Raw genomic sequence first — 115343 nt, 5'->3', positions numbered from 1 at the left:
GAATTCGACGATCGGGGGCAGTTCGCCGGTCATCGCGCGGCCTCGGCGGGTGCGGTGGTGAACAACTCGTTCGCGGTCGCGTCGGTCACTATGCGCGCCACCTCGAGCATGCCGCGCTCGGCGGGGAAGGTCATGACCAGACCCATGGCGAGATCACGCAGGGCCCGGCCCGTCACCCCGCTCATCGAAGCGGCCGAGGTGCCACCGGCTTTGAGCGCGCCCAGCGCCACTGCGAAACATGCCTCGGTCACCGCACCCTTGCCGAGCCGCCACTGCGTGAACACCTCCTGCTTGGGTTTGATCGGCGGCTCAACGGTTTCGATGCCCAGCTGATAGCGCAGCCACAGATAGGCCGACTGCAATTGCCGGGTCATCTCGCCGATGAGCACCTGGTGCACCGGTGACGAGGCGATCGGTTCGCCGGTGTCGGCGAAGGTCTTCCGGGTGGTCGCGGCCAGCGTCTCGTCGTAGACCCGCTGCGCGCAGCCGGTGTACACCGCCGCGATGGCGAGCTGATTGCCCACGAAACTGCCCCGGCTCATGGTGAGCATCTTGGGAAACGCGCCGGGTATCGCCAGCGCCTCGTCGTCGGCGATGAACACCTCGTCGAGGCGGATGCCATTGTTGGCCGTGGCCCGCATCCCGAGCCCGTCCCATGGCGCACGCACACTCACCCCGGGCGCTTCGCGCGGGACGAAGAAGGTCGCCAGTCCCTCGGCGGTGTCGTAGCCCTCGAGTTTGGCCGAGGTCAGGTAGTAGTCGGCGACGCCGGTGGCACACCCGAAGGACTTCTCGCCCCGCAGGATCCAGCCGCCGTCGACCTTGCGCGCGGTGGTGGCGATGGTGATATTGGCCTTGGCCGTCTTGACCGATTCGGAGGCGAAATTCGCCAGCCATACGCCCTCGGCCATGCGGGTCAGCACCTTTTCGGCGAAGGCGCGTACCACCGGAATCTCGGCGTCGGCGAACAATCCGGCGTCGATCGCCTCCAACGGGAGCAGGCCGCGCGAAGCGCTGGTGTTGTGGAAGAAGTAGGCCAATGCCGTGGACGGGCAGGCGGTGCCCATGGCGTAGGTGGCCGCGGCCAGATCGCGCAGGGTGCCCCCGAGACCGCCGAATTTCTCCGGCACCACCAGGCCGAGCAGTCCCGCATCGCGCAGGAGCGTGATATGCGTGGCGGGGAAGGTGGCGGTGCGGTCGGCCTCCTCGGCGGCGGCGCGCAGGGCGGGCAGGACCTCGTCCACCCGTTGCGCGCGTGCGCGTTCGGCGTCGGTCATATCTTCGACGAGTCGTTCGCCGATCATCGAGCTATCCCCTCGTAGTAGGTGCGATCGTGGTAGATCAGTGGCGGCGCGGGTCTGGGGGTGGCCGCGTCCTGGACCAGGCCCAGCACGATGGTGTGATCACCGGCCGGATGACAGGCCGCGACGACGCAGTCCACCCAGGCCACCGCATCGGTGAGCACGGCCGCGCCGGTGCTCGCGGTATCCCAGCGTCCGGTGTCGAACCGATCGCCGCGGGTGGTGGAGGTGGCGAAGCGGCGGCCGATGTCCTCATGGTCGTGGCCCAGCACATTGACCGCGAAAACCCCGCTGTGCCGGAGGAATCGGCAGGTGCTGCTCGCGGTGGCCAGACATACCGAGACGAGCGGTGGATCCAGGGCCACACTGGTGAAGGAGCTGGCGGTCATACCGTGTCGGCCGCCGCCGTCGCGCATCGTGGTGACCACCACGACACCGCTGGCCCACTGCGCCATGACAGCACGGAGATACGTCGTATCCACCCTGCATCTCCGTTTCGATAGAGGAAACGCTGTTACGCACAAGGTAACGCTGCGCGCTGGGCCGCGCAAGTGGGAACGGCGCTGTGACGCAGCGATTTCGGCGAATACATCTGGATTTCGACGGGCTGTTTCCCATGGGGAAATTCGGTGCCCTAAGCTGAGGGCGTGTCGGACACCGAGGCCGAGAACCAGAGTCGTTCCATCGCCGCCGTCGAACGGGCCATGGACGTGTTGTTGCTGTTCGGCCGCACCGGTCGTCCCGATCTCGGGGTCACCGAGATCGCCAATGAGCTCGGCCTGACCAAGGCTGCGGTGCACCGCATTCTCACCGCGCTGCGCAATCGCGAACTCATCACCCTGGAACCGACTTCGCGTCGCTACGCGCTGGGCCACGCGGCAATCGCGCTGGGGCGGGCCTATCTGGCCCGCACCGATCTGCGCGTGATGGCGGCCCCCGAGCTGCGCCGCCTGGCCCCGCTCACCGGTGAGACCGCGACGCTGTCCATTCGACGCGGCGATACCCGCATGTACGTGGATCAGGTTGTGCCGGACCAGGAATTGCGCATGGAGGTCGCGCTCGGAGTGCCGTATCCGCTGCACGCCGGGAGCTCGTCCAAGGTGATTCTGGCGAACCTGCGCAAGCAGGAGATCGACGAGTATCTGGACCGGCACGAACTGACCCCGTTCACCGATGCCACCATCACCACCCCGCGCAAGCTGCGCACCGAATTGGCCGAGGTGCGCAAGCGCGGATACGCGATCTCGCTGGGGGAACGGCAGATCGGCGCGGCGTCGATCGCCGCGCCCGTGCTCGATCATGACGGCGGGGTGGTGGCGGCGATCAGCATTTGCGGCCCGCTCTCGCGGTTCGAGCCGAAGATGAAGGAGTACGTGCCGCTGCTGCAGAAGGCCGCGGCCGCGCTCTCGGCCCAATTGGGTTACACCGCTTAGCTTTCCGTATGTGCGAGCTCAGCCGCCCAGGTGCGCGCCGGGTTTGAACACGCCCAGCGCCGCCGCGGTGAGCACGCTGCCCCAGATGGCCCAGACATACGGCAGGCAGCCGTCCACGCTGGCGCGCAGGGTTCGCTCGACCTGGTCGGTGGAGCCGGTCGACATGAGCGTGCCGAACGCCGGACCGAAGGGGCGCAACGTCATTCGAATGCCGAGCCCGGCCGCGATGGCGACGGTGTACAGCAGGATCTTGCCGCCCAGCCACTTCGGATTCGTGGTGACGCCGAAGGGTTCGCTCGCCAGCAGGGTGTAGATCCCAGCCGCGGCCATCGCGACGATGACCGCGCACCGGATGGCGAGATCGGCGCGGTACACCAGTGTATGGCTGCCGTGGGTGCGGTGCTGAATCACGGTGAGCGCCAACCAGATAGCGGCGAACAACCACACCGCGACCACGAGCCACCACGGGAACAGGTCGATCCCGAACAGTGACGCGCCGTGCGGATCCAATGCCATCAGGGTGATGCCGCTGGGCAGGAACAGCACCAGGCAGATCTTGGGACCGAGATCGAGTCCGCTCATGATCGCCAGCGCGGTCGCGCGCGCGGGCGGGGTGAGATCCGGGTTGATCACGAACCTGCTCGAGTAGTAGACGCCCAGGTCGCCGCCCAGCCAGAACACGAACAACACCAGGTGCAACAGAATCCACCAGCCGTGTGGATGCGACCCCATGGGCGGGTCTCCGTTCTCTTGGGCGAAACGCTGTTTCGGAGTATGCTCCGCCGATAGTTTCACATCGAAACAGTGTTTCCACAAGCGAAACGGGAGACCCATGCGAGCCATCTCCGCGGCCGCCCTGTCCCTGCTCCTGCTCACCGCCGCACCCGCCAATGCCGACACCGACGGCGTTCGCCATACCGCGGCACACATCACCTCCGACGACGCCACCATCTGGTATCCCGCGCACGCCGATCACCGGCTACCGGTGGCCCTGTTCCTGCCCGGAGCCAATGTCGGACGCCAGTACTACAGCCAATTCGCCTCCGCCGTAGCCGATTACGGCTTCGTGGTGGTGGTCCCCGAGCGGTATCCGATGCCTATGGTCGACTACCGACTGCCCAGCGAATTCCAACTGTCCGACGTGCTCGCCTGGGCGCGCTCCCAAGCGTCGGACACCTCCTCCCCGATCGGCGCGATCATCGACCCCACCACCCTGGTTGTCGCCGGACACTCCTACGGCGGCGCCGCGGCCCTGTACGCCGCCGCCGACCGCTGCCAGGTGCCCTTCTGTCTGGGCTTGACCTACCGCCATCCGCCGGAGCTCAAAGCTGTTGTCGGACACGGCACCAACACCACGATCGGCCCGGTGATCGACGCGGTCGCGGTCAGCGATATCCCGGTCATGTTCATCAACGGCACCCTGGACGGGGTCAGTGAGCCCGATGAGGCGCACCAGAGCTTCACCAGACTCACCGGGGTCCCGGCGGCTGAATTCGTGAACCTCGTGGGCGCCAATCATTTCGGGCTCGCCGATGTCGACAACCCGCCCGGGGCTGCCCCCGATCCGCATCGGGAGACCGCACCGCGCGCGCAGACCATCGCCGCCGCTGCCCGCTGGACCGCCATGTGGTTCCTCGCGCAGTTGGGCAGCGAAGCCGCCCGCGACTACGTGTATCGGACGGGTCCGCGAGAGGATTCGGCTGTCACGGTGGAAATGCGGTGAGGTGCAGCCCTCGGGCTCGCCCCTGATTCGGAAACGGTGACGAATCGCTGACAGACCATCGGACAACGGCATTTTGAGCCGAGGCGGGGTCGAGAATCGCAGTGGTGACGGTGTGGGTGCCCTCGGCCCGGCCCCGCCCGGCTCACGCGTGACCACCCGATCGGACGACTACTGAAAGGTCCGCTGCGATGCCCGACTACAGCGATCTGCGCGCCCTGTTCATCAACTGCACCCTGAAACGGTCGCCGGACCGCAGCAATACTCAGGGCCTGATCGATCTCTCGGCCCACATCATGGCGAAGAACGGGGTTTCGGTATCGCATATCCGAGCCGTCGACCACGATATCGCCACGGGTGTCTGGCCCGATATGACCGAACACGGCTGGGCGAGCGACGAATGGCCGGCCCTGCAACGGCAGGTGATGGACGCGCACATCCTGGTGCTGGCGGGACCGATCTGGCTGGGCGACAACAGTTCGGTCATGAAGCAGGTCATCGAACGGCTCTACGCCAATTCCAGTGTGCTCAACGATGCCGGGCAGTACGCCTACTACGGTCGGGTCGGCGGCTGCCTGATCACCGGCAACGAGGACGGCATCAAACACTGTGCGATGAACGTGCTCTACAGCCTGCAGCACATCGGCTACTCCATCCCGCCGCAGGCGGATGCGGGCTGGATCGGTGAGGCCGGTCCGGGACCGTCGTATCTGGATCCCGGTTCCGGCGGGCCCGACAACGATTTCACCAATCGCAACACTACCTTCATGACCTGGAACCTGATACATCTGGCGCGCATCCTCGTCGACGCGGGCGGCTTTCCCGCGCACGGCAACCAGCGCAGTGAATGGGACGCCGGTTGCCGTTTCGACTTCGAGAATCCCGAGTACCGCTGACCGCTCGGCCCGGCCCCGTGCCGGGCTAGCGGATCAGGATGTCCAGTGCCGCAGCCAGATTCAGGACGTCTGCGTACTTGGCGTTGAGGTCGTAGAGGTTGGCATCGTGCAGGCGGGGGTCGCGGTCGCCGCAGGCGTCGGCGACCACCAGCGGGCGGAAACCGTGCTGGAGGGCGTCGGTGGCGGTGGCTCGGACGCAGCCGCTTGTGGTGAGTCCGGCGATGAGCAGGGTGTCGACGCGGTCGGCGGTGAGGTTGGCGGCCAGCGGGGTGCCGTGGAAGGCGCTGGGGTACTGCTTGGTGATGATGGATTCACCAGGCAGTGGGGCGGGGTCATCGATGAAGTCTCCCAACGGGTTTCCCTCCTCGAAGACCGCGAGCGTCGGTACCTTGCGGCGGAACAGTCCGCCCTCGGAGGTACCGGGCCGGTAGGCCACGCGGGTGAATATGACCGGAAAGCCGTTCGCGCGAGCGTGATTCACCAGCGTGGCCGCCGCCGCGACGGCGGCCTCCACCGGTGCGCGCAGCGGCGAATCGTCGTCGAGGTAGGCGGCGCAGATATCGATCACCAGCACCGCGGGGTGATCGCCCGCGCCGAGCGGTGTTCCGTATCCCGCACGGCGGGCGTCTTCGGCGAGATCCTTCACGCCCATTCCCTTCAGACCACGCCGGTGCGGGCGAGTTCGGCGAGTTGGTCCGCGTCCAGGCCGAGCAGGGTGCCGTAGACCTCGGCATTGTGCTGTCCGAGATCCGGCCCCGCATGCCGGATAGCGCCGGGGGTGGCGCTGAGTTTGGGCACCACATTGTGCATCGGCAGATCACCGAGTTCGGGGTGGGTGATGCGCACGATCGCCTCGCGGGCCGCGAAATGCGGATCGGCGAACATATCGCGCGCGGTATAGATGCGACCGGCCGGAACACCGGCGGTGTGCAGCCGGTCCAGCAGCGTCTCGGCTGCGACGGTGCTGGTCCAGGCGGCGATCAAATCGTCGAGTTCGGCCATCCGGGCCCCCCGCGCGGTGTGGTTCGCATACCGTGCGTCCGATGCGAGTTCGGGACGGCCCATGAGTTCGGTCAACCGGGCGAATACCGTGTCCTGGTTGGCGGCGATGAGGATCATGTCACCGCTCGCGGTGGGATAGACATTGCTGGGCGCGACATTCGGCAGCACCGACCCGGTGCGCTCGCGCTGATATCCCGTGATCGCGTACTCCGGCAGCAGCGATTCCATCATGGCCAGCACCGCCTCGTAGATGGCCGAGTCCACCAGCTGGCCCTGACCGGTACGGGTGCGGTGATGCACCGCGACGAGGGTGCCGATGGTGGCGAAGACCGCCGCGAGCGAGTCGCCGAGCGAGATGCCGGTGCGGGCCGGGGCGCGATCGGGATCGCCCGTGGTGTAACGGATTCCACCCATCGCCTCGCCGATGGAGCCGTATCCGGCGCGCGGTGCGTACGGTCCGGTCTGGCCGTATCCGCTCACCCGGACCATGATCAGCCCCGGATTCTGTTCGCGGAGAGCGTCATAACCCAGACCCCAACGCTCCATGGTGCCCGGCCGGAAATTCTCGATCACGATATCGGCCTCGGCGATCAGCTCGCGCGCCAGCCGCTGCCCCTGCGGATCGCGCAGATTGCACGTCACCGATTTCTTATTGCGCGCCACCACCGGCCACCACAGCGATTTGCCCTGTGCCTGTTCACGTCCCCACTGGCGCATGGGATCTCCCGAACCCGGGGACTCCAGTTTGATCACCTCGGCCCCGAAGTCGCCGAGCAACTGTCCGCAGAACGGCCCGGCCAGCAACTGGCCCATTTCCACGACCCGAAGGTCTGCCAAAGGTCCTGTGGCGGTGGTGGTTTCGGGTGGCATGCGGCGGCCCCTTCCGTGGCGAGAATGGATACACTGTATCCCTGAGTGAAACGGTGCGGCAAGATAGCAGGAGGAACCATGGACGTCACGGTGGTCGAGGTAGCCCCGCGCGACGGCTTGCAGAATGAGTCCGAGATCATCGCGACCGCGGCCAAGGTGCGGTTGATCGAGCGTTCGATCGAGGCCGGACTGCGCCGTATCGAGGCGGTGAGTTTCGTGAATCCACAGCGGGTTCCGCAGATGGCCGACGCCGAAGCGGTGATGGCCGGGGTGCCCCGCGTGCCCGGCGTGACCTATGCCGGGCTCGTGTTCAACGATCGCGGTCTCGATCGGGCGCTCGCCGCGGGTGTAGACGAGATCAATGTGGTTGTGGTGGCGACCGATACCTTCAGCCGTCGCAACCAGGGCTGCACCACCCAGGAGGGCATCGACCGCTGGACCGCGCTGGCCGAGCGGGCGGCGGCGGCCGGGTTGCGCCGCACCGTCACCATCGCCGCCGCGTTCGGCTGCCCGTTCGAGGGCGAGGTACACCCCAGCGCGGTACTGGACCTGGTCGAGAGCGTCGCGGCGGCGCACCCGGAGGAGATCGCGCTCGCCGACACCATCGGCGTCGGCACCCCCGACCGAGTGCGCACGGCAGTGACCGGATCGATCGAACGCGCACCCGGCATCCCACTGCGCTGCCATTTCCACAACACGCGAAATACCGGATACGCCAATGCCATTGCCGCCCTCGAGGCCGGTGCGCGCATACTCGACGCCAGCACCGGCGGAATCGGCGGCTGCCCCTTCGCCCCGGCGGCCACCGGCAATATCGCCACCGAGGACCTGCTCTACATGCTCGACCGCATGGGCGTCCGCACCGGAGTCACCATGGAGCAGGTGAGCGCGACCGGCCGCTGGCTCGGCGACCAACTCGGCACACCGGTACCCGCCCTGCTCGGCCGGGCGGGCGGATTTCCGGCCTGAGGCAAGGCCGTTCGCCCGGCCACACGCGGCCGGGCGAACGGGTCGTAATCAAGACAATGTCTGAATTGTTCCTGCGGTGCGCAGGCTTTCGTAGTATCCGCCGCCGGGGTAGTAATCCGCCGTGGTGGAGCCGCTGACGAAATCACCGGCCCAGGCGACCGAAAGCTTCTGCAATGCGTCGACGTTCTTGGCCTGCGGTGTGCCACAGGCGACCTTGTCGGGTGCGGGGGCGCTGGAACCCTCGACATCGATATGTGCGCCGCTGGTCAAGCGGACGCCCAGGAACGATCGATGGATCTGATCGAGCAGGACCTTCGAGCCCGCGCCGTCCCGGTTGCAGGTGTAGGGCGGCGCGGTGATCGCCAGGATGGGCAATCCGGAGTTGTCCAGGTGATTAAGCGAGCTGCTCAGGTTATTGCCGATGAAGCTCTTCACCGGATCGAACAGGATCATCCCGCGCAGGTTCGCGAACGCGGACGCGTAGCTCGCCCGCAATTGCTGCGCGACATACGGCACCGCCTCACCTCCGGCCGAATGGCCCGCGAACACGATGGCGGTGGGCAGGGTCAGATCGGTGCGCCCCGCTTTGGCCTTGGCTTCGGTGAAACTGCGGCCCAGCTTGTCGTTGGCATCGGCGGCCTTGCCGAACAGGTCGGCGACATTGTGCAGGAAATCGGTGTTGTTACCGAGGTTTTCGAGCGTGCAGCCGAGGATGTTGGCGGTGGGCAGGGTGGGCGCGAACACCAGGAAGCCCTGGGCGGCGAACTTGCGGGCCGAATCGTCCACCGAGTCATTGGAACTGGCGAAGCCGTGCTGCAGCCACAGCAGGGCCTTGGGGGTGCCGGCGGGGAAGTACCAGTCGCTGCTCTGGTGCAGGGTGCTGAATGCGCAGCGGATGTCGACCTTGTTGGACACCTTCGTGATTGCCGCGTCAGCGTGGGCGGTGGGCGCGATCAGGGCGGGGAGGACGGTTGCGGCGGCGATGGAACATAACGCGGCCAGCGCTCTTCGGATTCTCAAGGGAATTGCCTTGTCTCTCATGGAGAAACACTGTTTCGTTTCTCGCGCTCCATTAGCGGTCTGAAACATTCACAAGTCAATACCTGGATGTGCTGCGTCGAGAGTCGAATACTGTTGTGTCGCAACAGGTCAACGCGTACGCCGATAGCCCGGCAGCCGGAGCGGCCGGGCTGTGGCGAAAAGGTTCGGGGTTAGCGCGAGACCTCCGGTTCATTGACTTCGAGCAGTGCCAGCAGCGCCGCGAATCGGCCGGGCGCGGCCAACTCGTAGACCGCTTCGGTGATGGCGTCTGCGCGAGTGGTGGTCAACGTTTGCGCGGTGTTCAAGCGGAACTTGGTGGCGAGTTCTGATGCCGAGAGTGGGTTTCCGGGACCACCGCGATTGACGTCCACTCGTTCGGTGAGCGTGCGCCCGTCCCGGAGCCGGGCGGTGAGCACGGCCGGGAATTGGAACGGGAAGATCTGCTCGGCGCGGGCATCGGGAACGCATTCGACCTTGGCGGCCAGGGCGAGTCGTTGTGGATCCGCTGCCATGGCGTCGGTGAAATCCTCGTGGAAGAGGCCGAGGCCGCCGCCGCCCAGCAGGGCGGCGGCCACCGTGTATGGACCGGAAAAGGCTGCGTGGTAGCCGGATTCGGGGCGGCGCTTGTGGTCGATGGGTTCGGCGATGGTGCGCAGGACGGGGGTTGGCGCGCCCAGGATCAGGCTGTCGACCTCGTCGGCGCGTACGCCGCTAGCGCGCAGACGCAGTGCGGCGTCGATACCCGCATGGGTGAAGTGGTTGCAGGGATACGGCTTGAAGAAGACCCCGGGCAGCTCCCAGCGTTCTCCGAGTTCGGCGGTGACGACATCCGGCGTTGCTTGATCTCCGCAAAAGGCTTGCAGCAGACCGAATCTGCCCTCGATGACCGTCGGCGGACCGGTCAGCCCGTGCCTCGCCAGCCCGGCCGCGGTGACCGCCGCGTGTGCCGCCCATCCGCAGTGCACCCGTTTCACGGTGCCGCCGGTGCGATTGGCTTCCAGCAGCCCCGAGCCCATACTCGACGCGATGCCGAGAGCGTGCGCGATACCGTCCGCGTCGAGGTCGTACAGCATGGCCGCCGCGGCCGCCCCGCCGACCGCGCCGCAGATGGCGGTCGCGTGCTGACCGCGTTCGAAGAACACCGAATTGCCCAGTGCCCGGTCATATCCCGCCATCCCGAGGCGCGCGGTGACCTCCACGCCGACCGAGATCGCGTCCAGCAGTTCCGCGCCCGAAGCGTCGTTGGCCTGGGCCACGGCCAGCGCCGTGGGGACCACGGTCGCGGAGGGATGCAGCACGGACGGCAGATGGGTGTCATCGAAATCCATTGCGTGCGCCAGGGTTCCGCCGAGCAACGCCGCACTGGCTGCGGGAAATCCGCCGGGCTGCCCCAATGCGGTCGCCTGCGGCGTGCCCGCCCATTCCAGGACCAGCGCCCGCACCGCCGCCGCGGCGGGTGTGTGCAGCGCGGCGAAGCTGTTGCCCAGCACATCCAGGACCCGTCTGGTCGCGTCCCGGCGCAGCTCGGTGCCGACCCCGTTCAGACGCGCGGTGATCGCGAAGTCCGCCAGCCGTTCAACGATCGTCGGGGCGCTCATCGGCTCACCGCCGCGAGTGGACGCACGGGCGATCCCGTGCCGCCGACGATGCGCAGCGGCGCGAGCACGAAGACGAACTCGTGCAGCCGCTGGGCTGCAAGGGCTTCCAGCGCGAGGTGTTCGAGGATGTAGATCCCGGACTCCACCAGCAGCACCCGATGCACCGGAAGCACGCTGTGCCCGGCTCCCGGCGCCAGACATTCGTACGCGGTGGTATCAGCTCCGGTAGCGGAGATACCTTGTGCGGCGAGCCATTGCGCCCCGGCGACACCGACCCCCGGTACACCCGTCGCCGTACCCAGATAGGTGGGTGGATCGTCGAACCCGCGCGACCATCCGGTGCGAATGAGCACCACATCGCCCGATTCGACTCGTACCCCGGCGTATTCGGCCGCGCGCTCGAGATCACGCACCGTCACCTCGTAGCCGCCGGGCAGGACGTCGGTGTCGTGCACCCCGGCGATATCGAGCAGGATGCCCCGGCACACGAACCCGGGCAGCCGTTCCGCGCCGTGTTCGGTGAATACCCCACCCTGCTGCGCCGCGAGGGCATCGACGCCGCCGTGCAGCATGCCGTTCTGGCTGACGTGGCTGAGCGCGTCGATATGGGTGCCCACATGCCCGCCGGTGACGATGATCTCGGCGGCCGCCGATCCGCCGTCCGGGCGCATCAGGTCACCGTGCCTGCGCGCCAGCGTCATTCGGAATCCGGGATGGTTCGGCGAACACGGCATACCGGTGAAGAACGGCTGACCCAGCTCGATCAACCGGACACCGCCCTGCACCGCTCGCACCAGCGGGTCCTGCGCGCTCATCGCACCACTCCCGCCGCGCGCAGCTCGGCCAGTGCATCGGGATCCACCCCGTAGTGGCCCAGCACCTCGGCGGTATGCGCGCCCAAAGGTGGTCCGGTCCAGCGGATTCGGCCCGGGGTGTCGGAGAGCCGGAACAGCACGTTCTGCATGCGCACCCGCCCCAGCTCCGCGTCGGGCAGGTCGGCGATGGTGCCGAGCGCCCGATATTGCGGATCGTCCAGGACATCGGCGGCGGTGTAGACGGGGGCGATGGCGGCCTCGGCCTGCTCGAAGGCTTTCACGACTTCCGCGGTGTCGCGTGCGACGATCCATGCGCCGACCGCGGCGTCGAGTTCGTCCGCGTGCAAGGCTCTTTCGGCTCCCGAGCCGAACCACGGCTGTTCGATCAGATCGGGTCGCCCGACCAAGCGCAGCACTCGTTCGGCCACCGATTGCGCACTCGCCGAGACCGCCACCCACCCGCCGTCGGCGGTGCGATAGAGATTGCGGGGCGCGTTGTTCGAGGATCGGTTGCCCATCCGCGGTTGCAGTTCGCCGAGCTGGTCATAGGCGATCAGCTGGGGGCCGAGCAGGGTGAGAATGGGTTCGATAATGGCCAGATCGATCTGCTGGCCCAGTCCGGTGCGATCTCGCGCGCGCAATGCGGTCATGATGGCGAAAGCGGTTGCCTGCGCGGCGATTCCATCGGCCAAACCGAACGGTGGCAGCATGGGCGGTCCGTCGGGCTCTCCGGTGATGGCGGCGAATCCGCTCATTGCCTCGGCGAGCGTGCCGAATCCCGGACGCCGGGCGTAGGGCCCGATCTGTCCGAAGCCGGTGACCCGGGCCAGCACCAGGCCCGGATTGATCTCGCGCAGTTCGGGATAGCCCAGGCCCCAGCGTTCCAAGGTGCCCGGGCGGAAGTTCTCGACGAGGACATCCGCATCGGCCACCATGCGCCGAAAAATCTGCTGCCCCGGTGCGGACCCGAGGTAGAGCGTCACCGATTTCTTGCCGCGCCCCAGCATCTTCCACCACAGACCCACGCCGTCGCGCTGCGCACCGTGGCTGCGTACCGGATCGCCGTCGGGGTGTTCGATCTTCACCACTTCCGCGCCGAAATCCGCCAGCAGGGTCGCCGCCAGCGGTCCGGCGAACAGCGTCGCCACATCCAGTACCCGGATTCCCGACAGTGGGCCGTCCATCGCTCAACTCCTACCCGCCGCAGCATGTTTCCCACAGCGAAACATGAAAGTGGGTGCGCGGCATTGACTGTCAGCGCATAGTACTGCGATGATCGCCCAATTGGTAAAGCTGTTTCGCACAGAGAAACTGGAGTGAGCCGTGGCGACCGACCTGCTGATCCGGAACGCCCGCGTCGTGCGCCCGGGCGACCCATCCACCGACAGCCCGCCGGCGGTCGATATCGCGGTCGCGGGCGGGGTCATCACCGCGGTGGGCGCACACCTGCCGACCTCCGGTGCGGACAATGTGATCGACGCGCACGGGCTGCTGGCTTTTCCCGGAGTGGTTGACGCCCATCAGCATTGGGGCATCTACCAGGAACTATCCGCAGACACCGATACCGAGAGTCGCGCCTGTGCCCAGGGCGGTGTCACCACCTCGATCACCTATATGCGCACCGGGCGCTACTACCTCAATCGCGGCGGGGCCTACCGGGACTTCGTGCCGGAGGTGCTGGCCGCGATGGCTGGGCGATCCTTTGTCGACCATGCCTTGCACCTCGCGCCGATGACCGCCGAGCACATCGCCGAAATACCCTCTCTGGTCGAGGATTTCGGCATCACCTCGTTCAAGATCTTCATGTTCTACGGTGGCCACGGCCTGCACGGCCGGTCCTCCGATCAGGCCGACTTCCTGATGATCCCGCCCACCGAACGCTACGACCTGGCGCACTTCGAATTCGTCATGCGCGCGATCCAGCGCGCCCGCGCGAGTGTGGGCCGACACCTCTCGCTATCGCTGCACTGCGAGACCGCCGAGATCATGGCCGCCTATACCGAACTCGTCGAACGCGAGGGCACGCTCAGCGGCCTGCGGGCCTACAGCGCGTCGCGCCCGGCACATTCGGAGGGCTTGGCCATCACCACCGCGTCCTATCTGGCACACGAAACCGGGTTGGCGAATATCAATCTGCTGCATCTGTCCTCGGCCAAGGCCGTCGAGGCAGCGCTCACCATGGCCGCGGCCTTCCCGCACGTCGACTTCCGCCGCGAGGTCACCATCGGACACGTGCTGGCCGATGTCGATACCGCACACGGGCTGGGCGGCAAGGTGAATCCACCGCTGCGTGAGCGCGCGGATGTCGAAGCGCTGTGGCGGCATCTGCTGGCGGGCGACATCGACTGGGTCGTCAGCGATCACGCCTGCTGTCGCGACGAACAGAAGTTCGGGCCCGACCGCGAGGATGTCTTCGCCGCCAAATCCGGCTTCGGCGGTGCGGAGTATCTGCTGCCCGGCCTGGTGGGGGAGGGGATGCGCCGCGGACTGCCGCTCTCGCGCATCGCCGAACTCACCGCACGCAACCCGGCGCGGCGGTACGGACTGGTCGACAAGGGCGAGATCGCGGCCGGATTCGACGCGGACATCGTCCTGGTCGATCCGGACGCACGGTGGACCGTGCGGGCCGCGGATTCCGAATCCGCCCAGGAATACACACCTTTCGAGGGATTCGAGATGCACGCGCGCGTCGACACCGTCTTTCTGCGCGGTCATCGGATCTACGGCGACGGCAAGGTGCAGGGCGATCCGCGCGGCCGCTACCTGCGGCGCGATCCCCGCACCGACGGCCGTCGTGGAGTCGCGTCGTCCTGACGTGCGGATCCGGTCGTCGAATCGCCCACTCGTTTCCGAAGTGCCGGCCGATCTCGGTGCGGCTATGCGGGTCGCGCCGAGACGCGGATCGATGAGCTCAGCCGCGGGGATCCTTGCCGCCGTCCGGCGCGTCTGTGGTGCCCGCGGCGCGCGGGCCGGATTCGGGACCGTTATCGAGTTCGGTGGCGAATTCGCGCAGGGCGCTCACAATCTGCACCATGGCGCGATGGGTCGTCTCCAGCTCATCCTCCGACAGCGATGACAGTGCGCTCCGCATGCGAGTGGCCAGCGGCATGAAAAACGCTGCGGCCACGGCCATTCCGTGATCGGTGTAGTGCAGTTTCACGCGCCGACGATCGGTGGCGTCCACGGCGCGTTCGAGGTGGCCGGACTCGATCATGCGTTCCACCAGGTAGGTGATCGCGGCGGGGGAGACGCCCGCCAGGGTGCCCAATTGCCCGGCGGTCAGCGGCGTGCCCTCGGCCTCCGCGGTCGCCACGTGGACCAGTGCGCGGAAATCATTGGGGCGCAGATCGTGTGAGCGCGCGAACGAGTGACCGATCTGCTCGGAGACCGCGGCAAGTGCGCGGACATCGCGGGCGATCTCGGTTTCGAGCGCGGAACGCTCGGTCGCCGGTGGGGGCGTACTCGCCGGGCGGTCGGCCACCGCTACCTCCTTCGTGGTCAGGTACCCAGCCTAGTGCCCCCGCGCGCTCGGTCTTTGCGCATTAGTTAAGTTTCTGAAATAGTTGCTCGCATGGGTGTATGGGATCGCTACGCGGACCTGGTCACCGGGCGCAGAGCGTGGGCCTTGCTGCTCGCGGTCGTGCTGTTCGGAGCGCTGATCATGGGCCTGGCCGGGAGTAACGACAGCTCGGGGCAGGGACCCAAGTCATTGCCGGATAGCGCGGAGTCCGCGCGTGTCGCCACCACCGTCGAGCGGTTCCCGGGCGGTGACACCGCCGCCGCCGTGCTCGTGGCTAGTCGAGCCGACGGCGCGGAGCTGAGCCCCCAGGATCTCGCGGCGGTCGACGCGGCGGCGGTTCGTATGCGTTCCGGTGGTGAGGGCGCACCGGCGGTGGTCTCGCCCGATCACAAGGCCGCGCTGGTCGCGGTGCCGGTACCGGCATCGCTGAGCGGGTTCGAGCTCTCCGATAAGGTCGCCGACCTGCGCGCGGCCGCGAATCGGGATGCACCGGCGCAGTTGGACTTTCAGGTTACGGGCGGTCCGGCCTTCGGGGCCGATATCGCCGAATCCTTCTCCGGGGCGAATGTGCTGTTGCTGGTGGTCACCGCACTGGTGGTGATGGTGCTGCTCATCCTCACCTACCGCTCACCGGTGCTGTGGCTGCTGCCGCTGTCGGTGGTGGCGTTCGCGGATCGGGTCGCCACCGGGGTCGGCACCGCGCTGTCGCAGCTGACCGGCCTCGCGTTCGACGGATCCACCAGCGGGATCACCAGTGTGCTCGTGTTCGGCGCGGGTACGAACTACGCGCTGCTGCTGGTGTCGCGGTATCGGGATGAGCTGCACCACAACGAGTCTCATCGAGACGCGTTGCGCGCTGCGGTCCGCCGGGCCGCGCCCGCGATTCTGGCCAGCAATGCCACCGTGGTGATGGCGCTGCTGACCCTGCTGCTCGCCGCGCTCCCGAACACCCGCAGCCTCGGGGCCTTCGCCGCGGCGGGGTTGGTCGTGGCATTGGTGTTCGTGCTTCTCGCGCTGCCGCCGTTGCTGGCATTGTGCGGTCGAAAAGTGTTCTGGCCCTTCGTTCCCCGCCCCGATGAGCGTGATGAGGCGCAGTCCGGGGTCTGGTATTCGATCGCACGGGGTGTGGTGCGGCGACCGGTGCTCGTGGTGGTGCCGGTGCTGGCCGGACTGCTGCTCTGTGCGAGTGGACTCCTGGTGACCAAGGTCGGGCTCGCGCAGACCGAGCAGTTCCGGGTGCGCGCGGAATCGGTGGACGGACTGGACACCCTGGCCGCTCACTTCCCTTCCGGCACATCCGATCCCGCTATCGTGCTGGCCCGTACCGATACGCGCGCCGCGGTTCAGGCCGCACTCGACCACACCGAGGGAGTCTCACGGGCGAGCGTCAGCGGTGACTCGGGCAGCGGGTTGACTCGATGGTCGGTGGTCCTGGATGCCCCGCCCGCGTCGGCCCAGGCGTTCACCACCATCGAAGCCCTGCGGTCCGAGCTGCGCGCCATTCCCGGCTCCGAGGCGATGGTCGGGGGTTCCGATGCCCAGGCGCTCGATATCCGGGATTCGGCTCGGCGCGATCAATTGCTGGTCATCCCACTGATTCTCGCGGTCATCCTGCTGGTGTTGCTCGCACTGCTGCGCGCGGTTCCGGCAGCGCTCATCCTGGTGGCGGTCACGGTGCTCAGTGCGCTGGCGGCGCTGGGCCTGGGCAGCCTGGTCAGTGACCACGTGTTCGGTTTCCCCGCGCTCGACACCAATGTGCCCCTGTTCGGATTCCTGTTCCTGGTCGCGCTGGGTGTGGACTACACGATTTTCCTGGTCGTCCGGGCGCGCGAGGAAGCCGAGCGGCACGGGACCGTCGACGGCATGGTGCGCGCGGTTTCCTCCACCGGTGCGGTCATCACCAGCGCCGGAGTGGTGCTGGCCGCGGTCTTCTGCGTGCTCGGGGTGCTGCCCCTGATCACCCTCACCCAGCTGGGCATCGTCGTCGGAATCGGCATTCTGCTCGACACCTTCGTCGTGCGCACGGTGGCGGTTCCCGCGTTGTTCGCCATTCTCGGCGACCGCATCTGGTGGCCAGGTACCCATCATTCGGACAGGTCCGGGAAGGAGGCCGCGCCCGCAATCGCGCATTGATCGAACTGTCGAACCCATCGGACGAGTACACCGCTAGGTAAGGACAAGCATCATGAATCGGAACCACTTACGAGTGCTGGCAACGACTTTCGCCGCTGCCGCAGCCGTCTCCGTCGCCGGAATCATGCCCGTGGCGAACGCGCAATCCGATCAGCCGCAGCCGATCGCCTCGCTGGATCTGAGCCGGTACCTGGGTACCTGGTACCAATTGGCCGCAATGCCACAGTATTTCAACCTGGTCTGCGCCCGCGACACCCGCGCCGAATACGCACTGGACGCACAAGGTGATGTGTCGGTGCACAATTCGTGCACCACCTGGACCGGCGGGCCGAACGAGATTCGCGGCACCGCCACCGTGAGCGACCCCGTCACCAACGCGCAACTGCACGTCAGCTTCCCCGGGGTGCCCACCCAGGAGTCGCGCTACGGGTCACCCAACTACATTGTGACCGCGCTCGGCCAGGACTACTCGTGGGCGCTGGTCACCGATCCGAATCGCCTCTCGGGTTTCGTGCTCTCGCGCACCCCCGCCCTGGACCCCGCCCAGTGGAGCGATATCCGTGCCGCGATCACCTCGGCGGGGGAGAACACCTGCTGGTACCTCACCAGCCCCACCGCCGGCGGACTCGAGACGCTCGCGCCGCTGTGTACGGTCTGACCCGGACCTCCAGCGAGTGACTCGGCGACGGGTATTGCATCGATAGTGCATCGAATAGCGCTAGGGTGGAGGCATGAGCGCATCGATCGTGCTTTTCACCCGAGACCTGCGTGTGCACGACAACCCCGCCCTGGAAGCGGCGTGCCGGGAGAGCGAGCAGGTGGTCCCACTATTCGTGCTGGACGAGGACCTGCTCGCCAAGGTGTCCGACGCGCCCAACCGGCTACGGTTCCTGTACGCCGCGCTCGGTGAGCTCGACGCCGAATTGCGTTCTCGCGGTGGGCGATTGGTGGTGCGTCGCGGCAAGGTCGTCGATGAGGTCGAGCGGCTCGCGGCACAGGTGAAAGCCCCGAGCGTGCATATGGCGGCCGACGTCACCCGCTACAGCGTCAAGCGGGGGACGGCGCTGCGGGAACGGTTGTCCCGCAACGGTTGTGCGCTGCACGACCACCCCGCCTCCATCACCGCGGTCGACACCGCCACGCTGCGGCCCGACACCGGGCGCAGTCACTACGCCATCTTCAGCCCGTACTTCCGGCGCTGGCTGGACACCCCGATGCGGCGACCGCTGACCCCACCGGCCGCCATTCGGGTACCGAAGGTCGCGAGCGAGCCGATTCCGGATCCCACCACGGTCGAGGGCGGATCGCCCGACCTCGCCCTCGGCGGGGAGAGCACGGGACGGAAACTGCTGGAACAGTGGCTTGACGGTCCGGTGCGCGAGTACGCGGACGTCAAGGACATCCCGTCGGTTGACGGCACCTCCGGGCTGTCCCCGTACCTGCATTTCGGTTGCCTGTCCGCGGGTGAGATCGCGTTCCGAACCGATGCTTCCGACCCGGGCGGCAATGCCTTCGTGCGGCAGGTGGCCTGGCGCGATTTCTACCATCAGGTGCTCGCCGACCGCCCCGAAGTGGCCATCGACGACTATCGCGAGACGAACGAGCCGTGGCGCAGCGATCCGCACGCGGTCGCGGCCTGGCAGGCCGGGCGGACCGGAATTCCGATGGTCGACGCCGGCATGCGCCAGCTCACCGCGACCGGCTTGATGCCCGGTCGTTCTCGGCTGATTGCCGCCAGCTTCCTGGTCAAGACGATGCGCGTGGATTGGCGTATCGGGGCGGGCTATTTCGAGCAGTGGCTGGTGGACGGCGATGTGGCCAACAACCGGATGAACTGGCAGTGGATGGCCGGAACCGGCACCGATACGCGATCGAGCCGGGTGCTCAATCCGCTGCGCCAGGCCGAGCGCTTCGACCCCGAGGGTGACTATGTGCGGCGCTGGCTCCCGGAACTGGCGGATCTGCCGGGTGCGGAGATCCACAAACCATGGCGCGCGGGCATGCTCGCCGGGGACTATCCGCCGCCGATCGTCGAATTCAACGGTATGTGAACGGGATTCATCGCTCCGGGAGTCCGGCGACGGCCGCGCAGTAGCGCCACAGGCGCTCGCGGTCGGCGTCGGATTCGCGGGTGCGGCGCAGATAATGCTCGGGGCGGGCGCGCCGGTCATGCCAGAACCGCCCGGAGGGAACCTCGGTCGCGGCCAGCCAGATCGCGGTGTCCGCGCCCTCGGCCGGAGTGCGCAGCAGCGGCCGGGTCAGGGTGCGAAAACGCGGCAGCGAGGTGGCCACGCCCGGGGTGTCCACCCAGCCCGGATGCATGCCGTGCACCGAAATGCCCTCGGCCGCATAGCGATCGGAGAGCGTCGGGAGCAGTGCCACCTGCATGCGTTTGGTGCGCGCGTACGCGGTCGCGCCGCGGTATTCGCCCGTCTTGTATTCGAAGTCCTCGGTGGGCAGGGGCTGGGTGTACATCCCGCCGGAGGACACCAGGATCACCCGTCCGCCCGCCATGACCGGTGCGAGGCGTTCAGTCAACAGCAGCGGCCCCAAAACGTGAGTGGCCAGGCAGATCTCATGGCCCTGCGGGCTTTCCGTGCGCGTCGCGGGCAGCACGCCCGCATTGTGCATCAGCACGTCGACTCGCTCGTTCCGCTCGGCGAAGTCCGTTGCGAACCGGTGCACATCGGCCAGATCGGAGATATCGCAGCGTTCGACGGCGGGCCGCGGACCGGATCCGGACGCCGCGATCTCGGCCGCCGCCTCCGCGCCCCGACTCTCATCCCGGACCACCAGGGTGACCGCCGCGCCGAGTTCGGCCAGTCCGGTCGCGATGGCTTTGCCGATACCCGAGTTCGCGCCGGTGACCAGCGCGGTTCGTCCGCGCAACGCCTGTGGTGGCAGCGGCGTCCAGCCGCGACTGCGCAGCGCGTATCCGGTGCGGCCGTACCCGAGCACCACGGTGCGATCGAGCACGTCGTCGACAACGGTGCGGATGTCAAAGGTCATTGATCAGCTCTTCCGAGGTTCGCGCGGCGCGCGGTCCGCGAGGCGATTCGAATGTGGCGCTGCGATTGCATCGAATATGCATCGATTCAATGATAGCGTCGAAAGGAGAAACCCGGCAGCATCGAGCGCTCGACGGCGGAGGATTCATGAACTTCAACCCAACGGGCAGATGTCGATGAACGAGTCGTGGTGCACCCGATGAACCCCGCAACCCCCGCACGGATTATCGGGGTTCTCACCGCCGCCTACGGCGCCGCGGTCGCGGTACGACCGGCGATACTGCTGCGCCCCACCGGTTTGGGCATTGGCGAGGAACCGGAGCTCCGCGTGCTGGCTCGGATGGTCGGGCTGCGCGATCTGGCCTCGGGGGTGGCGCTGGCGGCGGCATCGACGCCGCGAGCTCGCACCGTGTCCGCGCTGGTGCGCATCGCGTCCGATACCGCGGACACCGCCGTGTTCGCCCGTGCACTCGCCGGGCGTCCCGAACGCGCGAAAACCCTTGCGGTGACCAGCCTGTGGGGACTGCTGAGCCTGGCCGCGATGCGCTACGAACAGCGTGGACGCGCGGAGATCCGCTCGGCGGCACATCGGCCATGACCGGTGCGCCGGAGGCATCGGAGGCCGCGGAGCCGGCGGAATTCACCGTCGGCGCGGTCGCGCGCCGCCTGGGCATTCCGGTTGCCACACTGCGCAGTTGGAATCGGCGCTACGGTATCGGGCCCACCCGGCTACCGGGCCGACACCGCCATTACACCGTCGCCGATCTCGCCGCGTTGACCAGGATGGTCGAGCTGGTCCGGGCCGGTGCGAGTCCCGCCAGCGCCGCCAAGGCCGGACGTCTGGTGCTCGAGCCCGCCCCCGAACTCGGCGCGGTCGACCCGGTGGTCACCGCCGCCGAAAGCATGGACGTCGCTCGCCTGCTGCATCTGCTGGACGCGCATCTCGCCCATTACGGTGTGATCGCCACCTGGAATCGACTGTGCCGCCCCGCATTCGCGGTGATCGTCGAACATCAGCGCCAGGGCGACGGATACATCGACGTCGAGCATCTGTTGTCCTGGGCGCTCACCACTAGCTTGCATCGCTGCGTTCCCGCCGTGGCCACCCCGGGCGGGCAGGTGGACCTCGTGCTGGCCTGCACTCCCGGTGAGCAGCACGTGCTGCCACTCGAGGTACTGCGCGCCGCGCTGGCCGACAACCGCCGCCCCGCACTGCTGCTGGGCGCGAATGTGCCCACTACCGCTCTCGGACAAGCACTCTCGCGATACCCGCTCCCGCCTACGGTGCTGCTGTGGTCGCAGTCGGCCCGGACCGCCTCGGTTGCCTCGGTACACGCGGCCGAGTTCGCTCGGTGTGCTGTCCTGCTGGCAGGCCCCGGCTGGGCGGAGTCGGCATCCGTCCCCGACCGGCACATTCTGCGCAGCCTGGAGGAAGCGGTCGAGGTGTTGTGTGGTGACTCCTCGTGATCCCCACCGGATCTCGCCGATGACGCGGGAGTGCGTATGCCCTCGATGATGGCCGGGCTATGCGCGGGCAGGTTGGTCTGCTCGTGCACCCAGTTGCGCGAGCGCCTCGACCAGGGTGGTGACCCGGAGCGCCGACTCGGGCAGGAGCAGGCCATCCCAGCCCGGGCCGCCGACCTGTACGCGCGCACCGGCGTCGGCGCAGATACGCACCGCGGAGGTGAGCGCGGTCGCCTCCTGCTGCGACCACAGCAGCACCGTGGCCGGTGCGGGCAGTCGATTCAGGGTGTCGGACAGGGCGATCGAGGGCACATCGGGCCCGAGCATGCGCGCGCCCATACCTCGTTCGGCCAGCGCGGCCCGCAGCACTTCCAGGGGCAGCGAATGGGTTTCGCCGCTGGTGCAGGCCAGCACGATCGGCGCGGACTCATCGATCGCCACGGGCGCCACCGCGCGATGCAGGGCCGTCACCACACACCAGGACAGCAGATGCTCCACATCCACACAGCCCTCACCGTCGAGCTGACGGCCCACGATGCCCGCGAACACCGGACGGCACAGGCGATCCCAGGTATCGACGACCCCGTACTCGCGCAGATGATTCTCCAGCAGCGCGCACGCGGTACTCGAATCCAGCGCGAACGCCGCCGCCAGCAGCGTCGCCTCATCACCGAACGACAGCACCGGCCCGCGTACGGCCTCGGCAGCCGCGGCGGGAGTCGATCCCGCCCGGATGAGCTCCACCATTCGCGTGAGCACGGCGATATCGCGCTCGGAGTACAGACGGTGCCGACCGGGCCGATCCTGGCGCGGCCCGATTCCGTAGCGTCGATTCCAGCTGCGCAGCGTCGCGGTGGGAATGTCCAGCTTTTCCGCGACCGCGCGCACAGAGAGCTCGGTCTGTTCGGGCGCGGACATCGGGCGGTGCATGTCTTGATTGTGCCTGTTCGCCACCGAGAGGAGTGATCACATGCGATGCGTGGTGTTCGGAGCCACCGGCTACATCGGCGGCAGACTGGTGCCGGAGTTGCTGGCAGCCGGTCATGAGGTGCGACTGTTCGCCCGGGACCCGGGCAAACTCGATGACGCGCCCTGGCGGGACCGGGTCGAGGTGGTCCAGGGTGATGTCACCCGCGCCGACGACGTCCGAGCCGCCGTGGCGGACCAGGAGGTTCTCTACTACCTGGTGCACTCGCTGACCCGGCACGATTTCGCCGATATCGACCGCGACGCGGCGCGGATCGTCGCCGCCGAGGCCGACCGCGCCGAACTGGCCCGGATCGTCTACCTGGGCGGGATCACCCCCGCCGGGCAAGACCTGTCCCGGCATCTGGCCTCGCGTGCCGAGGTTGGTCAGATCTTCCTGGATTGCGCCACCCCGGCGGTGGTGCTGCGAGCGGCGGTCATCATCGGTTCGGGATCGGCGAGTTTCGAGATGCTGCGCTATCTCACCGAGCGGTTGCCGGTGATGGTGACGCCGCGCTGGGTGCGCAATCGCATTCAGCCCATCGCGGTGCGTGATGTCATCTACTACCTGACCGCCGCCGCCGAACTGCCGCGAACGGTCAACGACGCCTTCGATATCGGCGGTCCGGACGTGCTCACCTACCTGGGCATGATGCGCGGTTACAGCGAGGTCGCCGAATTGCCGCACCGGCTGATCATGCCGGTCCCGGTGCTGACACCGTGGCTGTCGGCGCAATGGGTGAATCTGGTGACCCCGGTGCCCCGGTCGATCGCCGTACCGCTGATGGAATCGCTGGTCAACGATGTCGTCTGCGCCGATCGTCGTATCGCGCAATGGATTCCCGATCCGCCGGGCGGTCTCACGCCGTATCCGCGCGCGGTGAGCCTGGCGCTGGAACGGATTCGAACCCTGGACGTCCCGACCCGCTGGTCCGATGCCAGCCCCTCGGACGCACCGTCGAACCCGCTGCCGACCGATCCGGAATGGTCCGGCGGTTCGGCGTATTCCGATGTGCGAGAACAGGACTCCACCGCCGATCCGGCGACACTGTGGTCGGTGCTGGAATCGATCGGCGGTGTCAACGGCTGGTACTCGTTCCCCCTGGCCTGGGCATTACGCGGCTGGATCGATCGCCTGGTGGGCGGTGCGGGTCTGCGGCGCGGTCGGCGGCATCCGAATCTGCTGCGCGAGGGCGACGCCCTGGATTGGTGGCGCGTGGAAAGCCTCGAGCGCGGCCATCGCCTGTTGCTACGCGCGGAAATGCGCGTGCCCGGCCGCGCGTGGCTGGAATTGACCGTGACCCCACGGGTGGGCGGCGGCTCACACTACCGCCAGCGCGCGCTGTTCGAACCGCACGGATTGGCTGGGCATCTCTACTGGCACGCCATTGCGCCGTTTCACACCGTCATCTTCGGCGGCATGGTTCGAAACATCACCGGTGCTGCCGAAAAGCCCGCGTAAACAGCCGAAATAGGTTGCGCCGGACCGGGTGCCGACCCGGTCGACCGTCGTTCAGTTGCCGTCACGAAGGCGCTGGTTGTCTTCCTCGAGGCGGTCGTTATGTGCCCGCAGATCGGTATTGGTGTCTTCCAGTTCGAGGATGCGCGCGATCGCGGACAGGTTCACGCCCTGCTCCGCCAGTGCGGTGATGCGTTGCAGCACGGCGAGGTCGTCACCGCTGTATCGGCGGGTGCCGCCCGGGCTGCGAGCCGGGGTGAGTAGGCCGTGCTGTTCGTACAGCCGCAGGGTCTGCACGCTGATGCCCGCGAGCTCGGCCGCGACCGAGATGCTGTACACGCCGCGGCTTCCCTCGGGCAGATGTGGCTCCTGCGGGGTCGTCTCGGGGTTGGGCAATGCGAATCCTCCTTGCTGTACGCGAGAAACTCTCGACGCGGGCCTTGCGTTTTCATCGTAGCGGAGCTACAAAATCTATACCTGCTGCCACAGATATTATTCGATACGCGAACCATAAACACTGACACCACCGAGCGAGGAGGACCACCGATGACGCGCGAGCGGAACCCGGGCACCACGGGCGCGCATGAGGTATTTCTCCGGCACCGCGCTCCCGCGGCGGGGCCTGCCGGCACCGATTCCAAGACCACGCATGCCGGTGCGCATATGTCCGACCAAGCGGCGCCCTCGCACGCGGGCCCGGTCACCGGAAGCTTCCGGTTCTGGTTCGAAACGGAGCGCTGGGAGTGGTCGCCGGAGCTGTACCGCATGCACGGCTACCGGCCCGGCGAGATCGAGCCGACCACGGAATTGCTTCTGGCGCACAAACATCCGGAAGATCGCGAACACGTCGCCGCCGCGATCGCGCGATCGATCGAGCAGGGCGCGCCGTTCTCCAGCCGGCACCGGTTCATGGACCGGGACGGGCACGAGCACACCGTGATGGTGGTGGCCGATCGCATCTTCGACGATGAGGACACCCCGGTCGGCACCACCGGCTTCTATATCGATCTCAGCGAAACGCTCGCCGCCGCAGCGCGTCTCACCCTCGATGAGCGCCTGCCGGAGATGCTGGAGGCGCGCGCGACGATCGAGCAGGCCAAGGGCGTGCTGATGCGGATGTATCGGATCAACGCCGATCAGGCGTTCCGGGTGCTGACCTGGCGGTCGCAGGAGACGAACGTGAAGCTGCGTGTACTGGCCGAACAGCTCATCAAGGAATTGGCGGGCGTGCCGCCCGAGGTTCCTTCGACCGTGGCGGTCTTCGACCACGCGCTGCTCACCCTGCACGACCGCATCCCGGCGCATTAGCGCGGTAGCGGACGCTCTCAGTTGCCCGGCCCGGCGAGGTTCTCGCGGGGCCGGGCTCTTGACTTTCCCGGTGGGAAAGTGGATCGTTACTTTCCTAGTGGGAAAGTGAGCCCGCGCCTACCGAACAGGAGTCCGACATGGGAATCTTCCGCAAGACAAAGCGCGATCCCGAACCGGCGACCGAGCAGAAGTCCTCGACCGAGCAGCAGCAATCCGATCAGGACGCCAAACGCCGCCGGCGGCGTCGCCTCTTGGGCGGCGCGTACACCGGCGGCTGGAGTGGCAGCTGACCGAGCGAACCCGGCTCAGGCGCTTCGGGCGTACTCGGCCGGACCGAGGGCTTGTTCGCGCAACTCGGCCAACGTCTTGGTGAGGATGCGCGAGACCTGCATCTGCGAGATGTTCAACCGCGCGGCGATCTGTGCCTGAGTGCGATTCTCGAAGAACCGCCACACCAGAATCTGGCGCTCGCGCTCGGGCAGCGCCGCGAGCAGCGGCCGCACCGCCATCGCATCCTCGAGCAGTCGATAGCTCGGCTCCTCGCTCCCGAGGGTTTCCGCGATCGGCGCCGGGCCGGACTCCTCATCCCCGCGGGGGGTGTCGAGCGAACTGGTCTGGTAGGCATTGCGCGCGATCATCGCCTGGGTGACCTCCACCAGGTCGACATCGAGCTCGGCGGCGATTTCCCGGGCCGTGGGCATGCGGCCGAGCCGCTGCGACAACGCCTCGGTGACCGGGCCCAGCTGCTGCTGAAGTTCTTTGGCCCGGCGCGGCACCCGCACCGCCCAGGTGTGGTCCCGGAAGTACCGGCGCACCTCACCCATGATCGTGGGCACCGCGAACGACAGGAAGGTGGTGCCGCGCGAGACATCGAAGCGATCCACGGCCTGCACCAATCCCAAACGGGCGATTTGGTTCAGGTCGTCGAACGCCTCGCCGCGCCCGGTGAACCGGCGGGCGATATGCACCGCCAGCGGCAGGCAAGCTTCGATGATCTGGTCGCGCTTGTGCGCGCGGCGCGGATCGTCGGCCGGGAACTCGGCCAGCTCCTGGAACAGGGGCTCGATATCGTCATAGCTGTCCCCGGCTCCATGGGACTGCCGGGATGCTTCGGTGGGAAGTATTGCCTCGGACATGGCGATTCCTCTTTCAAAGTTGGCCGACTGGCCGAGTGCTACCCCGGTGGTCGAACCTCAAACAGGATGCGCGAGATTCGATCCCGGATATCCGGCGAGTCGGCCGTGTCGGCCCCTCTGTCGCATGGACAGATGCGAGACTGGACCGTCTCGTAAACCGGTGAGCGCAACGGTCAGGACGGGGATGCCGCAGAGTCGTCGGAGCATGGGCAGGCCGCGAGACGATCGTCTCGACAGCGCGCTATTGCGGGCTGCTCAGGAGTTGCTGGCTGAGGTGGGATTCGACCGGCTGAGTATGGAAGCGGTCGCGGCGCGGGCCGGAGCGGGGAAGGCGGCGGCGTACCGGCGGTGGAAGGGCAAAGCCGAACTGGTGGTCGACGCCGTGCGAACGCTGGAGTGGAAGGCCGAGGCCCCCGACACCGGGACGCTACGTGGCGACCTGCTTGCCCTGGCGCGAGTTTTCCTGGAGCGCAACACTTTACGTGATGAGGTCATGGCGGGCATGGCCACCGCGGTGGCAAAGGACGCCGCCATCCGCGCGGCGATCGCCCAGGTCATAGATCAGCCTCGTCACGATGCCTTCGCTGCCATCCTCGCCAATGCCCATCGGCGCGGGGAGATCGCCCGCGCCGACGGCTGGGAGTATGTGCGGGATATTTTCCCGGCCATGATGTTTCATCGTGTGGCTGTCCTCGGCCGACCACTCGACGAGGATTTCGTCCTGCATCTGATCGACGACATCACCATCCCGCTGCTGACTTTGCCGTCCGCTTCGCGGTAGGTGCCGACCGTGCTGCGGTCGCGGAGATTTCGCCGATTGTGATCTGTCTCACGATGTGAATCTGCGGCCTTCAGGGGCTGCCGCCGACCGGGGCGATGTCCGAAACGGCTCGGCGGCAGTTGCCCTCGCGTGAGCGTTATCGCGGACCCATCCGGTTGCCAACCGACCACCTCGTACCCATCCTAGATATGGAACCGCACCGTATCGGTTCTGAGGACGAGGTAACAGGGCGGGACATCGTCATGAGTGCTCTACGTGTGCTATCGCCGGAGACGGCATCGATATCGGCAGGCCCCGGGGACGAACACTCCTTCATCCTCATGCACTGCCCGAATTGTCCACGTGAATACCACTTTCCGCAGGATCTTCCGCCGGGCGGCCGGATTCGCACGAACCCGGACCGCTCGATAGACATCCTCGACGCGGTCGACAACGTTGTGTCCCACACGAATCCGCCCTGGGCTTATGACGCTCTGGGGCGGCCGGTCCCCACGCGCTATGAGACCAATGGTCATGTGATCGTCCAGCACCTCATGCCCGATGCCAGTGACACGTATCCCATTCAGGCCGACGCCGCCGTCGTCCCCGTCGCCGGGCTGGGGTCTGCGGGCGAATCAGCTCGCCGTAGAGCGTGAAATCCGGGCTGTAAGTACCCGCACCCCATCGCCTTCGAGTTCGCCGAGACCGGCGGCGCGACCGGCCAAGCTCATCGCAATCGCCTCTCCGGGTCCGCGCACTTCGGGACCTTGCCCGTACTCCCAGTCCATGTCATCGGCGATCAGGCGCAGACCCCGCATGCGTCGTGTCGCGCCTGCGAACGGGTCGGGATTGTCGAGTACGGCGCGCAGGCGCTCCGGGGGGATCACCCGCTCGCGACCCAGTGGGCGGCGGATGTCCTGATGGTGAATCACCAGGTCCACCAAGGAAAGTCGGGGGAGCACGGTCGCGCCCAGTCCGGCGTCGATCGAGGATTCGACGCGGTCGATCAGTTCATCGGTCGACCAGGTCGCCGCTCGCCGCACCTGAATGTCGTTGAGCCGGTGCAGGGATAGGCGGGCTTTCGCGGCATCGCCGAGATAGATCGCGACCGGCATGGAGTCGTGCAGCAGATGAGCCACGACATCGCGCACTCGCCATCCGGTGCACAGCGATGGCGTCTCCCACTCCTGCGGTGACAAGGTGCGCAGCAGCGCGGCCAGATCCGCGCGTTCGGCGCGAATGAGCGGGCGCAGGTCGAAACCACCGAACAGCGCGAACGGTGACGTTCGAAGCGAGTTCGTCATTGGCGAAGCCCTTTCACAATGGTTCGCGCGGATACCTGGTGCGCGCGAATATACGTACCGCCGAGGTCTTACAGCCCGACCCGGATGAAGTTCCCCAGCCCGTGTCGCCGCCATTCGACCAGCATCTTCGGGGTCGGCAGCCAGAACGGGTCGGGAAGCGGTATCCCCGAACGAGATTCGCGGGTGAGGCCGAAGCGGGGGCCGTTGCGCAGCATGTTCACCATCGAGAATCGCGGCTGATAGTCGTGGCCGAGGCGTCCTTTGCCGAGGCTTTCGGTGATGAGCGCCGCCATGTCTTCGGGTGCGCGGGTGATGCCGTGGATCTCAGGGTGTTGGTCCTGCCACTGCCTCGCGGCGTCCTCCGAGGCGAAAAAGCTGTTGTAGTCGCACCATCCGACTACTCGGTGCGGCATCTCCCGCACTGGATAACCCAGGTGCACGCGCAGGGTTCGCGGCTCGAAGTCGACCAGAATGCCATCCCGCCCGACCAGCCGAATGGGCATGCCTGTCTGCCTGCACACCGAGTCGACCACCACCTCGGCTCCCGGGAACTGACCGGAGATCGCACATGCTTCGACCGCGCATTCGGCGAACCAGCGCTGCACGCCGTCGACGGTGACGCGGTAGTGGTTCGCGAACGCGGCGAACGGTCGCGCGTAGACGATCTCGCCGAGCGGTGGTTGCGGGTCGGCCAGCGGCTCGTCCTGAAAGACCGAACTGCCCGCATGCTCGTCATCCTGCACGGCCACGCAGATCGCGCCCTCGAGATCGCGCAGCGCACTGCGCATTTCGTCGTCCGGCAGCCCAAATTCCGTCCGCAATTCCGCGACGGTCGGCACGGTTCCCGAGTCCCGAACCTGACCCATGATGCGCTCGCGGATGAGGTGAGCGCGAGCAGTGAGTGTGGCCACGAAGCCCTCCTAGGTCTGATCCCGCATTGAAATGCACTCGGTGATCACTATGCGATCAGTGTTCACTTTTCTGGGATCGGTGTCAACGATCGAGCCGCCACACCCTGGTCGACGGGCCGAATGCAGCAGTCGATTCGCGTACAGTGCTCACAATGTGAACAGGTTGGCGTTCTCCAGCGAGCACGCCGCCTCCGCGACGAAGGGATACCCCTCGATGCCGGACCCCGCCCCCGGGACGGTCACCCGCCGAGCCGAGCGCCGAGCCGCGACGGTGGCCGAGATCAAGTCACACGCGCGACAGCAGCTCGCGACCGAAGGCACCGGCGGCCTCTCCCTGCGCGGCATCGCCCGCTCGATGCGCATGTCCCCCGCGGCCCTGTTCCGCTACTTCGACAACCAAACCGCCCTGGTCACCGCCCTCTGCGTCGACGCCTACGACGCGCTGAACGATGCGATCACCGAAGCCCAAGCCAACGCCGACCCCGACCCCACCGCACAATGGCGAACCCTCTGCCTGGCCACCCGCCACTGGTCCCTGAACCACCCCGCCGACTTCGCCCTCATCAACGGCACCCCCATCCCCGGCTTCGAAGCCCGCCCCGAAGACACCGGCCCCGCCGCAGGCCGACTACTCACCCTCGTCTCCTCCGGCTACCTCGCCGCCATCGCCTCCGGCGCAGCCGACCCCTCCGCAACCCAGGTCCCACCACTAACCGCAGGCCCCCTCCTGAAATCCCTCCTCGCCACAGACTCACTCCCCGACACCCCCATCCCCGGCATCATCCTCAACGGCTGGGCCTCCATCCTCGGCTTCATAGCCGCCGAAGTCTTCGGCAGCCTCACCTCCCTGATCGCCGACCCCGACGCCCTCTTCGACGCCCACCTCCGAACGGTCATGCAGGGCATGGGTTTCAGTCAGTGACACCGTCCGAGGCAATGCGTTCGGCGCACGCGTTGTTCATGCCGTCACTGGGTTCGGGATTCCAGAGATCGGTCATGGTCACACCCGTCTTATCCCGCCGGAAACGCTGGGCGGTATCGAGGTAGACCACATCGGAGGTAGCGACGATCTCGCCGACTGCTTCGTCATAGCTCAAATGCCGTGCGCTGGGCGTGATTACGGCCTCAGCATCCTGACTCCACGCGACCGTTTTCAACTGCATCACCGGCTCGCTCCGCCGCGCCACGTCATAAACGATCGCCGCCACGACGTACCCGAGTCTCTCTGCGACATTATGGATCTCATCCTCATCTGCCCGCCGTCGCGCCCCGGACACTCCTCGCCGCAGAAATCCGACTGCTGTTCGCAAAGGCAAAGACCTCACGCCCATGACTCCACCTCTGCTATCCGTTCGGCGATATCAGTGATGCGGAGCGTGCCTTCATGCTCGGTGCTGTCTGCACAGTGAATGGTGTACAACCGCATTTCCTCGATGCAGAAGACTTCCGCAAGAGGGAACAACACCTCAATGTCGTTGTCGGAGAGGTGTTCAGTCCCCGGTGCGAGGACCGCGTCAGCGCCCTCGACCCGCAGCAGGCTCAGCAACCGGCCGGGGTCTCGATCATCGTCATAGTCGTAAACGACCAACGTCAGATCCATTCTCAGCAGCCTCGCGATGCGCCACATGGCGTCCTCGTCGTACTCCCGCCGACTACCCGAAACATCAACGCGCAGATAGCCAATAGCGGACCGTGTCCTCATTGCCGACCATGTCGATGTTCTGGCAGAGACATGTTCTCTTCACCGTCCTCGCCGTCGTATTCGCCGTGGGTGGCGGCCCGGGGCCGGGAAGTTGACCACCAGCCCCAAGCGCCTGAGTTGACGGTAGGAACCACCCCGATCGAACGTCTATGAACTTGCGCAAACTTGCGGGAAAAGGTTGTAGCAGCTGACAAGCCCTATCCGCTCGCGTAATCATTGATTGGTTGGCGCAAGCTCACGCAAAGTCGTTAGGAGACAAGACAATGCGCTTGCAATTCCTTGGCAAAGCAGGCTCTGACAAGAACAACTGCCCCACTCTCTATGCCTCCGATCAAGGCAGCTTCATCGTTCAGGGCTGGGAGACAGATGAGGCCGGTACCGTCGAGATCCCCCACGTGTTACTGGGTTTCGCGCGATGGAACACCTTCCTCGACTCACCGCTGACCGACACGGGCCGCGGAACCTTTACTGTCAGCGGGAGACCGGTCACGGACGGTGAGGCACTCAGCCAGATGACTCTCGACCGCAATGAGACGGCCATCGAGGTGCCGAAGGCAGAGAGGACGTTCTACGGTGGAAATCTGGCACAGTGATCGCTTCCCCGAGTTGATGCGTGCGGCTCGGAAGTCCGCGTACCACATGGAAGTACGGGATGAATACGGTGTCGCGAGTGAATCCGAGGCGCTTCGCCGATTCTTGGCCGGCGAGCAACCTCCGGCGTATGACAAGGATGATTGGCTGGACCTGATCAGCGAGACCACCGGTCGCGGTGTCGCAGTGAGCCGAGTTCGGGTAGTTACGGAGCCGCACAGCGACTATCAGAGGTGGTTGTTGACCGTAACCGATAGCAATGTGGCGGCGGGGGAGGACATCCGCTACCTACCGCGTCACCGGATCGATCCCGGATCGATCCCGGCGGATGACTGGTGGCTGTTCGATGATGAGGTGGTTGCTTTCAACCTGGTCGACGGAAACGGCAGAGCTTCGGGTATGGGTATCACAACCGATCGGTCGATCGCCGAGTACTGCAAGGAGGTGAAGGAGCACCTGTTTCCGCTCGCAATACGGTTCGGTGAGTACGCCAGTGGCGATCCTGTAAACAAAGTGTAGTGACGACTACCGCTCAAGAAGCCCGAGAAGCTCTCGGGCAACGTCTTCGTGAGATCCGGCGCGATGCTGGAGTCACAGCCCGAGAGCTTGCCGCCCGGGCGGGCTGGCATGAGTCCAAGGTCTCCCGGATTGAGCACGGCAAGTCGACGCCCTCCCCGCAGGACTTGCGAACGTATTGCGTGCAGTGTGGCGTGAATGGCCAGCTGCCCGATCTGCTTGCCACGCTGCACCACATCGACGTGGCCTATATGGAGTGGAAACGGCTTCTCGGTACCGGCGTCAAACGGGGTCAGCAACTGACCCAGAAGATCGAGGCGGCGTCACGACAGATCAGAAACTATGAACCGCAGATCGTGCCGGGTCTGCTGCAGACCGCGGAGTACGCCGAGGCCAAGCTCCGACGAGTTATCGAGTTCTACCACCTGCCAAACGATCTGGAGGTAGGCGTAGGCAAACGCATGGAGCGCCAACAAATCCTGTACAAGCGCGGGTATAGATTCCACTTCGTGGTCAGCGAGAAATCGCTCTATACGACTGTGGGAGACGACCGTGTGATGCTGGGTCAGCTCGACCGGCTTCTATCGATTCTCGGAATGCCGCAGATAACCCTCGGTATCATTCCGCTGACCGCCGAAGCGGTCGTGGTCGTCGAGAGCTTTGTGATGTTCGACGATAGGTTGGTGAATGTGGAGGGTCACTCGGCTCAGCTCACCATCACCCAGCCCCGAGAGATTCAGCTCTACGGCAGGGCTTTCGATATTCTGGCCGGTCAGGCCGCAGGTGGCGATGCGGCTCGAGTGTTGATCGCAAGAGCCATCCGGATGCGAAGCCGTACCTGACCAGTCAGCACTCCTCACCGATGTCGCCACGACGGATCCGGCTCGTTGGCACGGTATACAGGTGGTATGACGCGCATCGGTGTCACGGGCCATATGAACATCACGCGGGACTCGGTGCCGCTGATCCGTCAGGAGATTGACCGAATCCTCTCTGCGGCAGGCAATCCCGAAGCGCTCCTTGGGGTCAGTTGTCTCGCACGTGGTGCCGATAGCGTGTTCGCGCAGGCCGTACTCGATGCCGGTGGACGCCTGGAAGTCGTGCTGCCGTCGCGCAGCTATCGAGATAGGAAGGTCACGCCGGATCACGCGAAGTTATTCGACGAGTTGGTTGCTCGGGCGGCAATTGTGCACATGATGGACTTCCAGGACGCGGGGCGAGAAGCGTATGAAGCCGCGAACGAGGTGGTTGTCGGTACTTGCGACAAGCTGATTGCGATCTGGGATGGCCAGCCGAGTGAGAAGGGCGGCACCGGCACCGTTGTCGAGCTGGCCCGCGTCAAAGGTGTTCCAGTTGAGATTATTTGGCCGCTCGGCGCGGCCCGAGGGTGACTGAGAGGCCGTCGTAATTGTGCGAGTGGGAGGACGAAGAATTGCCCCGGCCGTATGTAGTGCTCTCCGTCGCCGTCAGTCTCGACGGCTATATCGATGACACCATTCCCGAACGGCTGTATCTGTCCAACGAGCGGGACTTCGACGGTGTCGGCCAGCTGCGTGCCGAATCCGACGCCATCCTGATCGGCGCCGAGACGGTGCGCAGAGACAACCCGCGGCTGTGGTTACGCAGCCAGGAACGGCGAGAGTCGCGCGTTGCCGCAGGGAAACCGGCGAACCTGTTGAAGGTCACCGTGACCGAATCGGGTGACATCGACCCCGATGCTCGGATGTTTCACCAGCACATCGAGGCCGGAAAACCTTTGGTGTACACCACGGTTGAGGGTGCGGAAAAGATCAAAGTGAAGCTCGCCTCGGTGGCGGATGTTGTCGCCATTCCGGATGCCGACTTCTGGGGAACGCTCCTTGATGACCTCGGTCGGCGCGGGGTCGGGCAGTTGATTGTGGAAGGTGGCACACACATCCATACGGCTTTTCTGGAGGCTGGGCTCGCCGATGAGTTGCGTTATGCGGTGGCGCCCTTGCTGATTGGCCAGAGTGATGCACCTCGCTTCGTCAATCCGGCGCAGTTTCCCGGAGGAACGCGTCGGCGACTCGAGTTCGTTGACGCCACTACGCTCGACGATGTGGTGGTTCTGCGGTACCGCCCCAAGAACACCAGCGTGACCGTGCATGGTCAGTAGAGGTCGCCAGGGGTGCACCTATTCCACTGCGGCCGTGACCTTCTCGACCCAGGCGGCATAGTGCTCGATCGCCCAGTCGACGGGGGTGGCGACGATTTCGGCTTCGCCTGCCCAGGGGTGAAGTGCCTGAATGCGGTTGGCGAGTTTGTCGCGGGCGGCGGTTGATGTCTTGAGGGTGACGCGCCATTCCTGGGCTTCGCCGAGTTCGTCGTTGTGCCAGAACACCGATATCGAGGGGCCGGTCACTTCGGCGCCGGCCGCGAGTCGCTCAGCTACCGCGGTGCGGGCGATTGTCTGCGCATCCTCCGCGGTTGGCGTCGTCGAGGTGACTGACCACACCCTTGCCTCTGTCATGTTCCCGACCCTATTCGACGGACTGATCAGTGGTGGGGGGTCGGTGGTTGTGTCGTGCGTAAGATCCTGTGGCAGTAAGCAGGTTTCGTGTTCGGTGAGCGCTCGGTCGCGATAGGAATCCCCGATGGGCGGATCAGGCGCGATCACCGCGAAAATGGTGCAGGCTGCCGACAGCATCGCCGATGCGCTCGTGTACAAAGTCGCTCCGCGGATCAGCAAGACTCACCATGACTTCCCGCACGAGATACGGAACTCCGTCGGGCGGGTTCTGCGCGAAGATCACTTGCCCGCAAACAAATTGGACAGGTTCGTGCGCGGGCCGGCGCCGAAACGATTCGAACGCCAATCCGGCCAGGTAGAGGCTGGTGCGGGTTCCGGGGTTCGCTCGCATCCGCTTCGCGGATTGTGGCTGGAAAGAAAGGTACCCGCCGACTCGATCGATCCCTTCACCTCGATCATGGACCTGCCCCATCGTGACGCGGCAGCGGTCGCGCACAGCATGGGCAAGCGGATCGAGGGTGTCGACTATGTGGATACCCGCAGGCAAGCCGAAGCCTGGCTGCGCTCACACGCTGTGCAGAAGGGGAGTCCGACAGCCGACAGCCCGCTCTACTTCAAGCTGGTGAGCGACGACGGCACATTTCCGCCTCCGGAAGGATCCGTCGTCATACGGATCCCCGCCGACTCGATCCCCGTCGAGCATCTGACATTTACCGTCGAGGACAGCTTCTTCCACTACCAGTTGGTGGCGGGAATCCGCGCGGGCAATACACCGCCGGGCCTTGTGCCGCACATCATCCACGGCGTGGATGCGGACACCGCAATGGATTTCGCCGGAGTACACCGGGACTATCTCGACGCAGTTCACGCTGGGCGATACATCGAAGCGCAACTGTGGTCCCGCGATGATCCGATCCTGGCGCAGGCGCGAATGCGGTTCCAGGAAGGAATCCCCGCCGATCGAACGATAGTTGTGCACCCTGCGCCATAGGTCGGACACCCCGGCCGGACAGCACACCCCGACACGCCCTGTCGTGCGGCCTTGTGCGGCATGAACTCTGATGTGTGACGCTAGCCACATTGTTGCTAACTATTTGCCTAACGTGTTCGATGATTGCTTTGTGATCAATGATCACATTCCAGGAACCGGCAGTGAAGGAGCTTCGTCATGAAACGTGTAGCACTGGTGGCCGCCGCTCTCGCGGGTATCGCGGTCCCGATTGCCGCGATGCCCGCGGCCAACGCCGCACCCGAGGGCTCGGTGTACTTCAACTACGGCGGGAAGAACTGCGCGATCACCCCCGACGGCGTGATCGGGTGCGATGGCTGGGGACCGGTTCAGGTGTTGTCGATTCCGCTGGGCGGTGGGATTCCGGTGTCGATTCCCGCGCCGCAGTCCATCCAGGACGCGGGCGGTCTTCACCCCAGCTACGACTTCAGCCAGCCCTTCACTCAGCCCGGTGGCAATCCCGACTTCTTCGCGGTCGCCAATGACCAGGGTCCGTTCGGTCCGAAGCTGTCTCATGCCGGCGCCTTCTGCGAAATCAGCTTCCATGGCTGGTTCCGCTGCGTCGCTCGCGGGCAGTAGCAATCAGCGTCGCGACCATCCTCGTGTGACTCGAGAAAGGCTCTGACCAGTGAAGCGTCTATTCATAGCCCTGGCGGGACTGGCTCTGATCGCCGGTGCCGCAGCATGTTCCAGCAGCTCCACGACCTCGCCGAGCACCACCGCCGCGTCGACCACTCGAGCGGTCGCGACGACGACGTCGATCACCTCCACCTCGGTGCAGCCCGCTCCGACTACAACCGAGAAGCGCGGAGCGGACGGCTCCACCGGCAACAACCTCAGCGCCGAATACTGCGCGAAGAATCAAGATCCGGGCTGCCCGCTCGGCAGTTACGTCGGCCCCAACGCCATCCCCAATCCGAACGGCGACGGCACCTGGGTCCCGTGCGAGGGCACCATCTGCACCAACCCCAATCACGGTGCGGGACCGGATATTACGACGCCACCGCCGGTCGAGACGACCACCCCGGCGCAGAATGGCGACAAGGTCGCGGGCGCGCCCTGTGAAGGTGATGGCCGCTGGGTTCACCTCGAGGGCGGCAATGCCGGACACTACGGCACCGAATGGCTCTGCCAACACTGAACGTGGCCGGAAGACTTCCGACCGCCCAACCGCGTTGTCGACGACCAGGAGATGCCTTATGTCAGGATTCGGGCGATTTGCGACCGCAGCGTGCGCGGCAATCGCCGTCCTGGCCGGTTCCGGCACGGTCGCGCACGCGCAGTCACTGCCTGTGCCCTATGGCAATAGCGAGATGATCCGGGTCGCGGTCAGCGGATGGGACGGTCCTGTTCCGGGCGCGAACGATTACTCGTGCCGCCCGTCCGCCGACCATCCCGCGCCGGTGGTCCTGACCGGCTCGACATTTCTGTCTGCGGCGGTGAATTGGACCTCGCTGGCTCCCTACCTGAGCAATCTCGGATTCTGTGTCTTCACAGTGGATTACGGGCGCACGGTCTACCGCATTCCGCCGGGGCTCAACGGTATGGATCCGATTCCGGATTCGGCGGTCGAGGTTCGCGATGTGGTGGATCGGGTGCTGGCCGCGACCGGTGCGGCGCGGGTCGATCTGGTCGGGCATTCCCAGGGCGGACTCGTCGACCGCTATTACCTCAATGTCCTCGGCGGTGCGGACAAGGTCGGGAAAATGGTGCTGATGTCGTCGCCGTATGCGTCGACCGGACTTCCGGTCGACGTTACGGCGTTGGCGCGCAACATCATTCCCGAGTCGCTGTTCCAAGCGATCCTGAACAACGGACGTATTCCACCGTTGTACCTGAACTTTGCCGACCCGTGGGCATGGGAAAAGATCCAACCGCTGCAGCCGGCGATCGAGTACACCCAGATCACCGATCTCGCCGATGAGATCGGCCTGCTCGGCGGAATGCGCGCACCGGTTGGTGCGTCCAACGCGGTCACCCGATACATCAATGACGCTTGCCCCATTGATCTTTCGCAGCATTTCGCGCAGCCGTACTCGCCAGCCGCGGTCGCGATGGTCGCGAACGCGCTCGACCCCGCGCATGCCCTCACACCGCCGTGCACCTTGGTGCCCCTCTACGCCCTGGGCTTAGTGCGGACATACTTTGGATACGGCATGTCATGGGCGCGATTGACGATGTGCTCGCGTAGCCGACGAGTGTGGGGGAGTATCGGCGCAGATCAGCGGACGAATACCGCAGAGCTCGGCCGCGATGCGGAACAGTCGAACGCGCATCGATGAGGAGCTCTCGTCGGGGGAATCGCTTGCCTGACTGTAGATCTGCTGAAGTACGCGGTCGGCCGCGTCGGCTGAGCCGAGCATGAGCGCACAAAACAGTCCCAGTTGTGCGCGCAGTGCGGAGTCGGCGGAGTTCTCGGATTCGGACATGGCGCTGCCCGGTCAGAGTCCGAACAGCGGGAACAATCGGGCGCCGTGGAATGCCACGACCCTGCTGATGCCCTCGGCGCCGAATGTCAGGACGTGCACGGCGTGCGGTCGGTGGGTGCCGTCCACACCGCGCCGGTACACCGCGAAAGCGGGCTGACCATTGGCGGAGGTGGCGACCACGTCGGCGGGGCCGATGATCCGCATCTGCCGCGCCAGGAAGGCGCACACGGTATCGCGACCTTCGAACCATAGTGCGATGGGCGGCATTTCCCACCGCGCGTCTTCGGTCAGGACGGTGACGAGTTGATCGACATCGGCGGTTTCGAAGGCGATGGCGTAGCGGTTCAGCAGATCTCGCTGGTGTGGCTCGTCCGGTTCGGTGAGACCGTCCTGGCTGAGCGGGATCTGGGATCGTGCGCGCTGCAGTGCGCTGTTGACGGCGGCGGTTGACATCTGGAGCAGTTCGGCGACTTCGGTTGTGCGCCACTGCAGTACATCGCGCAGGATGAGCACGGCGCGCTGTCGCGGTGGGAGCTGTTGCAATGCCCCCATCAACGCCAGCCGCAGTGATTGTCGCTGCACCACAACGGTTTCCGGATCGTCCGGCGCGCTGGTGAACAAATAGTCGGGTATCGGCTGCAACCACGGAACTTCCGGGTTTCGCGGGATCGGCCCGATGCCCGGGTTCGGTTCGGGGTCGCCGAGGTCGGCGGGCAGCGGTCTGCGCCGGATCCTTTCCAGCGCTTTGAAACACGCGCGGGTCGCGATGCGGTAGAGCCAGGTGCGCAACGACGAGCGAGCCTCGAATCGGTCGTACGCGCGCCAGGCGTCGAGATAGACCTCCTGCACCACCTCCTCGGCATCCTCGACCGAGCCGAGCATGCGATAGCAGTAGGCGAGCAGCTCCCGTCGGTACGGTGCGCTGAGCTGTCCGAAATCCTCGTTGCCGGTGTTGGTTTCGGTCATGGAATGCATGATCCGGTGATCCTGTCGCGTGTAGGGGTCATCTCATCGAACGGTGATATCGGCCATGTCGATGGCGACCAGCACGATCTGGTCGCCGCCCATCGTGGTGTAGGCCCGCCGGGTCGCGGGAATGATGATGCCGTCGACGTCGCGATAGTCGGTGGCGTACAGATGTGATTCGGTGGCCGGGTCGACGATGTCGATGGTGAAGTCGTGACGGCGCAGCAGCCCGTCCGGGCCGAAGCAGAAGGTTTGTTCACGGGTGTGGGTCTTGATGTGGTCGGGGAACCTGACGCGCAGCCGCCGCCAGGTTTCACCGCCGGATTCGATGGGCGCGATCTCGTCGCATACGAACCCCGGCCACATGAACAGGAACGGCGTGTTCAGATACGTCCACAGTGCCTCACCGGTGAAGTACGCGAGATGCAGCTCGTCCCAGGGCGTTTGGAACTGGTGGCCGTCGAATGAACGTTCCGGGTCCTCACGTGCGCCGATGATCGTCCCATCGGCACGCTCGAGCACGACCCGGTCGGGCGCAAACACCGACCGTCGATCCTGACCGGCGAAGTCCATGGTCAGTCGCTCTCGCGTGGTGTCAACCTCGACGTGAACGTCCTTCAGCGCGTCACCTTGCCCCTTGATCTGCCAGAACGCCCCGGTGATCGCGGCATCGACGTGAATCGCCCGGATGCGACTCCACCGCTGCGAACCACCATGTGCGGCAATGGCGTTCGCGAGTAGATCATTCATTGCTCTGCTCCTGTGTCGGATTGTGCTCAGTCGACGATGAGTCCGCCGGTCAGATTGGCGACGGTGCCGGTCATCGCCGACGCGTGATCGGAGGCGAGAAACACCGCGACCGCGGTGAGCTCGGCCAGCGTGGTTGGCCGCTTGCGATGGGTCAAATCGATTGCGGCAGCCGTGAATTGGTCCCTGGTGATGCCCAGCGCATCGGCATGCAGCCCATACACCACATCGATCACCGGCGTCTCGACCATGCCGGTCGTGCGCAGGCATACCGAGCGCACGCCGTACCGCCCCCATTCCGCGGACAGCGCGCGATTGAGCGCCTCCATCGCCGCCCAGCCCACGCTCATCCCACCGACCAGCGGCATACTCGCGCGTGCGGGCTCGGGCGTATGCATCATGATCACGCCCGAGCCGCGGGGAATCATATGCCGTGCAGCGGATTTCGCGGTTACGAAGTGCGCCCGCGTGTACGTCGTGATCGGAAGCAGGAAATTCTCTACCGGCAGCTCCGCCAGCGGAATGCCCTGCAATCCCCGCGGCGAGATCCCGATCGCATTGAACGACACATCGATTCCACCGGTCGCGGCGATCACTGTCTCGAGATGCCCGGCGACGGCCCGCTCATCGACCGCGTCGACCACGGCGGTCTCGGCAGCCCCGCCCGCCGTCGAAATCTCCTTGGCGACGGCATCGAGAGCGCCGGAATCTCGTCCGGTCAGAAAAACCCTGGCCCCCTCGCGCGCGAATCCGCGAGCCACCGCACCGCCCACGGCCCCGCCCGCACCGTAGACCACCACGTTCTTGCCTTCGAGCAACATCTTCTTCTCTTTCCGGTTGTTCAGCCCGGCGTAAGTCCGCCTACTCATACAGAGGCGACAGCACCGCGAAAGTCATCGGTGGCTCGTCACGTGCGGTCGACCGGACGACACCACGAGATCCGCGGCCATGACGAAAGGAGACCGTGTGCACCTGTGACCGCTCGAATATTGTTCTGGGAGCGAAGGGGGTTTCGCCGCTCAGGTGTGCCCGTCGATCTCGTCCGGGAGGTATGGGGGTTGCTGGTGGAGGGATTTGCCGAGCGCGGGTTCGAGGCGGTGCGGGACGGTTTCGCGCGGGCGCACGACGATGACGAGGGCGGTGCGCAGCTCTGCGTCTATCGGCGCGGGCGGGTCGTGGTGGATCTGTGGACGGGGCAGGACCCGGAATCGGGCAAGAGCTGGGACGCGGAGTCGCTGACGGTGCTCATGTCGGTATCGAAGGGGATGACCGCGACATGCGTGCACATTCTGGTCGGTCGCGGCCTGCTCGATCTCGATGCGCCGGTTCGGGAGTACTGGCCCGAGTTCGCGGCGGGCGGTAAGGCCGAGATCACGGTGGCCGATCTGCTGTCGCATCGTGGTGGCCTGTCCAGTTTCGATGCCGAATCCGCCATCGGGGCGCGGGAATTGACCGATTGGGCGGCATGCGTGTCCGCGCTGGCGTCGATGACCCCGCTGTGGGAGCCGGGCACCGCGTTCTACTATCACTCCCTGACCTGGGGTTACCTGGCCGGTGAGCTGATTCGGCGGGTCACCGGTAAGAGCGTTGGTGAGTTCCTGGCCGCCGAGATCGCCGAACCGCTGGGATTGAGCTTGTGGATCGGCTTGCCGGAGAACCAGGAACATCGTGTGGTTCCGCAATTCACCCGGCGGCGAGAACCCGGCGTCGCCGAGGTCGAGGCGCTGCTGACCCGCATGGGAGTCGATGTGAGCGAGCGGCTGATTCGCGCCACCCTCGCGACGGTCGCCACCCGCGACGAAGGCATGAAACTGCTCAACAGCCGCGAAGGGCATGCGGCGGAGGTGCCCTCGGGCAATGGCATCGGGAACGCGCGTTCGGTCGCGCGCATGTTCGCCGCGACCATCGGCGAGGTCGACGGTATTCGACTGCTCAGCGCCGAAGCGGTGCGGCGGGCACGGCAACCGCAAACCGAAGGGCTGAATCACCCGGGACCGCTGCGAATCATGCCGCGTAGCAACTATTTCGCCCACGGCTATGAACTCACCCGTCCGGTCCAACTGCTCGGCGAAGGCGCGTTCGGGCAGGTCGGCACCGGCGGCCGCATCGGCTTCGCGCATCCCGAATCCGGTGTCGCCGTGGCCTATACGTGCACCAATATGGTCGGCGACGATACGGGCGGACCCGATCCGCGCTGGCTACCCTGGTCCGAGCCGCTGCGCCGGGCGTGCGGGGAGGTCAGCGATAGACCGCGTGGCTGAGGGCGGCCAGGACTCGGCCGGTATTGGGGCCGAAGCAGAGTAGGACGTCGTCGGACATGTCGATTATGCGGTGATCGCGGCCGGCGGGGGTTTGGGCTACGCCGGGGAGTTTGTAGAGGGCGGAGGGGCCGCCGATGGAGGCCAGGCCGTCGGTCATGACCAGCAGGATGTCGGGGCGGGCGGTGATGAGGGCTTCGCTGGTGATGGTGACGAAGGGTTCGGTGAGACCGGCCGCGGTGCCTGCGTCTTGGGCGCGCAGGCCCGTGATGAGGGCGTCGGCTCCGGAGCCGGGGCCCGCGAGCATGGTGAGGGCGGTGCCGCGCAGGTAGATGAACGCGATGCGGGGCTGGGGGTTGGGCGGGGTGATCGCCGCGGTGGCGGCTTGGATCTCCGAGGTGGTGCGGGCGGCGAGGGCGGTGCCCGCATCGTGGACGCCGAGGGCGTCCGCGACCGCTTGGATCTGCGGGCCGGTTCCGGCGAGTGTTCTTGCGGGATCGAAGAATACGAGGGTGACCCCGGCCGCGCGCAGCTGTTCGAAGACCGCGGCGGTGCCGGTGGTGGCATCGGTGAGCAGCACCGTGGGGTGCAGGGCCAGGACCGCTTCCACGCTCATGGATTCGCCATTGGGGGTGACATCGGGGCGGTTGATGATCGCCGGAAGCTTCGCGGCGGTGCTGCGGCCGACCAGATGCGAGCCGAGGCCGAGCGCGTAGACGGTTTGGGCCAGGGTGCCGAAGCGGTCGACGGCGATGATGCGATCGATATCGGAGACCGTGACGGATGCGCCGTCGAAACCGCGGAGCGTGACCGGTAGCACCGGATGCGGCTCGGACGCGATCGGCGTCGGATCGGGATCGGTCAGGGTTGCTGTAACTTCGCCGCCAGCTGAGACTTTGGCGGGCGACTGTGATGAGCACGCACCGAGGGCGAGCGCGAGGGAAAGCCCGATGGCTAGGATTCCGAGTTTGCCGCCGCTGAACATGATTGTCATGATATGCGGTCGCAGCGCACCGCTCGCTACTCAATTTTAGCGGTTGCGGGTGTGGAAATCGGCTTCCTGCAATGGTTTTGCGGATTTCACCCGGTGTTCACGCGCGCACCGCGGCTGCGCCCGGAAGTCACCAGGTGGGGGTATTGCGGGCGGCCGCGCCACTCCGGAGATGAACGCGACGCGTCGCAGGTGAACGTCTTCCGAAGCGCGAGCTAATAGGTCGATTGACCAGTAGTTTTCCGGCGGGTGCTGTCCGGTACGCCCGGTATTGGTCCGGTCGATGACCTTGCGATTGTTGGGTAGAGTGCCGTTAACCCGAGGGTATCGGTCAGTTGATATCCCGGCGCACCGTGGGTGGGACGCAAAGGGGAAAATCTGAAATGGCAACCGTGGCATGGATATTGCGCTGGCGCCGAGCGATTGTGCACGGTCATCATTGCCACGGGATTGCCGAATGTTCGCGCATCCGGGAGTTCGGCGCATGAGCCGGGATCCGGGCACGGTGGCGGAGCTGCTGAAGGCGCGACAGCAGGACGTACTCGACAGGTATCGCCGCGAACTCGAACTCATCGGCAGCGCGCTGGTCGCGGACCCCGAGGTCTGGGACGAATGCGTCATACAGGCGTGCCGGATCATCGGCGAATGCGCCGAGACCCTGGATGAGGACGGGCAGCCGACCGGTGTGCAGGTTCCACTCCAGGCGATCGTGGATATGGCCGAACGCCGTGGCGGCCGGGGGATTCGGCCGGACTCCTCGGTGCGCGCGGCCATGATCCTGTTCGAACTGGTGCTGGCCGAGGCGACGGATGTGGTGAAATCCGGGCGGGTCGAGGCACGGCATCGGATCGCGGATCTGGCCACACAGCTGAGCCGCAGTCTGTTCACTCGGCTGGAAGCGGGCGCGAAGGGGTACGACGCCTTCCTGCTCGATCAGATCCGCATAGTCAACGATGCCGACCGGCGCATGCTCGCCCGCGAGATCCATGATCGCCTCGGCAACACGCTCAGCCTGGCCATGCATCAGCTCGAGATCATCGCGGCGGGAGAACCCAAGGGCCGCAAAGGTATTGAGTCCGCCGCCGATGTGCTCTCGGACGCGATCTCCGAATTGGCCGCGATCACATCGGGATTGCGCACCGTCGAGGGCGGCACGTCTCTCCGGGATGCGCTGACGGCCTTCGTGCAATCGCTGTGCCGGACGGTCCCGGTCGTGGACATTCGGGTCAACGGTTCGCAGTCCTGGGTGTCCGCCGAAGCGCTGGACGAGGTCTTCCTGGTACTGCGCGAGGCACTGCGCAACGCCTTCGCGCACGCGCAGGCGACCAAGGTGTCCGTCGAGGTCGATCTGGCACCGCACGAGGTCTGGGCGCGCGTGGTGGACAACGGAATCGGCTTCGATCCCACTCGGCCGCGCCGCGCGAACGGACTCACCTCGATGCGTGAACGCGCCGAAGCGCTTTCGGGTTCGGTGACCTTCGGCTCCTGCCCCGGAACCGGTACCCGCATCGCGTTATGGATTCCGCTGACGATCGACGAGGCGCGCTGACCGCGATGATATCGGTGCTGGTGATCGACGATCACAATATGCTGCGCGGCGCCCTCTGCGAAATCCTGGACCAGGCAAGCGATATCACCGTGATCGGTGAGGCGGCCGACGGCCGCGCCGGTGTGGAGCGGGCCGAGTTGCTGCAACCGGATGTGGTGATCCTCGATGTCGAGATCCCGGGCGACGACGTCGTGCAGACATTGCGAAAGTTGCAGCAGGCCAGTCCCGCATCGCGGGTGCTGATCGTGAGCATGCATCAGGACATGAGCCTGATCCGGGAACTGGTCGAGCACGGCATCGCCGGCTATCTGCACAAGAGCGCCCGGCTCGAGACGCTGCTGTCGGCGATCCGCACCGCCGACGGTGACGGCGAGGTCATCGTCTACGTGTCCTGGCAGGAGGATCGCCGGGCGCGGGCCGACAGCCGGTCGGAATCGCCCGATCAGGCGCTCACCGCGCGCGAGGTCGAGATCGTGGAGCTGGTGGCGAGCGCGATGAGCAATCGGCAGATCGCCAATGCCCTCGGCATTACCGAGGGCACGGTGAAGCGGCACCTGCGCAATATCTTTCGCAAGCTCGGCGCGGTCTCGCGTCTGGACACTGTCAAACGCGCGACCGCGGCCAAGCTCATCGGTCCGTATTCGCCGGAGTGATCACACCGGCAGCACGCTCAGCACCGCACCGAAATTGGCGGCCATCTGAGTGATCATGAACGCTCGGTAGGGCCGCCTGCTCACCGGTCGCGGATCGCGATAGCGAGTGGTGAGGGTGTACCCGATGACCAGCGCGGCACCGAAAATAACCGCAGCACAGGGATATTCGAGTACGGGCAGGTGGTACGCGCCGATCGCGAGTCCACCGGCGACCGCGGCCGCGGCCACGGAAATCCAGGTGCGCAAACGCATTTCACCGACCAGCAGGGTTAGTACCCGCCGATGCGCGGCCCGGTCACCCGCGACATCGGAGAAGTCCTTGACCACGGCTCCGACCAGCCCCATCCACAGCGACATCGCCACGGCGAAGACGATCAGATCGGCGGTGCGCGGTGCCCCGGTGGCGACGGCACCGGCCAGATAGGTGCAGAGCCCGCCGAGGGTGACGATCAGACTCGACCCGGCCCAGGTGCGGCTGAGCCGGAACGGGGGCATCGAATACGCGTAACCCAATGCCAGGAACGCGATCACCAGCACGGTCATGGTGAGGCCGACGAATACCGCGAATCCGAGCGCGGCCGCCGCGATGACCCAGGCGGCGGTGGTGGCATCGCGCGGATCCAGCTCACCGCGGCCCACCGGCCGCCCCACCCCGTTGATCCGGTCGTTCACGCTGTCGGCGATGCCGTTGAGCAAATAGACGTGGACGGTCGCCAGGAACCAGGCGAGCAGCGCGCACAGGTAGTCGGTCCAGGCAGCATGCGGAATTCCGGAAAACTGCGATGCGGTCAAACTCGATGCCGCGATGAAACGTAGTGCGAACATCAATTGAACAGCCGGTCGCGCTTCGATGAAACAGAGAAATAGAATTCGTACTGGTTTAACAATCGGGAGGGTTGCGGTTCTCATGGAATATTCCGACGTTCGACTGTTGATCGCCATGCTCGCAGTCTTACAGATCGCATGCGAAATGGTCCACCCACCAGCCGTTTTCTATAACTCGTTTCATTTTTAAATACGGCCGCGTACCACTTTAGATACACGTCCGTGTGCTCCCTTTGTGACCTTCAGTGCGGCGGCCGATCCTGTTTAGATGAGACGGAATCGTGATCAACCGTGAAGGGGTAGGCATGGCAAAGGTGGCAGTGATCGGCGCCGGAATAGCAGGCATATCGGCTGCTTATCACCTGCGCGGGCATGCCGAGGTGACGGTATTCGAAAAAGAAGCCGTTGCCGGCGGACACGCGAATTCCGTCGAAGTTACCGATGCGGGCCGGACGCTCGGTCTGGATACGGCCTTCATTGTCTACAACGAGCCGCACTACCAGAAAATCACGCAGTTCTTCGCCGATCTCGGCGTGGCCTGCCAGGCGCATCCGGGCCGGTTCAGCTTCCACAACGCCGACACCCGGGTCTGCTACGTCTCCGATGATTTCGAACTGGACGAGGCCGCGATCCGGGCCAAATATCCGGCCGATTTCGTCCAGCTGTGGGCCGAGGCCGAGCGCTTCTACACCGAATCGCCGGGGCACTTCATCCGCAAGCAGGCCGAGATGTCACTCGGCGACTATCTGACCGCGAACGGTTACAGCGACACCTTCCGCTACGGATTCATCGTGCTGGTCGCCACCGCCGCGTGGTCCGTGCCCGCCGACCGCATCTGGGATATGCCCGCCGCGACGGTGATCGCGTTCTTCCTCGGACACGGTCGCGAAGGGCTCGGCGGCCGAACCGCGCCGTGGCGCACGGTAACCGGAGGCAGCATCAATTACGTACGGGCCGCGCTCGAGCGGTTGCGCGCGGCCGGACAGGACATCAAGCTCGGCACCGCGGTCGAGCGGGTCGCCGAGGACGCGAGCGGGGTCACGGTGACGACCGCCGAGGGCACCCAGCACTTCGACGAGGCGATCATCGCCCTGCACGCCGATGACGCGCTGAATGTGCTCGCCGCCCCGACCGAACCCCAGCGTGCGCTCGAGGCGATCCAGTACAACACCACGCGCGCCGCGCTGCACACCGATGCCGCCTGTATGCCGCTGGATCGGGAGAAATGGCGGAGCTGGAATTACGCGCGCTCGGGCGGTAACGACGATATGAGCACGTGGGTCGTCTACTACCTGAATTCGCTGCACGACTTCACCAGTGAGACCGATTACTTCCTCACCCTGGACTATCCGTTCGATATCGATCCCGAACGAATTATCCGGGAATTCGACTACCGGCATCCGGTGTTCACCACCGCGGCCCGGGCGCTGCAATCCACCATTCACACCATCAATGCGGGCGATTCGCGTGTGAAGTTCGCCGGATCATATTTCCACTCGCGGAAGATGGGCATCGATATCGTCGGCAGCCACGAGTCCGGTTTCGATTCCGGCACGGCCGCGGCCGACGCGGTGCTGCGCAGTCTCTCCATCGATAGTGCTCTCTGACCATTTCGAACAGCTGCTGGAGTTTTCATCATGACCGAAAAGGTTGACGTCCCCGCCCTCACCGTCGAACAGGTCCAGGACTGGCTGGCCGAGAAGATCGCCTTCAAATTGCAGGCCGAGCCCTCGGAAATCTCCTTCGACGACTTCTTCGATTCCTTCGGACTCGATTCCACCGAAGCCCTGGTACTGGGCAACGAACTGGAATCCTGGCTCGGTTTCGAGCTGGAGACCACGGCCCTGTGGTACCACCCGACCATCGCTGAGCTGGCCCGCTACATCGTCACCGAGAAGGACCGCCTCGCGGCGGCCTGACCGGTCGAACATCGCCGAGGATATGCAATGGACAATCGGATGAAGCTGAGCGATACCCCGATCGCGATCGTGGGACTGGGCGCGCTGTTCCCGCGTTCGGCCGACCTGTCGGAATTCTGGACCAATGTGGTCGAGGCCGCCGACTGCATCGAGGATGTGCCCGAATCGCACTGGAAGATCGAGGACCACTACGACCCCGATCCCAGCGCCCCGGACAAGACCTATGCCAAGCGCGGCGGATTCATTCCGACGGTCGACTTCAATCCGCTGGAGTTCGGTCTGCCGCCGAACCAGCTCGAGGTCACCGATGTACTGCAATTGCTGAGCCTGGTGGTGGCCAAGCAGACCCTCGCGGACGCGGGCGCACCGGATTCGCAGTGGTACGACTCGAGCCGCACCGGCGTCATTCTCGGTATCACCGGTGCGAATTCGCTGACCCAGCCGCTGGCGACCCGTTTGCAGACCCCGGTCCTCAAAGAGGTCGTGCGCAGCTGCGGCCTGAGTGATCAGGACGCGGAGGAGATCGCGGCCAAGTTCGTCAAGGCGTTCGCGCCCTGGGAGGAGAACTCCTTCCCGGGCATGCTCGGCAACGTCGTGTCCGGGCGCATCGCGAATCGCTTCGATCTGGGCGGCACCAACTGCACTGTCGACGCCGCCTGCGCGAGCTCGCTGGCCGCGGTGCATATGGCGGTGGCCGAATTGGTTTCGGGCCGTGCCGATCTGATGATCAGCGGCGGCTGCGACGCCGAGAACACCATCCTGATGTACCTGTGCTTCAGCAAGACCCCCGCGCTGTCCAAGTCCGGGGTGATCCGGCCGTTCGACGAGAACTCCGACGGCACCATGATCGGCGAGGGCATGGGCATGCTGGCGCTCAAGCGCCTGGCCGACGCCGAACGCGATGGCGATCGCATCTACTCGGTGCTGCGCGGTATCGGCAGTTCCAGTGATGGGCGCTTCAAGAGCATCTACGCCCCGCGCAAGGAAGGTCAGATCGTCGCGCTGCAGCGGGCGTACGACGATGCCGGTTTCGGACCGGAGCAAATCGGCCTGCTCGAATGCCACGGCACCGGCACCGCGGTCGGCGATGTCACCGAATTGTCCGCGCTACGTGCGGTTTTCGCCGAGGCCAGCGAGGACAAGCAGTTCTGCGCGGTGGGCAGCGTCAAATCCCAGATCGGCCACACCAAGGCGGCGGCCGGCGCGGCCGGACTGATCAAGCTGTCGATGGCACTGCACCAGAAGGTGCTGCCGCCGACCATCAATGTCGAAAAGCCCAAGGAATCGGTCGATTTCCCGAACTCGCCGTTCTGGGTGAACACGACTACGCGGCCCTGGGTGCTGGAGCCCGCGCGTGAGCGGCGGCGGGCGGCGAGCTCGTCATTCGGCTTCGGCGGCACCAATTTCCATTGCGTGCTGGAGGAATACGATCCCTCCGGCGCGGATGCGCGTGCGCTGCACCGGGATTACCAGGTGCACCTGTGGCAGGGCGCGGATGTGGACGCATTGCTGGCCGAGGTCGCCGCGAAGCCGTCCGGCGCATCGCTCGAGGGCGCATTAGAAGCCGACCAGCCACGCCTGGCAGTGGTCGCCCGCGACGTTGCTGAATTGAATACCTTGCGGGACAAGGCAATTGATCGGCTGCGCGCAGAACCGACGATCGAATCGTTCGAACTGCCCGGCGGGGCGTGGTACCGGCGTCGCGCCGAGGTGCCCGGTAAGGTCGCCGCACTGTTCGCCGGACAGGGCAGCCAGTACGTCGGCATGGGCGGCCGAGCCGCACTCGCGGTACCGCCCGTCCGTGCCGCACTGGACGCGGCCAGCCGCATCTCCGATCCGAGTGAACCGTTGAGCCGGGTGCTCTTCCCGCCCCAGTCCTTCGACGCGGATACCGCCTCCGCGGGCGAGGAAGCGTTGCGCCGCACCGATTTCGCGCAGCCGTCGATCGGTGCGCTGTCGGCCGGGCAGTACCGCTACCTGACCGAGCTCGGCTTCGCGGCCGAGGGCGCGATGGGTCACAGCTTCGGTGAACTCACCGCGCTGTGGGCCGCCGGAGCCGTGGATGAGGACGGTTTCCACCGTTTGGCCCGAGCACGCGGCCGGGCGATGGCGCAACTGCCCGAGGGCGAGTCGGATCGCGGCACCATGGCCGCATTGCGTTGCGCCCCGGAACAACTCACCGACCTGCTGGCAGCGCATCCCGATGTCGTGGTGTGCAATCTCAACGCCCCCGAGCAGACGGTGGTGGGCGGCGGCACCGACGCTGTGCGCGCCTTCGCCGAAGCTGCCAACCAGCTCGGGCTCGGCGCGAACCTGCTGCCGGTGTCCGCCGCATTCCACACCCCCTATGTGGCGCACGGGATTCCGGCGTTCCGGGACGCGGTCGCCCAGGCGGCCTTCACCCGGCCGCTCATCCCGGTGTTCGCCAATACCGCGAACGCCGAGTACACCGCGGACCTCGAGGCCAATCGGTCGGTGCTGGTCGAACAGCTCTCGCAGCCGGTGGCTTTCGCCCCGCGGGTGCTCGAGATGTACGAGGCCGGGTACCGGGTGTTCGTCGAATTCGGTCCCAAGTCGGTGCTTTCCGGCCTCGTGCGCAAGATCCTGGCCGATCGGGACGACGTAGTCGTGCTGGCCGCCGACGCGGGCCCCGGAACCGACGGTGACCGTTCGCTCAAACAGCTGGCCGCGCGGCTCGCGGTCCTCGGACTGCCCCTGGCCGGATTCAACCGCTACAGCGCACCAGCCCCCGAAGTAGTCGAGACCAAAGGAATGAGGATTCCCTTGAACGGCATCAACTATGTGTCCGAGGAGCGCCGCGAGGCCTATCGCGACGCGCTCGAGAACGGGTACCAGGTCCCCGCACCCGCCGCCGCCCCGGTCGCCGGAAACGGAACCGGAAACGGCAATGGCAACGGAAATGGCAACGGCCACACCGTGACCGCTCCGGCTCCGGCCGCGCACCCGGCCGGGCACGACAGCATGGCGGGCGACCACCTGGCCCTGCACCGCGAATACCTGAGCAGCCAGCTGCGGGTCGCCGAAAGGCTCAGCGGCATTCTGGAATACGACGCCATGCAGGGCACGCTGAGTGACCGCACGGTGGCCGGACTGGCCTCGGTCAGCGATCAGAGCGTCGCGATCGGGCAGGCCCACGGCCAGGCCAGCGAGGTTCTGCTGGGCTTCGCCTACCTCGAAGCCGGACTCGGTGGCGCGGCTCCCGCCGTGCGCCGCCCGGTCGAGCGCATCTCGCGTCCCGAGCTGGAGGTCGGCCACTCCTCCTACGCCCCGGCGATTTCCGCTCCGGTCCAGGCCCCGGCTCCCCAGCCCGCGGCATACGCCCAGCCGGTAGCCGTCGCCCAGCCGGTTGCGGCCCCTGCTGCTCCGGTCGCCCCGGCTCCGGTCGCCCCGGTCGCTGCCCCGGTTGCCGCTCCGGCTCCGGTTGCCGCGCCTGTCGCTCCGGCTCCGGTCGCCGCGCCCGTGGCCCAGGCCCCCGCCACCACCGCTCCGGCCGGTGACGTCACCGAGACCGTCCGCCAGGCCCTGCTCGAGGTCGTGGCCGAGAAGACCGGCTACCCCACCGACATGCTCGACATGGACATGGACGTCGAGGCCGATCTCGGCATCGACTCCATCAAGCGAGTCGAGATCATGGGCGCGCTCGGCGAGCGCTTCCCCGACAGTCCGCAGGCCGGACCCGAGCAGATGGGTGAATTGCGCACCCTGGGCGGCATCGTGGACTTCATCAGCGGCGCGCTCGCCGGTGCGAACGGTGCGGAGGCGAACCACCCAAAAGCTGATGGCGCGTCCCGCATCGCCCGGATGCAGGCGCGCCTTACCGAAATCCCCTCCGTCTTCACTCTGGTCGGCGCGTACGCCGAAGCGCCGGTGGCTTTGGTCGCCGGCGCCGGGAGCACGCTGGCCGACCCTCTCACCGACGCCTTGACGGCGGCGGGCTGGACCGTGCAGCGCGGCACGGAACTGCCGGTGGGCCGGGTGGATCTGGTGCTGTTCCTGGCTCCGGATGCCCCGGCCGACTGGGCGGAAGCCATTGCGACGCTGGAATCCGCGCTGCTGCTGGCGGGCTCGGCTCAGCGTGCGCTCGAAGAGCGAGTCGAGACGAGCCGCGCGGCCTTCATCACCGTCAGTCGCATCGACGGGCTACTGGGCCTCTCGGGTTCCGCCGATGCCGCCGGACTGCTCGGCGGTCTGCCGGGCCTGGTGAAAACCCTTGCGATCGAAGCACCTTCGCTGTTCTGCCGGGCGATAGACGTGAGCCCCGCGCTCACCGTGGAGCAGGCGGCGGCACAGCTGGTCGCCGAGATCAGCGATGCGGACACCGCTACGGCCGAGGTCGGCATCGCGGCGGATCTGATCCGCCGCACGCTGGCCGCCACGGTCGAGGACGGGACCGATCCGCTGCTGCCGCAGGGCGATTCGGTGCCCGAGCCGACCACCGCCGACCTGCTCGCCGTCACCGGCGGCGGACGCGGTGTCACCGCGGCATGCGCCATCGGCCTGGCCCGCCGCTACCGCTGTGGGCTGCTGCTGCTGGGCCGCAGCGAACTCGCCGACGAACCCGCCTGGGCCGCAGGGGTTCCCGACAGTGCCCTCAAGGGCGCGATCGTCGCCGAACTGCGGTCGGCGGGCACCAAGCCCACTCCGCGTGAGGTGGAACGGATCTATCGCGGCATGGTCGCCGGTCGAGAGATCCGGGAGACCCTGGCGGCGATCCGGGCCGCGGGAGCCACGGCCGAGTACGTGGCCGTGGATGTCACCGACACCGCCGCCACCGCAACAGCACTCGCACCGTACCGGGATCGGATCACCGGCCTCGTGCACGGCGCGGGCGTACTCGCGGACAAGGCGATTGTCGATCAGCGTGCCGTCGATGTCGGCCCGGTGCTGGCGACCAAGCTGGCCGGATTGCGTTCGGTGCTCGACGCGCTCGGCGAAGAGCGGCTCACACACGTGGTGCTGTTCTCCTCCATCGCCGGATTCTTCGGCAATCGTGGCCAATCCAGTTATGCCAGTGCGAATGAGGCCCTGAACCGGGTCGCCACCGCATTGCGCCGCCGCCTCCCACGAGCCCGGGTCACCTCGGTGAACTGGGGCGCGTGGGCGGGCGGCATGGTGACCCCGGAACTGGAGCGCATGTTCGCCGAGCGCGGGGTGACTCTCATCCCGCTCCCGGTCGGTGTCGATTTCTTCACCGAGCAGTTCAGCGCCGCCCGCGCACACGATGTGGTGTGTGTGGTCGGTCCGAATCAGCCGCTGTCGGTCAAACCCTCGCGTGAGATCGGCTCCGGCACAGCGATTCTGCGGGTGTCGCTGACCGGTCTGGCAGACGATGAGGTGCTGTCCGACCATGCCATCGGTGGTATCGCGGTACTGCCCGCCACGGCGGCAGTCGGGGCGATCCTGGGAGCGGTGCAACGGCTGCGGGGCGGTGTGGTCTCCCGGCTGACCGATTTCTCGGTGCTGAAAGGTCTGGTGTTCGACGAGAATTCGCCGCAGCACCTGGATCTGGCGGTGACCGGGGACAAGGTGCTGGTGACGGATTCGTCGGGACGCCCGCGCTTCCGCGCACTGGTACCGGCGCAGATCGCCACCGCCGCAACCGCTCTCGCGCTGCCCGACCTGGCAGGGGTCGAGCCGACCACCGCCTACACCGCAGGAGTGCTCTTCCACGGCCCGTCGCTGGCCCGGATCACCGGCACCCTGACGGCCTCGGACGGACGACTGGTCGCGGTGTGCCAACCGGTCGAAGCATCGCTCGCCGCAGGCGCTTTCGCAGCGGGGGAGTACGCACCGGAATCCGCCGACCTGCTGTTGCAGGCGGCACTGATACAGGTGCACGCGACCACCGGACTCAACAGCCTGCCGACAGCGATCGGTGCGGTCGAGGTCTACGACGCACTGCCTCGAACCGGTGAGTTCCTGGTGGTGGTCGATCCCCTACAGGTGAATGGCTCGGTAGCGAAGGGTTCGGTCACGGCCTGCACGCCCGACGGGCGGGTACTGCTGCGCTTCGATGCGGTGCAACTGGTCGCCGACGCGGCGCTGGGCGCGAAATTCCTGACAGATCAATCGGATCGGACAGCGTGACTTAGCATGTCGGACACATACTGCGGCACACCGATCGCCATTGTCGGCATCGGCTGTCTGCTCCCGGGCGCCCATACGCCCCAGCAGTTCTGGGAAAACCTGCTCACCGGCGCGGACCTGCGCCGGCCGGGCGGTGCCGAGACCTTCGGCACCGACCCCGCCACACCCGGCGGCTGGGGCGACGAAACCCACGGAATTACCTCCGTACGAGGCGGTTTCGTCACCGAGCCGGTCATGGACCACGAGGGACTGCGCATTGACGCGCGGCTCGTCGAGGACCTGGGAGCGGTGGTCCGGTGGCCGCTGTACGCGATCCGGCAGGCGTTGACCGACGCCGGGATCGCCGAGGACGACCCGGTGCTCGATCGCACCGGGCTCGTCCTGGGCAACTACTCCTTCCCCACCGAGGAATCGGTCCGACTGTGCCTGCCCTTCTTCGAGGAGGGCGTCAGCCGGGGTTTGCGACAGGCCGGACTGTCGTTGCCGGACAATGGATCCGGGCCGTGGCAGCCGCACGAGCAGGTGCGGTCGCTGTGGCCCTCGGGTCTGCCCACCACGGTCGTCGGCGATGCGCTCGGACTGCACGGGCCGCGGCTCGCGCTGGACGCGGCGTGCTCTTCGGCGCTGTACAGCATGAGCCTCGGTCGCGACTATCTCGCCACCGGTGCCGCGGATGTGGTGCTCGCGGGTGCGGTGTGCGCCCCCGATCCGACGCTGATTCACCTGTCGTTCAGTGACTTACACGCCTATCCGGGCAATGGGGTGAGCCAGCCTTTCGACGCGGCTTCCACCGGCATTGTCACCGGCCAGGGCGCTGGTGTGTTCGTGCTCAAGCGGCTGGCCGACGCTGTGCGCGACGGCAACCGCATTCACGCGGTGGTCGAGTCCATCGGCCTCGGCAATGACGGTGCGGGCGCACATCCTCTGGTGCCCAATATCTCCGGGCAGCTGGCCGCGTACCGGCAGGCGTACGAGGACCGGGTCGACCCGCGCACGGTCGACTACATCGAATGCCATGCCACCGGTACTCCGGTGGGCGATCCGATCGAACTGCGCGGGCTCACCGAATTCTTCGGCGCGGCGGGCATACCGCTGCTGGGTTCGGTGAAAGGCAATGTGGGCCATCTGCTCACGGTCGCGGGCTTCACGAGTGTGCTCAAGGCGATCATGGCCATGCGGCACGGTGTCATCCCCGCGACGCCGACGCAGACCGAGCCGATTCGGCCCGCGGGCGCGGAGTCCGCTGCCGATCGCCTCGTCACCGAGAACCGGACCTGGCCGGACAATGGCGATCGTCCGCGCCGGGCGGGGGTGTCAGCCTTCGGATTCGGCGGCACCAACGCACACCTGGTGCTGACCGACACCGTGCGTCCCGGGCCGGAATCGGCCGATGTGAACACCACACCCACCGCGTCCGGCGCGAATCTCGCACCCGGCTCGGCCGCGCGCGACGCGCTGGGATCGACTGTCGCGCACCCGGTTCGGATGGCCATCACCGGCCTCGGCGTGCGCGTCGGGGAAGTCGCCGGACTCGCGGCGCTGCGCCGCACACGGCGTGCGGGTCGCCCGGCGTTGACCGCACGCCCCGAAACTCGCTGGTACGGCTCGGAAGCGTTGGGCATCGAGGAGCTGGAACAGGACTCGGCGGCGGGCTACGCCGACAGTGTCGAGGTCGATGTGCGCGGCTATCGGATGCCACCCGCCGAACTGCGACAGGCCAATCCGCAGCATCTGCTGCTGTTCGAGGCCGCGGATGAAGCCCTCGCGGAGGCCGGATTGACCGCCGCCCCGAACCGGCCGGATCGGCGCATCGGTGTTGTCGTGGCCATGGAAATGGAACCGCGTTCGCACGCACACCGCGCCCGCTTCGATATCGGCGCGCACGTGCGGGCCGAGTGCGCCCGCACCGCAATGGATCTCACTGCCGACGAGCTTGATCGGCTCGAGGCCGCCGTGCGCGCCGGACTGCACGATCCCATCGGCGCGAACGAGGTATTGAGCTACATCGGCAATGTGATGGCCGCGCGCATCGCCTCCGCGCACAATTTCACCGGTCCGGCTTTCACTGTGTCGGCCGACGAGACCGGCGGCGCTCGCGCCCTCGAGGTCGCCGGACTGCTGCTGCTGGATCCCACCGTGGAAGCGGTGCTGGTCGGTGGCGTCGAACTGGCCGCGGGCTATGAGAACACCCTGGTCCGAACAACTCTCGCCGACGGCGTGCGCCCGATCCTGGGCGACGGCGCGGCGGCGGTCGTGCTGACCCGCGCCACCGACGACTCCGCACTCACCCTCGACGCGGTGGCAACCACCGTCAACGGCGTCGAATCGATTGCGCGCCACGTCCGCTCGACACTGGCTCACCACGGCCTGACGCCGGAAGACATCGGATACCTGGAACTCGCCAGCAACCTGGACTCCGAGAGTCTGACCGACCTGACCCGCCTGTACGGCGACCGCGGTGCGGATGCCCCCGGCTGTGCGTTGGCCGGGCACCTACCGCTGGTCGGCGACACCCAGCAGGCGAGCGTGCTGGTCGGCGTGGTCGCCGCCGCACTGAGCCTGCGCCATCGCGAACTACCCCCTGCCACACCGGAGCTGCGCGAGATCGCCGGAACCGCCGCCGAATTCACCGACTCCGCACTGCGCCTGCTCGACGCCCCGGTCCCGTGGCTGGGATGCGGCGTCGACGACCGCCTCGTCGCCGCCGTGCATGCGGTCGACGGCCCGCGCACCGCGCACATCGTGCTCTCCGCCGCTCCCGCACGCCCCCCGGTCGAGACGATCGACTGGCCGGGCGCGACTGCCCCGGTGCTGATCCCCCTGTCCGCCGACAGCGGACCGGACTTGGCCGCCGCCGCATTGGACTGCCTCGCGGCGCTCGACGCTGGAGTCCCGCTGATCGACCTGGCCCGCGACCGGATCATGGCCGCGCGCCCGCAACTCGACGACGCCGCGCTCTCGGGGCGCGAGACCGCCGGGCTCTCGGAGCGTCCTGACACCGCGCGCCCGGGCCGCTATACAGCCGTCATCGTCGCGGCCGACCCGGAGGGAGCGCGTCGCGAGCTCAACGCGGCAATCAAGCACCTTCCGGAAACCATTGCCGCGGAGCGTGATTGGACGACACCCTCGGGAAGCTATTGCACCGCGCGCCCGGTCGGTGCGCAGGGCCGGATCGCGTTCGTCTATCCGGGCGCGTTCACCGCCTACCCCGGAGCGGGCCGTGACCTGTTCACCGCATTCCCAGGCCTGCTCTCGGAGTTCGAACGCGACGCCCGGGCACCGTGGTCGGAGTACAAGCATGCGGCCGTGTTCCCCAGCGGTGCACTGGGATTCGACCGCACCGGCCTCATGCGGCACGAGGGCGAGCTGATCGAGTCGATCCCGACCATGCTCGCCATCGGCACCAATGCCGCGGTGCTCTCGACCCGAATGCTGCGTGACGCCCTGGGAATTCGCCCGCATGGCGGTTTCGGCTACAGCCTGGGGGAGAGCAGCATGCTCTTCGCCATGGACGTGTGGGACGCCGCCGTCCGCGATGATGCCGCACTGAATCGCTCGCCGCTGTTCATCGATCAGCTGCGCGGCCCCAAGCGACTCATCAGGTCGCTGTGGCAGCTGCCCGACGAGACACCGGATCGCGAAGTCTGGACCACCCAGGTGCTGCTCGCGGATGCCGAGCAGGTGCGCGCGGCCCTGGCCACGCTGGATCGGGTCTACCTGACCCACGTCAACACCCCTCGGGAAGTGGTGGTCGCCGGATTCCCCGAACAGGTTCGCGAGCTCATCGCAACGCTGGGTTGCAAGGCCGCCAAGGCCCCGGCGAATCACGTCATGCACTGCGCCGCGGTGGAATCCGAGCGGGCCGAATTCGCCGCGCTCAACGACCACCCACTCGGTGCCCCTGCCACCGGCCTGGAGCTGCTGTCCAGCTTCGACTACGCCACCGTGGATATGTCCGACCGCACCGTCATCTCGGACCGCATCGCTGAAACGCTTTGCACCACGGTGGATTTCGCCAAGCTCACCGAGAACGCGTACGACCGCGGTTTCCGGGTGTTCATCGAAGTCGGTCCCGGGGCCACATGCACCCGCTGGATCGGTGAAACCCTCGGCGCGCGCGAGCATGTCGCGGTCGCGGTGGACCGCCGGGGCATGTCCGTCGGTCAATCGGTATCCGCGGCCCTGGCCCGGTTGGTCAGCCACGGTGTCGATGTCCGCCTGGACCGCCTGTTCCCCGCCGCGCCCGCCGCACCGGCGCGCCCGGCCTTCCGAGCCACGGTCACCTGCGGTGGGGAATCCCTGGTCGAGCGGGTGCGCGAGCGCGCCCAGCCCATTCTCGCCGAATCGAATGCGCGTCGCGCCGCTCAGGAAGTCGAGGCGCAGTTGCTCATGCCGATCACCATCGAACCCGATGCCATCATCATCGAGGGGGAACCCTTCGTGTACCTGCCGCAACGTCGTCCCGCCGTGGCTGCCACCCCGTCCCGATTCATCCCCGCGCCCGCCGCCGCGTTGGCCGCGACATCCCAGCCCCCGGCGGCCTCCACTGCGCACCAGTTCACTCCAGGGGCGGCGGCGGTGTCCCAGTTCGTCTCCGGGGCCGCTGCCTCACCCGCTGCCGCGTACGCCCCCGGTGCCAATGCGCCGCAGCCTGCTTCGCCCTACGTGGTCGCGGCGCGCACCCGCGTCCTGCAACCCATGCGTCACAGCGTCACCTACGCTCACGAGTCGTTCCTGCGGGTGCAGGGCGCACTCGCGCACGCCAGCCTCGACGCCCTCGAAGCGAGCCGCGGATCGGTGCCACCTTCCGGTGCGCTCCCGGCCGCACCGTCACAGCCCGCCCGCCCGGTGATCTGGGATGAGGCGCAACTGCTCGAATTCGCCTCGGGCCGAGTCGAGAACGTCTTCGGCCCCGATTTCGCGGCGTACGACACCTACCCGGTCCGGGTGCGCCTGCCCGAGCCGCCGTACCACTTCGTCACCCGCGTCACCGAAATCAACGGCATTCCCGGCGTTTACGAGCCGTCGTCGATCACTACCGAATACGACGTCCCGGTCGGTGCCTGGTACACCGTGGACGGCCTGGTGCCCTGCGCGGTCACCATCGAAGCCGGTCAGTGCGATCTACTGTTGATCAGCTACCTGGGCATCGACTTCCGCAATCAGGGCCAGCGCGTCTACCGGTTGCTGGACAGCGAACTGGTCTTCCACGGCGGCCTGCCGCGCGAGGGCCAAACCCTGCGCTACGAGATCAATATCGCGCGCTTCGTCTGGAACGGCGACAGCCTGCTGTTCTTCTTCAACTACCGCTGCTACGCCGACGGCGTGCTCATCCTCGAACTGCTCAACGCCTGCGCCGGCTTCTTCTCCCCGCTGGAGCTGGAGAACTCGCTCGGCGTGGTGAGCAATATCGCCGACCGCCGACGCCGCGAGGCCATGACCCGCACCTGGTTCAAACCGCTGGCCCGCACCGATCGCACCGCGCTGACCGGCACGGACCTGGAACTGCTCGCCCAGGGCCGCCCCGCCGAGGTGTTCGGCCCCGCCTGGGACCAGACCGCCGACGGCTGCAATCGTTCACTGCGCCTGCCGGATTCGATGCTGCGGATGATCGACGAGATCACCGAGATCGATCGCCTCGGCGGTCCGTGCGCACTCGGCGAGATCAGCGCCGTGAAGTACCTCGACCCCGAGGGCTGGTACTTCAAGTGCCACTTCCCCGGTGACCCGGTACTCGCCGGTTCACTCGTCGCCGAGGGCGGCGTGCAGCTGCTCCAGGTGTACGCGATGTACCTGGGCATGCACCTGGTGCTGCCCGATGCCGAATTCCAGTCGATCCCGGGACTGAAGACCCAGGTGAAGGTGCGCGGGCAGATCACCCCCGGACAGCGCCAGATCCGCTATCACGTCGAGATCACCAAGCTGACCATGCTGCCGCGCCCGGCCGTGATCGCCGACATCACCGTGTACGACGGTGACAAGGCGATGATCAGCATGCAGAACTTCGGCGTGCAGGTTCGCGAGAAGCCCGGCACCCCGTACCGGCCCGAAACCGGCGGCATCCCAGCGTTTCTCGGCCGCCGCAACGCCCACGGCGAGCCCGCGTTCATCAACGAGCTGCACCTGGCACACGCGGCCAAGGGTGATCTGGCCACCGCCATGGGACCGGAATTCGAGATCTACGCCGATCGCAAGGCCCCGTATATCCCCAACGGGGACTTCAGGTTCGTGGATCGCATCATGCGATTCAGCGGTGTGCGTGGGCAATTGAAGTCCGGTTCCACCATGGAGACCGAATACGACTGCCCGCCCGAAGCCTGGTACTTCCACGAGAACGCCTTCCCGGGCATGCCCAACTGCGTCTACATGGAGTCCTCGCTTCAGGCCGCGATTCTGCTCGGCTACTACCAGGGCGCGAGCCTGGCGACCCCGGACCAGGAACTCAATATCCGCAACCTGGACGGCACCGCCAGCCTCGTCAAGCAGATCGACTTGCGCGGCAAAACGATTCGCCAGCACACGCGCATGACCTTCAGTCAGATCATGCCCGGCACCTCGCTCCAGAAGTTCGCGTACGAGCTGTTCGCCGACGGTGAGCTGTTCTACCGCGGTGAGTCCATGTTCGGCTTCCACACCGCCGACGCCCTGTCCAACCAGGTCGGCCTGGATGGCGGCAAATACGTCGGACCGTGGCTGGACGATCAGGAAGAGCTGCCCGCCAACGCGATTCGCACGCTCGCCGTACGCGGCCGGGACGACTGGTTCACCCGGTCGGGCCTGCGCTTGGCCGATGGCCACCTGCGCATGGTCGACACCGTCGACATCGTCTCCGGCGGCGGCAAGTTCGACCGGGGCTACCTGCGCGGACACCGCGAAATCGACCATGACGACTGGTATTTCGAATGCCACTTCTACCGCGACCCGGTCATGCCCGGCTCGCTGGGCGTCGAAGCGCTGATCCAGGGCCTGCAGGTCTACGCCATCGAACAGGGCATCGGAACCGAACTCGACGATCCGGTCTTCGCCATGCCGCTCGGTGTCCCCATGACCTGGAAGTACCGCGGCCAGATCTTGCGCACCGAGGGCCCGATGACCTTCGACCTGCACATCAAGGAAATTCGCCGCGAGGACGACCGAACGCTGGTCATCGCCGATGCCAATGTCTGGAAACCGGGCATGCGCATCTACGAGATCACCGATATCGCCGTCGAGGTGCACAACCGCCGAGAGGACGAACGATGAGTATCACCGTCGGAACCGAACACGCCGTCGAACCCGCAGTCCACACCACCGTCCAGGGCTGCTACGACACCCTCGTCGACCTCGACGCCCCGATCTACGTCGTGCACACCGCGGACGGTAACGGCATCGGACTGAGCACCCACCGCCCCCTCGATGACGCGACCGTGATCGCCGCCGTCGGGCCACTGTCTCCGGATCGCTTGGGCTCCGCGGCTTTTCGCGCGCACCACGGGGTGAAGTACGCCTACATGGGCGGTGCGATGGCCGGTGGTATCGCCTCGGCCGACTACGTGATCGCCCTCGCACGGGCCGGATATCTCGGTTCGTTCGGCGCTGCGGGCATGCTGCCCGCCCACGTGGAGGCCGCGCTGCAACGCTTCGCCGCCGAGATTCCCGGACTTCCCTACGCCGCCAACCTGATTCACAGCCCCAGCGAGGCCGAACTGGAACGCGCGGCGGTGGAGCTGTTCCTGCGCTACGGCGTGCGCTGCGTGGAGGCGTCGGCGTTCATGGATGTGACGCCCAATATCGTGCGCTACCGCGTGGCCGGGCTCGCCCGCTCGGCCGACGGTGGCCTGATCATCGGGAATCGGGTGATCGCCAAGGTTTCTCGTGCCGAGGTGGCCGAGAAGTTCATGCGGCCCGCACCCGAGGCCATGGTGGCCGATCTGGTCGCGGCCGGACTGGTGACGGCCGAGCAGGCGGAGCTGGCCCGGCTGGTGCCGCTGGCCGATGACATCACCGCCGAGGCCGACTCCGGCGGTCACACCGACCGCCGCCCGCTCACCACACTGTTCCCGTCGTTGGTGCGCCGCCGCGATCAGCTGCGCCACGAGCTGAACCTGCCGGTGCGCGTGCGGGTCGGCGCGGCGGGCGGTATCGGCACCCCGATCGCCGCGGCAGCCGCGTTCGCCATGGGCGCGGACTACATCGTCACCGGTTCGGTGAACCAATCCTGCTTGGAGGCGGGCACTTCCAGTGAAGTGCGCCATCTGCTCGCCCAGGCCGGGGTCGCCGATGTGGAGATGGCTCCCGCCGCGGACATGTTCGAACTCGGTGTGGAGCTCCAGGTGCTCAAGAAGGGCACCATGTTCGCGATGCGCGCCAAGCGCCTGTACGAACTGTATTGCGCCTACCCGGGTTTGGACGCGGTACCGGCCGAGGAACTGGCCAAACTGGAGCGCCAGATCCTGCGCCGCACGGTCGATGAGGTGTGGCAGGACGTGGTGGAGTACTTCACCCGCCGCGATCCCGATCAGCTCACCCGCGCCGCCGGTGACCCGAAACGCAAGATGGCCTTGATCTTCCGCTGGTATCTCGGCATGGCCTCGCGCTGGGCCGTGGTCGGCGACGGTGATCGTGGTCTGGACTACCAGATCTGGTGCGGGCCCGCGATGGGCAGCTTCAACGAGTGGGTGCGCGGGTCCTACCTGGCCGCCGCGGAGAACCGCCGCGTGGTCGATGTCGCCCGAAACCTGTTGCACGGGGCCGCGTTCACCACGCGCGTGCAGCAACTGGCGCTCGCGGGTGTGCGGCTGCCGCTCGACTGCGGCGACTACCGTCCGGCCCCGGCCGAACAGATCGGTGACGAACTGTGACCGCCGTCGTCGAAACCACCGCCGTTGAAACCGTTGCCGCCGAACTGTATTCGGCGGCGGCGGAACTCGACGCCACACTCGGGGATACCGACGACCCGCACAACGCGTGCGGATTCGCCGCGATGATCACCCGGGCCGAATCGGGCCGATTCCCCGACGCGCTGTCCGAAGCGGTCGGCCCGCTGCTGCGGCTGGCCTACGTCCCCGAATCCGCGGGCGGTGAACTGGTGCGCTACGACGAGACCTACGCACTGGTGCGCGTGGCGGCCCGGCGCGATCTGACCCTCATGCCCGCCACCATGATCGATATCACCGCGGCCACGTGCGTACTGCTCGCTGGTTCGGAGGCGCAACGGCGCTGGGTCGTGGACCTGCTGCGTCGCGGCCGCTCCATCGGCTTCGCGTTCTCCGAGCCCGAGCACGGCAGCGATCTACTGGCCAATACCTGCGCGCTGACCCGATCCGGCGACCACTGGCGGCTCGACGGGGTCAAGTGGCTGGTCGGCTTCGGCCGCGAGGTCGAGGCGGCCCTGGTGATCGCGCACACCGGCGGCCGGGGTCCGGCCGCGTTCAGCGCGGTTATCCTCGCCGACCCGCTCGACGTGCCCTCTCGCACCACCGAACCCGGTGCCTCGATCCGATTCCAGCGGGTCGCCGGCATGTGCGGTGCGCGCTACGCCGAATTCCACTTCGACGATATTCCCGTCGAGGCCGACGCGCTGGTGGGACCGCTCGGTCGCGGTATGGAAACCGCCATGAAGGCCATGCAGATCGTGCGCGCCACCAGCACCGCGGCCAATCTGGCCGGTGCGGACAGCGCGCTGCGGCTGACCCTGGACTTCGCACGCGGGCATCTGGTCGCCAATCGCCCGGTCGACAATCACGCACCGAACCGCCGCGAACTCGGCACCGCGGCAGCGGCATTGATCGCCGCCGATGCGGCCGCACTGGGCTGTGTGCGGGCGATGCACACCTTCCCGGAGGTGCAGAGCCTGTGGTCGGGCACCCTGAAGACGGTCCTGACCGGACTCTCGGAAGAGGTGTTCACCCGCTGCGCCGATGTGCTGGGCACCCGCAGCGTGCTGCGCGAAGGCGCGGCGGGCGCATTCGATGTACTGCGCGCGGACAATGCCGCGGTGCGGTTCTTCGACACCAGCCCGATGGCGAATCTGCGCCTGGTGTCGATGCAGCTGAACTGCTTCGCCGATCCCCGGCCCGCGCCGGATGATCGCGAATTGCTCGCCGCCACCTTCGATTTGGGGCGCGAGCTGCCGCCGTTCGATCTGGGACGGTTCACGCTGTCCGCGCGCCGTGACGTGGTGATCGGAGCGCTTTCCGGCGTGCTCGCCGAAATGCGGGCGGTGCTCGAACCCACGGCGTTGGATCGCGGCATCCTCGAAGGCGATGCGACCCAGCTGCTCGAGGAACTCGAGTTGCTCGAACTCGAGGTGCGCTCGGCCGTGGCCGATATCCGCCGCCTCGGCGAACTGCCTCCCGTGCAACGCGGAGTCGCACAGCTGGATCTGGCCCGCCGCATCAGCTATCTGACCGCCGCCGCGTCCTGCGTACACCTGTGGTGGTTCAACCGGGACCGCTCGCTGTACCGCTGCCCGCCCGGCGCGGTCGGCTGGCTGACCGCCGCCGTCGCCCTGCTGCTCGACCGGTCCTGCGAGCGCACCGCACGACTGCCGATTCCCCTGGCGGGCACCGCGTTCGCGGTCGTCTCGCGCCTCAGCCAGGAACGGCGGCTGTTCTCCGCCGTGCCGATCCCCTTGGCCGGACCGCACGCCGATCCGGTGCGGGAGAAAGGACACCCGCTCTCATGACCGCCCAGCACAACCTCACGATCGCCGAACAGCTCGAACGCGACCTCGGTGACCCGCACGACCCCGCGAGCCTGCTGTCCTTCCAGCGGATCCTGCGCTACGACGAGCTCGAGGAATTCCCGCACGAACTCGTGGGTGAACTCCAGCGGCGCGCGGTGCACGAATACTGCCTGCCCGCCGAATGGGGCGGGCGCGCAGGCGATGTCGAGACCGGATTCCTGCTGCTGCGCCTGGTGGCCCGGCGCGACCCCACCACCGCCAGCGCGCTCATGCTCACCGATCTGGCGTTCATGCCGACCTGGATCGGCGGCAGCGACGAACAGCGCCTGCGGTTCGTATCGATGATCAACAATGGCGCGAAGATGGCGTGGGGCCTGTCCGAACGGCACCACGGCAGTGATGTGCTCGCCAATGACACGCACGCGGAGACGGTCGACGGCGGCTACCTGCTCACCGGCGAGAAGTGGCTCATCGGTATGGCCACCCTCGCCGATGTGGTCACCGTGCACGCCCGCACCGGTGCGCGCGGCGGGCCCGGCGACTGGTCGGTGTTCGCGATCGAAAAGCGTTTGTGCTCAGCGGGTTCGGTGCGGGAGGTGCCGGGTGAGCGTCTGCACGGGCTGCGTGCGCTGGATCTGAGCGGTATCCGCCTGGACGAGGTCTTCGTCCCCGAAAGCCACCGCATCGGCGCGGAAGGCCAAGGGCTGGAACTGGTTCTGAAGAGCGCCCAGGTCGCGCGCACCACCATCAGCGGTATCGCGCTCGGTGCGGCCGATACCGCGCTGCGGGTGACGTGTGACTTCATCGTCACCCGCGAGATCTTCGGCAAGACCGTCGACCAGATTCCGTACACCCGCCGCCAGATCGCCGAGAGCTTCGCCGATCTGCTGCTGGCCGAGGCGGTCGCCACGGGCGGGGTGCGCGGACTGCAGGCGTGCCCCGAACAGGCCGGTGTGCTCTCGGCGATCGTCAAGTACTTCGTGCCGACCTCGCTCGAGCGCACCCTCGCGCAGCTGTCGCTGGTGCTGGGCGCGCGGCTGTACCTGCGTGAACATCCGCACTACGGCATCTTCCAGAAGATGTTGCGCGACATCCTGGTGTCGGTGTTCGCCGATGGCAATACCGTGGTGAACCTCAAGAGCGTCGGCGCGCAGCTGGAGACGATTCTCTCGCGCGGGCAGACCGCGACTCCGGAGCAGCGCGAGGCCGCCGCGGCCAAGGTCGCCCTGATGTACGACATCGACGCGAAGCTGGAGACCTGGGTTCCTGCGCGACAGCAGTTGTTCTGCCGCGACGGCGATATCGCGCTGGTGGCGCTGCCCGCGGCCATCGAGCGACTGCGCGAGCTGGCCTTGACCCGCGACGGCGAGCAGCGCGGCTGGCTGGAACGTTCGGCCGACCTCGCCGAACGGCTACTGGGCCAGGCGGATCGGCTCGCGGCCGAGCAGCGTGATGCCCAGCAGCGACTGGGTCGCGACTACGGATCCTCGGCCGAGCTGTATCGCCTCGCCGAACAGTACTGTGCCCTGCACGCCGGTGCGACGATCATCCACCTGACGGTCAATTCCGCTGCGGCGCTGTCGGATCCGTTCCCGGACGGAGCGGTGCTGCTGCTGTGCCTGGAACGGGTGTGGCGCACCTTCCACCCCACCGAGACCAGCACCGGCGTCGCCGAGATCGATCGCGTCGCCGAGGTGCTCCTACTTCTGCATCGAGATCGAAAGCTGTTCTCGCACTGGCAGATCCAGCTATTGGCTTCCGGCGACGCCGGAACCACGGAATGAATGGAATTGGCATGGTGTATTCGATGACCACGCGGCATGCGGTGTCGTGTGGGGCCGAACAGGTGTGGGACGTCCTATTGGACTACGCCTCCTTCCCGGAATTCATGACCGGCGTCAACGAGGTCGAGATCCTCGATGACGAGCAGGGCCGGCGCACCAGCAGCTGGGTGGTCGAGCTCAAGGGCTCCGAGATGGAGTGGGAGCAGGAGGATGTCATCTCCGCCGAGACCCACCGCATCGAATTCCGCCAGACCGACGGCGATCTCGCGGTCTACCACGGGTACTGGCAGGTGCACCCCGACGCGCTGGAACTGAGCGTGCTGTTCGATATCGGCATGCCGCTGGTCGCGGAAATGATCCATCCCGCCGTGGCCAAGGCGCTCGAGGGCTACGCGGGCTCGGTCGTGGCCCGGGCCGAGCAGTAGGGGAGTGCGATGAGCGATATCAAGGCTTCCGACGCCAAGGCCACGTTCAAGCGGGTCAAGCGGCACTTCTCACCGTCGATGGCATTGGCGGGCAAGTTCACCGGACAGGGTGCGGTCGAGGCCGGTTCCAATGGCTGCCGGATCACACTGTCCGACGGCCGTGAAGCGCTGGACTTCGGCTCGTACGCGGTAGCGTTGCTCGGTCACCGTCACCCCGCTGTCGTGGACGCCGTTCGCGCACAGCTGGATTCGATGCCGACCTCTACCCGCTCGGTGCTCAACCCGGTGCCCGCGCTGGCCGCGGAAACCGTGGTCGACTATCTCGGTGGCACGCTGCCGAAGGTGTACTTCGGCGGCAGCGGAGCCGATGTGGTCGAGGCCGCGGTCAAGCTCGCCCGCGTCGCGACGGGCCGGAGCACGGTCATCGCGGTGCAGGGGTCGTATCACGGCAAAACCCTTGGCGCGCTGGCACTTACCCACCATCCCCGCTTCCGGGGCAATCTCGACGCGCTTCTCGGCGGTGCGGTGCATGTCGATCCCGAGGACGCCGAGGCGGTCACGCGGGTGCTTGCCGAGACCGAGGTGGCCGCGCTGATCTTCGAACCGGTGCAGGGCGAGAACGGTGTCACCGCACTGGATCCTGAGATCCTCGAACGCTGGTGCGCCGACGCCAAGGCCGCCGGGGCCTTCGTCATCGCCGATGAGATTCAGGTCGGGCTGCGCCGCTGCGGTGAGCGCTCCATCGCGCTCGCGGCCGGATTGCCGGTGGACGCCGTGCTGCTGGGCAAGGCGCTGGGCGGTGGCATCGTGCCGGTGTCCGCGCTGGTGTGCTCGGAAGAGCTGTACGCGCCGCTGGCGGCCGATCCGGTGCTGCACACCGCGACCTTCTCCGGGCATCCGCTGTGCACATCCGCCGTGATCCCCGCACTGACCGCGATCGAGGAACACGTCGCGGACGGTGTACGCATCAGCGCCGAAATGGCCGCCGGGCTCGCCGGAATCGTCGGCGATCACGACACCGTCGTCACCGATGTGCGCGGCCGAGGTCTGCTGTGGGGCATCGACTTCCACACCCCCGAATTCGCCGGCGAGGTACAGGTCGGATTGGCCCAGCGCGGGCTCGTCGTCTCGACCTGCCTGAGCCGTCCCGAGGTACTGCGCCTGATCCCGCCGATCGTGGCCACCTCCGCGGATGTGGCGCAGGCACTGTTCCTGCTGCGCGGATCCATCGAACAGGCATGCGCCGCAACGGCGTAACGAGAGCGCGGAGGACCAGGACATGACATCTCTCGAAATCGAAGGCGACGCCGAACAACTCACCGCCGACAGCGTGCTGGCAGCGGATATCCGCGGCTTCATCCCGCGCACCTCCGCTGCGGCGGCGCGGTCGGTGCTGCTCACCGGCGCGACCGGCTTTCTCGGCGCGTTCCTGCTGCGTGAGCTGCTCGCGGCGGGCCTGACCGTGCTCTGCCTGGTCCGCGCGGACTCGGTGGAGGCGGGCCGGGAACGATTGCGCGCCAACCTCGCAACCTACGACCTGACCGCCGCCATCGCGATGGAGCGGATCGAAATCGTGCCGGGCGATATCACCCTGGAGCGATTCGGCCTGTCCGAGAACGACTATCGCGATCTCACCGGTCGCGTCGAGGCGATCTATCACACCGCGGCCAAGGTCAATTTCCTCACCCCGTACAAGTGGCTGCGCAAGTCCACCGTCAGCGGAATCCACGAGGTGCTGCGCTTCGCGTGCGCGTCTTCGGCTCCGCTGCACCATATTTCGACCACGGGCGTGTTCAGCGGCCAGACCGGTGACAACACCACCCCGCGCGGCGAGCAGCATCGCACCGGTCCCGCGGCGGGCATGCCGCTGGGCTACACCAAGAGCAAATGGGTCGCCGAACAGCTGATCGCCCAGGCGCGCGAACGCGGTGTACCGGTGACCGTGCACCGGCCCACCCAGGTATGGGGCGATTCGCGCTCGGGCGCCTGCCAGCGCAATGATTTCGTATGGCGCTTCGTGATCGGCTCGATTCAGGCCGGTGCGTACCCGCGCAAATTCCGGCTCAAGATGAATCTGGTGCCGGTCGACTACGTGTGCGCGGCCGTGGTGGCGATCTCCCGGCAGGACACCGCGATCGGCGGCATTTATCACCAGATCGGGCCGGTGGCAATCGATTCCGCCATGATCCGCGACTTCATTCGCGCCGCCGGATACGACCTGCGCGAGGTCAGCATCATCAAATGGATGAAGGCGATCACCGCCGACGTCGAGAACGTCATGTTCCCGCTGCTGCGCACCACCATGCTGATGGAGCACGAGGAACAGCCGCCGTTCGACGATGAGATCACCCGCCGATTCCTGCACGGAACCGGACCCGATGGCGGCGATGTGAGCTGCCCGCCGATCGACGCGGCACTGTTCACCACCTACGCGGAATTCTTCGTCCGCAGCGGGTTCCTGCCCGCACCGTAAGACACTCGAGCAGCAGGAGAGTTCGATGACCATCGTATCGTTCGCCACCCAGCGCGATACCTCCGCCACCCTCACCCGCCGCGAGCGCGTGATCGTGGCCCTGGCGGCGCAGGGCATGCCGAATCGCGAGATCGCCGAACGATTGTTCATTTCGGTACGGACAGTCGAAAACCACCTGCAACGTAGTTACATCAAACTCGGAATCCACAGCCGACAGGAACTCGGCGACGCCGCGGTGCGCGCATCGGCCGCCGTATGAACGGAGGGGTCATGGCACAGAGCGAATCCGTACTGGGTGCGCTGCTAGAGCCGATTCGATGGCGGGTGCGCGCGGCGATGCTCGCACAGGGGCTCGGTGCGATCGCGGGGGTGCTGCCCTTCATCGCGATCGCCGAGCTGGGGCGGGTGCTGGTCGGCACCGGGCCGGACCGTGCGCACGATGCGTGGCGCTGGGTGCTGGTCGCGGTGGTCGCGCTGCTGGTGCGCACGATTCTGCTGCTCACCGCAGGCGGCATCACCCACTTCGCCGACAATGAACTGCAACTCCATATTCGGCGGCGGTTGGTGCAGCGGCTGCGTGAGGTGCCGCTGGCGTGGTTCTCCGACCGGAATTCGGGGACCGTGAAGAAGGTCGTCACCGATGACGTCGAGGCGATGCATCATCTGGTGGCGCATTCGATGCTCGAGCTCACCTCCGCGGTGGTGGTTCCGGTGACTTCGCTGGCATACCTCGTGTGGGTGGAGTGGCGGATGACGCTGGTGACCATCGCTCCGCTGGTGATCGGGCTTGGGCTGTACACCGTCACCATGGCGGCGATGGGGCCGCGCATGGGGGAGTACGACCAGGCGATGACCGAGATCAATAGTCGCGCTGTGGAATTCGTGCAGGGGATCGGGGTGGTGAAGATCTTCGGGCAGACCCGGCGGGCGCATGCGCGCTACGCACGGGCCGCGGACGACTTCGCCGCCTTCTTCACCGCGTGGGTGCGCTCGACCTTGAACTCCAAGACCGCGGCCGAAGTGGTCTTGTCGCCGGTGGCGGTATTGGCGGCGGTACTGGGTGGCGGAGCGATCTTCGTGACGCAGGGCTGGTTGACCGCGGTCGATCTGCTGCCGTTCGCGCTACTGGGGGTGGGCCTGACCGCCCCGGTACTGGCGCTGTTCTACGCCAGTTACGAACTGCGACTTGCCAAGTCGGCCGCACAGCGGGTGAGCGAGACGCTCGCCGCCGAGGTGCTGCCGGTGGCGGCGAACCCGCTTGTGCCGCAGGGCAACGACATCGGGTTCGACGGGGTGCACTGCTCCTACGACGGCGACACCGAAGTGCTCGCCGGTATCGACCTCGAACTCCCCGAGGGGACCGTGACCGCGCTGGTCGGACCGTCCGGTGCGGGTAAGAGCACCCTGGCGACGCTGGTGCCGCGATTCCGAGATGTGAGTGCGGGTGCGGTCACCGTCGGCGGTGTGGACGTGCGCGAGATCGCGCCGTCGGAGCTCTATCGCCGAGTCGCCTTCGTATTCCAGGATGTTCGGCTCACCCGCGACACCATCGCGGCGAATATCGCCATGGCCCGGCCCGAGGCCGACCGCGAAGAGATCGAGTCGGTCGCGAAGGCGGCCGGGGTGCACGAGGAGATCGAGGCGCTGCCGCGCGGCTACGACTCCATCTACGGGGTGGACGTCCAGCTGTCCGGCGGTCAGGCGCAACGGGTGTCGATCGCGCGGGCGCTGCTCGCGGACACCCCGATCATCGTGCTCGACGAGGCCGCGGCCTACGTCGATCCGGAATCGGAAGCGGTCGTGCAGGAAGCACTCTCGCGACTGACGGCGGGCAAGACCGTGCTGATGATCGCGCACCGGCTCTCGACCGTGACCGGAGCGGACCAGATCGTGGTCCTGGACGGCGGTGTGATCGCCGAACGCGGTACGCACCGCGAGCTCGTCGAGGCCGACGGCCGCTACGCCCGCATGTGGGCGGCATACGAACGCACCAGCGAAAGGACCGGGGCATGATTCGCAAACTGTTGAAAGCCGTTGGCGCCGAGCATGACCGGGCGCTGCGGCGCATGCTCGCCGTACTGGTCGCCGGTGCGGTGCTACAGGGCATCGCCTTCGCGCTGCTGGTGCCGATCCTGAAGGCGCTCTTCGGATCCGATCCCGGATCGGTATGGCCGTGGGTCTATCTGCTGCTCGGCGTCACCGCGGCGTACTCGGTGGCGTACTACGTGAGCATGCGCCTGGGCGTGGACGTCGGTTCGGCGCTGTCCAAGAGCCTGCATCAGCGGCTGGGCGATACCGTGTCCACGCTGCCCCTGGGCTGGTTCGGGGCGGAGCGGGTGGGTCAGCTCGGTCAGCTCGCCACCAAGAGCGTCATGGACATCATGGGCGTGCCCGCGCATCTGCTGCGGCCGCTGGTGACGACCGTGGTCACACCGCTCACCGTGGTCCTCGCCATGTACCTGTTCGACTGGCGGCTCGCGATTGCGCTCACGGTGATGGTTCCGCTGATCGTGGCGGTCTACCGCTGGAGTGTGACGCTGAGTGCGAAGGCTGATGCCGGGCGTGCCGAATCCCGGTCCGTCACCGGTGGCCGGGTCGTCGAATTCGCTCAATTGCAGCCGGTGCTGAGGGTTTTCGGGCGAGGTGAGAGCGACGGGTTGCTCGATGACGCGCTGCGCACCGATCACGCCGCGTCCCGGCGGGTGCTTGCCGCCACGGTGCCCGGCCTGGTCGGATTGAGCGTCGCGGTGCAGACGACCTTCACCGTCGTGATCGTCCTGGGCGTGTACCTGGTGCTCGACCGCGGCCTCGAGGTCGCGACCCTGCTCGCGGTGCTGGTACTGGCGGCCCGATTCACCGAGCCCATCGCCGAATTGGCGATCCTGGGCTCGACCCTGAAGTCCGCCACCGGCGCCCTCGATCGCGTCATCGCGCTGCTGGACGAACCGGTGCTGCCCGAGCCGCTCACGCCGAAAGAGCTGTCCGGCAATGAGATCCGCTTCGAGAAGGTCGAATTCGGCTACGGCGACAGCTCGGTCCTGCGCGAGGTGACCTTCACCATCCCCGAGGGCACCACCACCGCCCTGGTCGGCCCCTCCGGTTCCGGAAAGACCACCATCGGCCGCCTGATCGCTCGCTTCTGGGATGTCAATGAAGGCCGAATCCTCCTGGGCGGTGTAGACATTCGCTCCCTGGCCGGCGCCGACCTCATGTCCCGAATCTCCGTCGTCTTCCAGGACGTCTACCTCTTCGAAGACACCATCGAGGAGAACATCCGCCTGGGCCGCCCCGGCGCCACCGACACCGAAGTCCGCGCGGCCGCCGACGCCGCCCGAGTCACCGAAATCGTCGACCGCCTCCCCGACGGCTGGTCCACCCGCGTAGGCGAAGCCGGTGCCTCCCTGTCCGGCGGTGAACGCCAACGAGTTTCGATAGCCCGAGCCATCCTCAAGAACGCCCCCATCGTCATCCTCGACGAAGCCACCGCGGCCCTGGACCCCGAAAACGAACAAGCCGTCCAAGAGGCCCTGACCACCCTCACCGCCGACCGCACCGTCCTGGTCATCGCCCACCGCCTGCACACCGTCATGCGCGCCGACCAAATCCTGTTCCTGGACAACGGTTTCATCGTCGAACACGGCACCCACCCCGAACTCATCGCATCCAAGGGCCGCTACGCGGGCTTCTGGGCCCAACGCGACCGAGCCCGCACCTGGTCTCTGACCTGAGCGGCCCAAGTCGCTAGCGGTCGACATATTGTCCGAGTATCAACCGGCCCACTCGCCCGCCCAGCCCCCCGCAACGCCGCCACCACCGTGGAATGCGGCAGCGCAGCGACCAACACGCCATTCATGATGAAGGCCCCTCAGCTCGCTGTTCCCGATAACAGCATCACTGCGCTTCTGGCGCTGCGGATTTGACGGTGCCGGGCGCAGCGAGTTGGCCTCCGCATCTGTCGGTCACGTTTGCTTGAATACCGGCAGTTGTTCGCGGTATTGAAGAGGGGGGCCGATGGCCACTGGGACAGAGCGTGATCGTGGCGATCTGGATGAGGATGCGTGGGAGGTACCCGCGGCCTGGAGTGTGGTCTCGCCGCCGGTGCGCGGGTTCGGGGCGGATCGATCGTTCACGCCTGCTCCGAGCGCTGTCGAACTGTACGGCAAGCTGATTGGGGATCGACAGGACGCGCTGCGTAATGCGCTGGCGGCCTCGTGGCCTGCCCGGTCGGCAGAGGCCGGGGCGGCCGCTTTGGCCGATCCGGGCTCGGCAACAGCGGTCGGGGCCGCTGCGCTGGCGGTGGTGGCAGAGCGTGAACACCTACACGGTGACGGTTTCGACTGGGCCACGATCGTCGACGCGTGGGTGGCCGAGCGCGGTGTGGTGATCGCCGCCGAAGCCGCGGTTATCGCGACCACGATGATTCGCGCGTACCGCGACGGACCGGCTGGCCGTGGTTACGACCTGACGCCTTTGTATGCCGGACGGTATTTCTACCACTTCAGTTCGCTGACCGCTTTGCAGCGCGCACGCGAACACCTGGCTGCCGCCACCGACCTCGACTACCGCGCCGTCATTGCTCGGCTCGGCGAAATACGTTCTGCGTCAAGGATACTCCAAGTTCGCATTGCTACGAGCTATCTGGTGCCGACGGAGCAGTCCTGGGTCGCTGCCGACCTCGACGAACCGCCTGCGGACGACTATTGGCCTCACACCATGTACGCGTGCCTGGCCGGTGCCGTGACGACAGCACCTCAACTGGACACTTTCATCGCGCGCTTGCGGCCACGCAATCGTGGTTCGGTGCCGACCGCCGAGTACATCGGTATGGCCGCGCGCGTCGGCCCGGAGGCAGCCAAAACGATTGCGGCCGTAGCCTTCGTGGATCACCTGACAGGATGGTATCGGGAGAATACGGCCGACTTGGCCGACATACTGTCGTATCTGCCCACGGACGAGGCGTTCAGCCTGCTGTCGCAGAATCTGGACCGGTACGGAGTGCCGACCGCGGCAATGGCTGCGGCACAACGTTTCCCGCGCCGGGCCATGCGGCTGCTGTCGGCGGGCTCCGAGCAGTCGGCGGCAGTCGGCACACTGCTGCGGATCCATGCCTGGCGGCATCCGCACCTGGCCGCGGAATTCGGCGTTCGGCTGCCCGATGTTCCGGTTGTCGAACCAGCGGAGTTGCCCGATGTGTTTCGCCCGCGCCGGAAACCGGCCGCGGTACCGCCGTGGTTGACAGTGCCGGTGCTGCCGCCACTGCTGACCGTCGATTCCGCGCGGGCCCTGCCGGAGTCGGCAGTGCACGTCGTGTGTGGGTTGCTGGCCAAACGAACTCCGGATCACGCTGCGGTCGAGCAGCTTTCGGCGGTTGTCGATCCGATGTCGATGGCAGGCTTCGTGTGGGGTCTGTTCCAGGGGTGGGTGTTCGCCGAATACCCGGCGGGTGGAATATGGACATTGCGCGCTGTGGGTTTGTTCGGTGACGACGAGGCCGCACGGCTGCTGGTGCCGCTGATCCTGCAGTGGCCGCGGCAGTCGGCTTCGGCCCGCGCGGTCACCGGTCTCGATGTGCTGGCCGAGATCGGCACTCCGGCCGCCCTCGGGCACCTGCGCGACATCGGCCTGCACGCAAAACAGCGCGGATTCCGAAAGACCGTGCGGGCCCAGCTCGATGCCGTCGCGGCCCGGCACCACGTCACCACGGACGAATTGGCCGATCGGTCCATACCGACATTCGGTCTTGGCAAGAATGGCCGACTCACCCTGGACTACGGATCGCGCGGTTTCGTCATCGATCTCGATGAACAACTCAGACCCGTCGTCCTCGAGGGCCGCCGAGCGGATGACGGCTCCTGGACAGCGGGCCCGCGCCGCAAAACACTGCCCAAGCCCGCCGCGCAGGACGACCGCGCCCTGGCCGCGGCGGCCTACAACCAGTTCACAGTGCTGCAAGCGGAAGCGAAAAAGGTTGCTCGCGAGCAGGTTCGACGCTTGGAACAGGCCATGATCGCGGGACGACACTGGTCGGAGCAGGCATTCCGGGAACTGTTCGTCGATCATCCGATGCTGCGCCAGCTCGCCCGCCGACTGGTTTGGGCCACGTTCGGCCCCGACGGCGGCATCCAGCAGTCTTTCCGCATCGCTGAGGACCTCACTCTCGCCGACGTCAACGACGACCTGGTCGCCATCCCCGACGACGCAGAGGTGGGCATCGCCCATCCGCTGCAGCTGGCCTCATCCGCCTCCGCCTGGGCATCGATATTGACGGATTACGCCATCCTGCAACCATTCCCGCAACTCGATCGGTCGTTCTGGCCCCCGGACTCCGCCGTGTTCGCCACGGGCCTGAGCGGATACCACAACCTCGACACCGCACCGGGTCGCCTGCTGGCGCTCTCGCACCATGGCTGGAGACGGGAATCCTCCGACGGCGCCATCGACCGAATGGTGCGACCACTCCCGGCTGGTGGGTCGGTCCATCTTCGGATCTCCCCGAGCCTCGAATGGCGCGACCTGATGCGGTATTCCACCCACACCATCATCGGCGTCGAGCTGACCGGCACCCATCTGAATGCCGTCGACCCGGTCACCGCGTCGGAGCTGATCCGCGAACTCGAGGCACTCCGTGTTGGATGAGAGCGACAGATCGATACCGGTTGCAGAGCTGCGTCACACGGATCAGTCGGGCAACCAGGCCTGATCGGCGTGCTCTCACTCGCTGACTGTGAACGGGACGAGGTAAGGGGAGACGCTGCTGAGTTTTTCGCAGGTTTCCTCGAATTCGCGGGCGGGGGTGGATTGGGCGATGACGCCTGCGCCGGCGCGGAGCCAGGTGGAGTCGTCGGTTTGGTAGACGGCGCGCAGGACGAGGGTCGCTTCGAGTTCGCCTGCTGCCGAAAACGTGAGTACCGCACCGGAATACAGGCTTCGGGCCGAGTTGTCGAGGCGGAAGATGGCGTCGACGGAGGGGCGTTTGGGGATGCCGGAGGCGGTGACGGAGGGGAAGAGGACTTCGAGGGCGTCCCAGGGGGTGTGGTGGGGGGAGAGGTGGCCTTGGACGGTGGAGGCGAGGTGTTGGACGCTGCCTCGTTCGCGGACGGACATGAAGTCGGTGACGGTGAGGGTACCGGGGTTGGCTACGGTGGCTACTTCGGTGCAGGAGGCGCGGACCGAGACCGCGTGTTCGACAATCTCTTTGGGGTCGGATTCGAGGTCGGTGCGGGCGGCGGAGTCGGAATCCCGGCCGCGGCCGAAGGCGCGGGTGCCGGCGAGGGGTTCGGTGGTCACCGTGCCGTCGAGGTCTACGGCTACCACCAGTTCGGGGCTGAAACCCGCCGCTTCGAGACTGCCCAGGCGCAGCAGGAAAGAGCGGGCGGGGGTGTTGTGGGCGCGGCCGAGGCGGTAGGTCTCGGCGAGGTCGACTTTGAAGGGTACGGGGACGCGACGCGAGAGAATGACCTTGTCGTACTGGCCATTTCGGATCTCCCCGATGGCGGTCGACACTCGCTCGCGGTATCCGGTCTCGTCGAGCGTGACATCGATCGGGCGGGCGGTCGGCATGGGCTCGGCAGGGGTGCCGAGCACATTCGCGATGTAGGCGGATTCGGCGTCCGATGCGCCCGCCACCGTCGTGCCGAGCTCGGTCAGGACTACCTCGATGCGCGGAAGCATCAAGTGCGCCAGCTGGATTCCCGGAGCGAGATGATGCTCCGCGTCGAAGGAATGGGCGCAGAATTCGAAACCGATCCAGCCGTAGACGGTTCCGGTCGCAGCCGTCGGATCGCTCATGCGGAGTTGGTCCAGGGTGCGTTCGAGCACCGTGACCGGACGGCCGGTCCAGGGCTCGTCGGTGACTCGGCCGCCCGCGATGACGCGGATGCGGTCGGTGTCCAATTCGATGGTGGCGAGCGGGTCGGCGGCGAAGACCACCGCGCCGGGGCGTTCGTAGACCACGTATTCGCCGAATAGCCCGGATCGCGCCAATCGGCTGACCGCGGCGACCTGGTCGGCGGTGGTTCCGGGCGCGGCGAACTCTGTTGTTGTCACGTGCGTACTCCGTCGTTGAAATCGGTGTCCCGGCGAAAAGCGCTGGGTCACTGGTACATGAGGGCTTTGTCCCACGATTCGTGTGGGCCGAAGAGGTAGCGCGCCTTGAGAATGTCGCGTTCGGAGGTCAGGACCTCGGTCGGCACGAGGGTGCCGGGCGGCAGCGCGGTGAGGCGGTGCGGGATGTCGAGGGATTCGGAGATCGTGGCGCTCAGTTCACGGGTCGCCTTATCGCGCACATTGTCCGGGGCTTCGAATTCCAGGATCACCGCGTCCGGGGTGGCCTGGGCGCGCCAGAACATCACCTGGTAGTCGAGCGGAAGCCCGAATATCAACTCCTCCAATTGATTCTGCGTCACGGTGCGGCCATTCACCGGATAGCCGAACCCGGCCCGGCCGAAGACCCGCACCGTGGGCAGGGCCAGTCCGCACGGGCACGGGGAGTAGCTGATCTCGACGTCATCGGCGAGGTTGTAGCGCAGCAGCGGCATGGCTTCGCGGTAGAGCGGCGTCACGACCAGCTGGCCCCGGCCCGCCGCGCGAATCTCGCCGGTATCGGGCGAGTACACCTCGAAAATCGCCCGGTCCGCCCACAGATGCAGACGTCCGTCCGGACATTCCCCCGCCACCGTACCGGTCTCGGTCGAGCCGTACTCCTCGACAATCGCTGCCCCGCCCCAGATTTCACCGAGCCGACGTTTGCGCGCCGCCGTCATCGGCTCCGCCGCGACGAAAAGCGCACGCAGTGAAGGGAAGTCGACCTCCGGCCGCAACCCGACCGCCCGCGCCGCCGCCGCGATCATCACGGCCTCGGTCGGATTGCACCAGGTCAGACTGACCTCCAGCGCGGCCATCAACCGCACGATGCGCGAGAGCGGCAGCGCCAGCGAGCGCGCGTCCCCCGGCACCACGGTCGCCCCGCGCAGCCGCCCGGCCGCCTGGGCCAGATGCCCGGTGATGACCAACGCGTACGGCGTGCGAACCAGGAACGTGTCCTCGGGAGTGATCCCCACCCATTTGCGGGCATATCGCTCGGCCAGATCAACCCAGTCGTTCTCGGTGTAATACGACGCCGTCGGCTGCCCCGAAGTGCCGCTGGATTCGTGATAGGTGGCCAATTCCCGCCGGTCCACCGCGAGCAGTCCGAAGGGGTAGGAATCGCGTAGATCCTGCTTGCTGGTGATCGCGAGGGAATCGAAATCCGCTGCTGTAACCGGTGCCCCGCCCGCGGCATAACGCCGCGCGTAGAACGGTGATCGCAGCGCCCGAACGAACAGTTCCGGCAGGCGGGACCGCTGTAGCTTGGTGAGTTCGTCGAAGTCCGACCAATCGCCGAGTTCCGGGCGCTCACGAGTTTCGGTGCGGTCGGCCGATAGTTGCGTCATGAATACTCCTTCAGCGAAACACATTCATGACTACCCGGTGCACCCGCCGCTGCCCAGAGGGTAGGCTACTCAAACTCCGTCGCGGCCTACTCAATTTGCGGGATGTTTTCCCGTGCACAGAAATTGAGTACCGACTACTCATGATTTCTCGGCACTCCTAGTGGTCGTATGGTGCTCATGCGGACCCAAGACCTCTTCCTCGCAGGCATCGGAAGTCAGGTGCCGGAACTGATTTCGACCGAAACGGCCGTCGCCGAGGGTCGGTACGACGAGGCGGCGCGCAAGGCCTCGGGCCTGCTCTCCATCGCGGTGAGCCCGGATACCGCCGCACCCGATCTGGCCATCGACGCCGCGCGGATCGCACTGTCGGCCAGCGGACACTCCGCCGACGATATCGGCGCGCTGCTGCACAGCTACACCCACCATCAGGGGCCCGACGGCTGGTCCGCGGCGCACTACATTCTGAACAACACCGTGGATCGCCCGGTGCCCGCCATGGAGATCAAACAGGGCTGCCTGGGCATGCTCGCGAGCCTGGAGGCCGCCGCGAATCGCCTGGCGGCCAACCCTTCTCACGATGCGGTGCTGATCACCACCGGTGACAACTTCTCCACGCCGCTGGTCGACCGGTGGCGCGCCTCGAAACTGTTCGTGCTCGCCGACGCCGGATCCGCCGCCGTGGTTTCGCGCCGCACCGGCTTCGCTCAGGTCCTCGCGGTCGGATCACTCTCGGACTCGTCGATGGAGATCCTGCACCGCGCCGGCGAGGACCTCTTCCCGCCCGGCGTCACCCGTGGGATCGGCCTCAACTTCGACGACCGGGCAATGAAGGTCCGCGAGCAGTGGGCCGCGGGCCAGGCCCCGCCCATCCGCAACTTCGGGCTCCGGGTGGCCGAGATCGCGGGACGCACCCTGGATGAGGCGGGCGTCCCCATGGACAAGGTCGCCAAGGTCTGCCACATCGGCTTCTCCCGCGACTCCCTCGAGGCCATGTTCCTGCTGCCGCTGGAAGTCGAAGAGCACCAGGAGGTCTGGGACCACGCCCGCACCATCGGCCACACCGGTGCGGCCGATCTGTTCCTCGGGCTCGAACACGTATGGCGCACCGGGCAGGTGCAGCCCGGCGATCACGTGCTCATGATCGCCGCGGCCACCGGTATGGAAGCCGGTGCCGCCGTGGTCGAGATCCTCGCTCCCGCACCGACCGAATAGGAGATCGTGATGCTGGCCGGATGCACCCCGTGGCCCGACGACACCGCCGCTCGCTATCGCCGCCTCGGCATTTGGCGCGGCGAAGCCCTCGACACCGTATTGACGCGCTCGGCCGAACGCGACCGCGATGCCATCGCCCTCGTCCACGATGACCGCCGAATCTCGTTCGGTGAGCTGGACGCCTGGGTCACCCGGTTGGCCGCTGGTTTCGCCCACAACGGCGTTGCCCCCGGTGATCGAGTGCTGGTGCAGCTGCCCAACATTCCCGAATTCGTCGCGGTCGTGTTCGCGCTGGTGCGGGCGGGCGCGATCCCGGTGTTCTCGCTGATCGCGCACCGGCACACCGAGATCAGCCACCTGGTGCGGCTGTCGGGTGCGACGCACTATGTGTTCCCGGACGCGCACCGCGGCTATGACCATCGCGGACTCGCTACGCGAATCAAGGACGAAAATAGCGCGCTTCGAACGCTTTTCGTCATCGGTGAGCCTGTCGACGGAATGACCGCGGTGGCCGACCTGGCAGGCGAGGACACCTGGACGCCTCCGCCCGCCGACCCGTCCGATATCGCGTTCTTCCTGCTCTCGGGCGGCACCACCGCCCTGCCGAAGCTCGTGCCCCGCACCCACGACGACTACCTGTTCCAGGTGACGCAGGCGGGCACCCTATGCGGACTCACCGCTAAGGATGTCTACCTGGCGGTGCTGCCCATCGAATTCAACTTCGCCTGGGGTTGTCCCGGCGTCGTGGGCACCCTCGCTGTCGGCGGCACCGTGGTGCTGGCCGACACCCCGAACCCCATGGCCTGCCTGCCGCTGATCGAGCGCGAGTGGGTATCGATCACCTCCCTGGTCCCCTCGGTCCTGACCCTGTGGCTGGAAACCGCCGAATGGACGACCTCGGATCTGACCAGCCTGCGCCTGGTTCAGGTCGGCGGCGCGAAGCTCGCGCCTGATCTGGCCGCCCGCGTCATGCCCACTCTCGGCTGCGATCTGCAACAGGTCTTCGGCATGGCCGAGGGCCTGCTGTGCTTCAACCGCGCCGACGACCCGGTCGAGGTGAAGGTGAACACGCAGGGCAAACCGATCTCCTTCGCCGATGAGATCCGCATTGTCGACGGCCTCGAACCGGTACCGCTCGGCGAGGTCGGTGAGCTGATCACGCGCGGCCCGTACACGATTCGCGGCTACTACCGCGTCCCCGAGCACAATGCCCGCGCGTTCACCAGCGACGGTTTCTACCGCACCGGCGATCTGGCCCGGCTCACCCCGCGCGGCGATCTGGTGATCGAGGGCCGCATCAAGGATGTGATCATCCGCGGCGGCGACAAGGTCAATGCCGCCGAGGTCGAGGACTACCTGCTCGCGCACCCGGCCATCGCCGCGGCGGCAGCGGTCGGCCTGCCCGATGAGCTACTCGGCGAACGCATTTGCGCGTTCATCGTCCCCAGCGGTCCCACGCCCGCGCTCGCCGAACTCCGATCGGCGATGCACGCACGCGGCGCGGCCGACTACAAACTGCCCGATGAAGTCCGAGTCGTCGGTGAACTGCCGCTGACCCCGCTCGGCAAGGTCGACAAGAAAGCGCTGGCGCGCGTAGAGGAAGGAGTGCCGTCATGACGAACGGTGCGGTGCATGCGATTTCGGCGATCCCCGATGAACCCGAGCTGCGCGCCATGCTGGCGGCGGCGCTGGAGCTGGCCGATCCGGCCGAGCTCGACGCCGATGCGAATCTCGTCCTGCTGGGCTTGAGTTCGCTCGAGGTCATGCGAATGGTCGGGCGCTGGAACAAATCCGGGGTGCGTGCGGATTTCGACGCCCTGATCGAAACCCCCACGCTGCGGGCCTGGCTGATCTACTTCACCGAATTGGCGCAAAGCTGATGGGCGAGAAGGCGATTCTGCTGGAAAACGGTTGCGTCTATCCGGCCGACACCGACGCTAGCGTGATCCCGCGCGGCTCGGTATTGATCGTGGGGGAGCGCATCGCGGCGGTCGGCCCGGCCGAAGACGTCCGCGCTGCCGTCGCGGCCCTGGACCAGGACCTTCGCGAGAGCTTGGAAGTCATCGACGCGCGCTCGATGATGGTGCTGCCCGGTTTCGTGAACGCGCACTGGCACGACATGTTCGCCATGGGATTCCCGCTGCGCGGCGCACTGCGCCCGGCCTCGGACCGTGCCGACGAAGTCGGATTCTTCGGTGGCGGTGGCGATATGCACACCATCTCCCGCACCTTCGATTCGTTCGACGGGCTGATCGCGGGTCTGACCGCCGACGAGGCGTACGACATCGCCAGATATTCGATGTGGACTCAATTGCGCGGCGGCGTCACCACCATCGGTGATGTCGGCTCACTCAATCGGCCGCTCGAAATGGTCAGAGCCGCAGAGGATCTGGGAATCCGGCTGAGCACCACCACGTGGGCGGGCGATGCGATCTGCCCGCCGGACGGCGACCGATTCCAGCGCACCAAGGACACCGACACGGTGTTGTCCGCGGTCGAAGATCTGTTGCGGCACTGCGCCTCCGACACCACCGGCCGCATCCGCTGCCGCCCGAGCATCGCCTACGTCACCAATATGACCGACGAACTCGGCCGCGGCTTCGCCGATCTGATGCGGCGGCACGATGTCGGCTTCGCCACCCACGTCGGCGCGGTACGCAATGAGCCGGACACGCTGCGCAAGTACTACGGCACCTCCGGCGTGCGCCGACTGCACGACCTGGGCCTGCTCACCGACCGATTGATGGCCGCGCACTGCGCCTTCGTCGACGACGAGGAACAGAAACTGCTGCTCGCCGCCGGAGTCCACATCAGCCATTCGCCCGGAAAATACGGTCCCGCAGGCGAATCCACGCTCACCGAAAGCGGAGTGGTGCCGGTACTGCGCCGCGCCGGACTCGATGTATCGCTCTCCACCGACGGTGCGTCACTGCCCAATGCCGGTATGGCCGAGACCATGCGGGCCGTCTGGCAGATGTACAACGAGATGGCCGCCAGCCAAATCGACGTGCTGCCCACCGACGCGCTGGCCATGGCAACCCGCATCGCCGCCAAGGGCCTGGGCTGGTCGAACGAGATCGGCAGTCTCGAACCCGGCAAACAGGCCGACCTGGTGCTGATTCGCGCCGACGACTGGCGCTACCTGCTCAATCCCCGTCCGCTGGAAAGCTTTCTGTGGCTGGGTGGTTCGGCCGATATCGACACCGTCATGGTCGCGGGCCGCACCCTGATCGCCCAGGGGCAGCCGGTCGGCGTGGACTACGGCGAACTGCGTGACCGCTACCTCGACGCGCTGGCCGGTTTCACCACCCGCTGCCTGCGCGTGCCCGGCGACGTGGTCACCGGCGTGCTCTCCGGAGTGGTGCGATGAAAGTCGCCCTGGTGACCGGAGCCGCGGGCGGTATCGGCGCGGCGATCGTTCGTGAACTCGCTGCCGCCGATATAGCGGTGGTGCTGGTGGATCGCGATGCGAGCGAATTGCACAGGGTGGCAGCCGGAGTGACCGGTCGCACGTTGTCGATCGTCGCCGATGTCAGCTCGATCGATCAGGTCGAAGCGGCGGTGCTCGAAGCCGAGGCCACCCTGGGACCGATCGACTTCCTGGTCAATGTCGCCGGTGTGCTGCAATCGGGCTGGATCACCGAAATGTCTGACGCCGATTGGTATTCCACCCTGGCGATCAACGCCGGCGGCGTCTTCAATGTCAGTCGCGCGGTGGCGCGCGGCATGATCAGCCGCACCGGCGGGGCCATCGTCACGGTGTCCTCCAATGCCGGATCGACCCCGCGTGTGGGCATGGCCGCCTATGCGGCGTCCAAGGCCGCCGCCACCATGTTCACTCGCTGCCTTGGCCTCGAACTCGCGAAATACGGCGTCCGCTGCAATGTGGTCGCTCCCGGATCGACCGCCACCCCGATGCTGACCGACCTGTGGAAGGACGAGGCCGGGGAACGCGCCGCGATCGAAGGCGTCCCCGAATCGTTCCGAGTCGGAATTCCCCTGGGCCGCATAGCGCAACCCGAGGACATCGCCGCGGCCGTGCGCTTCCTGCTCTCCGACGCCGCATCCCACATCACCCTGCAGGAGCTCGTCGTCGACGGCGGCGCGACGCTGGGTACCTGACCAACCGGAGGACCGCCGCCGTGGCGATATCACCCATAGCCCCCTATCCCATGCCGACCGAGTCCGCTCTGCCCGAGAACATGGTCGACTGGCCCCTCGACGCGCACCGGACCGTCCTGCTCGTACACGATATGCAGCACTACTTCCTCGCGCCGTTCGATGACGCTCATGAACCACTGAGCACCCTCATGCGCAATGTGCGCTGGCTGCGGGGACGCTGTGCGCAACTGGGCATTCCGATCGTTTACACCGCACAGCCCGGCAGTATGACCATCGACCAGCGCGGTTTGCTGCTGGACTTCTGGGGACCGGGCATGTCCGCCGATCCCGAACATCGCGGCATTCCGGTTCCGATCGCACCCGCCGTCGGCGATGCCGTGCTCACCAAATGGCGGGCCAGCGCCTTCCACCGCACCGAACTGCTCGAACTGATGCGGATTCACGACCGCGACCAGCTGCTGATCTGCGGTGTCTACGCCCACGTGGGCGTCATGCTCACCGCCGCCGACGCGTTCGCGAACGATCTGCGGGCCTTCGTCGTCGCGGACGCCATCGCGGACTTCACCCCCGAATTCCACCGTATGGCAGTGGATTACGTGGCGGGCCGCTGCGGGCGTGTGCTCAATGCCGCACAGGTGGCCGCCGAGTTCGCGCGTTCCGAGACGAGAGTGTCTTGAACTCGCTCGAACAGCAGCTGATCGACGAATTATCCTGCGGTGGCGCACCGTTCGCGCTGCTGTGCCGTTCCGAGGACGAATCCGGCGCGGTCATCGAGCTGTTGCGCGGTGAGCTGCACGACGTCGAGTCCACGGTCGAACTGCCCGACACCGCATCCGGCCCCTCGGACAGTCACGAACTGCTGGCAATTCTGCCCTACCGCGTGGTGGGCGAACGCGGCTTCGCGCACCGCCCCGATGCCGAGCCCATCTCGTATCTGAGAGTCACCGAACAGTTCCGCCTCGATCGGGACCGGTTCCGGGCCGCGGTCCCCGACCGCGATATCGAGGTCGCGGATGGCGAATTCGACCTCGGCGATACCGAATACGCCGACCTCGTCGCGCGCGTGATCGCCGAGGAGATAGGCCGCGGCGCGGGCGCGAACTTCGTGCTGCGCCGTACCTGGCAGGGCCGGATCCAGGGCTGGGATGTGCGCACCGGCCTGGCGCTGTTCGCGCGCCTGCTGGCCGGTGAACGCAGCGCCTACTGGACCTTCCTGGTCTACACCGGCGATCGCATGCTCATCGGTGCGAGCCCCGAACGGCATGTCAGCCTCGATCGGGGTGAGGTGGTGATGACCCCGATCAGCGGCACCTACCGCTATCCCCCCGGTGGCCCGACCACCGGCGGCGTGCTGAACTTCCTGGCCGACGGCAAGGAAGCCAACGAGCTGTACATGGTGCTCGACGAAGAGCTCAAGATGATGTGCCAGCTGTGCGACGACCCCTATGTCCGGGGCCCGGAACTGCAGGAGATGGCGCATCTGGCGCACACCCGCTACGTCATCTCCGGCCGCAGTGACCGCGACTATCGCGAGGTGCTGCGCGCGACGCTACTGGCCCCGACCGTGACCGGCAGCCCGCTCGAGAACGCCTGTCGGGTGATCGCCCGGTTCGAGCCGGACGGGCGCGGCTACTACGCCGGGGTGCTCGCCCTCATCGGCTGCGACGAGTTCGGTGCGCGGCGCATGGATTCGGCGATCATGATCCGCACCGCCGATATCGACCGATCCGGCGGTATGCGAATCGGCGTGGGAGCCACCGTGGTTCGCGATTCCGATCCGGCCGCCGAAGCGCAAGAAACCCGCGCCAAGGCGGCCGGACTGTTGAACGCCCTCCAGCACAATGTGATTCGGCCGATCTATCCCGATGTCGGTGGTCGCGACGCGGTACGCCGGGCGCTCGCGGCGCGCAACCGCCCGCTCGCGCCGCTATGGCTCGCACCCGCCCCGGCATCGCCGGAGTACGCCGGTCGCACGGCGGTCATCATCGACGGTGAGGATACGTTCACCGCGATGGGCGCGCGGCTGCTGCGCGCGCTCGGATTCGCCGTCACCGTAACCAGATTCGACGCCCCGGTGGATCCGCTGGGCTTCGATCTCGCGGTCGTCGGCCCGGGTCCGGGCGATCCCCGCGATACGCACGACCCGAAGGTCGCCAGGCTGCGCGCGCTCACCCACGAACTGCTCGAGAACGACAAGCCGTTCTTCTCGGTATGCCTGGGCCACCAGGTGCTCAGCGGGGTCCTGGGCCTGCCGGTGCGCCGCCGATCGGTATCGAACCAGGGTGTGCTGCGGGTGATCGATCTGTTCGGGGCCGCCGAACCGGTGTACTTCTACAACGCCTTCGAAGCGCACAGCGAGACCGACCTCTTTGTCACCGCACACCGCGCCCGCCCGGTGGAAGTGGCCCGTGACGTGCGCACGGGCGAGGTGCACGCACTGCGCGGCGACGGGTTCGCCTCCCTGCAATTCCATCCTGCCTCGGTGATGTCCCGCAATGGTGCGCGGATCGTGGGACAACTGGTGTCGGGACTGTTAACTCCGGCTGAACTGTCCGCCGCAGCGGTTGATCAGGTAGGTGAGTGCTCACTAAACTAAGGACATGAGTTCATCGGCTCGAGTGCGAATGTCAGCGGCCGCGCGGCGCGAACAGGTGTTGGCCGCGGCTATCGCAGAATTCGCCACCGGTGGCTTTGCGGCGACGTCAACGGAGTCGATCGCCCGGCGGGCCGAGATATCGCAGGCCTATCTCTTCCGATTGTTCCCGACCAAGAAGTCGATCTTCCTCGCCGCGACGAATCACGCGTTCGACGCGGTCGAGGTGGTCTTCCGTTCGGCGGCCGCGCAGAGCGGGGAAGCCGACCGCTGGGACGCGATGGCGGACGCCTACATCGAAATGTTGAGCGATCGCCAATCGCTGGTCTTCCAATTGCAGGTATACGCCGCCGCGGGCCTCGACGATGAGATCCGCGATCTGGCCCGAGACCGCTTCCATCGCCTCTACCAGCTCGTTCGTGACCTGTTCGGCACCGATTCCGGTGGTGCGCTCGACTTCATGGCGCAGGGCATGCTGCTCAATGTCACGAGCGCGCTGGATCTGGAACTGCTGGAACCGCCCGCCGACGAATAGCATCCCATTCTCGGTAGGTTCCTGGCGTATTCGTATTCATGTGACACGCGAAATATCCTCACAAGGAAATACCGATGACAAACACGGACAATCGTCGCGTGTTGTGGACCTTCGTGGTCAGTGGAATCGCGATCTTCATGGTTTCGCTCGACAATCTTGTGGTCTTCAATGCCCTGCCGACAATTCGGACCGAACTGCATACGGGCCTCGACGGCCTGCAGTGGATTATCAATTCCTACACTTTGACCGAAGCGGTATTGCTGCTGGCCGGTGCGTCACTCGGTGATCGGTTCGGCCGCAAGCGCATGTTCGTCGCCGGCCTCGTCGTCTTCACCGCGGCCTCGGCGGCCTGCGCGCTGTCCACCTCCATCGAGATGCTGATCGCCGCGCGAGCGGTGCAGGGCCTGGGCGCGGCCATCGTCATCCCGCTCACCCTGACCGTGCTCATCCAGGCGGTGCCGACCGCCAAACGCGGTGCGGCCATCGGAATGTGGAGCGCGGTAAGCGGTTTGGCGGTCGGGCTGGGTCCGGTCGTCGGCGGCGCGATCACCAATAGCGCGTCCTGGGAATGGATCTTCTGGATCAATGTCCCGATCGGCGCGGTGCTGATTCCGCTGGCGATCAGTGCGCTGGCCGAGAGTTTCGGCCCCGATACCCGCTTGGATCTGGTCGGCAATACGTTGATCGCGGCGAGCCTGTTCGGGATCGTTTTCGGCCTGATTCGCGGTAACGATCACGGCTGGACCAGCGCCGGTGTGCTCGGCTCGCTGCTGGCCGGGGCGCTACTGCTGATTCTGTTCGTGGTCTGGATCAACCGCACGCCCGAACCGATGGTGCCGCCGGTGCTGTTCACCAGTCGCGGGTTCTGCCTCACCCTGCTGGCCGGGCTCGGCATGGCGGTCGGAATGTTCGGCGCGGTCTTCTTCCTGGTTCAGTTCCTGCAGACGGTGCAGCACTATTCGGCGCTGTCGGCGGGCGTGCACACCCTCGCGTGGACGGCCATGCCGACACTGACCGCTCCGATCGCGGGCGTGCTGATCGACCGGGTCGGCGGTAAACCGCTGCTGATCGCGGGTCTCGCACTGCAGGCCATCGGTTTGGGATGGCTGGCCGCGGTCACCACCGCCGATGTCTCCTATGCGGTCCTGGTTCCGGCCTTCGTCATCAGCGGCGCGGGTATGGGTCTGTTCTTCCCGCCGATCGCGCGGCTGGCGCTGGAATACGTTGCCCCGCAATACGAAGGCGTCGCCTCCGGATTGTCCAGTGCGGTCCGCTATTTCGGCACCGTGCTCGGAATCGCGGTGCTGGGCGCAATTTTCGCCACGCACGGCAGCTACGCGAACCGCGACTCGTTCACCGCCGGATACCTGCCCGCGCTGTGGTGGGCGTGCGCCTTCCTGGCGGCCTCGACGGTCATCGCGCTGCTGCTGCCGCGCCGTCCGGCCCCGGCCGCCGCCGCGGAGGTAGCGGCCGAACTCGAGACACCCGATCTCCCCGTCATCGAAAAGTCCACGGCTCATTGATCTTTCACGCTCGAAAGGGGTAATGCCATGTTGGAACGATTAGGACACTTCGTCCACAGACGCCGACTCGCCGTGCTGTTCGTCTCGGCCGTGATCGCGATCCTGTCCGGCGGTTACGGCCTGGGCGTGTTCGGCGATATGGTGCCGAACGGCTTCGAGGCGCGCGGCTCGGAAAGTCGCCACGCGGCCGAGCTGGCCGACAAATCCTTCGCCCAGCGCAGCCCGGACGCGGTGATCGTCTACCGCAGCGCCGACCGCACCGTGGACGATCCCGGTTTCCGCAGCTCGGTCGAGAATGTGCTTACCGCGCTGCCGGATTCGGCGGTCACCGGATCGGTCGACTTCTGGCGCTCGGGCCTGCCCGAACTCGTCAGCCATGACCGGCACGCGACCTATGTACTGCTGAACTTCGTGGGCGGCGACGACAACGCCAAACAGGACAGCTACCTGAAGATCAAGGACAAGCTGTCCGCGCCGGGCCTGGAGACCTTCCGCGGCGGCAACACTCCCGCCGGATACGAGGCGGGGGACCAGGTGGGCAAGGACCTGGGCATGGCCGAAGGTCTGTCCTTCCCGGTGCTGTTCATCCTGCTGGTCATCGTCTTCGGTGGTTTCGTCGCCGCCAGCCTGCCGCTCGCGGTCGGCGGTCTGTCGATCCTGGGTTCGATGGCGGTACTGCGCATCTTCGCGCAGTTCACCGACATCTCGGTATTCGCCATGAGTCTGGTGACCATCATCGGCCTGGCCGTGGCCATCGACTACGGCCTGTTCATCGTCAGCCGCTTCCGCGAGGAGATGGAGCAGGGCCGCACCGGCGCCGACGCGGTCGGGCGCACCCTGGCCACCGCCGGGCGCACGGTAGCGGTCTCGGGCATCACCGTGGCGGTCGCCTTCGCTTCGATGAGCTTCTTCCCCTTCGTCTTCCTCAAATCCATGGCCTACGGCGGTATCGCGGTGGTCCTGCTGGCGATGTTCTTCTCCCTGATCGCCCTGCCCGCCACGCTGGCGCTGCTCGGACACCGGATCAACGCGCTGTCGCTGTGGAAGCAGCGCCCGGGCGCATCCGGGTCGACCGGATTCTGGGATCGGCTCGCCCGCGCGGTCATGCGCCGTCCGATCCTGGTCGCCACGGGTGCCATCGCACTGCTGCTGGTGCTCGCGGCCCCGGTGCTGCGCATCGAGTTCGGTGTGAATGACGCGCGGCAGCTGCCTGATTCGGCGCAGGGCCGTCAGGTCTACAACATGCTGGAGAAGGATTTCCCGGCCGGTGGTGCCAAGACGATCGACGCGGTGATCCAGCTGCCCGGTGCGGCCGATCAGCCGGATCAGCAAGCCGCGCTGGCGGATTACACGCAGCGGCTGATCGCGGTGCCCGGTGCGAGTCGCGCCGAGATCACCGGTGTCGGCGGCAGTGTCGCGCGCATCTCGGTGGACTACGACGGTGCGGCGGTGTCCAAGCCGAGCCGGGAGCTGTTGCACCGCTTGGAAGATCAGCCCAGACCGCCGGGGTCCACGGTGTACTTCGGTGGTGAGACCGCGACCTACGACGACACCCTGAACAGTCTCGGCGACGCGCTGCCGGGCATGCTGCTCTATATCGCGGTAGCCACGTACCTGCTGCTGTTCCTGGCTTTCGGCTCGGTGCTGTTGCCGCTCAAGGCGATCGCGATGAACCTGCTCTCGCTCTCGGCCACCTTCGGTGTGCTGGTGTGGGTATTCCAGGACGGTCACTTCTCGGATCTGCTGGGCTTCCAGCCCACCGGCAATATCGAACCGAATATGCCGATCATGTTGTTCGCCTTGATCTTCGGACTCTCGATGGACTACGAGGTCTTCCTGCTCTCGCGGGTGCGCGAACAATACGACAAGCTCGGCGATCCGACCGCGGCCGTGGCGACCGGTGTGCAGCGCACCGGCCGGCTCATCACCAGCGCGGCGCTGCTGATGTGCGTCCCGCTGGCCGCGATGTCGTCGAGCAAGATCCTGACCATGATCCTGTTCGGCGTCGGCATGGTGGTGGCCATCGTCCTCGATGCCACCGTGGTCCGAATCCTGCTGGTGCCCGCCATCATGCGGCTGCTCGGCCATCTGAGCTGGTGGGCCCCCGGCCCGCTGCGCCGCATCTACGACCGTTACGGCATTCACGAGTCGGACGGCGATATCGAAGCACCCGAACCCGACGCCACACCCGAGCTGGCCTCGACCTCCTCGGTGTGAGGGTTTCGGTCCATCCCCAATTCGGTCTGCCGACACAGGAGTGGCGATGCCGCAGAAGATTCGAATGATCAGCGAGTTCTCCTTCCCCGCAGCGGTTCTGCACGCGGCACTGGTCAGTGCCGAGTACTGGCAAGCCCGGGTCGAGGAGCTCGACGGCCCGCACGCCGAGCTGTCGATCCACCACGACGATGACGGAACGCTGGTCGCGTCGATCTCCAAACCGGTTGTCACAGAGCGGATTCCCCCGCGACTGCTGCGGTTCTGGCCGTCCGGGCTGCGGCTGGACTACTCCGAACACTGGCCACCGCTGGTGGACGGGGTGGCCCGGGCCGAGATCAGCGGCGGTATCGCCTCGGTCGGCTCCCTCACCGGAATCTGTGAGCTCAGTGACGGCGCGACCGGATGCCTCTCGGAGTATTCGGTCACGGTCGAATCCGGAATTCCCATGGCGGGCAAGCTGATCGCGGGCGCGTTCGCCAAGGGCATCATCGAGGATTCGGGCGCCGTGGACGCCTTCACCGAACGCTGGCTCCGTATGCGGCAGGAGCGGGTGTGAGCACCGAAGACGCGTTCGCGCGCTGGACCCGGCGCATGCGGCGGGCCGAACCCGGCGGGACGGCACTGGTGTGCTTTCCGCCGGGAGGCGGCGCGGCCGGGGGATACCGGGCCCTCGCGAACCACATCGGCTCGGGCGTCGGCGTCTACGCCGTTCAATACCCGGGCCGTCGAGATCGTCTCCGCGACAAGCTGATTCCCTGCCTGATCGAACTGGCGGAGGAGGTGACCGCGGCCATCGAGCCGCTGTTCGGCGGCGAGCTGGCGCTGTTCGGGCACAGCATGGGGGCGACCGTCGCCTTCGAGACCGCACGACGTCTCGAGGCACGGGGGCAGAAGGTGACCGCACTGTTCGTATCGGGCCGCACGGCACCGTCCGAGCCGGTATCGGACCGGCTCGCCGATACCGGCGACGCCGCGCTGATCGCCGAAATGGAGCGTCTGGCAAACGATCCGGCGTCCGTGGCGGTCCTGCGCACGGATCCCGCACTCGCGGCGGCGGTACTCCCGGCGGTGCGCAATGACTACCTCGCCATAGAAAAGTACGGGTACGCACCCGGAGAACCTCTGCGCTGCCCGATAGTCGCCCTGACCGGCGAACTGGACCCGGTGGTGACACCCGCCCAGGTCGAGCGCTGGAGCACCCACACCACGGGCTGGTTCGAAATGCACACCTTCCCCGGTTCGCATTTCTACCTTGACGCCCAGCCCGCCGCGATCGCCCAGGTGATCAACAGCTGTATCTGATCCGAGCGCGCTTGCCGCTGTATTTCGGCAGCGGCAGGACAGCCCGCGAGAGGAGCAGCGGTGACCCGCACTCGGTTATCGGCCGAGGAACGCCGTCGGCAGATCACCGTCGAGGCGATCGAGGAATTCGCAGCGAAGGGATTCGCGGCGACGACGACCGACGCCATCGCACGTCGCGCCGGTGTCAGCCAACCCTATGTATTCCGGCTGTTTCCTTCCAAGACAGCGTTATTCATCGCGGCGTCGCAGAATGTATTCGAACAAATGGGAGCGCAGCTCGAAATTATCGGTCGCGAGTCGGCGACCACCGCGGGATCGCCCTGCGTCACGGCCTGCCGTGCCGCGCTGGCGGACGGGGTGAACTCGCTGTTCCTGGTACAGCTCTACAGCGTGGCCTGCATCGACGCTGAGGTTCGAGCGGTAGCGGCACAGGGGTTTTCGCAATTGTGCGCGCATTTGCTGGCATTGCTGGAAAACGATATCGCGCTGGTGCGCACCCTGGTCGCCCACGCGCTGATGTCGCGTATTCATATCACTTTCGAGGTATGCGACTACCCCCAAAGGGGACTCCAGCTCGCGCGCGAGCCCACATAGCCTGAGACATAAGTTATTTCGGACAATGAAGGTTGGATATGACTGAGGACGATGGCTCGGCCGGTGCACGGCAACGCCTGATCACGCGTCGCATCGCCGGAATTCTCTTGCTCGTTATGCCGTCGGTGGAATTCGGCGGATACTTTTTGACACTGGTCGACACCGGCAAGGTGCCCCAGACCGCCTTTCAGCAGAGCTTCGATCGCGCCGGGCACGCACACGCCGGTGTGCTGTTGATTCTGTCCTTGGTCACGCTGCTTTTCACCGAGTCGATGCGGCTGTCCGGCTGGTACGGCATGGCCACCCGAGTGGCGATTCCCGTTGCGGCCGTGCTGGTCTCGTCCGGATTCTTTCTCTCGGCGCTCGGCCAGGGACGGACGCAGCCGAACGCGTTCGTCACGGTGCTGTGGCTCGGTGTGGTCGTACTGGCCGCCGGGTTGATCAACCTCGGCGTGAACCTGTTGCGCCGCTAGCTTTCTCGATTTCCCGTTCCGAAGTTTTCCGGTTGGAGTCCTGCCATGTTCACGCGTATCGCGATCGTCAATCGTGGGGAGGCGGCTCGCCGCCTGATTCACGCTGTCCGGGAATTCAATTCCGAACATCGTGATCGTGCGCCGCTACGGACGATCGCGCTCTACACCGAGGGTGAACGGCACGCGGGATTCGTGCGAGCCGCCGACGAATCGTATGACCTGGGACCGGCTGCGGCGCGGCCGTACCTGGATCTGGCGGTGCTGGAACGGGCACTGGTCGAGACCGGCGCCGACGCGGCGTGGGCCGGTTGGGGTTTCGTGGCCGAGGATCCGGCGTTCGTGGAGCTGTGCGATCGGCTCGGGGTGCGGTTCCTGGGTCCGAGTGCGGCCGCCATGCGGTCCCTGGGCGACAAGATCGGCGCGAAACTGCTGGCCGAGGACGTCGGCGTGCCCGTCGCGCCGTGGAGCCGAGGCCCGGTGGAATCGCTCGAGGCTGCGTTGGCGGCTGCTGCCGATATCGGGTATCCCCTGATGCTCAAGGCAACCGCCGGTGGCGGCGGACGTGGCATCCGGATCGTGGCCTCACCCGAGGAACTGCGCGAGGCGTACACCCGCACCAGCGCCGAAGCCGAGCGGGCCTTCGGCAGCGGGGTGGTGTTCCTGGAACGGCTGGTCGAGGGCGCGCGGCATATCGAAGTACAGATCATCGCGGACGCTCACGGCACCGCCTGGGCGCTCGGGGTGCGCGACTGCACCGTACAGCGGCGCAATCAGAAGATCATCGAGGAATCCGCGTCGCCGCTGCTGAGCGCGGAACAGATTGCCACGGTGAAGGATTCGGCCGAGCGACTGGCCCTGACCGTCGGCTATCACGGCGCTGCCACGGTGGAATTCCTCTACCAGCCCCAGGAACGGCTGTTCGCCTTCCTCGAGGTCAATACCCGGCTCCAGGTCGAACACCCGATCACCGAGCTGACGACCGGCTTCGATCTGGTCAAAGCCCAGATCGAGGTCGCGGCCGGGCTGCCGTTGCGCGGTGAGCGACCGGCCGAGCGCGGGCACGCCATCGAGGCCCGGCTCAATGCCGAGGACGCCGATCGCGATTTCGCCCCCGCGCCCGGGCGCATCGAACTGCTGCGCTGGCCGTCGGGCCCCGGCATCCGCATCGACACCGGCGTGGTCGAAGGTGATGAGATTCCACCGGATTTCGATTCGATGATCGCGAAGATCATCGCCTACGGCCGCGACCGGAACGAGGCGCTCGCCCGCCTGCGCCGCGCGATCACCGAGACCACCGTGGTGATCGAGGGCGGAGCGACCAATAAGAGTCTGCTGCTGTCGCTACTGGACGCGCCCGCGGTCGTGGAGGCCACCGCCGACACCCGATGGGTCGATCGCGCACATGCGGCCGGTGATCTCTCGCCCGTGCAGCAGCCTGGTATCGCACTCGCGATCACCGCCATCGCCGGGTATGAGCGCGATGAACAGGCGCGACGCACCCGACTGTGGGAAACCGGTCGCGGCGGCCGACCGCAGGTATTGGATGAGGGGATTCCTGCTCTCGAGGTCGAACTGGCCGGTCGCGGCTATCGGGTGTCCGCGTCCCGTCTTGCGGCCGACCGATACTGGATCACCGTCGGCGACAACGGTTTTCTCGCCGAGCTCGACCGTCGTGACCGCTACTCGTGCGGTCTGCGGGTCGGCGACCGCGATTATCGGATCGTCACCGCGGTGCACGGCACCGTGCGCATGGTCGAAGTGGACGGTATCGCTCATCGGGTGAGCCATGACGAGGGCGGCGCGGTGCGCGCGCCCGCACCAGCGCTGGTGGTCGCCACCCCCGTATCGGCGGGTGACGAAATCGCCTCGGGAGCGCCGGTATTGGTGCTGGAGAGCATGAAGATGGAGACCGTGCTCCCGGCCCCGTTCGACGCACGGGTGCGCAGGCTGCTGGTCTCGGTCGGCAGTCAGGTGACGACCGGCACGCTGCTGGCTCAGCTGGAGCCGGTGGGGGAGGGCTCGGCGCAGGTGTCGACCGAACCCGTCGATCTGCTGCTGCCGCCGTGCGTCCACGACGGGTCCGGGATGCGGGACGCACGCACCGCGCTGAGCGAGTTGGCCGGTGAGATAGCGGGTTTCGACCGCAGTGACGAACAGGATTCGGCGCTGGAGCGATACCTGCGCGAACGCAATCGGCTCGTGGCCGAGCAGGGCGCACCGCTTGCCGCGGAAGCCGGGCTGATCGATGCGTTCTGCGATCTGGCCGAATTGTTCGACCCGGCACCGGAAGCGGATTCGCACCGCAGCCACCGTGAACAACTGCATACCTACCTGCACAGCCTCGATCCTTGTGCCGGAGGGCTTTCGGCCGGATTCCAGGCCGCGCTGACTACGATCCTGCGACGTTACGGTGTCGACGGTACCGACCGCACGCCCGATCTGGAAGCAGCCGTCTATCGAATCATCATGGCAGGCAGACGATTCGACGACAGCGCCCTCATCATCCAAGAGCTGCTCAAGGTATGGCTCGGTGAGCCGCACCCCGGTGACGACCCCGCCATTCGCGCCGCACTGGCCCGGCTGACCCGCGTCGGCGCGGTACGCACACCGATCCTGGCGGAGCTGGCCCGCAGTGCCGAGTTCCGCTGGTATCTGCACCCTGAGGCGCAAGAGGCCCAGGCCGCCGCCGTGTCTGGCGTCGCCGACGAATTGCGCGCGCTCGCGGGAACACCCGAGTCGCCCGAACGCACGCGGCGAATCACCGCGATCGCCGATATCGCCGAATCGCTGGACCACATTGTCATTTCGCGATTGCGGCAGGACGGTGTCGGTCCCGCCGAACCGATCCTCGAGGTGCTGTGCCGTCGCCGCTACGGTGAGCAGCACCTGGGTGCGGTGCGCGCGGAAACCGTTGCGGGACGGGCCTTCGCGGTCTGCGACTATCTGCTCGAGCTGCGGCCGGACCATGCGGTGCCGACCACCTGCGTTGCCGCCCTGGGCCGGATGAGTGATCTCCGGGAAGGCCCGACGGGCGCGCTCGCGACCGCATTGCGCGGCCTGCTCGACCGAGCGCCCGAGGATCACGTGCACGTGGTCGATCTGCTGCTGTCCTGGCCGTACGCCCCCGCTTCGATCGAGGAACGCGCGAGCGGCCTGCTCGAGGTGCTGCGCGATGCCGGACTCGCGGCACACGCGCGCCGCATCACCGTCGCGCTCGCTCCGTCGGAGGGGAACTCGCTGGAGCACTTCACCTTCCGGACGCGATCCGGAGAACTGGTGGAGGACACCGTGATTCGCGGTGTGCACCCGCTGGTCGGGCGGCACCTGCACCTGTGGCGATTGCGCGAATTCGAACTCGAGCGCAAGCCCGCGCCGGCGGACATGCTGGTGTATCACGCGGTGGCCAAGGACAACCCGCACGATCAGCGCCTCGTCGCGCTCGCCCAGGTCCGGCGCTTCGAACCGATCCGGGACGGTGCGGGCGCGATCCTGACCGTGCGTGGCGCGGAAACGGTGCTCAATGCCTGCGCGGAGGTGGTGGCGCAAACCCGGCGCGAAATCGACCCAGTCGGAACGCGACTCGAACTCAATCACGTCTGGCTCGATATCCGCCCGGTGATCGATATCGATACCACCGCGCTGGCGGATTGGCTGCACGCGACCGCACCGCAGATCGTGCGGGCCGGTATCCAGGAAGTCGTCGTGCACGGGCGGATTCGCCGCCCCGACGGCTCGTACGAATTCCAGGTCACCCGCTTCCGCTACGACCTGACCGGCGGCACCGAGGTCACCATGGACGCGCCGCCATCGGAACCGCTCGCACCGCTCGACGACTACGACCAGAAGGTGCTGCGGGTGCGCCGTCGCGGTGCGGTGTACCCGTACGAGCTGATCGACCTGGTACGCGGATCCGGCGGCGGATTCACCGAACTCGATCTGGACCCGGAGGGTTCCGGCCTGAAGGAGGTGGATCGGCCACGCGGCCGCAACACCGCGGGCGTGGTCGCAGGTGTGGTCAGCACCCCCACCGCACTGCATCCCGAGGGCGTGCGTCGCATCGTCCTGCTCGGGGACCCCTATCGCGAACTCGGCGCGCTCGGCGAACCCGAATGCGCCCGCATCGAGGCCGCGCTCGATCGCGCACAACGCGACGGCGTTCCGCTGGAGTGGTATTCGCTCTCCTCTGGTGCCCGTATCTCGATGGAGTCCGGCACCGAGAACATGGACTGGGTGGCGCGGGTGCTGCGCGCAATCGTGCGGTTCACCCAGAACGGTGGCGAGATCAATATCGTCGTTGCCGGAATCAATGTCGGCGCGCAGCCGTACTGGAACGCCGAAGCCACCATGCTCATGCACACCCGGGGCATCCTGATCATGACCCCCGCCAGTGCGATGGTGCTGACCGGTAAGCAGTCCCTGGACTTCTCCGGAGGGGTGTCGGCCGAAGACAATTTCGGCATCGGCGGCTATGCCCGCGTCATGGGCCCCAACGGCCAGGCCCAATACTTCGCCCCGAATCTGCTTGCCGCGCACGAGATCCTGATCGGGCACTACGAACACACCTACGTCGCTGCCGAAGAGTCCGGCCCGCGCCGGGCCGAGACCACCGATCCGGTGCACCGTGACGTCACCGTCTTCCCGCACAGTCATCCCGACAGCGACTTCACCACGGTCGGCGAGATCTTCGCCGCCGCAACCAATCCTGATCGCAAGAAGCCGTTCTCGATCCGCGCGGTACTGCGCGCGGTATCGGACCAGGACCATCTGCTCACCGAGCGCTGGGCCGATATGGCCGAAGCCGAAACCGCGGTGGTAGCCGACGGACGCATCGACGGACGGTCGGTATGCCTGATCGGCATCGAATCCGCCGTCGTCGCCCGCCACGGCTTCCCACCCGCCGACGGACCGGAATCCTTCACCGCCGGAACGCTTTTCCCCATGTCTTCGAAGAAGGTAGCCCGCGCGATCAACGCCGCCAGCGGCAATCGCGCCGTCGTGGTGCTGGCGAACCTCTCCGGTTTCGACGGCTCCCCGGAGTCGATGCGCCGCCTGCAACTGGAGTACGGCGCCGAAATCGGCCGCGCCATGGTGAATTTCGAGGGCCGGATCGTATTCTGCGTCATCTCGCGCTACCACGGCGGCGCGTTCGTAGTCTTCTCGAAGGCCCTCAACCCCGAGATGACCGTACTGGCGGTCGAAGGCTCCTTTGCCTCGGTCATCGGCGGAGCCCCCGCCGCCGCAGTGGTCTTCGCTCGCACCGTCGATGCCCGCACCGCCCAGGACCCCCGAATCCGCGATCTCGAACAGCACATCGCCAGCACCGACGACCCGGGCAAGCGCGCCGAACTGCTCACCGAACTTGCCGAATCGCGCACCTCGGTTCGCGCGGAACAACTGTCCGCACTGGCCGCGGAATTCGATGGGGTGCACAGCATTCAACGCGCCGTACAGGTCGGTTCCGTCGACGCGGTCATTTCCGCCGCCGAATTGCGCCCCCGTATCGCCGCCGAAATTACGCGGGTGTAATAGCCGTCACGTATTGCACGGGGACAAATGTCCCTACCGGGTTCCTGTCCGCAGTCTTAGCGTTTCCTTGTCAAGCACTGAATGTTTCAGCGAATTCGAAGCAGTAGGGGTTGAAAGGGGAATCACGTGATCAAGGTCAAGTATGCGGCGGTAGCGGCGCTGGTGGCGGTGGCATCGGTGGTGTCGGCCGGAACGGCGAACGCGGCGACGGGATCGGCCGGTGACGTGATTCACTACAACGCCTCGGCCACCGATCGTTCGGCAACCATCTCCACCGATATCGGTTCCATGGATATCGCCGACGGTGTCTTCGAAATCAAGGCTCCCAATGGCGCCGTGGTCGCCGGAACCCAACTATCGTTCCGCGTGGACGATTTCGTCTTCCCCATTGCCGCGACCATTCGCGACAATTCGGCAACCCTCACTCCACTATTCGATCTACAGCACGCGAGCTATCAGCCCGTCGCCCTGCCCTATCAGGAGGGCGCACCGTGGAAGACTCCCTACGATCGGGAGCAGGCCGCGTGGAATCGCATGAAGGACACCATCGCCCTAGGCGCGACCATCGGCACCCTGGTCGGCGGAATCGGCGGCGCCGCAGTCGGATGCGCACTCGGTGGCATCGCGGTCGGCGCGGGCGCCAGCATCGCCACCGGCATCATCGGCGGCCTGTTCTTCTTCCTCCCGGGCGCGGTCGTCGGCTGCCTGGCCGGTGCCGCCGCCATGGGCGCACTGGGCGCCGTCGCGGGCATGATCCTGGTAACCGCACCGGTGGCCATAGCCGCAGCGGTGCAGTACTTCACCACGATCAACGAACCATTCACCCCGGCGCCTGCGAAATAGCGTTCTGTCTGCTCTGCCCCTTCGGCCGCACAGCCGAAGGGGCTTTTCGATACCCGCCCAGCGGTTTTCAGCGCTTGGCGCAGGTGAACTGCACGACGTCGATCAGGCCGGAGCGGAAACGATCGGCGCATCCGGTGAGGTAGCGCATGTAGGTGTCGTAGTTCGCCTGCCCGCACATGTCGACCGCCTCGTCGCGGTGATCCTGCAGGGCTTCCGCCCAATGATCCAGTGTGCGTGCGTAATGCGGTTGCAGCGCGTGCATGCGCTCGACGTCGAAGCCGCCTTCCTCGGCGTATTCCTTCACGCCCTTGAACGCGGCGCTGGCAGGGAAGGGCAGGCAGCCATTCGGGAAGATTTCCTTGCGGATGAACTTCAGAAACTCGACATCGTCACGGGTGTAAGAGATTCCGCGGTCGTGGAGATAACCCTGGGTATTCATGACTATGGTGTGCAACAACATTCGGCCGTCGGCTGGCATAGCGGCGTGGGCGAAATCGAAAAAGTCCGGGTACCGTTCCTTTCGGAAATGTTCGAACGCGCCGATGCTGACAATTCGATCGACCTGTCCGTCGAATTCTTCCCAGCCTTGTAATCGCACCTCGGCGTGCCTGCCGCCGCCCGGGCGGCGGTCGAGCTGGGACTGGACGTAGTCGTGCTGGTTGCGGCTCAGCGTCAGGCCGATGACGTTGACGTCGTAGGCGTCCAGGGCGCGCAGCATGGTCGCGCCCCAGCCGCAGCCCACGTCGAGCAGGGTCATGCCCGGGCGCAGATCGCACTTGCCCAGTGCGAGATCGACTTTCGCGCGCTGGGCCTGTTCGAGGGTGTAATCGTCCTGCTCGAAGTAGGCGCAACTGTAGGTGCGGGTCGGGTCGAGAAACAGTGCGAAGAACTCGTCGGACAGGTCGTAATGGGCCTGAATATCGTCGAAAAACGGCGTGTGACGGCTCACGGGTGAATTGCCTCCGGATCGTAGGACAAACGGCGAGTCATTCAATTACCTACGAGTCGGTTTGTCAGATGAAAACGCTTGGTCAATTGATGTGATCTGTATCACGTTTGATTATTCGGAAATGCGATCCGCCCGGTCGAGCAGATAACGCTGTTCCGGCAGGCTCGTCGTGCGCCGGGCGGCGAGCAGATATGCCTCTCGCGCGGCGGAGTTGTCTTCAGCCAACTCCAGTAGGTGGGCGCGCACGGCGTGCAGGCGATGATGACCGGCCATGCGTGGGTCGGCGTCCAACTCGGCCAGCAACTCCAGCGCCGCGCGCGGTCCGTCGGTCATCGCCACGGCTACCGCGTGATTGAGGGTCACCATCGGATTCGGCGCGATTCGGCCCAGGATCCGGTAGAGCGTACGGATCTGCTGCCAGTCCGTATCCTCGGCCCGGGCCGCTTGCACATGCAGTGCCGCGATTGCCGCCTGGAGTTGATACGGCCCGAGCGGCGAGCGTCCCATGGCATCGCTCACCAGGGCCGCGCCCTCCTCGATTCGCGCTGCGTCCCAACGGGTTCGGTCCTGTTCGGCGAGCGGGACCAAACCTCCGCCGGCATCCACCCGAGCCGAACGCCGGGCGTCGGTCAGCAACATCAGCGCGAGCAGGCCCGCTACCTCACCATCGTCGGGGAGCGCGCGATGCAGCGAGCGGGTGAGCCTGATTGCCTCCGAGGCGAGTTCATCGCGTCGCAGCTCCGGTCCGGAACTGGCGGTGTAGCCCTCGTTGAAGATCAGGTACAGCACATGCAACACCGCACCCAGCCGCTCGGTGTACTCCTCGCCGGTGGGCATTTCGAACCGTGAGCCCGCCGCCCGAATCCGCTGTTTGGCCCGGCTGATTCGCGGTCCCATCGTGGCCTCGGGAACCAGAAACGCACGCGCCACCTCCGCCGTGCCGAGTCCGCCCACCGCGCGCAGGGTGAGCGCGATGCGGGATGACTCGGTCAGCGCCGGATGACAGCACAGAAACAGCAGGGTGAGCGTGTCATCGTGGTTGCCCGATCCCGAATCATCAGGTGCGGCAGCGAGATACGCCCCCGGACCATCTCGAACGGCGGCGGCCTCCTCGCGGCGACGCCGCGCCTCCTCACTGCGAATATGGTCCACCACCCGGCGCGAGGCGACCGTGACCAGCCAGGCGCGCGGATCATCGGGCATCCCGTCCACCGGCCACTGCCGCACCGCCGCGAGCAGCGCTTCCTGAACCGCGTCCTCGCAGGTATCGAACGCCTCGTAGCGCCGCAGCAGTGCCCCGAGAACCTGAGGTGCCAACTCGCGCAACCGGTTTCCCAGGTTCTCGGGGTCCACGCTCACATCTCCCAACCGGCGGGTGTCATGAGCGGCCGGATCTCCACCGCGTCGAATTGCGTTGCGGGATAACGCGCGGCCAATTCCACCGCCCGTGCGAGGTCCTCACAATCGAGCACGTAATAGCTACTCGCCCGGGCCCCCGTTTCGAGGTACGGCCCCTCGGTGAGCAACGGCTCCCCATTCCTGACCCGCACCACCGTGTACGTCGACGGGTCGGCGAACACATGCCCGTCGACCAATTCCCCGGACCGCCGCACAGTGTCCGCGAAATCCGCCGCCTGGGTCGAATGAGCCCGCGCCGCTTGCGAATCCGCAGCGTCGACATACACGTTCAGCAGGAACTTCACGGCGTATCCAGATCACCACGATCGCTGGCGAACACCACTCGGCGCACCTCGATCCCGAGACCTTCGACCTTGGCATCGGGAATCATCCCCGCCAACTCCAGCGCGCGTTCCCGGCTCTCACACTCGACCAGGTAGTAACCGCCCAGGTACTCCTTGGCCTCGAGGTACGGTCCGTCCGTCACCGTCCGCGCACCGTTCCGGACACTGACCACCACGCTCTCGGAGACATCGGCCAGTGCCGCCGTGCCGATCATCTCCCCGGATTCGCGGATCGTATCCATGAACGCCCCGTGCCCGCTCATCACCTCATTGCGCTCCTCATCGGTGAGCGCGTCCCAGATCAACGGGTTCGAATGCATGATCAGCATGAATTTCACGATGTTTCCTCCTGGCCGATGCGATGCCCCGATGGCGCCGCTCACCCATGAGTCGGAGCAGCCCACTCGATCTTGACATCCCACCCGGGCACAATCGCCGCAAATTTCGCGAGTCCGCTCCGACCACAGGGTGAGCGTGCCGAACCCGGCACCCACGGACGAACCGGAGACACCATGACCATCCCTCGCATCGGCATCGGCCTGCCCAGCTTCGGCCCGCACAGCGGACCCGAGGCGATCACCCTGATAGCCCAGGCCGCCGAGCGGTTCGGCTATCACGCCATCTCGGTCAATGAGCGACTCCTGCTCCCAGTCGCACCGACCACGAACCTCAAAGACGGTCTGCCGGAGTCCTACGTCTGGGATCCCCTGGAAGTCCTGACCTGGGCCGCCGCCCACACCAACCGAATTCGCCTGACCTCGGGGGTGGTGAACTCACTCTTCCAACCCCCGATCGTGCTCGCCCGCCGCCTCGCCACCCTCGACCGTCTATCCCGCGGTCGCCTCGAAGCCGGTATCGGTCAGGGCGGCGGCGGAGCGGAGGACGCCTCCTGGATGATCCCCGAAGAATTCATCGCAGCGGGCATCCCGCGCACCCACCGCGGCGCGGGATTCATCGAACACGTCGCCGTCATGCGCGCCTGCTGGGGACCGGACCCCGTGGAATTCAACGGCACCCGCTACCGAATCCCGCGCTCCACCGTCGGCCCGAAACCCTGGGGCGACTCGATCCCCCTCTACTTCGGCGCAATGGTCCGCTCGACCATCGAACGAGCCGCCACCGTGGCCGACGGCTTCATCACCGTCGCCCTGGACTGGACCGAAACCCCCACCAGAATCGCCTGGTACCGAGACGCGGGCGGCCCCGGCCCCGTCATCCTCAACACCCTCCAGACCTACCCCGGCGGCGAACCCGCCACCCCCACCGTCTTCACCGACACCATCTGCGCCGACCTCGACCGGGCACAGCAGGCGGGTGCCGATGAAATGCACCTGACCCTCAACCTGGCCTCGGTCCACCCCGAACGCCAAGTGGAACTGCTTGGCGCACTTGCCGACACACTCGGTCTGGAGGCGCAACGCGTCGCGCCGAGCTAACCGGCATGGGCCGCGTCTTCCTCAGAGGTCGTACAGCGGGCACGACGAACTCACAGGGTGGAACCACGCCAGGACAGATTCAGCTGGTTCGTGCCTATCGCAGGGCGAAACGCGCACAGTGCTGGGCCGCAAGCGGTTTCGAAGGCGGCCGCCCGGGACGGTGGCTGCCAGGATTGGTCACCGTCGAATGACGAGTACCAGATTTCCGGTCCGCTGGCGGATTTCCAGGCCAGATGCAGGCGGCCGTCATGGGCGGCGAGTGCGGGTGCGAGATCGGAGAAGGCGTCCGGGGGATTGGCTCGTGATGTCCACGAGACGCCATTGGTGGTGCTCCACAGGCGAATCCACTTGTCATCGTCGAGCATTGCCTTGGGTCCGCGATGCGCGAGGTAGAGGGTATCGCCCAGCACAGCGAGCGCGGGGCTCTCCACCGACGCCATCCCCGCCAGCATCATCGGTGCGCTCCAACCGGTTTCGTTGTGAACGGCGGAGTAGAGATTCTGGTTCGAGGTGATCAGATGTTCACTGCCGCGCCAAAAAGCTTGCAGGACACCGCGAAATACGATCAGGTTCGGGCCGCGCGAGGTCTCCGCGCCACCGAGGATCTGCTGGTCCTCCCATTTGTGACCGTCGGCAGAGGTGGACCAGTAGATGCTGTGATCGTGGTGCTGCCCCTTCCATGCCAGGTATAGCGCTTCGGCTCCCGCATCGGGCAGGGCGCAGAGCGCGGGCCGATCGGAGGTGCCGACATAGGGCAGGTTCCACGGTTCGCCCCAGGTCAGGTCGTCGCCGGTTGCGGAGAACCAGATGCTGTCGGTGCTGTCCTGCGCACGCCATGCCATGTGCAGGCGATGTTGGAACACCGCCAGTGCCGGGCCGGTGGGCGAGGTCGCGCCGGGAACAGGCGCTTGATCGGCCCAGGCGCCCGGCTGGGCTGTGCCGGAAGTCCATAGTCGAGTGTCGGGTTGCGGACGAGATAGTGGTGACATCAGAACTCACCGCAGCTTTCTGCGCTGGAGCGGTTGGAGTCGAGCGATGCGACGACGGCATTGTGCGTCCGAGGGCATCAGTCTAGTTGCGGCACCCAGTGATCACCTGAAAATGGCTCGCGCAGAACATATTTCGATAATTTGCGACCGCCTGGTCGGTTCGTCTTCAACCGCGTCCGGGCCAGAACGTGCTGACGGCGTCGAGGGGAGGTTCGCTCACCATGTCGTTCCTCCCTCCGATGGCGCGGGAACTCGGTGCCCCGGGCAGCCACGGTGTCCAGCCCGGATCGCCCTTCCAGAGGAAGGCCCGCCACGCGTCGACCAGCATGGTCTGCGCGGCCAGATGAGCCGGGGTAGCCGCGTCGACCTGGGACAGCTTGTCGAAGATGAACAGCAGGTCCGAGCCGTGGAACGCGCCCATCTGCGGGCCGCACGGTTCGTCCTCCAGCAGGAAGTGGTGGGCGGTCCCGCCCGCCGCGAGCTGGGCTTGGACCAGGTCGATCGCGGGTCTGCGATAGGCGGCGTCGCTCAGGAAAGCGACTCGAAGGCCCGCTGGATCGGCGGAACCGATGCGGGCCTGGTACGCATCTGCCAAAGCGGCTGGGTCGGTGACCCCGATTCGCCGCATTTCCTCATGGAGTTGCGTCAGGGGAACCTCGAAGCTGTCACCGGCGAGGAGGCGGAATATCTGCACTTCGTCGCGGGTGGTGCCGACCAGCAGTGCTACCTCACCGGTGAGCGCGTGCAACGGGTGGACGGGAACCACGGTGCCGTCCACGACGGTGCCCCAGGCCCGCCCACCCGGCAGGTTGCGCTCTCCGATGTCCCCCGATACAACGGTGCTTTGCAGATCCAGAATCGATTGCAGTGGGACGGAACGCAATTGCCGCTGCTCGTCGACGTGTAGCGCGTCGAGCAGGTCGGCCGCCATGGCGGCGGCCACCTGCCGATCGATGATGCGAGAGGCATTGCCGCTGTGCAGAATTGCCTTGCTGAACAAGCCGCGCGCGCTCGGCATACCGAGCAGCGCGCCGATCGAGAACGCCCCCGCGGACTGCCCGGCCACGGTGATGTTGTCCGGATCGCCGCCGAAGCGCTCGATATTGCGCTTCACCCAGCCGAGAGCGCAAACCTGATCCTGCAGTGCGAGATTCGACGAATACCCTTCCAGAAACAGGTGGCCCAGCGCGGCGAGACGGTAGTTGATCGTCACCACGACCGCACCCGTCAGACGGGACAGCGCCGATCCATCGCTGTACGGCGGATTGGCAGACCCGGCCTCGAGACCGCCCCCGAAAATCCACACCACCACCGGGAGCGGTTCGCCGCTCGCTGCCGGAGTCCACACATTCAGATACAGGCAGTCTTCCGACGTCGTGGTGATGGCCGCTGTCGGAAACGTGGGAAACGTCGACCCTCCGTCACCGGCCAGCCCGCCCGTGCCTTGCGCCGGGGCCGGGGGAAACTGCTCCGCCGAACGGACATCGGCCCAGCGCTGAGCTGGTTCAGGCGGCTGGAAGCGAAGCTCGCCCACGGGCGGCATCGCGAACGGAATGCCACGAAAACACCGGCCATTCCCATCCGCGACGCCCCGCACCGCGCCCTCGGCCGTATCGACTACCAATCGGTCTTCCATCGCACCGCCCTGGATCGTGAACCGAATCAAAGGTCAGCATCGTGGCAACGTCGTTCGAGGCACGCGCCATCATCGATCTTGAACGACAGTACCGGGCAATCTCGGCCCTCCGTCGGATCCGTTGCGACTACACCGAGTGGGCGAGGCGGCGTGCGCGGTCGTTGAGGTATCGCTGTTCGGGGATGCTCGCGGTGAGTTGGGCGGCTCGGCGGTAGCTGTCGATGGCGGCGGGTCGGTCGCCGACCATCTCCAGTAGGTGCGCGCGTACCGCGTGAGTTCGGTGATGACGCACTACGGATGGGTTGTCGAGCAGCGGTGCGATCAGGTCCAGGCCCTGCTGTGGACCGAAGGCCATACCGACGGCGACGGAGCGGTTGAGGGTGACGACCCAACTCGGCGCGACGCGATCCAGCATGGCGTAGAGGATGCTGATCTGCCGCCAGTCGGTGTCCTCCCAGGTGGGTGCCTCGGCGTGCACGGCGGCGATCGCGGCCTGCAACTGGAAGCGGCCGATATGGCCGCGGGGCAGGATTCGCTCCAGGATGGCGACGCCTTCGGAGATCAGATCCCGATCCCAGCGGGCTCGGTCCTGTTCGGCCAGCGGAATCAGGTTGCCGCCCTCCGTGCGGGTCGCGGCCCGGGCGTGGGTGAGCAGCATCAGCGCGAGAGCGCCCGCGACTTCATCGTGATCCGGTATCGCACAATGCAATTGACGAGTGAGCCGGATCGCCTCTTCGGTCAGGCCCCGATCCACGAGTGCGCCACCGGCAGAACGGGTGTGGCCCTCGGTGAACAGCAGATGGCATACATCCAGTACGGACGCGATACGCGCGGGCAAGTCCGCGTGCCCCGGGAGCTCGAACGTCGCACCGGCCGATCTCAGCGTCGACCGCGCCCGGCTTAGGCGTTGCGCCATGGTGCGTTCGGGAACCAGGTAGGCGGCGGCGATCTCGCTGGTTCCCAGACCGCCAATCGCGTGCAGGGTCAACGCGACCTGGGACGAGCGGCTCAGACTCGGATGGCAGCACAGTACGAATAGTTGCAGCATGTCGTCGCGGTCGCCCACCGGCTCATGATCCGCCGGACGCGCGAGGGATGAGTCGCGGGACTGCGCGACCGCCATTGCCTCCTCGCGCCCGGCCCGTGCCCGGTCTGCCCGCAATCGGTCGATCAATCGCCGCGATGCCACGGTGATCAGCCAGCCGCGCGGATTGTCGGGCACGCCGTCACGATCCCACTGCACCGCCGCCGCCTCGGCCGCCTCCTGGGCGGCATCCTCGCAGTCCCCGAGATCGCCGTGCCTGCGCAGCAGGGCGGCGAGGACATGCGGCGACTCGCGCCGCCACACGTCCTCCACCACCCGGTCGCTCATTGGTCGTCGCCGCCCGGCCACATCGCGGGCCGCAGTTCGATGGTTTCGCCCGGCCCTGCGAACTGCGCGGCGATTTCCTCTGCGCGAGCCTGGTTTTCGACATCGATCAGGAAGAACCCCGCCAAATGTTCCTTGGCCTCCGAATACGGTCCATCGGTCATCAGCGGCTTTCCATCACCCCACCGGTACAGCCGCGACGACTCGGGCGCGCCCAACGCCTCCCCGGTCAGCAGCTCACCCTTCTCTTGCATCTCGCCGAGCAGGTTCTCGAAATCGGAGGTTATCCGATCCCGCTCCTGCTGAGTCATCGCCTGATACTCGGGCAGGTAATCACCCGTCGGATGTCCCCACGGCTGCGGGTTGGAGTGAATGAGAATCACGTACTTCATCACGGCTCCTTCGCGATCACGGATGCGCCCGAATGACCCATCCTTACCCGAACGTCGGAGCCGATGTCACGCTGTCGACATCGGAGCCCCTCGACGGCGAGAATCTGTTCGGAGTCGAGAGGGAGAGATGTGACGTCGCCTGAAGCAGTGCGGGTGTGGCGCGAAGGCGGACGGCTGGTGCCCACTTCGGTGGGCCAGGTGTTCGTACGGACGGGGTCCGGGACGGGACCGGCGGTGCTGCTGTTGCACGGATATCCGTCGAGTTCGTACGATTTCAGCCGCATCGTCGATGATCTCGGGGGCAGGTCGTGGATAGCCCTGGACTTCCCGGGCTTCGGGCTCTCCGATAAGCCGCGCCCGCATCGATACAGCCTGTTCGAGCACGCCGATATCGTCGAGGAAGTGCTCGCCACCCTCGAGTCCGGACCGGTCGTAGTGCTGGCGCATGACATGGGAACCTCGGTGCTCACCGAGCTGCTCGCCCGCGATATCGAAGGCGCGCTGTTGTTTTCGATGGAGCGCGCCGTGCTCGGCAACGGTAGCGTGATCCTGGAACGGGCTTCGCTGCGGCCGATTCAGCAGATCCTGCGCGGCCCCCTCGGTCCGATCGCGGCCCGGCTGGCCAATCGCCCGGTATTCACTCGCGAGTTCGCGCAACTGTTTTCGGCACAGCATCCGCTGACCGCGCAGGAGGCCGCGGCACAGTGGGCGTTGCTGAGTTCCGCGCGCGGCCACCGCATCGCGCATCTGCTGACCGCGTACCTCGATGAGCGCGTGACCTATGCCGAGCGTTGGCACGGAGCCGTTCGCGATTGGCAGGGGACGCTCGGATTCCTGTGGGCCACAGGTGATCCGGTGGCGACCACGGCGGTCCTGGACGGACTGCGTGCGCTACGGCCCGGCGGCGCGGTCATCGAGCTTCCGGGCCTCGGGCACTATCCGCAGATCGAGGATCCCGCCGCATACGCGGCCGGTGCCCGGCGACTGCTGGGAATCGACCCCGAATGAGTTGCGCTGAAACCGAACTCGCGGAACCGGTCGGCCGGAAACGACAGCAGCCCCGCACCGTTGGGTGCGAGGCTGCTGACAAGTCTGAACGAATCAGATAGCGCGGACGTCCTGCGCCTGCGGGCCCTTCTGGCCCTGCTCTACCGCGAACTCGACGCGCTGACCCTCTTCGAGGGATTTGTACCCCGAGCCGCTGACGGCCGAGTAATGCACGAAGACGTCAGGGCCGCCTCCGTCTTGGGCGATGAAGCCGAAGCCTTTTTCGCCGTTGAACCATTTAACGCTGCCTTGAGCCATGCTGTTTACAACTTCTTTTCTGTAGTGAGCCGGGCAAATTTCTTGGTAAGACGCCCGTGCTCACCAATGACTATGTCACTGTTCGCGCTGGGGAACCGATCCTGTGACCCAACAGACAGCGGCGCTATCAGCCGGCGACGTGAGCGGTGTTGTCCAGCCAGTGCTGCGCGAGCGTGGTGTCACCGTCGACGGTGATGCCGCTGTCGGTGAGCGGGAGTCGGCGGGTCAAAGTCAACAGCAGCGATCGCGCCGGGCCGCTGATCGTGACGTCGGCGGGATGGGATCCGGGCTGCCAGTTCGCGCCGTCGGGTCGCCGTTCGACGAACCACGCGCCCGCGTCGCCGTCGAGATCGGTTGCGGCCCATTGCAATCGCTGCCCGGTGCCGCGAATGGCGTGAGCGGACTCGGACCGTTGCATTTCCCAGTTGGGGGAGGTGAGCATCGCGAAGTGATTGGTGATGAGCGCGGCCGCGATATCGGCGTCGATATCGACAGTTCGCTTCGCCGCGCCTGCGGCGTCCGCGCCGTGTACGACCGCTTCGTTCAGCAGACTCGCGAGCCAGAATCGAGTCCCGGACCGCTCATCCCCGGCGGGGTTGAACACCGGCGCGTCGAGCGCGTCATCAGAGCAGGCGTTCGCGACCCGCCGCGCGGATTCGGACAGCCATGCCGACCATTCCTGCGGGTTGGTGGGGAGAACAGCCATCTCCCTGGGCAATTGCATGGGATCGGTGATGCGCCGCTCGATGATCTCCGAGACCCAGTGCTGGGTCTGACCGACATGTTCGACCAGATCGGAGACGGTCCACTGCGGGGCAGTCGGCACCACGGCATCGGGTCCGGCCGCGGCGGCCGCTTCCGTGAGGCTCCGGGTGTGCTCGACGATCGCTTGCCTGGCGTGCTCGGCGTTCAACTCGGTCATTCGGACGGTCCTTTCGCGAATTCGGTTGTAGGGGATATGACCGGTTCAGTCGGCAGAACTCATCGGTGCGGGTTTCGGCCCCCGGTAGAACCCCAGGACAACGATCGCACCAGCGCGTCCAGCGTGGCGGGGTAGGCGCTGTCCGAGGGCGCGGCGAATCCCACCACAATGCCCTGCGGACGGTCGGGTTGGATTGGCGTGAGCCACATTTCGGTGAGCCCGGCCAGTTCGAGTCCGTATTCGGCTGCGCGGGACAGGACTTCGTCCTCCGTGAGTCCGGCGGGTTCGAGTCGGATCAGCGCGTGCAGTCCGGCCGCGATACCGCCGAGGGCGAAGCCGGTCAGCGGGCGGCCCGCTCGCGGTTTGAGGCGGTCCGCGAGCAGGTCGCGGCGGCGGCGATAGCGCAGACGAGAGGATCGGATATGGCGGTCGTAGGCGTGTGAGGTGATCATTTCGGCCAGGGTCAGTTGGCCGAGGGTCTCGGAGTGCCGGTCGGCGAGCAGCTTTGCCTCGGTGACCGGGCCGACCAGATGCGGTGGGAGCACCATCCACGCCAGACGCAGGCCCGGGCCGAGAGTTTTGGACGCGGTGCCGAGGTACACCACGTGATCGGGGGCGATGCCCTGAATCGCGCCGACGGGTTGGCGGTCGTAGCGGAATTCGCCGTCGTAATCGTCCTCGATGACCAGGTGTCCGGCGCGTGCCCAGTCGGCCAGTTGCTGGCGGCGCGCGGGGCTCAGGGTTGAGCCGATGGGGAACTGGTGGCTGGGTGTAATGACCGCTGCGCCAACGTTTTCGAACTCGCCGGTGGTGAGCAGATCCACCCGTGCGCCGTCATCGTCGACCGGCAGCGGCCTCACATCGGGCCCCGCCGATCGCACCGTATCGCGGAACGAGGGAATGTACGGGTCCTCCATCGCGATCGTGGATGTGCCCGAATCCAACAGCGCGGTGGCGAGCAATGCCAATGCCTGCTGGACCCCGGTGGTGATGATGATCCGGTCCGGCGTGGACAGCACGCCTCGCGTGCGTCCGAGATACTCGGCGAGCGCGGACCGCAGTTCGATCCGGCCGCGGGGATCGCCGTAGCCGAATGCTTCCGAGGGCGCGCTGTTGAGTGCCTTGCGAGCCGCCTTCAGCCATGCGGCAGTGGGGAAGCGGTTGACGTCGGGAGTACCCGCGCGCAACGTATGCCGCACTGCCGCAATCTGTTTCGTATCCCGTCTGATTTGCGGAGCAGCGGCGTCGCGGGTCGTGACGGTGGCGGCCACACGTGTGCCCGAGCCCTGCCTCGCGATCAGATGCCCCTCGGCGATGAGCTGGTCGTACGCCGAGCTCACCGTTCCACGAGAGAGCCCGAGCTCGGTCGCGAGCGTCCGAGTCGACGGCAGCCGCGCGCCTGCGGCCAACCGGCCGTCTCGGATGGCCTCGCGCAACGCATGCTCCAACCCGACCCGGCGACCTGCGTCCGGTTCGAGGAGAAGGTGTAGATCGACGTCCAAAGTGGACCAATAATCAGGCATTCAATTGGCTCCTTACAGTGATCCATTATCGACCTACCGTTGAAGCATGACAACGACATCGAGCACCTTCGTCCAGCCGACCACCCGCCTCGCGATCGACGAACTCGCCCCGGGAATGGCCAAAGCCCTCAACGGACTCGAGCTCGCCGCCCAGCGAACCACGCTCGAAAAGCCGCTGCGGGAGCTGGTGAAACTGCGCGTCGCCCAGATCAACGGCTGCGTCTACTGTGTCGACATGCACTCGCGGGACGCGATCGCGGGCGGTGATACCTGGCGTCGCGTGAGCCTGGTCGCGGTATGGCGTGAAGCCCCCTTCTTCACCCCGCGCGAGCGTGCCGCGTTCGACCTCGCCGAAGCCATGACCCGCATCGCGGACGGTGAAGTGAACCAACAGATTTGGGACGAGGCCGCAGCCCACTTCGAGGAAAAGGAACTCGCCGAGCTGGTGTGGCATATCGCCATCATCAACACCTGGACCCGCCTGGGCGCGACCGCCCGCCCCTGGACCCTGTCCGGCGACGAAAACGCCTGACCCGCAACCCGATCCGATTATCGAATACGTCAAGGAGTCCGATCATGTCCGAGGTCGTCATCACCTACTGCAAGCCGTGCGGCTATTTGAAGCGCGCCCAGGCCGCCGCCGAAGCGCTCGGCACCGAACTGGGCATCGCCCCGGAGCTCGTCCCGGGCAAGGGCGGCGTCTACCGCGTCACCGTCGACGGTGAGGTCGTGGCCACCAAGTCCCGCCAGGGGTTTCCCGCCCCCGACGCGATCGTCGAGGCCGTTGCCGCCGCGATCGCCTGAAACGCCAACGCGGCCACCACGAATTCGTGGTGGCCGCGCTGGCAGCGTTCGGGACCGGCGTGGATCAGTGCACCGCGCGCCGACCCATGACGAGATTGACCAGGAACAGCAGGATCACCGCGCCACCCAGGCAGGTGAAGAAGCTGAACCACAGCCCGCCACCTTCGACATCGACGCCGAAGAGCTTCAGCAGGAATCCGCCGAGCAAACCACCGACGATGCCGACCACGATGTTGAGCAAAATGCCCTGCTGCGCATCGGTTTTCATGAACTTGCTGGCAATCCACCCGGCGAGACCGCCGATGATGATCCAACCGAGAATACCGAGACCGAGCATGATGAACTCCTAAGGTACTGGTCAACCGGCGGCTGATCTTGTGTCCTCACATCCCGGATGCCCTGAACCGGCGAATCGAAACGCTGTCGACGAACTGGGTGTCAATGATTCGCTGCGGCGAAATTCAAAATATCGATTCTGTACGGCGGTGCGGTGCCGAGTCGATGGAAATTAGCTTGGGTAAGTATGTTTAGCCGCAGGTCAGAGAGCATATTTCGCTGAATTTTTCGAAGGCGCTGACTTCGGTTCGTTTCTCGAGGCATGCTCAGCGGGGTAGTGTACTGAGAATTACCACCTATTTTCGAAGCAGAATTTTCCTTTTTGCCCGGCAAACCTCATTGAGAGGTCGAGATGTCAACTGAATCCGCAGCACAACCGGCAAGCACTCATCGCGCACCGACGGGCGGCGAATCCTACGACGACATCGAACCCCTGCTGCATCGGCTCGCGGACCTGGCTCCGGCCGATCCGGAGCGTGAGCCCCTGCGGCAGAAGATCATCGGCAAATGCCTGCCCCTGGGGCAGCACATCGCGCGCCGGTACACCGGACGCGGCGTGGAGTACGAGGATCTGGCCCAGATCGCCGCGGTCGGAGTAGTCCTCGCGGTGGATCGATTCGACCCCACCAACGGCGCTTCGTTCCTGGGGTTCGCGGTCCCCACGATCATGGGAGAGGTCAAGCGCTACTTCCGTGACAGCACCTGGGCCGTCCGGGTGCCGCGCCGCACCAAGGAACTCCAGCAGCAACTCGGCGTCGCGATCCCGAGCCTGTCGCAGACATTGGGCCGCGAACCCACCGCACGCGAGTTGGCCGAGCATCTGCAGGCCGAACTCACCGAGATCACCCAGGCGCTCATCGCCCGCAACAGCTACACCGCCGCCTCCCTCGACGCCCCGCAAACGGCCGACCGCGACGGCACCTCACTATCTCCGATCAACAGCCTGTGCGAGATCGACCCCGGATACGTGCTGATGGAGGATTCGCTCACCATCGGCCCGCTATTGGCGGAGCTGCCCGACCGCGACCGCGCCGTCCTGATCATGCGGTACGGACAGGAGAAGACCCAGGCCCAGATCGCCAAGGCCATGGGCGTCTCCCAAATGCAGGTCTCGCGCCTGCTGACCCGAATCCTGACCGACCTGCGCGCCCAAGCCCTGCAGGCCGCCTGACTCGACGACTGGCCGATCTCAGCGAGATCGGTCGGTCAGGGCAGCGGTGATGCCATCCACGAAATCGGTCAGATCGTCCGGTTTGCGTGAGGTGATCAGCGGCCAGCCCTTCTCGTCACTTCGCACCACCGCCTCGTCCACCCAGCTGCCACCGGCATTGGTGATATCGGTGCGCACCGACTCGTACGAAGTGAGCGTCTTGCCGGGCAGCACGTCGGCCTCCACCAGCAGCCAAGGCCCATGGCAGATCGCGGCGATCGGTTTGCCTTCGGCGATGAAGGCGCGCACCAGTTCCCGAGCCCGTGCATCCATGCGCAGCTTGTCCGCGTTGACGGTCCCCCCGGGAATGACCAGAAGATCGAAGTCGCCGGTCCCGATACCGTCGAGGCCGATATCGGGCTCGATCGTCTCGGCGGGTTCGAGGTCATGCCGATAGGTATGCACGGGTTCGGCTTTCACGGCCGCGTGCACCACATGCGCCCCGCGTTCGCGCAACCGGTCACGCGGGACCACAAGCTCGTCGTGCTCCACCCCGGTGTTCGAGGTGATGATCGCAATGCGCCGTCCGGCGAGTTCTGCTGGCATGTCTGCCGGTTGCCCGGCAACGCGTATCCCAAACCGGCGTGCGTCGGCGCGTTCGGGTGTGGGCAATACGGCGGGGCCGTGAGCAGCGGTGCTGCTC

101 protein-coding genes and 1 pseudogene (1 of these 102 running past the window's edge) are annotated in these 115343 nt (G+C 66.4%); 62 read left to right on the top strand and 40 right to left on the bottom strand.

What is annotated here, in order from left to right:
• The 3 genes in view from ACFC4D_RS25755 to ACFC4D_RS25745 are tightly spaced (each overlapping or abutting the next) and all read right to left on the bottom strand, a layout consistent with a single transcriptional unit that may run on beyond the window.
• A protein-coding gene (locus ACFC4D_RS25755) for an aldehyde dehydrogenase family protein (protein WP_376067170.1) crosses the window boundary here: on the bottom strand, nt 1-33 show its start. It extends 1356 nt beyond the left edge of the window; the window shows 33 of its 1389 coding nt (coding positions 1-33); its start codon is at nt 31-33; the stop codon falls past the left edge of the window.
• Entirely contained in the window at nt 30-1304 is a 1275-nt protein-coding gene (locus tag ACFC4D_RS25750; RefSeq protein WP_376067167.1) for an acyl-CoA dehydrogenase family protein, read from the bottom strand. Before ACFC4D_RS25750 ends, ACFC4D_RS25755 begins: the two co-directional genes overlap by 4 nt.
• A complete protein-coding gene (locus ACFC4D_RS25745; RefSeq protein WP_376067166.1) occupies nt 1301-1783 on the bottom strand; it encodes a flavin reductase family protein in 483 nt (160 codons plus the stop codon). Before ACFC4D_RS25745 ends, ACFC4D_RS25750 begins: the two co-directional genes overlap by 4 nt.
• A gap of 165 nt (nt 1784-1948) precedes the next feature.
• Between ACFC4D_RS25745 and ACFC4D_RS25740 the strand changes: the two genes are divergently transcribed.
• Nucleotides 1949-2734, top strand: coding sequence for an IclR family transcriptional regulator (locus tag ACFC4D_RS25740; RefSeq protein ID WP_364648522.1), 786 nt, complete (start codon nt 1949-1951; stop codon nt 2732-2734).
• A gap of 18 nt (nt 2735-2752) precedes the next feature.
• Here ACFC4D_RS25740 and ACFC4D_RS25735 read toward each other — a convergent pair whose 3' ends face one another.
• A complete protein-coding gene (locus ACFC4D_RS25735) occupies nt 2753-3466 on the bottom strand; it encodes a hypothetical protein (RefSeq protein WP_376067164.1) in 714 nt (237 codons plus the stop codon).
• Nucleotides 3467-3566: 100 nt separating this feature from the next.
• On the opposite strand from ACFC4D_RS25735, the gene ACFC4D_RS25730 reads away from it, so the two are divergent.
• Nucleotides 3567-4457 (top strand): hypothetical protein, encoded by an 891-nt coding sequence (locus ACFC4D_RS25730; protein ID WP_376067161.1) that lies wholly within the window; start codon nt 3567-3569, stop codon nt 4455-4457.
• Nucleotides 4458-4645: 188 nt separating this feature from the next.
• Complete coding sequence (locus ACFC4D_RS25725; protein ID WP_376067158.1) at nt 4646-5350, top strand: flavodoxin family protein; 705 nt, start codon at nt 4646-4648, stop codon at nt 5348-5350.
• 25 nt (nt 5351-5375) lie between these two features.
• On the opposite strand, the gene ACFC4D_RS25720 is transcribed toward ACFC4D_RS25725, so the two are convergent.
• Together ACFC4D_RS25720 and ACFC4D_RS25715 are read right to left on the bottom strand one after the other, a co-directional pair.
• On the bottom strand, nt 5376-6002 hold the full coding sequence (locus tag ACFC4D_RS25720; RefSeq protein ID WP_376067156.1) for an isochorismatase family protein: 627 nt from the start codon (nt 6000-6002) through the stop codon (nt 5376-5378).
• Between the two features lie 5 nt (nt 6003-6007).
• On the bottom strand, nt 6008-7222 hold the full coding sequence (locus ACFC4D_RS25715) for a CaiB/BaiF CoA transferase family protein (RefSeq protein ID WP_376067155.1): 1215 nt from the start codon (nt 7220-7222) through the stop codon (nt 6008-6010).
• Between the two features lie 78 nt (nt 7223-7300).
• On the opposite strand from ACFC4D_RS25715, the gene ACFC4D_RS25710 reads away from it, so the two are divergent.
• Nucleotides 7301-8191 (top strand): hydroxymethylglutaryl-CoA lyase, encoded by an 891-nt coding sequence (locus ACFC4D_RS25710; protein ID WP_376067153.1) that lies wholly within the window; start codon nt 7301-7303, stop codon nt 8189-8191.
• Between the two features lie 48 nt (nt 8192-8239).
• On the opposite strand, the gene ACFC4D_RS25705 is transcribed toward ACFC4D_RS25710, so the two are convergent.
• The 4 genes from ACFC4D_RS25705 to ACFC4D_RS25690 all read right to left on the bottom strand — a co-directional run bounded on the left by ACFC4D_RS25705 (nt 8240) and on the right by ACFC4D_RS25690 (nt 12829).
• Entirely contained in the window at nt 8240-9211 is a 972-nt protein-coding gene (locus ACFC4D_RS25705; protein ID WP_375959787.1) for a hypothetical protein, read from the bottom strand.
• Between the two features lie 191 nt (nt 9212-9402).
• Entirely contained in the window at nt 9403-10830 is a 1428-nt protein-coding gene (locus ACFC4D_RS25700) for an MmgE/PrpD family protein (RefSeq protein ID WP_376067151.1), read from the bottom strand.
• Nucleotides 10827-11645, bottom strand: coding sequence for a cyclase family protein (locus ACFC4D_RS25695; RefSeq protein ID WP_376067150.1), 819 nt, complete (start codon nt 11643-11645; stop codon nt 10827-10829). The genes ACFC4D_RS25700 and ACFC4D_RS25695 overlap by 4 nt, the downstream gene beginning before the upstream one ends.
• Nucleotides 11642-12829: a CaiB/BaiF CoA transferase family protein gene (locus tag ACFC4D_RS25690; RefSeq protein WP_376067147.1), complete on the bottom strand. Its 1188-nt coding sequence runs from the start codon at nt 12827-12829 to the stop codon at nt 11642-11644. Before ACFC4D_RS25690 ends, ACFC4D_RS25695 begins: the two co-directional genes overlap by 4 nt.
• 139 nt (nt 12830-12968) lie before the next feature.
• Between ACFC4D_RS25690 and ACFC4D_RS25685 the strand changes: the two genes are divergently transcribed.
• Nucleotides 12969-14459 carry a dihydroorotase family protein gene (locus ACFC4D_RS25685; protein WP_376067146.1) on the top strand — a complete coding sequence of 497 codons (1491 nt, stop codon included), beginning with the start codon at nt 12969-12971 and terminating at the stop codon, nt 14457-14459.
• Between the two features lie 97 nt (nt 14460-14556).
• Here the strand turns inward: ACFC4D_RS25685 and ACFC4D_RS25680 are convergent, their stop codons facing one another.
• Nucleotides 14557-15126: a MarR family winged helix-turn-helix transcriptional regulator gene (locus ACFC4D_RS25680; RefSeq protein WP_376067144.1), complete on the bottom strand. Its 570-nt coding sequence runs from the start codon at nt 15124-15126 to the stop codon at nt 14557-14559.
• Between the two features lie 90 nt (nt 15127-15216).
• Here ACFC4D_RS25680 and ACFC4D_RS25675 point away from each other — a divergent pair, with 90 nt between their 5' ends.
• The 3 genes from ACFC4D_RS25675 (at nt 15217) to ACFC4D_RS25665 (ending at nt 19349) form a co-directional block, all read left to right on the top strand.
• The gene (locus ACFC4D_RS25675) at nt 15217-17298 is read left to right on the top strand and encodes an MMPL family transporter (RefSeq protein ID WP_376067142.1); all 2082 of its coding nucleotides are present in this window, start codon (nt 15217-15219) and stop codon (nt 17296-17298) included.
• Nucleotides 17299-17350: 52 nt separating this feature from the next.
• Nucleotides 17351-17956 (top strand): lipocalin family protein, encoded by a 606-nt coding sequence (locus ACFC4D_RS25670; protein WP_376067140.1) that lies wholly within the window; start codon nt 17351-17353, stop codon nt 17954-17956.
• Between the two features lie 73 nt (nt 17957-18029).
• A complete protein-coding gene (locus tag ACFC4D_RS25665) occupies nt 18030-19349 on the top strand; it encodes a cryptochrome/photolyase family protein (protein ID WP_376067138.1) in 1320 nt (439 codons plus the stop codon).
• Between the two features lie 7 nt (nt 19350-19356).
• Here the strand turns inward: ACFC4D_RS25665 and ACFC4D_RS25660 are convergent, their stop codons facing one another.
• Complete coding sequence (locus tag ACFC4D_RS25660) at nt 19357-20307, bottom strand: SDR family NAD(P)-dependent oxidoreductase (protein ID WP_376067136.1); 951 nt, start codon at nt 20305-20307, stop codon at nt 19357-19359.
• Between the two features lie 198 nt (nt 20308-20505).
• On the opposite strand from ACFC4D_RS25660, the gene ACFC4D_RS25655 reads away from it, so the two are divergent.
• Nucleotides 20506-20904, top strand: coding sequence for a hypothetical protein (locus tag ACFC4D_RS25655; protein WP_376067135.1), 399 nt, complete (start codon nt 20506-20508; stop codon nt 20902-20904).
• Nucleotides 20901-21773, top strand: coding sequence for a MerR family transcriptional regulator (locus tag ACFC4D_RS25650; protein ID WP_376067134.1), 873 nt, complete (start codon nt 20901-20903; stop codon nt 21771-21773). Before ACFC4D_RS25655 ends, ACFC4D_RS25650 begins: the two co-directional genes overlap by 4 nt.
• Before the next feature lie 57 nt (nt 21774-21830).
• Here ACFC4D_RS25650 and ACFC4D_RS25645 read toward each other — a convergent pair whose 3' ends face one another.
• Nucleotides 21831-22700, bottom strand: a complete 870-nt coding sequence (locus ACFC4D_RS25645) for a MerR family transcriptional regulator (protein ID WP_376067130.1) — start codon at nt 22698-22700, stop codon at nt 21831-21833.
• A 40-nt stretch (nt 22701-22740) separates the two neighbouring features.
• Here ACFC4D_RS25645 and ACFC4D_RS25640 point away from each other — a divergent pair, with 40 nt between their 5' ends.
• The gene (locus ACFC4D_RS25640) at nt 22741-24198 is read left to right on the top strand and encodes an SDR family oxidoreductase (protein WP_376067127.1); all 1458 of its coding nucleotides are present in this window, start codon (nt 22741-22743) and stop codon (nt 24196-24198) included.
• A 51-nt stretch (nt 24199-24249) separates the two neighbouring features.
• On the opposite strand, the gene ACFC4D_RS25635 is transcribed toward ACFC4D_RS25640, so the two are convergent.
• Nucleotides 24250-24591 carry a MerR family transcriptional regulator gene (locus ACFC4D_RS25635; RefSeq protein WP_375959759.1) on the bottom strand — a complete coding sequence of 114 codons (342 nt, stop codon included), beginning with the start codon at nt 24589-24591 and terminating at the stop codon, nt 24250-24252.
• Between the two features lie 150 nt (nt 24592-24741).
• Between ACFC4D_RS25635 and ACFC4D_RS25630 the strand changes: the two genes are divergently transcribed.
• Both ACFC4D_RS25630 and ACFC4D_RS25625 read left to right on the top strand, forming a co-directional pair.
• Nucleotides 24742-25503 carry a PAS and ANTAR domain-containing protein gene (locus ACFC4D_RS25630; protein ID WP_376067124.1) on the top strand — a complete coding sequence of 254 codons (762 nt, stop codon included), beginning with the start codon at nt 24742-24744 and terminating at the stop codon, nt 25501-25503.
• A 137-nt stretch (nt 25504-25640) separates the two neighbouring features.
• Nucleotides 25641-25793 (top strand): hypothetical protein, encoded by a 153-nt coding sequence (locus ACFC4D_RS25625; RefSeq protein ID WP_364648595.1) that lies wholly within the window; start codon nt 25641-25643, stop codon nt 25791-25793.
• 15 nt (nt 25794-25808) lie between these two features.
• Here the strand turns inward: ACFC4D_RS25625 and ACFC4D_RS25620 are convergent, their stop codons facing one another.
• Nucleotides 25809-26639 carry an RNA polymerase sigma factor SigF gene (locus ACFC4D_RS25620; protein WP_375959755.1) on the bottom strand — a complete coding sequence of 277 codons (831 nt, stop codon included), beginning with the start codon at nt 26637-26639 and terminating at the stop codon, nt 25809-25811.
• Nucleotides 26640-26844: 205 nt separating this feature from the next.
• Between ACFC4D_RS25620 and ACFC4D_RS25615 the strand changes: the two genes are divergently transcribed.
• The gene (locus tag ACFC4D_RS25615; RefSeq protein WP_376067121.1) at nt 26845-27420 is read left to right on the top strand and encodes a TetR-like C-terminal domain-containing protein; all 576 of its coding nucleotides are present in this window, start codon (nt 26845-26847) and stop codon (nt 27418-27420) included.
• Between the two features lie 614 nt (nt 27421-28034).
• Here the strand turns inward: ACFC4D_RS25615 and ACFC4D_RS25610 are convergent.
• The gene (locus ACFC4D_RS25610; protein ID WP_376067118.1) at nt 28035-28703 is read right to left on the bottom strand and encodes a maleylpyruvate isomerase family mycothiol-dependent enzyme; all 669 of its coding nucleotides are present in this window, start codon (nt 28701-28703) and stop codon (nt 28035-28037) included.
• 68 nt (nt 28704-28771) lie between these two features.
• Entirely contained in the window at nt 28772-29614 is an 843-nt protein-coding gene (merB, locus tag ACFC4D_RS25605) for an organomercurial lyase (protein WP_376067115.1), read from the bottom strand.
• Between the two features lie 214 nt (nt 29615-29828).
• Here merB and ACFC4D_RS25600 point away from each other — a divergent pair, with 214 nt between their 5' ends.
• Nucleotides 29829-30536 carry a TetR/AcrR family transcriptional regulator gene (locus ACFC4D_RS25600; protein WP_376067112.1) on the top strand — a complete coding sequence of 236 codons (708 nt, stop codon included), beginning with the start codon at nt 29829-29831 and terminating at the stop codon, nt 30534-30536.
• Here ACFC4D_RS25600 and ACFC4D_RS25595 read toward each other — a convergent pair.
• Nucleotides 30526-30780 carry a hypothetical protein gene (locus ACFC4D_RS25595; protein ID WP_376067110.1) on the bottom strand — a complete coding sequence of 85 codons (255 nt, stop codon included), beginning with the start codon at nt 30778-30780 and terminating at the stop codon, nt 30526-30528. The two genes, ACFC4D_RS25600 and ACFC4D_RS25595, sit on opposite strands and share 11 nt — an antisense overlap.
• Before the next feature lie 155 nt (nt 30781-30935).
• Nucleotides 30936-31214, bottom strand: a complete 279-nt coding sequence (locus ACFC4D_RS25590) for a hypothetical protein (RefSeq protein ID WP_376067107.1) — start codon at nt 31212-31214, stop codon at nt 30936-30938.
• A 365-nt stretch (nt 31215-31579) separates the two neighbouring features.
• On the opposite strand from ACFC4D_RS25590, the gene ACFC4D_RS25585 reads away from it, so the two are divergent.
• From ACFC4D_RS25585 to ACFC4D_RS25565, 5 genes are all read left to right on the top strand, one after another.
• A complete protein-coding gene (locus ACFC4D_RS25585) occupies nt 31580-31909 on the top strand; it encodes a hypothetical protein (RefSeq protein ID WP_376067104.1) in 330 nt (109 codons plus the stop codon).
• Entirely contained in the window at nt 31890-32426 is a 537-nt protein-coding gene (locus ACFC4D_RS25580) for a DUF6879 family protein (protein WP_376067101.1), read from the top strand. The genes ACFC4D_RS25585 and ACFC4D_RS25580 overlap by 20 nt, the downstream gene beginning before the upstream one ends.
• Entirely contained in the window at nt 32426-33265 is an 840-nt protein-coding gene (locus ACFC4D_RS25575; RefSeq protein ID WP_376067099.1) for a helix-turn-helix domain-containing protein, read from the top strand. Before ACFC4D_RS25580 ends, ACFC4D_RS25575 begins: the two co-directional genes overlap by 1 nt.
• A 66-nt stretch (nt 33266-33331) precedes the next feature.
• On the top strand, nt 33332-33814 hold the full coding sequence (locus ACFC4D_RS25570) for a hypothetical protein (RefSeq protein ID WP_376067097.1): 483 nt from the start codon (nt 33332-33334) through the stop codon (nt 33812-33814).
• Between the two features lie 59 nt (nt 33815-33873).
• Nucleotides 33874-34560 carry a RibD family protein gene (locus ACFC4D_RS25565; RefSeq protein WP_376067094.1) on the top strand — a complete coding sequence of 229 codons (687 nt, stop codon included), beginning with the start codon at nt 33874-33876 and terminating at the stop codon, nt 34558-34560.
• Nucleotides 34561-34578: 18 nt separating this feature from the next.
• On the opposite strand, the gene cutA is transcribed toward ACFC4D_RS25565, so the two are convergent.
• Nucleotides 34579-34899, bottom strand: a complete 321-nt coding sequence (gene cutA / locus ACFC4D_RS25560) for a divalent-cation tolerance protein CutA (RefSeq protein ID WP_376067091.1) — start codon at nt 34897-34899, stop codon at nt 34579-34581.
• 139 nt (nt 34900-35038) lie between these two features.
• Between cutA and ACFC4D_RS25555 the strand changes: the two genes are divergently transcribed.
• The 4 genes and pseudogenes from ACFC4D_RS25555 (at nt 35039) to ACFC4D_RS25540 (ending at nt 38205) form a co-directional block, all read left to right on the top strand.
• A complete protein-coding gene (locus tag ACFC4D_RS25555) occupies nt 35039-35905 on the top strand; it encodes a hypothetical protein (RefSeq protein ID WP_376067089.1) in 867 nt (288 codons plus the stop codon).
• Nucleotides 35906-36082: 177 nt separating this feature from the next.
• Entirely contained in the window at nt 36083-36502 is a 420-nt protein-coding gene (locus ACFC4D_RS25550; protein ID WP_376067086.1) for a hypothetical protein, read from the top strand.
• A gap of 226 nt (nt 36503-36728) precedes the next feature.
• A pseudogene (locus ACFC4D_RS25545) lies at nt 36729-37064 on the top strand (hypothetical protein); the annotation flags it as partial.
• A gap of 58 nt (nt 37065-37122) precedes the next feature.
• Entirely contained in the window at nt 37123-38205 is a 1083-nt protein-coding gene (locus ACFC4D_RS25540) for an esterase/lipase family protein (RefSeq protein WP_376067084.1), read from the top strand.
• Between the two features lie 159 nt (nt 38206-38364).
• Here the strand turns inward: ACFC4D_RS25540 and ACFC4D_RS25535 are convergent, their stop codons facing one another.
• Genes ACFC4D_RS25535 through ACFC4D_RS25525 form a run of 3 tightly spaced genes read right to left on the bottom strand, consistent with a single transcriptional unit; the run spans nt 38365 to nt 40934 of the window.
• Complete coding sequence (locus tag ACFC4D_RS25535; RefSeq protein WP_376067081.1) at nt 38365-39318, bottom strand: sigma-70 family RNA polymerase sigma factor; 954 nt, start codon at nt 39316-39318, stop codon at nt 38365-38367.
• A 42-nt stretch (nt 39319-39360) separates the two neighbouring features.
• Nucleotides 39361-40068 carry a hypothetical protein gene (locus ACFC4D_RS25530; protein ID WP_376067079.1) on the bottom strand — a complete coding sequence of 236 codons (708 nt, stop codon included), beginning with the start codon at nt 40066-40068 and terminating at the stop codon, nt 39361-39363.
• A 26-nt stretch (nt 40069-40094) separates the two neighbouring features.
• Nucleotides 40095-40934: an SDR family NAD(P)-dependent oxidoreductase gene (locus ACFC4D_RS25525; protein ID WP_376067076.1), complete on the bottom strand. Its 840-nt coding sequence runs from the start codon at nt 40932-40934 to the stop codon at nt 40095-40097.
• Nucleotides 40935-41090: 156 nt separating this feature from the next.
• On the opposite strand from ACFC4D_RS25525, the gene ACFC4D_RS25520 reads away from it, so the two are divergent.
• Nucleotides 41091-42326, top strand: coding sequence for a serine hydrolase domain-containing protein (locus ACFC4D_RS25520; protein WP_376067073.1), 1236 nt, complete (start codon nt 41091-41093; stop codon nt 42324-42326).
• Here the strand turns inward: ACFC4D_RS25520 and ACFC4D_RS25515 are convergent.
• Nucleotides 42304-43308 carry a hemin ABC transporter substrate-binding protein gene (locus ACFC4D_RS25515; protein ID WP_376067070.1) on the bottom strand — a complete coding sequence of 335 codons (1005 nt, stop codon included), beginning with the start codon at nt 43306-43308 and terminating at the stop codon, nt 42304-42306. The genes ACFC4D_RS25520 and ACFC4D_RS25515 overlap by 23 nt on opposite strands.
• A 490-nt stretch (nt 43309-43798) precedes the next feature.
• On the opposite strand from ACFC4D_RS25515, the gene ACFC4D_RS25510 reads away from it, so the two are divergent.
• Nucleotides 43799-44863, top strand: a complete 1065-nt coding sequence (locus ACFC4D_RS25510) for a sensor histidine kinase (RefSeq protein ID WP_375959719.1) — start codon at nt 43799-43801, stop codon at nt 44861-44863.
• Nucleotides 44830-45516 (top strand): response regulator, encoded by a 687-nt coding sequence (locus tag ACFC4D_RS25505; RefSeq protein ID WP_375959717.1) that lies wholly within the window; start codon nt 44830-44832, stop codon nt 45514-45516. The genes ACFC4D_RS25510 and ACFC4D_RS25505 overlap by 34 nt, the downstream gene beginning before the upstream one ends.
• Here the strand turns inward: ACFC4D_RS25505 and ACFC4D_RS25500 are convergent, their stop codons facing one another.
• Nucleotides 45517-46341, bottom strand: coding sequence for a UbiA family prenyltransferase (locus ACFC4D_RS25500; RefSeq protein ID WP_375959715.1), 825 nt, complete (start codon nt 46339-46341; stop codon nt 45517-45519). It lies immediately after the preceding gene.
• A 305-nt stretch (nt 46342-46646) separates the two neighbouring features.
• On the opposite strand from ACFC4D_RS25500, the gene ACFC4D_RS25495 reads away from it, so the two are divergent.
• The 14 genes from ACFC4D_RS25495 (at nt 46647) to ACFC4D_RS25430 (ending at nt 76352) form a co-directional block, all read left to right on the top strand.
• Entirely contained in the window at nt 46647-47948 is a 1302-nt protein-coding gene (locus ACFC4D_RS25495; RefSeq protein WP_376067067.1) for an NAD(P)/FAD-dependent oxidoreductase, read from the top strand.
• Nucleotides 47949-47978: 30 nt separating this feature from the next.
• Complete coding sequence (locus tag ACFC4D_RS25490) at nt 47979-48260, top strand: acyl carrier protein (protein WP_375959711.1); 282 nt, start codon at nt 47979-47981, stop codon at nt 48258-48260.
• Nucleotides 48261-48287: 27 nt separating this feature from the next.
• A complete protein-coding gene (locus ACFC4D_RS25485) occupies nt 48288-54368 on the top strand; it encodes an SDR family NAD(P)-dependent oxidoreductase (RefSeq protein ID WP_376067065.1) in 6081 nt (2026 codons plus the stop codon).
• A 6-nt stretch (nt 54369-54374) separates the two neighbouring features.
• On the top strand, nt 54375-61610 hold the full coding sequence (locus tag ACFC4D_RS25480; RefSeq protein WP_376067062.1) for a beta-ketoacyl synthase N-terminal-like domain-containing protein: 7236 nt from the start codon (nt 54375-54377) through the stop codon (nt 61608-61610).
• Nucleotides 61607-63208 carry a PfaD family polyunsaturated fatty acid/polyketide biosynthesis protein gene (locus ACFC4D_RS25475; RefSeq protein ID WP_376067060.1) on the top strand — a complete coding sequence of 534 codons (1602 nt, stop codon included), beginning with the start codon at nt 61607-61609 and terminating at the stop codon, nt 63206-63208. The genes ACFC4D_RS25480 and ACFC4D_RS25475 overlap by 4 nt, the downstream gene beginning before the upstream one ends.
• Nucleotides 63205-65034, top strand: coding sequence for an acyl-CoA dehydrogenase family protein (locus tag ACFC4D_RS25470; RefSeq protein ID WP_376067059.1), 1830 nt, complete (start codon nt 63205-63207; stop codon nt 65032-65034). Before ACFC4D_RS25475 ends, ACFC4D_RS25470 begins: the two co-directional genes overlap by 4 nt.
• Nucleotides 65031-66818, top strand: a complete 1788-nt coding sequence (locus tag ACFC4D_RS25465) for an acyl-CoA dehydrogenase family protein (protein ID WP_376067057.1) — start codon at nt 65031-65033, stop codon at nt 66816-66818. Before ACFC4D_RS25470 ends, ACFC4D_RS25465 begins: the two co-directional genes overlap by 4 nt.
• Before the next feature lie 23 nt (nt 66819-66841).
• Nucleotides 66842-67243: a type II toxin-antitoxin system RatA family toxin gene (locus tag ACFC4D_RS25460; protein ID WP_376067055.1), complete on the top strand. Its 402-nt coding sequence runs from the start codon at nt 66842-66844 to the stop codon at nt 67241-67243.
• Nucleotides 67244-67252: 9 nt separating this feature from the next.
• On the top strand, nt 67253-68500 hold the full coding sequence (locus ACFC4D_RS25455) for an aspartate aminotransferase family protein (protein WP_376067053.1): 1248 nt from the start codon (nt 67253-67255) through the stop codon (nt 68498-68500).
• A 22-nt stretch (nt 68501-68522) separates the two neighbouring features.
• Nucleotides 68523-69716: a thioester reductase domain-containing protein gene (locus ACFC4D_RS25450; protein WP_376067052.1), complete on the top strand. Its 1194-nt coding sequence runs from the start codon at nt 68523-68525 to the stop codon at nt 69714-69716.
• Nucleotides 69717-69741: 25 nt separating this feature from the next.
• A complete protein-coding gene (locus ACFC4D_RS25445; RefSeq protein WP_375959693.1) occupies nt 69742-69975 on the top strand; it encodes a response regulator transcription factor in 234 nt (77 codons plus the stop codon).
• Nucleotides 69976-69986: 11 nt separating this feature from the next.
• Nucleotides 69987-71729 (top strand): ABC transporter ATP-binding protein, encoded by a 1743-nt coding sequence (locus tag ACFC4D_RS25440; RefSeq protein WP_376067049.1) that lies wholly within the window; start codon nt 69987-69989, stop codon nt 71727-71729.
• Nucleotides 71726-73444: an ABC transporter ATP-binding protein gene (locus ACFC4D_RS25435; RefSeq protein ID WP_376067047.1), complete on the top strand. Its 1719-nt coding sequence runs from the start codon at nt 71726-71728 to the stop codon at nt 73442-73444. The genes ACFC4D_RS25440 and ACFC4D_RS25435 overlap by 4 nt, the downstream gene beginning before the upstream one ends.
• A 283-nt stretch (nt 73445-73727) precedes the next feature.
• Complete coding sequence (locus ACFC4D_RS25430) at nt 73728-76352, top strand: DUF4132 domain-containing protein (RefSeq protein WP_376067044.1); 2625 nt, start codon at nt 73728-73730, stop codon at nt 76350-76352.
• A 75-nt stretch (nt 76353-76427) separates the two neighbouring features.
• On the opposite strand, the gene ACFC4D_RS25425 is transcribed toward ACFC4D_RS25430, so the two are convergent.
• Both ACFC4D_RS25425 and ACFC4D_RS25420 read right to left on the bottom strand, forming a co-directional pair.
• A complete protein-coding gene (locus tag ACFC4D_RS25425; RefSeq protein ID WP_376067042.1) occupies nt 76428-77762 on the bottom strand; it encodes a salicylate synthase in 1335 nt (444 codons plus the stop codon).
• A 47-nt stretch (nt 77763-77809) separates the two neighbouring features.
• A complete protein-coding gene (locus ACFC4D_RS25420) occupies nt 77810-79147 on the bottom strand; it encodes a phenylacetate--CoA ligase family protein (protein ID WP_376067040.1) in 1338 nt (445 codons plus the stop codon).
• Between the two features lie 177 nt (nt 79148-79324).
• Here ACFC4D_RS25420 and ACFC4D_RS25415 point away from each other — a divergent pair, with 177 nt between their 5' ends.
• From ACFC4D_RS25415 to ACFC4D_RS25340, 16 genes are all read left to right on the top strand, one after another.
• Nucleotides 79325-80359, top strand: coding sequence for a ketoacyl-ACP synthase III family protein (locus tag ACFC4D_RS25415; RefSeq protein WP_375959681.1), 1035 nt, complete (start codon nt 79325-79327; stop codon nt 80357-80359).
• A 9-nt stretch (nt 80360-80368) separates the two neighbouring features.
• Nucleotides 80369-81976 carry a (2,3-dihydroxybenzoyl)adenylate synthase gene (locus ACFC4D_RS25410; RefSeq protein ID WP_376067038.1) on the top strand — a complete coding sequence of 536 codons (1608 nt, stop codon included), beginning with the start codon at nt 80369-80371 and terminating at the stop codon, nt 81974-81976.
• A complete protein-coding gene (locus ACFC4D_RS25405) occupies nt 81973-82239 on the top strand; it encodes a phosphopantetheine-binding protein (RefSeq protein ID WP_376067036.1) in 267 nt (88 codons plus the stop codon). The genes ACFC4D_RS25410 and ACFC4D_RS25405 overlap by 4 nt, the downstream gene beginning before the upstream one ends.
• On the top strand, nt 82239-83729 hold the full coding sequence (locus ACFC4D_RS25400; RefSeq protein ID WP_376067034.1) for an amidohydrolase family protein: 1491 nt from the start codon (nt 82239-82241) through the stop codon (nt 83727-83729). The genes ACFC4D_RS25405 and ACFC4D_RS25400 overlap by 1 nt, the downstream gene beginning before the upstream one ends.
• Complete coding sequence (locus ACFC4D_RS25395; RefSeq protein WP_376067033.1) at nt 83726-84481, top strand: 2,3-dihydro-2,3-dihydroxybenzoate dehydrogenase; 756 nt, start codon at nt 83726-83728, stop codon at nt 84479-84481. The genes ACFC4D_RS25400 and ACFC4D_RS25395 overlap by 4 nt, the downstream gene beginning before the upstream one ends.
• A 50-nt stretch (nt 84482-84531) precedes the next feature.
• Nucleotides 84532-85158, top strand: coding sequence for an isochorismatase family protein (locus ACFC4D_RS25390; RefSeq protein WP_375960762.1), 627 nt, complete (start codon nt 84532-84534; stop codon nt 85156-85158).
• Nucleotides 85155-87077 (top strand): anthranilate synthase family protein, encoded by a 1923-nt coding sequence (locus tag ACFC4D_RS25385; RefSeq protein ID WP_376067030.1) that lies wholly within the window; start codon nt 85155-85157, stop codon nt 87075-87077. Before ACFC4D_RS25390 ends, ACFC4D_RS25385 begins: the two co-directional genes overlap by 4 nt.
• Before the next feature lie 4 nt (nt 87078-87081).
• On the top strand, nt 87082-87609 hold the full coding sequence (locus ACFC4D_RS25380; protein WP_375959669.1) for a TetR/AcrR family transcriptional regulator: 528 nt from the start codon (nt 87082-87084) through the stop codon (nt 87607-87609).
• A gap of 74 nt (nt 87610-87683) precedes the next feature.
• Complete coding sequence (locus ACFC4D_RS25375; protein WP_376067028.1) at nt 87684-89132, top strand: MFS transporter; 1449 nt, start codon at nt 87684-87686, stop codon at nt 89130-89132.
• Between the two features lie 27 nt (nt 89133-89159).
• Nucleotides 89160-91349, top strand: coding sequence for an MMPL family transporter (locus ACFC4D_RS25370; RefSeq protein ID WP_375959665.1), 2190 nt, complete (start codon nt 89160-89162; stop codon nt 91347-91349).
• A gap of 46 nt (nt 91350-91395) precedes the next feature.
• Complete coding sequence (locus ACFC4D_RS25365; protein WP_376067025.1) at nt 91396-91905, top strand: DUF2505 domain-containing protein; 510 nt, start codon at nt 91396-91398, stop codon at nt 91903-91905.
• A complete protein-coding gene (locus ACFC4D_RS25360; RefSeq protein ID WP_376067023.1) occupies nt 91902-92651 on the top strand; it encodes a thioesterase II family protein in 750 nt (249 codons plus the stop codon). The genes ACFC4D_RS25365 and ACFC4D_RS25360 overlap by 4 nt, the downstream gene beginning before the upstream one ends.
• A gap of 60 nt (nt 92652-92711) precedes the next feature.
• Nucleotides 92712-93245 (top strand): TetR/AcrR family transcriptional regulator, encoded by a 534-nt coding sequence (locus ACFC4D_RS25355; RefSeq protein WP_376067022.1) that lies wholly within the window; start codon nt 92712-92714, stop codon nt 93243-93245.
• Between the two features lie 38 nt (nt 93246-93283).
• Nucleotides 93284-93718: a hypothetical protein gene (locus ACFC4D_RS25350; protein ID WP_375959657.1), complete on the top strand. Its 435-nt coding sequence runs from the start codon at nt 93284-93286 to the stop codon at nt 93716-93718.
• 45 nt (nt 93719-93763) lie between these two features.
• Nucleotides 93764-99244 carry a carboxyl transferase domain-containing protein gene (locus ACFC4D_RS25345; protein WP_376067019.1) on the top strand — a complete coding sequence of 1827 codons (5481 nt, stop codon included), beginning with the start codon at nt 93764-93766 and terminating at the stop codon, nt 99242-99244.
• A gap of 126 nt (nt 99245-99370) precedes the next feature.
• Nucleotides 99371-100087: a hypothetical protein gene (locus ACFC4D_RS25340; protein ID WP_376067016.1), complete on the top strand. Its 717-nt coding sequence runs from the start codon at nt 99371-99373 to the stop codon at nt 100085-100087.
• 67 nt (nt 100088-100154) lie between these two features.
• Here ACFC4D_RS25340 and ACFC4D_RS25335 read toward each other — a convergent pair whose 3' ends face one another.
• The 4 genes from ACFC4D_RS25335 to ACFC4D_RS25320 all read right to left on the bottom strand — a co-directional run bounded on the left by ACFC4D_RS25335 (nt 100155) and on the right by ACFC4D_RS25320 (nt 103107).
• Nucleotides 100155-101036, bottom strand: coding sequence for a cyclopropane mycolic acid synthase family methyltransferase (locus ACFC4D_RS25335; RefSeq protein ID WP_376067824.1), 882 nt, complete (start codon nt 101034-101036; stop codon nt 100155-100157).
• A 111-nt stretch (nt 101037-101147) separates the two neighbouring features.
• Nucleotides 101148-102395 (bottom strand): RNA polymerase sigma factor, encoded by a 1248-nt coding sequence (locus tag ACFC4D_RS25330; RefSeq protein ID WP_376067014.1) that lies wholly within the window; start codon nt 102393-102395, stop codon nt 101148-101150.
• Nucleotides 102392-102739: a YciI family protein gene (locus ACFC4D_RS25325; protein WP_376067011.1), complete on the bottom strand. Its 348-nt coding sequence runs from the start codon at nt 102737-102739 to the stop codon at nt 102392-102394. The genes ACFC4D_RS25330 and ACFC4D_RS25325 overlap by 4 nt, the downstream gene beginning before the upstream one ends.
• Nucleotides 102736-103107, bottom strand: coding sequence for a YciI family protein (locus ACFC4D_RS25320; RefSeq protein WP_364648139.1), 372 nt, complete (start codon nt 103105-103107; stop codon nt 102736-102738). Before ACFC4D_RS25320 ends, ACFC4D_RS25325 begins: the two co-directional genes overlap by 4 nt.
• A gap of 183 nt (nt 103108-103290) precedes the next feature.
• Here ACFC4D_RS25320 and ACFC4D_RS25315 point away from each other — a divergent pair, with 183 nt between their 5' ends.
• On the top strand, nt 103291-104214 hold the full coding sequence (locus ACFC4D_RS25315; RefSeq protein WP_376067008.1) for an LLM class flavin-dependent oxidoreductase: 924 nt from the start codon (nt 103291-103293) through the stop codon (nt 104212-104214).
• A gap of 50 nt (nt 104215-104264) precedes the next feature.
• On the opposite strand, the gene ACFC4D_RS25310 is transcribed toward ACFC4D_RS25315, so the two are convergent.
• The 4 genes from ACFC4D_RS25310 to ACFC4D_RS25295 form a co-directional block, all read right to left on the bottom strand.
• Complete coding sequence (locus ACFC4D_RS25310; protein WP_376067007.1) at nt 104265-105203, bottom strand: hypothetical protein; 939 nt, start codon at nt 105201-105203, stop codon at nt 104265-104267.
• Between the two features lie 166 nt (nt 105204-105369).
• Entirely contained in the window at nt 105370-106839 is a 1470-nt protein-coding gene (locus tag ACFC4D_RS25305; RefSeq protein WP_376067004.1) for a carboxylesterase/lipase family protein, read from the bottom strand.
• A gap of 127 nt (nt 106840-106966) precedes the next feature.
• Nucleotides 106967-108211: an RNA polymerase sigma factor gene (locus tag ACFC4D_RS25300; RefSeq protein WP_376067001.1), complete on the bottom strand. Its 1245-nt coding sequence runs from the start codon at nt 108209-108211 to the stop codon at nt 106967-106969.
• Entirely contained in the window at nt 108208-108600 is a 393-nt protein-coding gene (locus ACFC4D_RS25295; RefSeq protein ID WP_376066999.1) for a YciI family protein, read from the bottom strand. The genes ACFC4D_RS25300 and ACFC4D_RS25295 overlap by 4 nt, the downstream gene beginning before the upstream one ends.
• Before the next feature lie 129 nt (nt 108601-108729).
• Here ACFC4D_RS25295 and ACFC4D_RS25290 point away from each other — a divergent pair, with 129 nt between their 5' ends.
• The gene (locus ACFC4D_RS25290; protein WP_376066998.1) at nt 108730-109608 is read left to right on the top strand and encodes an alpha/beta fold hydrolase; all 879 of its coding nucleotides are present in this window, start codon (nt 108730-108732) and stop codon (nt 109606-109608) included.
• 93 nt (nt 109609-109701) lie between these two features.
• Here ACFC4D_RS25290 and ACFC4D_RS25285 read toward each other — a convergent pair whose 3' ends face one another.
• From ACFC4D_RS25285 to ACFC4D_RS25275, 3 genes are all read right to left on the bottom strand, one after another.
• Nucleotides 109702-109905, bottom strand: coding sequence for a cold-shock protein (locus ACFC4D_RS25285; protein ID WP_375959633.1), 204 nt, complete (start codon nt 109903-109905; stop codon nt 109702-109704).
• 127 nt (nt 109906-110032) lie between these two features.
• On the bottom strand, nt 110033-110827 hold the full coding sequence (locus ACFC4D_RS25280) for a maleylpyruvate isomerase family mycothiol-dependent enzyme (RefSeq protein WP_376066996.1): 795 nt from the start codon (nt 110825-110827) through the stop codon (nt 110033-110035).
• 59 nt (nt 110828-110886) lie between these two features.
• Nucleotides 110887-112350 carry a PLP-dependent aminotransferase family protein gene (locus tag ACFC4D_RS25275; protein ID WP_376066994.1) on the bottom strand — a complete coding sequence of 488 codons (1464 nt, stop codon included), beginning with the start codon at nt 112348-112350 and terminating at the stop codon, nt 110887-110889.
• A gap of 46 nt (nt 112351-112396) precedes the next feature.
• Here ACFC4D_RS25275 and ACFC4D_RS25270 point away from each other — a divergent pair, with 46 nt between their 5' ends.
• Together ACFC4D_RS25270 and ACFC4D_RS25265 are read left to right on the top strand one after the other, a co-directional pair.
• The gene (locus tag ACFC4D_RS25270) at nt 112397-112882 is read left to right on the top strand and encodes a carboxymuconolactone decarboxylase family protein (RefSeq protein WP_376066992.1); all 486 of its coding nucleotides are present in this window, start codon (nt 112397-112399) and stop codon (nt 112880-112882) included.
• Nucleotides 112883-112926: 44 nt separating this feature from the next.
• Nucleotides 112927-113154, top strand: a complete 228-nt coding sequence (locus tag ACFC4D_RS25265; protein ID WP_375959625.1) for a SelT/SelW/SelH family protein — start codon at nt 112927-112929, stop codon at nt 113152-113154.
• Nucleotides 113155-113218: 64 nt separating this feature from the next.
• Here the strand turns inward: ACFC4D_RS25265 and ACFC4D_RS25260 are convergent, their stop codons facing one another.
• A complete protein-coding gene (locus tag ACFC4D_RS25260; RefSeq protein WP_375959623.1) occupies nt 113219-113491 on the bottom strand; it encodes a GlsB/YeaQ/YmgE family stress response membrane protein in 273 nt (90 codons plus the stop codon).
• A 351-nt stretch (nt 113492-113842) separates the two neighbouring features.
• Between ACFC4D_RS25260 and ACFC4D_RS25255 the strand changes: the two genes are divergently transcribed.
• A complete protein-coding gene (locus ACFC4D_RS25255) occupies nt 113843-114661 on the top strand; it encodes a SigB/SigF/SigG family RNA polymerase sigma factor (RefSeq protein ID WP_376066990.1) in 819 nt (272 codons plus the stop codon).
• Nucleotides 114662-114679: 18 nt separating this feature from the next.
• Here the strand turns inward: ACFC4D_RS25255 and ACFC4D_RS25250 are convergent.
• Nucleotides 114680-115343: type 1 glutamine amidotransferase domain-containing protein (locus ACFC4D_RS25250; RefSeq protein WP_376066989.1), on the bottom strand; the 664-nt coding region annotated here is incomplete at its 5' end.

Origin of the sequence: Nocardia sp. NPDC056000 (assembly GCF_042269265.1) — a bacterium.
Taxonomy (GTDB): Bacteria; Actinomycetota; Actinomycetes; order Mycobacteriales; family Mycobacteriaceae; genus Nocardia.
Note: the sequence above shows the minus strand (reverse complement) of the source record. Positions and strands in the feature narration are given on the sequence as shown.

What these genes read in the sequence shown, in the direction of transcription:
- ACFC4D_RS25750 (WP_376067167.1), bottom strand. Translation starts at nt 1,304, where the DNA reads ATGATCGGCGAACGACTCGTCGAAGATATGACCGACGCCGAACGCGCA.
- ACFC4D_RS25735 (WP_376067164.1), bottom strand. Translation starts at nt 3,466, where the DNA reads ATGGGGTCGCATCCACACGGCTGGTGGATTCTGTTGCACCTGGTGTTG.
- ACFC4D_RS25730 (WP_376067161.1), top strand. Translation starts at nt 3,567, where the DNA reads ATGCGAGCCATCTCCGCGGCCGCCCTGTCCCTGCTCCTGCTCACCGCC.
- ACFC4D_RS25725 (WP_376067158.1), top strand. Translation starts at nt 4,646, where the DNA reads ATGCCCGACTACAGCGATCTGCGCGCCCTGTTCATCAACTGCACCCTG.
- ACFC4D_RS25720 (WP_376067156.1), bottom strand. Translation starts at nt 6,002, where the DNA reads ATGGGCGTGAAGGATCTCGCCGAAGACGCCCGCCGTGCGGGATACGGA.
- ACFC4D_RS25715 (WP_376067155.1), bottom strand. Translation starts at nt 7,222, where the DNA reads ATGCCACCCGAAACCACCACCGCCACAGGACCTTTGGCAGACCTTCGG.
- ACFC4D_RS25710 (WP_376067153.1), top strand. Translation starts at nt 7,301, where the DNA reads ATGGACGTCACGGTGGTCGAGGTAGCCCCGCGCGACGGCTTGCAGAAT.
- ACFC4D_RS25700 (WP_376067151.1), bottom strand. Translation starts at nt 10,830, where the DNA reads ATGAGCGCCCCGACGATCGTTGAACGGCTGGCGGACTTCGCGATCACC.
- ACFC4D_RS25695 (WP_376067150.1), bottom strand. Translation starts at nt 11,645, where the DNA reads ATGAGCGCGCAGGACCCGCTGGTGCGAGCGGTGCAGGGCGGTGTCCGG.
- ACFC4D_RS25690 (WP_376067147.1), bottom strand. Translation starts at nt 12,829, where the DNA reads ATGGACGGCCCACTGTCGGGAATCCGGGTACTGGATGTGGCGACGCTG.
- ACFC4D_RS25675 (WP_376067142.1), top strand. Translation starts at nt 15,217, where the DNA reads ATGGGTGTATGGGATCGCTACGCGGACCTGGTCACCGGGCGCAGAGCG.
- ACFC4D_RS25670 (WP_376067140.1), top strand. Translation starts at nt 17,351, where the DNA reads ATGAATCGGAACCACTTACGAGTGCTGGCAACGACTTTCGCCGCTGCC.
- ACFC4D_RS25665 (WP_376067138.1), top strand. Translation starts at nt 18,030, where the DNA reads ATGAGCGCATCGATCGTGCTTTTCACCCGAGACCTGCGTGTGCACGAC.
- ACFC4D_RS25660 (WP_376067136.1), bottom strand. Translation starts at nt 20,307, where the DNA reads ATGACCTTTGACATCCGCACCGTTGTCGACGACGTGCTCGATCGCACC.
- ACFC4D_RS25655 (WP_376067135.1), top strand. Translation starts at nt 20,506, where the DNA reads ATGAACCCCGCAACCCCCGCACGGATTATCGGGGTTCTCACCGCCGCC.
- ACFC4D_RS25650 (WP_376067134.1), top strand. Translation starts at nt 20,901, where the DNA reads ATGACCGGTGCGCCGGAGGCATCGGAGGCCGCGGAGCCGGCGGAATTC.
- ACFC4D_RS25645 (WP_376067130.1), bottom strand. Translation starts at nt 22,700, where the DNA reads ATGCACCGCCCGATGTCCGCGCCCGAACAGACCGAGCTCTCTGTGCGC.
- ACFC4D_RS25640 (WP_376067127.1), top strand. Translation starts at nt 22,741, where the DNA reads ATGCGATGCGTGGTGTTCGGAGCCACCGGCTACATCGGCGGCAGACTG.
- ACFC4D_RS25630 (WP_376067124.1), top strand. Translation starts at nt 24,742, where the DNA reads ATGACGCGCGAGCGGAACCCGGGCACCACGGGCGCGCATGAGGTATTT.
- ACFC4D_RS25625 (WP_364648595.1), top strand. Translation starts at nt 25,641, where the DNA reads ATGGGAATCTTCCGCAAGACAAAGCGCGATCCCGAACCGGCGACCGAG.
- ACFC4D_RS25620 (WP_375959755.1), bottom strand. Translation starts at nt 26,639, where the DNA reads ATGTCCGAGGCAATACTTCCCACCGAAGCATCCCGGCAGTCCCATGGA.
- ACFC4D_RS25615 (WP_376067121.1), top strand. Translation starts at nt 26,845, where the DNA reads ATGGGCAGGCCGCGAGACGATCGTCTCGACAGCGCGCTATTGCGGGCT.
- ACFC4D_RS25610 (WP_376067118.1), bottom strand. Translation starts at nt 28,703, where the DNA reads ATGACGAACTCGCTTCGAACGTCACCGTTCGCGCTGTTCGGTGGTTTC.
- ACFC4D_RS25600 (WP_376067112.1), top strand. Translation starts at nt 29,829, where the DNA reads ATGCCGGACCCCGCCCCCGGGACGGTCACCCGCCGAGCCGAGCGCCGA.
- ACFC4D_RS25590 (WP_376067107.1), bottom strand. Translation starts at nt 31,214, where the DNA reads ATGGATCTGACGTTGGTCGTTTACGACTATGACGATGATCGAGACCCC.
- ACFC4D_RS25585 (WP_376067104.1), top strand. Translation starts at nt 31,580, where the DNA reads ATGCGCTTGCAATTCCTTGGCAAAGCAGGCTCTGACAAGAACAACTGC.
- ACFC4D_RS25570 (WP_376067097.1), top strand. Translation starts at nt 33,332, where the DNA reads ATGACGCGCATCGGTGTCACGGGCCATATGAACATCACGCGGGACTCG.
- ACFC4D_RS25555 (WP_376067089.1), top strand. Translation starts at nt 35,039, where the DNA reads ATGGGCGGATCAGGCGCGATCACCGCGAAAATGGTGCAGGCTGCCGAC.
- ACFC4D_RS25550 (WP_376067086.1), top strand. Translation starts at nt 36,083, where the DNA reads ATGAAACGTGTAGCACTGGTGGCCGCCGCTCTCGCGGGTATCGCGGTC.
- ACFC4D_RS25540 (WP_376067084.1), top strand. Translation starts at nt 37,123, where the DNA reads ATGTCAGGATTCGGGCGATTTGCGACCGCAGCGTGCGCGGCAATCGCC.
- ACFC4D_RS25535 (WP_376067081.1), bottom strand. Translation starts at nt 39,318, where the DNA reads ATGACCGAAACCAACACCGGCAACGAGGATTTCGGACAGCTCAGCGCA.
- ACFC4D_RS25530 (WP_376067079.1), bottom strand. Translation starts at nt 40,068, where the DNA reads ATGAATGATCTACTCGCGAACGCCATTGCCGCACATGGTGGTTCGCAG.
- ACFC4D_RS25525 (WP_376067076.1), bottom strand. Translation starts at nt 40,934, where the DNA reads ATGAGTAGGCGGACTTACGCCGGGCTGAACAACCGGAAAGAGAAGAAG.
- ACFC4D_RS25515 (WP_376067070.1), bottom strand. Translation starts at nt 43,308, where the DNA reads ATGTTCAGCGGCGGCAAACTCGGAATCCTAGCCATCGGGCTTTCCCTC.
- ACFC4D_RS25510 (WP_375959719.1), top strand. Translation starts at nt 43,799, where the DNA reads ATGAGCCGGGATCCGGGCACGGTGGCGGAGCTGCTGAAGGCGCGACAG.
- ACFC4D_RS25505 (WP_375959717.1), top strand. Translation starts at nt 44,830, where the DNA reads ATGGATTCCGCTGACGATCGACGAGGCGCGCTGACCGCGATGATATCG.
- ACFC4D_RS25500 (WP_375959715.1), bottom strand. Translation starts at nt 46,341, where the DNA reads ATGTTCGCACTACGTTTCATCGCGGCATCGAGTTTGACCGCATCGCAG.
- ACFC4D_RS25495 (WP_376067067.1), top strand. Translation starts at nt 46,647, where the DNA reads ATGGCAAAGGTGGCAGTGATCGGCGCCGGAATAGCAGGCATATCGGCT.
- ACFC4D_RS25490 (WP_375959711.1), top strand. Translation starts at nt 47,979, where the DNA reads ATGACCGAAAAGGTTGACGTCCCCGCCCTCACCGTCGAACAGGTCCAG.
- ACFC4D_RS25485 (WP_376067065.1), top strand. Translation starts at nt 48,288, where the DNA reads ATGGACAATCGGATGAAGCTGAGCGATACCCCGATCGCGATCGTGGGA.
- ACFC4D_RS25480 (WP_376067062.1), top strand. Translation starts at nt 54,375, where the DNA reads ATGTCGGACACATACTGCGGCACACCGATCGCCATTGTCGGCATCGGC.
- ACFC4D_RS25475 (WP_376067060.1), top strand. Translation starts at nt 61,607, where the DNA reads ATGAGTATCACCGTCGGAACCGAACACGCCGTCGAACCCGCAGTCCAC.
- ACFC4D_RS25465 (WP_376067057.1), top strand. Translation starts at nt 65,031, where the DNA reads ATGACCGCCCAGCACAACCTCACGATCGCCGAACAGCTCGAACGCGAC.
- ACFC4D_RS25460 (WP_376067055.1), top strand. Translation starts at nt 66,842, where the DNA reads ATGACCACGCGGCATGCGGTGTCGTGTGGGGCCGAACAGGTGTGGGAC.
- ACFC4D_RS25455 (WP_376067053.1), top strand. Translation starts at nt 67,253, where the DNA reads ATGAGCGATATCAAGGCTTCCGACGCCAAGGCCACGTTCAAGCGGGTC.
- ACFC4D_RS25450 (WP_376067052.1), top strand. Translation starts at nt 68,523, where the DNA reads ATGACATCTCTCGAAATCGAAGGCGACGCCGAACAACTCACCGCCGAC.
- ACFC4D_RS25445 (WP_375959693.1), top strand. Translation starts at nt 69,742, where the DNA reads ATGACCATCGTATCGTTCGCCACCCAGCGCGATACCTCCGCCACCCTC.
- ACFC4D_RS25440 (WP_376067049.1), top strand. Translation starts at nt 69,987, where the DNA reads ATGGCACAGAGCGAATCCGTACTGGGTGCGCTGCTAGAGCCGATTCGA.
- ACFC4D_RS25435 (WP_376067047.1), top strand. Translation starts at nt 71,726, where the DNA reads ATGATTCGCAAACTGTTGAAAGCCGTTGGCGCCGAGCATGACCGGGCG.
- ACFC4D_RS25430 (WP_376067044.1), top strand. Translation starts at nt 73,728, where the DNA reads ATGGCCACTGGGACAGAGCGTGATCGTGGCGATCTGGATGAGGATGCG.
- ACFC4D_RS25420 (WP_376067040.1), bottom strand. Translation starts at nt 79,147, where the DNA reads ATGACGCAACTATCGGCCGACCGCACCGAAACTCGTGAGCGCCCGGAA.
- ACFC4D_RS25415 (WP_375959681.1), top strand. Translation starts at nt 79,325, where the DNA reads ATGCGGACCCAAGACCTCTTCCTCGCAGGCATCGGAAGTCAGGTGCCG.
- ACFC4D_RS25410 (WP_376067038.1), top strand. Translation starts at nt 80,369, where the DNA reads ATGCTGGCCGGATGCACCCCGTGGCCCGACGACACCGCCGCTCGCTAT.
- ACFC4D_RS25405 (WP_376067036.1), top strand. Translation starts at nt 81,973, where the DNA reads ATGACGAACGGTGCGGTGCATGCGATTTCGGCGATCCCCGATGAACCC.
- ACFC4D_RS25400 (WP_376067034.1), top strand. Translation starts at nt 82,239, where the DNA reads ATGGGCGAGAAGGCGATTCTGCTGGAAAACGGTTGCGTCTATCCGGCC.
- ACFC4D_RS25395 (WP_376067033.1), top strand. Translation starts at nt 83,726, where the DNA reads ATGAAAGTCGCCCTGGTGACCGGAGCCGCGGGCGGTATCGGCGCGGCG.
- ACFC4D_RS25390 (WP_375960762.1), top strand. Translation starts at nt 84,532, where the DNA reads ATGCCGACCGAGTCCGCTCTGCCCGAGAACATGGTCGACTGGCCCCTC.
- ACFC4D_RS25380 (WP_375959669.1), top strand. Translation starts at nt 87,082, where the DNA reads ATGAGTTCATCGGCTCGAGTGCGAATGTCAGCGGCCGCGCGGCGCGAA.
- ACFC4D_RS25375 (WP_376067028.1), top strand. Translation starts at nt 87,684, where the DNA reads ATGACAAACACGGACAATCGTCGCGTGTTGTGGACCTTCGTGGTCAGT.
- ACFC4D_RS25370 (WP_375959665.1), top strand. Translation starts at nt 89,160, where the DNA reads ATGTTGGAACGATTAGGACACTTCGTCCACAGACGCCGACTCGCCGTG.
- ACFC4D_RS25365 (WP_376067025.1), top strand. Translation starts at nt 91,396, where the DNA reads ATGCCGCAGAAGATTCGAATGATCAGCGAGTTCTCCTTCCCCGCAGCG.
- ACFC4D_RS25350 (WP_375959657.1), top strand. Translation starts at nt 93,284, where the DNA reads ATGACTGAGGACGATGGCTCGGCCGGTGCACGGCAACGCCTGATCACG.
- ACFC4D_RS25345 (WP_376067019.1), top strand. Translation starts at nt 93,764, where the DNA reads ATGTTCACGCGTATCGCGATCGTCAATCGTGGGGAGGCGGCTCGCCGC.
- ACFC4D_RS25320 (WP_364648139.1), bottom strand. Translation starts at nt 103,107, where the DNA reads ATGCTGATCATGCATTCGAACCCGTTGATCTGGGACGCGCTCACCGAT.
- ACFC4D_RS25315 (WP_376067008.1), top strand. Translation starts at nt 103,291, where the DNA reads ATGACCATCCCTCGCATCGGCATCGGCCTGCCCAGCTTCGGCCCGCAC.
- ACFC4D_RS25310 (WP_376067007.1), bottom strand. Translation starts at nt 105,203, where the DNA reads ATGTCACCACTATCTCGTCCGCAACCCGACACTCGACTATGGACTTCC.
- ACFC4D_RS25305 (WP_376067004.1), bottom strand. Translation starts at nt 106,839, where the DNA reads ATGGAAGACCGATTGGTAGTCGATACGGCCGAGGGCGCGGTGCGGGGC.
- ACFC4D_RS25300 (WP_376067001.1), bottom strand. Translation starts at nt 108,211, where the DNA reads ATGAGCGACCGGGTGGTGGAGGACGTGTGGCGGCGCGAGTCGCCGCAT.
- ACFC4D_RS25295 (WP_376066999.1), bottom strand. Translation starts at nt 108,600, where the DNA reads ATGAAGTACGTGATTCTCATTCACTCCAACCCGCAGCCGTGGGGACAT.
- ACFC4D_RS25285 (WP_375959633.1), bottom strand. Translation starts at nt 109,905, where the DNA reads ATGGCTCAAGGCAGCGTTAAATGGTTCAACGGCGAAAAAGGCTTCGGC.
- ACFC4D_RS25280 (WP_376066996.1), bottom strand. Translation starts at nt 110,827, where the DNA reads ATGACCGAGTTGAACGCCGAGCACGCCAGGCAAGCGATCGTCGAGCAC.
- ACFC4D_RS25275 (WP_376066994.1), bottom strand. Translation starts at nt 112,350, where the DNA reads ATGCCTGATTATTGGTCCACTTTGGACGTCGATCTACACCTTCTCCTC.
- ACFC4D_RS25270 (WP_376066992.1), top strand. Translation starts at nt 112,397, where the DNA reads ATGACAACGACATCGAGCACCTTCGTCCAGCCGACCACCCGCCTCGCG.
- ACFC4D_RS25265 (WP_375959625.1), top strand. Translation starts at nt 112,927, where the DNA reads ATGTCCGAGGTCGTCATCACCTACTGCAAGCCGTGCGGCTATTTGAAG.
- ACFC4D_RS25260 (WP_375959623.1), bottom strand. Translation starts at nt 113,491, where the DNA reads ATGCTCGGTCTCGGTATTCTCGGTTGGATCATCATCGGCGGTCTCGCC.
- ACFC4D_RS25255 (WP_376066990.1), top strand. Translation starts at nt 113,843, where the DNA reads ATGTCAACTGAATCCGCAGCACAACCGGCAAGCACTCATCGCGCACCG.